The organism is Pseudomonas sp. Soil_N_39, from assembly GCF_057655955.1.
In genome coordinates, this window is record NZ_JBDGLI010000011.1 from 169,701 (window position 1) to 254,779 (window position 85,079).

Annotated in this window: 81 protein-coding genes (1 of these 81 only partly in view); 42 read left to right on the forward strand and 39 right to left on the reverse strand. The window is 62.1% G+C overall.

Features of this window, described 5'->3' with window-relative positions; genetic code table 11:
• From mrdA to lipA, 8 genes are all read left to right on the forward strand, one after another.
• A protein-coding gene (mrdA, locus tag AC3A5O_RS17850; protein WP_122565043.1) for a penicillin-binding protein 2 crosses the window boundary here: on the forward strand, positions 1 to 414 show its 3' portion. Its footprint begins 1,482 nt before the window's first position; the window shows 414 of its 1,896 coding nt (coding positions 1,483–1,896); the start codon falls outside the window, past its left edge; its stop codon occupies positions 412 to 414.
• Positions 415 to 445: 31 nt separating this feature from the next.
• Entirely contained in the window at positions 446 to 1,549 is a 1,104-nt protein-coding gene (gene rodA, locus AC3A5O_RS17855) for a rod shape-determining protein RodA (RefSeq protein WP_163006686.1), read from the forward strand.
• Positions 1,550 to 1,566: 17 nt separating this feature from the next.
• Positions 1,567 to 2,577, forward strand: coding sequence for a lytic murein transglycosylase B (mltB, locus tag AC3A5O_RS17860; protein ID WP_122565044.1), 1,011 nt, complete (start codon positions 1,567 to 1,569; stop codon positions 2,575 to 2,577).
• The gene (locus AC3A5O_RS17865; RefSeq protein ID WP_122565045.1) at positions 2,577 to 3,602 is read left to right on the forward strand and encodes a septal ring lytic transglycosylase RlpA family protein; all 1,026 of its coding nucleotides are present in this window, start codon (positions 2,577 to 2,579) and stop codon (positions 3,600 to 3,602) included. The genes mltB and AC3A5O_RS17865 overlap by 1 nt, the downstream gene beginning before the upstream one ends.
• Before the next feature lie 166 nt (positions 3,603 to 3,768).
• Positions 3,769 to 4,926: a D-alanyl-D-alanine carboxypeptidase family protein gene (locus AC3A5O_RS17870; protein WP_122565046.1), complete on the forward strand. Its 1,158-nt coding sequence runs from the start codon at positions 3,769 to 3,771 to the stop codon at positions 4,924 to 4,926.
• Between the two features lie 81 nt (positions 4,927 to 5,007).
• The gene (locus AC3A5O_RS17875; RefSeq protein WP_122565047.1) at positions 5,008 to 5,280 is read left to right on the forward strand and encodes a DUF493 domain-containing protein; all 273 of its coding nucleotides are present in this window, start codon (positions 5,008 to 5,010) and stop codon (positions 5,278 to 5,280) included.
• Positions 5,280 to 5,927: a lipoyl(octanoyl) transferase LipB gene (lipB, locus tag AC3A5O_RS17880; protein WP_003205887.1), complete on the forward strand. Its 648-nt coding sequence runs from the start codon at positions 5,280 to 5,282 to the stop codon at positions 5,925 to 5,927. The genes AC3A5O_RS17875 and lipB overlap by 1 nt, the downstream gene beginning before the upstream one ends.
• A gap of 1 nt (position 5,928) precedes the next feature.
• Positions 5,929 to 6,951 carry a lipoyl synthase gene (gene lipA / locus AC3A5O_RS17885; protein WP_014340371.1) on the forward strand — a complete coding sequence of 341 codons (1,023 nt, stop codon included), beginning with the start codon at positions 5,929 to 5,931 and terminating at the stop codon, positions 6,949 to 6,951.
• A 619-nt stretch (positions 6,952 to 7,570) separates the two neighbouring features.
• On the opposite strand, the gene AC3A5O_RS17890 is transcribed toward lipA, so the two are convergent.
• Positions 7,571 to 7,696 (reverse strand): hypothetical protein, encoded by a 126-nt coding sequence (locus AC3A5O_RS17890; RefSeq protein WP_256572709.1) that lies wholly within the window; start codon positions 7,694 to 7,696, stop codon positions 7,571 to 7,573.
• 150 nt (positions 7,697 to 7,846) lie between these two features.
• Between AC3A5O_RS17890 and AC3A5O_RS17895 the strand changes: the two genes are divergently transcribed.
• Positions 7,847 to 8,785 (forward strand): S66 peptidase family protein, encoded by a 939-nt coding sequence (locus tag AC3A5O_RS17895; RefSeq protein ID WP_305468612.1) that lies wholly within the window; start codon positions 7,847 to 7,849, stop codon positions 8,783 to 8,785.
• Between the two features lie 114 nt (positions 8,786 to 8,899).
• Here the strand turns inward: AC3A5O_RS17895 and AC3A5O_RS17900 are convergent, their stop codons facing one another.
• The 5 genes from AC3A5O_RS17900 to leuS all read right to left on the reverse strand — a co-directional run bounded on the left by AC3A5O_RS17900 (position 8,900) and on the right by leuS (position 15,084).
• Positions 8,900 to 10,222: a lytic murein transglycosylase gene (locus AC3A5O_RS17900; protein ID WP_122565050.1), complete on the reverse strand. Its 1,323-nt coding sequence runs from the start codon at positions 10,220 to 10,222 to the stop codon at positions 8,900 to 8,902.
• Positions 10,223 to 10,294: 72 nt separating this feature from the next.
• Positions 10,295 to 10,459, reverse strand: coding sequence for an alternative ribosome rescue factor ArfA (arfA, locus tag AC3A5O_RS17905; RefSeq protein WP_122565051.1), 165 nt, complete (start codon positions 10,457 to 10,459; stop codon positions 10,295 to 10,297).
• Positions 10,460 to 10,704: 245 nt separating this feature from the next.
• Positions 10,705 to 11,742 (reverse strand): DNA polymerase III subunit delta, encoded by a 1,038-nt coding sequence (gene holA / locus AC3A5O_RS17910; protein ID WP_122565052.1) that lies wholly within the window; start codon positions 11,740 to 11,742, stop codon positions 10,705 to 10,707.
• 39 nt (positions 11,743 to 11,781) lie between these two features.
• Positions 11,782 to 12,387 (reverse strand): LPS-assembly lipoprotein LptE, encoded by a 606-nt coding sequence (locus AC3A5O_RS17915; RefSeq protein WP_487753515.1) that lies wholly within the window; start codon positions 12,385 to 12,387, stop codon positions 11,782 to 11,784.
• A gap of 90 nt (positions 12,388 to 12,477) precedes the next feature.
• On the reverse strand, positions 12,478 to 15,084 hold the full coding sequence (gene leuS, locus AC3A5O_RS17920) for a leucine--tRNA ligase (RefSeq protein WP_487753516.1): 2,607 nt from the start codon (positions 15,082 to 15,084) through the stop codon (positions 12,478 to 12,480).
• Between the two features lie 292 nt (positions 15,085 to 15,376).
• On the opposite strand from leuS, the gene AC3A5O_RS17925 reads away from it, so the two are divergent.
• Both AC3A5O_RS17925 and AC3A5O_RS17930 read left to right on the forward strand, forming a co-directional pair.
• On the forward strand, positions 15,377 to 15,697 hold the full coding sequence (locus tag AC3A5O_RS17925) for a hypothetical protein (RefSeq protein WP_122565055.1): 321 nt from the start codon (positions 15,377 to 15,379) through the stop codon (positions 15,695 to 15,697).
• Positions 15,698 to 15,800: 103 nt separating this feature from the next.
• Positions 15,801 to 16,562 carry a YdcF family protein gene (locus tag AC3A5O_RS17930; RefSeq protein ID WP_122565056.1) on the forward strand — a complete coding sequence of 254 codons (762 nt, stop codon included), beginning with the start codon at positions 15,801 to 15,803 and terminating at the stop codon, positions 16,560 to 16,562.
• A 90-nt stretch (positions 16,563 to 16,652) separates the two neighbouring features.
• On the opposite strand, the gene lnt is transcribed toward AC3A5O_RS17930, so the two are convergent.
• From lnt to miaB, 5 genes are all read right to left on the reverse strand, one after another.
• The gene (gene lnt / locus AC3A5O_RS17935; protein WP_487753517.1) at positions 16,653 to 18,176 is read right to left on the reverse strand and encodes an apolipoprotein N-acyltransferase; all 1,524 of its coding nucleotides are present in this window, start codon (positions 18,174 to 18,176) and stop codon (positions 16,653 to 16,655) included.
• Between the two features lie 27 nt (positions 18,177 to 18,203).
• A complete protein-coding gene (locus AC3A5O_RS17940; RefSeq protein ID WP_003205870.1) occupies positions 18,204 to 19,043 on the reverse strand; it encodes a CorC family transporter in 840 nt (279 codons plus the stop codon).
• A gap of 39 nt (positions 19,044 to 19,082) precedes the next feature.
• Positions 19,083 to 19,541 carry an rRNA maturation RNase YbeY gene (ybeY, locus tag AC3A5O_RS17945; RefSeq protein ID WP_122565058.1) on the reverse strand — a complete coding sequence of 153 codons (459 nt, stop codon included), beginning with the start codon at positions 19,539 to 19,541 and terminating at the stop codon, positions 19,083 to 19,085.
• The gene (locus AC3A5O_RS17950) at positions 19,534 to 20,544 is read right to left on the reverse strand and encodes a PhoH family protein (protein ID WP_122565059.1); all 1,011 of its coding nucleotides are present in this window, start codon (positions 20,542 to 20,544) and stop codon (positions 19,534 to 19,536) included. The genes ybeY and AC3A5O_RS17950 overlap by 8 nt, the downstream gene beginning before the upstream one ends.
• Positions 20,545 to 20,781: 237 nt before the next feature.
• Positions 20,782 to 22,110, reverse strand: a complete 1,329-nt coding sequence (miaB, locus tag AC3A5O_RS17955; protein ID WP_163006684.1) for a tRNA (N6-isopentenyl adenosine(37)-C2)-methylthiotransferase MiaB — start codon at positions 22,108 to 22,110, stop codon at positions 20,782 to 20,784.
• Positions 22,111 to 22,243: 133 nt separating this feature from the next.
• On the opposite strand from miaB, the gene AC3A5O_RS17960 reads away from it, so the two are divergent.
• Positions 22,244 to 22,573 (forward strand): DUF1820 family protein, encoded by a 330-nt coding sequence (locus tag AC3A5O_RS17960; protein WP_024780849.1) that lies wholly within the window; start codon positions 22,244 to 22,246, stop codon positions 22,571 to 22,573.
• A gap of 142 nt (positions 22,574 to 22,715) precedes the next feature.
• Here AC3A5O_RS17960 and AC3A5O_RS17965 read toward each other — a convergent pair whose 3' ends face one another.
• From AC3A5O_RS17965 to AC3A5O_RS17980, 4 genes are all read right to left on the reverse strand, one after another.
• The gene (locus AC3A5O_RS17965) at positions 22,716 to 23,270 is read right to left on the reverse strand and encodes a tetratricopeptide repeat protein (RefSeq protein WP_053188388.1); all 555 of its coding nucleotides are present in this window, start codon (positions 23,268 to 23,270) and stop codon (positions 22,716 to 22,718) included.
• Positions 23,271 to 23,486: 216 nt separating this feature from the next.
• Positions 23,487 to 24,770, reverse strand: a complete 1,284-nt coding sequence (gene hemL / locus AC3A5O_RS17970) for a glutamate-1-semialdehyde 2,1-aminomutase (RefSeq protein WP_354339270.1) — start codon at positions 24,768 to 24,770, stop codon at positions 23,487 to 23,489.
• Between the two features lie 28 nt (positions 24,771 to 24,798).
• Positions 24,799 to 25,425, reverse strand: a complete 627-nt coding sequence (thiE, locus tag AC3A5O_RS17975; RefSeq protein WP_305468606.1) for a thiamine phosphate synthase — start codon at positions 25,423 to 25,425, stop codon at positions 24,799 to 24,801.
• Between the two features lie 17 nt (positions 25,426 to 25,442).
• Positions 25,443 to 26,240, reverse strand: a complete 798-nt coding sequence (locus tag AC3A5O_RS17980) for a hydroxymethylpyrimidine/phosphomethylpyrimidine kinase (protein WP_024616125.1) — start codon at positions 26,238 to 26,240, stop codon at positions 25,443 to 25,445.
• A gap of 463 nt (positions 26,241 to 26,703) precedes the next feature.
• Here AC3A5O_RS17980 and AC3A5O_RS17985 point away from each other — a divergent pair, with 463 nt between their 5' ends.
• The 4 genes from AC3A5O_RS17985 (at position 26,704) to AC3A5O_RS18000 (ending at position 33,248) form a co-directional block, all read left to right on the forward strand.
• Positions 26,704 to 29,088 carry a hybrid sensor histidine kinase/response regulator gene (locus AC3A5O_RS17985; RefSeq protein ID WP_487753518.1) on the forward strand — a complete coding sequence of 795 codons (2,385 nt, stop codon included), beginning with the start codon at positions 26,704 to 26,706 and terminating at the stop codon, positions 29,086 to 29,088.
• 70 nt (positions 29,089 to 29,158) lie between these two features.
• A complete protein-coding gene (locus AC3A5O_RS17990; RefSeq protein WP_487753519.1) occupies positions 29,159 to 30,808 on the forward strand; it encodes an acyl-CoA dehydrogenase family protein in 1,650 nt (549 codons plus the stop codon).
• Between the two features lie 234 nt (positions 30,809 to 31,042).
• Positions 31,043 to 32,542: an AMP nucleosidase gene (gene amn, locus AC3A5O_RS17995; protein WP_305468605.1), complete on the forward strand. Its 1,500-nt coding sequence runs from the start codon at positions 31,043 to 31,045 to the stop codon at positions 32,540 to 32,542.
• A 139-nt stretch (positions 32,543 to 32,681) separates the two neighbouring features.
• On the forward strand, positions 32,682 to 33,248 hold the full coding sequence (locus tag AC3A5O_RS18000) for a pseudouridine synthase (RefSeq protein ID WP_163006688.1): 567 nt from the start codon (positions 32,682 to 32,684) through the stop codon (positions 33,246 to 33,248).
• On the opposite strand, the gene AC3A5O_RS18005 is transcribed toward AC3A5O_RS18000, so the two are convergent.
• The 3 genes from AC3A5O_RS18005 to AC3A5O_RS18015 all read right to left on the reverse strand — a co-directional run bounded on the left by AC3A5O_RS18005 (position 33,243) and on the right by AC3A5O_RS18015 (position 35,342).
• The gene (locus AC3A5O_RS18005) at positions 33,243 to 33,452 is read right to left on the reverse strand and encodes a DUF2788 domain-containing protein (RefSeq protein ID WP_039594082.1); all 210 of its coding nucleotides are present in this window, start codon (positions 33,450 to 33,452) and stop codon (positions 33,243 to 33,245) included. The two genes, AC3A5O_RS18000 and AC3A5O_RS18005, sit on opposite strands and share 6 nt — an antisense overlap.
• Positions 33,453 to 33,742: 290 nt before the next feature.
• Entirely contained in the window at positions 33,743 to 34,222 is a 480-nt protein-coding gene (locus AC3A5O_RS18010) for an Lrp/AsnC family transcriptional regulator (protein ID WP_003185723.1), read from the reverse strand.
• Between the two features lie 337 nt (positions 34,223 to 34,559).
• The gene (locus AC3A5O_RS18015) at positions 34,560 to 35,342 is read right to left on the reverse strand and encodes a hypothetical protein (RefSeq protein ID WP_305468604.1); all 783 of its coding nucleotides are present in this window, start codon (positions 35,340 to 35,342) and stop codon (positions 34,560 to 34,562) included.
• Positions 35,343 to 35,627: 285 nt separating this feature from the next.
• On the opposite strand from AC3A5O_RS18015, the gene AC3A5O_RS18020 reads away from it, so the two are divergent.
• Positions 35,628 to 36,638, forward strand: coding sequence for a DUF6515 family protein (locus AC3A5O_RS18020; protein ID WP_122565069.1), 1,011 nt, complete (start codon positions 35,628 to 35,630; stop codon positions 36,636 to 36,638).
• Between the two features lie 177 nt (positions 36,639 to 36,815).
• Here AC3A5O_RS18020 and AC3A5O_RS18025 read toward each other — a convergent pair whose 3' ends face one another.
• Both AC3A5O_RS18025 and AC3A5O_RS18030 read right to left on the reverse strand, forming a co-directional pair.
• Positions 36,816 to 37,709 (reverse strand): cation diffusion facilitator family transporter, encoded by an 894-nt coding sequence (locus tag AC3A5O_RS18025; protein ID WP_305468602.1) that lies wholly within the window; start codon positions 37,707 to 37,709, stop codon positions 36,816 to 36,818.
• Between the two features lie 28 nt (positions 37,710 to 37,737).
• Entirely contained in the window at positions 37,738 to 38,157 is a 420-nt protein-coding gene (locus tag AC3A5O_RS18030) for a polyribonucleotide nucleotidyltransferase (protein WP_122565071.1), read from the reverse strand.
• Positions 38,158 to 38,255: 98 nt separating this feature from the next.
• Here AC3A5O_RS18030 and hrpB point away from each other — a divergent pair, with 98 nt between their 5' ends.
• On the forward strand, positions 38,256 to 40,772 hold the full coding sequence (gene hrpB / locus AC3A5O_RS18035; RefSeq protein ID WP_487753520.1) for an ATP-dependent helicase HrpB: 2,517 nt from the start codon (positions 38,256 to 38,258) through the stop codon (positions 40,770 to 40,772).
• Between the two features lie 134 nt (positions 40,773 to 40,906).
• Here hrpB and AC3A5O_RS18040 read toward each other — a convergent pair whose 3' ends face one another.
• Complete coding sequence (locus AC3A5O_RS18040; protein WP_354339258.1) at positions 40,907 to 41,986, reverse strand: endonuclease/exonuclease/phosphatase family protein; 1,080 nt, start codon at positions 41,984 to 41,986, stop codon at positions 40,907 to 40,909.
• Between the two features lie 89 nt (positions 41,987 to 42,075).
• Positions 42,076 to 42,738 carry a YciC family protein gene (locus tag AC3A5O_RS18045; protein ID WP_122565113.1) on the reverse strand — a complete coding sequence of 221 codons (663 nt, stop codon included), beginning with the start codon at positions 42,736 to 42,738 and terminating at the stop codon, positions 42,076 to 42,078.
• Between the two features lie 175 nt (positions 42,739 to 42,913).
• On the opposite strand from AC3A5O_RS18045, the gene AC3A5O_RS18050 reads away from it, so the two are divergent.
• From AC3A5O_RS18050 to AC3A5O_RS18060, 3 genes are all read left to right on the forward strand, one after another.
• Complete coding sequence (locus AC3A5O_RS18050; RefSeq protein ID WP_305481946.1) at positions 42,914 to 43,669, forward strand: DUF2076 domain-containing protein; 756 nt, start codon at positions 42,914 to 42,916, stop codon at positions 43,667 to 43,669.
• 128 nt (positions 43,670 to 43,797) lie between these two features.
• Positions 43,798 to 44,277: a LabA-like NYN domain-containing protein gene (locus AC3A5O_RS18055; protein ID WP_013694260.1), complete on the forward strand. Its 480-nt coding sequence runs from the start codon at positions 43,798 to 43,800 to the stop codon at positions 44,275 to 44,277.
• Between the two features lie 21 nt (positions 44,278 to 44,298).
• Complete coding sequence (locus AC3A5O_RS18060) at positions 44,299 to 44,910, forward strand: 3'-5' exonuclease (protein WP_122565077.1); 612 nt, start codon at positions 44,299 to 44,301, stop codon at positions 44,908 to 44,910.
• Positions 44,911 to 45,042: 132 nt separating this feature from the next.
• Here AC3A5O_RS18060 and AC3A5O_RS18065 read toward each other — a convergent pair whose 3' ends face one another.
• A complete protein-coding gene (locus tag AC3A5O_RS18065) occupies positions 45,043 to 45,495 on the reverse strand; it encodes an Lrp/AsnC family transcriptional regulator (RefSeq protein ID WP_025215612.1) in 453 nt (150 codons plus the stop codon).
• Positions 45,496 to 45,656: 161 nt separating this feature from the next.
• Here AC3A5O_RS18065 and yedA point away from each other — a divergent pair, with 161 nt between their 5' ends.
• Together yedA and rhlE1 are read left to right on the forward strand one after the other, a co-directional pair.
• The gene (gene yedA / locus AC3A5O_RS18070) at positions 45,657 to 46,559 is read left to right on the forward strand and encodes a drug/metabolite exporter YedA (protein ID WP_122565078.1); all 903 of its coding nucleotides are present in this window, start codon (positions 45,657 to 45,659) and stop codon (positions 46,557 to 46,559) included.
• Positions 46,560 to 46,617: 58 nt separating this feature from the next.
• Positions 46,618 to 47,955, forward strand: coding sequence for an RNA helicase RhlE1 (rhlE1, locus tag AC3A5O_RS18075; protein WP_305468595.1), 1,338 nt, complete (start codon positions 46,618 to 46,620; stop codon positions 47,953 to 47,955).
• Positions 47,956 to 48,090: 135 nt separating this feature from the next.
• Here the strand turns inward: rhlE1 and AC3A5O_RS18080 are convergent, their stop codons facing one another.
• Positions 48,091 to 49,332, reverse strand: coding sequence for a TIGR03862 family flavoprotein (locus tag AC3A5O_RS18080; protein WP_487753521.1), 1,242 nt, complete (start codon positions 49,330 to 49,332; stop codon positions 48,091 to 48,093).
• A gap of 279 nt (positions 49,333 to 49,611) precedes the next feature.
• Positions 49,612 to 50,532 (reverse strand): histone deacetylase family protein, encoded by a 921-nt coding sequence (locus AC3A5O_RS18085; protein ID WP_122565081.1) that lies wholly within the window; start codon positions 50,530 to 50,532, stop codon positions 49,612 to 49,614.
• A gap of 73 nt (positions 50,533 to 50,605) precedes the next feature.
• Between AC3A5O_RS18085 and AC3A5O_RS18090 the strand changes: the two genes are divergently transcribed.
• The 3 genes from AC3A5O_RS18090 to AC3A5O_RS18100 all read left to right on the forward strand — a co-directional run bounded on the left by AC3A5O_RS18090 (position 50,606) and on the right by AC3A5O_RS18100 (position 52,739).
• A complete protein-coding gene (locus AC3A5O_RS18090; protein WP_122565082.1) occupies positions 50,606 to 51,175 on the forward strand; it encodes a GNAT family N-acetyltransferase in 570 nt (189 codons plus the stop codon).
• 104 nt (positions 51,176 to 51,279) lie between these two features.
• Complete coding sequence (tesB, locus tag AC3A5O_RS18095) at positions 51,280 to 52,149, forward strand: acyl-CoA thioesterase II (RefSeq protein WP_024780306.1); 870 nt, start codon at positions 51,280 to 51,282, stop codon at positions 52,147 to 52,149.
• Positions 52,146 to 52,739: an HAD family hydrolase gene (locus AC3A5O_RS18100; protein ID WP_305481943.1), complete on the forward strand. Its 594-nt coding sequence runs from the start codon at positions 52,146 to 52,148 to the stop codon at positions 52,737 to 52,739. Before tesB ends, AC3A5O_RS18100 begins: the two co-directional genes overlap by 4 nt.
• 126 nt (positions 52,740 to 52,865) lie before the next feature.
• Here the strand turns inward: AC3A5O_RS18100 and AC3A5O_RS18105 are convergent, their stop codons facing one another.
• On the reverse strand, positions 52,866 to 53,813 hold the full coding sequence (locus AC3A5O_RS18105; RefSeq protein WP_487753522.1) for an alpha/beta fold hydrolase: 948 nt from the start codon (positions 53,811 to 53,813) through the stop codon (positions 52,866 to 52,868).
• Positions 53,814 to 54,698 (reverse strand): KPN_02809 family neutral zinc metallopeptidase, encoded by an 885-nt coding sequence (ypfJ, locus tag AC3A5O_RS18110; RefSeq protein ID WP_122565086.1) that lies wholly within the window; start codon positions 54,696 to 54,698, stop codon positions 53,814 to 53,816.
• A gap of 252 nt (positions 54,699 to 54,950) precedes the next feature.
• On the opposite strand from ypfJ, the gene AC3A5O_RS18115 reads away from it, so the two are divergent.
• Positions 54,951 to 55,829 carry a DMT family transporter gene (locus tag AC3A5O_RS18115; RefSeq protein WP_122565087.1) on the forward strand — a complete coding sequence of 293 codons (879 nt, stop codon included), beginning with the start codon at positions 54,951 to 54,953 and terminating at the stop codon, positions 55,827 to 55,829.
• A gap of 139 nt (positions 55,830 to 55,968) precedes the next feature.
• Here the strand turns inward: AC3A5O_RS18115 and AC3A5O_RS18120 are convergent, their stop codons facing one another.
• Positions 55,969 to 57,306, reverse strand: coding sequence for an MFS transporter (locus AC3A5O_RS18120; protein ID WP_305468588.1), 1,338 nt, complete (start codon positions 57,304 to 57,306; stop codon positions 55,969 to 55,971).
• Between the two features lie 278 nt (positions 57,307 to 57,584).
• Between AC3A5O_RS18120 and quiC the strand changes: the two genes are divergently transcribed.
• Positions 57,585 to 59,486 carry a 3-dehydroshikimate dehydratase QuiC gene (gene quiC / locus AC3A5O_RS18125; protein WP_122565089.1) on the forward strand — a complete coding sequence of 634 codons (1,902 nt, stop codon included), beginning with the start codon at positions 57,585 to 57,587 and terminating at the stop codon, positions 59,484 to 59,486.
• A 103-nt stretch (positions 59,487 to 59,589) separates the two neighbouring features.
• The gene (locus AC3A5O_RS18130) at positions 59,590 to 60,267 is read left to right on the forward strand and encodes a TetR/AcrR family transcriptional regulator (protein ID WP_122565090.1); all 678 of its coding nucleotides are present in this window, start codon (positions 59,590 to 59,592) and stop codon (positions 60,265 to 60,267) included.
• Between the two features lie 148 nt (positions 60,268 to 60,415).
• On the opposite strand, the gene AC3A5O_RS18135 is transcribed toward AC3A5O_RS18130, so the two are convergent.
• From AC3A5O_RS18135 to AC3A5O_RS18150, 4 genes are all read right to left on the reverse strand, one after another.
• A complete protein-coding gene (locus tag AC3A5O_RS18135; RefSeq protein ID WP_436278777.1) occupies positions 60,416 to 61,267 on the reverse strand; it encodes a shikimate dehydrogenase in 852 nt (283 codons plus the stop codon).
• A gap of 5 nt (positions 61,268 to 61,272) precedes the next feature.
• Positions 61,273 to 61,713 (reverse strand): type II 3-dehydroquinate dehydratase, encoded by a 441-nt coding sequence (gene aroQ, locus AC3A5O_RS18140; protein WP_122565092.1) that lies wholly within the window; start codon positions 61,711 to 61,713, stop codon positions 61,273 to 61,275.
• A 296-nt stretch (positions 61,714 to 62,009) separates the two neighbouring features.
• Complete coding sequence (gene trmA / locus AC3A5O_RS18145) at positions 62,010 to 63,089, reverse strand: tRNA (uridine(54)-C5)-methyltransferase TrmA (protein ID WP_305481941.1); 1,080 nt, start codon at positions 63,087 to 63,089, stop codon at positions 62,010 to 62,012.
• Positions 63,086 to 64,381 (reverse strand): NCS2 family permease, encoded by a 1,296-nt coding sequence (locus tag AC3A5O_RS18150; RefSeq protein ID WP_305481940.1) that lies wholly within the window; start codon positions 64,379 to 64,381, stop codon positions 63,086 to 63,088. Before AC3A5O_RS18150 ends, trmA begins: the two co-directional genes overlap by 4 nt.
• Positions 64,382 to 64,585: 204 nt before the next feature.
• Here AC3A5O_RS18150 and AC3A5O_RS18155 point away from each other — a divergent pair, with 204 nt between their 5' ends.
• Together AC3A5O_RS18155 and AC3A5O_RS18160 are read left to right on the forward strand one after the other, a co-directional pair.
• Positions 64,586 to 65,038 carry a DUF4879 domain-containing protein gene (locus AC3A5O_RS18155; RefSeq protein WP_305481939.1) on the forward strand — a complete coding sequence of 151 codons (453 nt, stop codon included), beginning with the start codon at positions 64,586 to 64,588 and terminating at the stop codon, positions 65,036 to 65,038.
• A 160-nt stretch (positions 65,039 to 65,198) separates the two neighbouring features.
• Positions 65,199 to 65,765, forward strand: coding sequence for a DJ-1 family glyoxalase III (locus tag AC3A5O_RS18160; protein ID WP_122565096.1), 567 nt, complete (start codon positions 65,199 to 65,201; stop codon positions 65,763 to 65,765).
• Positions 65,766 to 65,771: 6 nt separating this feature from the next.
• Here AC3A5O_RS18160 and AC3A5O_RS18165 read toward each other — a convergent pair whose 3' ends face one another.
• A complete protein-coding gene (locus tag AC3A5O_RS18165) occupies positions 65,772 to 66,059 on the reverse strand; it encodes a HigA family addiction module antitoxin (protein WP_305481938.1) in 288 nt (95 codons plus the stop codon).
• A 15-nt stretch (positions 66,060 to 66,074) separates the two neighbouring features.
• Entirely contained in the window at positions 66,075 to 66,353 is a 279-nt protein-coding gene (locus AC3A5O_RS18170) for a type II toxin-antitoxin system RelE/ParE family toxin (RefSeq protein WP_305483196.1), read from the reverse strand.
• A gap of 191 nt (positions 66,354 to 66,544) precedes the next feature.
• Between AC3A5O_RS18170 and AC3A5O_RS18175 the strand changes: the two genes are divergently transcribed.
• The 3 genes from AC3A5O_RS18175 to AC3A5O_RS18185 are packed head-to-tail and all read left to right on the forward strand — an operon-like array spanning position 66,545 to position 70,277.
• A complete protein-coding gene (locus AC3A5O_RS18175) occupies positions 66,545 to 67,078 on the forward strand; it encodes a (2Fe-2S)-binding protein (protein WP_122565098.1) in 534 nt (177 codons plus the stop codon).
• Positions 67,075 to 68,076, forward strand: a complete 1,002-nt coding sequence (locus AC3A5O_RS18180; RefSeq protein WP_305468582.1) for an FAD binding domain-containing protein — start codon at positions 67,075 to 67,077, stop codon at positions 68,074 to 68,076. Before AC3A5O_RS18175 ends, AC3A5O_RS18180 begins: the two co-directional genes overlap by 4 nt.
• The gene (locus tag AC3A5O_RS18185) at positions 68,076 to 70,277 is read left to right on the forward strand and encodes a xanthine dehydrogenase family protein molybdopterin-binding subunit (RefSeq protein WP_305468581.1); all 2,202 of its coding nucleotides are present in this window, start codon (positions 68,076 to 68,078) and stop codon (positions 70,275 to 70,277) included. Before AC3A5O_RS18180 ends, AC3A5O_RS18185 begins: the two co-directional genes overlap by 1 nt.
• A 46-nt stretch (positions 70,278 to 70,323) precedes the next feature.
• Here the strand turns inward: AC3A5O_RS18185 and AC3A5O_RS18190 are convergent, their stop codons facing one another.
• A complete protein-coding gene (locus AC3A5O_RS18190) occupies positions 70,324 to 71,562 on the reverse strand; it encodes an MFS transporter (protein ID WP_305468580.1) in 1,239 nt (412 codons plus the stop codon).
• 501 nt (positions 71,563 to 72,063) lie between these two features.
• Here AC3A5O_RS18190 and AC3A5O_RS18195 point away from each other — a divergent pair.
• Genes AC3A5O_RS18195 through AC3A5O_RS18205 form a run of 3 tightly spaced genes read left to right on the forward strand, consistent with a single transcriptional unit; the run spans position 72,064 to position 74,686 of the window.
• The gene (locus AC3A5O_RS18195) at positions 72,064 to 73,500 is read left to right on the forward strand and encodes a cytochrome ubiquinol oxidase subunit I (RefSeq protein WP_122565102.1); all 1,437 of its coding nucleotides are present in this window, start codon (positions 72,064 to 72,066) and stop codon (positions 73,498 to 73,500) included.
• Between the two features lie 3 nt (positions 73,501 to 73,503).
• Positions 73,504 to 74,511 (forward strand): cytochrome d ubiquinol oxidase subunit II, encoded by a 1,008-nt coding sequence (cydB, locus tag AC3A5O_RS18200; RefSeq protein ID WP_053125566.1) that lies wholly within the window; start codon positions 73,504 to 73,506, stop codon positions 74,509 to 74,511.
• Positions 74,512 to 74,521: 10 nt separating this feature from the next.
• Positions 74,522 to 74,686 (forward strand): DUF2474 domain-containing protein, encoded by a 165-nt coding sequence (locus tag AC3A5O_RS18205; RefSeq protein ID WP_064503198.1) that lies wholly within the window; start codon positions 74,522 to 74,524, stop codon positions 74,684 to 74,686.
• Positions 74,687 to 74,786: 100 nt separating this feature from the next.
• Here AC3A5O_RS18205 and AC3A5O_RS18210 read toward each other — a convergent pair whose 3' ends face one another.
• Positions 74,787 to 75,923, reverse strand: a complete 1,137-nt coding sequence (locus AC3A5O_RS18210; protein WP_305481936.1) for a methyltransferase — start codon at positions 75,921 to 75,923, stop codon at positions 74,787 to 74,789.
• Between the two features lie 182 nt (positions 75,924 to 76,105).
• A complete protein-coding gene (locus AC3A5O_RS18215; RefSeq protein ID WP_122565104.1) occupies positions 76,106 to 76,819 on the reverse strand; it encodes an autoinducer binding domain-containing protein in 714 nt (237 codons plus the stop codon).
• 290 nt (positions 76,820 to 77,109) lie between these two features.
• On the opposite strand from AC3A5O_RS18215, the gene AC3A5O_RS18220 reads away from it, so the two are divergent.
• Positions 77,110 to 77,886, forward strand: a complete 777-nt coding sequence (locus AC3A5O_RS18220) for a ferredoxin--NADP reductase (RefSeq protein ID WP_305468577.1) — start codon at positions 77,110 to 77,112, stop codon at positions 77,884 to 77,886.
• A gap of 170 nt (positions 77,887 to 78,056) precedes the next feature.
• On the opposite strand, the gene mscL is transcribed toward AC3A5O_RS18220, so the two are convergent.
• The gene (gene mscL, locus AC3A5O_RS18225; RefSeq protein ID WP_122565106.1) at positions 78,057 to 78,470 is read right to left on the reverse strand and encodes a large-conductance mechanosensitive channel protein MscL; all 414 of its coding nucleotides are present in this window, start codon (positions 78,468 to 78,470) and stop codon (positions 78,057 to 78,059) included.
• Positions 78,471 to 78,752: 282 nt separating this feature from the next.
• On the opposite strand from mscL, the gene katB reads away from it, so the two are divergent.
• The 3 genes from katB to radA all read left to right on the forward strand — a co-directional run bounded on the left by katB (position 78,753) and on the right by radA (position 82,406).
• Positions 78,753 to 80,294, forward strand: coding sequence for a catalase KatB (gene katB, locus AC3A5O_RS18230; RefSeq protein ID WP_354339234.1), 1,542 nt, complete (start codon positions 78,753 to 78,755; stop codon positions 80,292 to 80,294).
• Between the two features lie 152 nt (positions 80,295 to 80,446).
• A complete protein-coding gene (locus AC3A5O_RS18235; protein ID WP_487753523.1) occupies positions 80,447 to 80,995 on the forward strand; it encodes an ankyrin repeat domain-containing protein in 549 nt (182 codons plus the stop codon).
• A gap of 43 nt (positions 80,996 to 81,038) precedes the next feature.
• Positions 81,039 to 82,406, forward strand: a complete 1,368-nt coding sequence (radA, locus tag AC3A5O_RS18240) for a DNA repair protein RadA (RefSeq protein WP_030140305.1) — start codon at positions 81,039 to 81,041, stop codon at positions 82,404 to 82,406.
• Positions 82,407 to 82,546: 140 nt separating this feature from the next.
• Here radA and AC3A5O_RS18245 read toward each other — a convergent pair whose 3' ends face one another.
• Positions 82,547 to 82,909, reverse strand: coding sequence for a PilZ domain-containing protein (locus AC3A5O_RS18245; protein WP_122565109.1), 363 nt, complete (start codon positions 82,907 to 82,909; stop codon positions 82,547 to 82,549).
• Positions 82,910 to 83,067: 158 nt separating this feature from the next.
• Between AC3A5O_RS18245 and AC3A5O_RS18250 the strand changes: the two genes are divergently transcribed.
• The coding region (locus tag AC3A5O_RS18250) for a carbon starvation CstA family protein (protein ID WP_487753524.1) at positions 83,068 to 85,079 on the forward strand (2,012 nt) is incomplete at its 3' end.

The window sequence follows — 85,079 nt, forward strand, 5'->3', positions numbered from 1 at the left end:
ATGCCGGACATCATCCTGCGCAACCCGTCGGACTGGCAGAAGGTCAACATCGGCATGCAGCAGGTGATGCACGGCGCTCGCGGCACCGCCCGCAAGGCGGCCATCGGCGCGCAATACCGCATTGCCGGCAAGAGCGGTACGGCCCAGGTCGTCGCCATCAAGCAGGGCGAGAAGTACGACCGCACCAAGGTCCAGGAGCGCCACCGCGACCACGCCTTGTTCGTCGGCTTCGCGCCGGCCGACGACCCGAAGATCGTCGTGGCGGTGATGGTCGAGAACGGCGAGTCGGGGTCCGGCGTCGCCGCGCCGGTGGTGCGCCAGATCATGGACGCCTGGCTGCTGGATGAGCACGGCCAGCTCAAGCCCGAATACGCAAGCCCCATCACTGCGGAGGCTACGGCCCGTGAAGAATAATTTCGACCGGATCCTCTCCAGCGAAGACGTGATGCGCCGTCGCGCCACCTTGTTGCAGCGCATGCACATCGATGGCCCGTTGCTGATCCTGCTGCTGACCCTGGCCGCGGGCAGTCTGTTCGTGCTGTATTCGGCCAGCGGCAAGAGCTGGGACCTGCTGGCCAAGCAAGCCACCTCGTTCGGCATCGGCCTGGTGTCGATGATCGTCATCGCCCAGCTCGAACCGCGGTTCATGGCGCGCTGGGTGCCACTGGCCTATGTGGTAGGGGTCTGCTTGTTGGTGGTGGTGGACATCATGGGCCACAACGCCATGGGCGCCACCCGCTGGATCAACATCCCCGGGGTGATCCGCTTCCAGCCTTCGGAGTTCCTCAAGATCATCATGCCGGCGACCATCGCCTGGTACCTGGCCAAGCGCTCCTTGCCGCCGCAGCTCAAGCATGTGTGCATCAGCCTGTTGCTGATCGGCATCCCGTTCATCCTGATCGTCCGCCAGCCGGACCTCGGCACCTCGCTGCTGATCCTGGCCGGCGGCGCGTTCGTGCTGTTCATGGGTGGGCTGCGCTGGCGCTGGATCCTCAGCGTGATCGCCGCCGCCGTGCCGGTGTCGGTAGCCATGTGGTACTTCGTGATGCACGACTACCAGAAGCAGCGGGTGCTGACCTTCCTCGACCCGGAGAGCGATCCGCTGGGCACCGGCTGGAACATTATCCAGTCCAAGGCCGCCATCGGCTCCGGCGGCGTGTTCGGCAAGGGTTGGCTGATGGGCACCCAGTCGCACCTGGACTTTTTGCCGGAAAGCCACACCGACTTCATCATCGCCGTATTGGGCGAGGAGTTCGGCCTGGTAGGCATCTGCGTGCTGCTGCTGATCTATTTATTGCTGATCGGCCGGGGGCTGGTGATCACTGCCCAGGCCCAGACGCTGTTCGGTAAATTGCTCGCGGGCAGCCTGACCATGACGTTTTTTGTTTACGTTTTCGTCAACATCGGTATGGTCAGTGGCCTGTTGCCGGTCGTGGGGGTGCCGTTGCCTTTCATTAGCTACGGAGGAACTTCGCTGGTGACACTACTGTCAGCGTTTGGGGTTTTGATGTCGATTCATACGCATCGCAAGTGGATCGCGCAGGTTTGAATAAGGTGAAGAGTTCAATGCAAGCAATGCGTGGCTGGTCGACGCGATATGCGCCGTGGATCGGCCTGGTCGGCTTCCTCGGCAGTGCGTCGCAGGCCTGGGCCGGTGAATACGAAGGCTCGCCACAGGTGGCCGAATTCGTCGGTGAGATGACCCGCGACTACGGTTTTGCCGGTGAGCAACTGATGGGGGTGTTTCGCGAGGCCGAGCGCAAGCAGTCGATCCTCGATGCGATCTCCCGGCCTGCCGAGCGGGTCAAGCAGTGGAGCGAGTACCGGCCGATGTTCATCACTGAGGCGCGTATCGCCCGGGGCGTGGACTTCTGGCGCCAGCACGAGGCGGCACTGACCCGTGCCGAGCAGGAATACGGCGTGCCGGCCCAGTTCATTGTGTCGATCATTGGCGTCGAGACCTTCTTTGGCCGCAATACCGGGAATTTCCGGGTGATCGACGCACTGTCGACCCTGGGCTTCGATTACCCGCCGCGTGCCGAGTTCTTCCGCAAGGAGCTGCGCGAGTTTCTGCTGCTGGCCCGCGAAGAGCAGGTCGATCCGCTGACCCTCAAGGGTTCCTACGCCGGGGCCATGGGCCTGCCGCAATTCATGCCGAGCAGTTTTCGCGCCTATGCGGTGGACTTCGATGGTGATGGCCACATCAATATCTGGACCAACCCGACCGATGCCATCGGCAGTGTCGCCAGCTATTTCAAGCGTCACGGCTGGGAAACCGGCCAGCCGGTGGTCAGCCGTGCCGACGTGCGTGGCGAGCAAGTGGACGAGGGCCTGACCGAGGGCATCGAGCCGACGAAAACCGTCGGGGAGTTGCGGGCGTTGGGCTGGTCGAGTCATGATGCGCTGCGTGACGACATGCCGGTCACCGCGATGCGCCTGGAAGGCGAACAAGGCCCCGAATACTGGATGGGCCTGAAGAATTTCTACGCGATTACGCGTTATAACCGCAGCGTGATGTACGCCATGGCCGTATATCAACTGTCTGAAGAGCTGGTCAAAGCACGGGGCGTCAAATAATGCGGGCATTGCCTACCCATCTACCCCTGAAGGCTAAACCCCTCAAACTCGTGGCGTTGGCTGCGCTGTCGCTGCTGGTCGTCAGTTGTTCGACCAGCCGTGCGCCGGTCCAGAAAAACACCACCGCCGTGCGTGCGACGCCGGGCCTGGACATCAACCGGGCCCACAAGGACGGCGCGCCGTGGTGGGACGTGGATGTCTCGCGTATTCCCGACGCCACGCCGACCCTGCACACCGGCCCCTACAAGGCCAACCCGTACACGGTGCTGGGCAAGACCTATTTCCCGATGGCCGACTCCAAGCGCTACGTGGCCTCGGGCACGGCGTCCTGGTACGGCACCAAGTTCCATGGCCAGAACACCGCCAACGGCGAAGTGTATGACCTGTATGGCATGAGCGCGGCCCACAAGACCTTGCCGCTGCCCAGCTATGTGCGGGTGACCAACCTGGACAACAACAAGAGCGTGATCCTGCGGGTCAATGACCGTGGACCGTTCTATTCCGACCGCATCATCGACCTGTCGTATGCGGCGGCGAAAAAACTCGGTTACGCTGAAACGGGCACCGCCCGGGTCAAGGTCGAGGGCATCGACCCGCAGGAATGGTGGGCCCAACGTGGCCGTCCGGCGCCTTTGATGCTCAACGAGCCGAAAGTGGCGCAAAATGCCGCGCCCACCGTGACGGCGTCCACCGGCACGGTCGAGCAATGGACGCCACCGCCGCAGCAACACGCCGCGGCCGTGCTGCCGGTACAGATCGATGCAAAAAAAAACGCTTCTGCAACAGCGTCTGGCCAGTTTCTGCAAGTGGGCGCGTTCGCCAACCCGGACGCTGCCGAGCTGCTGAGGTCCAAACTCAGCTCGATGGTGAGCGCCCCGGTGTTCATCAGCTCGATCGTGCGCAACCAGCAGACACTGCATCGGGTGCGCCTGGGGCCGATCGGTTCTCCGGGTGAAGTCCAGCAGGTGCAGAACAGTGTGCGCCTGGCCAATCTCGGCTCGCCGAGCCTGGTCACCGCTGAGTGATTGAATGAGGCCCGCTTGCGGTTGGAGCGGGTCAGGTTGTTGGCTCCATGAATAATAAAAGCCCGGCAAGGGTGTGAGTGAGCAACTTAAATACGCGGCAGCTCGTTAGAAAGCTGCCTGTTTAGTTCTGCCTTCGGGCAGTCCCATTAGCGATTTCGAGAGACGGATGAACATCACCACCTTTGCCAAACGCCTTTGCCTGCTAGTCCCGCTGCTTCTCTCACCGGCCGCGTTCGCGGTCGAGATGATGCCGGCGCCCCCTCAATTGGCCGCCAAGTCCTTTGTGCTCATGGATGCCAGCAGCGGCGAGGTGCTGGTAGAGAACAACGGTGACCAGCGTCTGCCACCGGCCAGCCTGACCAAGCTGATGACCGCCTACATCGCCACCCTGGAAATCCGTCGCGGCCAGATCGGTGAAAACGATCCGGTGACCGTCAGCGAAAACGCCTGGCGCACCGGCGGTTCGCGGATGTTCATCAAGGTCGGTTCGCAAGTGACCGTCAGCGACCTGCTGCACGGCATCATCATCCAGTCCGGTAACGACGCCAGCGTCGCCCTGGCCGAGCACATCGCCGGCAGCGAAGATGCGTTCGCCGACATGATGAACAAAACCGTGGCCGACCTGGGCATGACCAACAGCCACTTCATGAACCCCACCGGCCTGCCGAACCCTGAGCACTATTCGTCGGCTCACGACATGGCGATCCTGGCCCGGGCAATCATCCATGAAGACCCGGCGCACTACGCCATCTACTCCCAGAAGGAATTCTTCTGGAACGGCATCAAGCAGCCTAACCGCAACCTGCTGCTGTGGCGCGACAAGACTGTCGATGGCCTGAAGACCGGTCACACCGAAGAGGCTGGTTATTGCATGGTGTCTTCGGCGGTGCGTGATGGCATGCGCCTGATCGCCGTCGTCTTCGGCACCAACAGCGAAGTGGCCCGGGCCGCCGAGACCCAGAAGCTGTTGACCTACGGCTTCCGTTTCTTCGAAACCCAGACCTTCTACCAGAAGGGCACCGAATTGGCCCAGGCCCAGGTCTGGAAAGGCTCGACCAACCAGGTCAAGGCCGGCCTGGCCCAGGACCTGACCATGACCCTGCCCAAAGGCCAGCTCAAGAAGCTCGCTGCGAGCATGACCATGAACCCGCAACTGACCGCTCCCATCGCCAAGGGCGACGTGATCGGTAAAGTCGAAGTCAAACTGGACGACAAAGTGGTGCACAGCGCTGACCTGATCGCTCTGGACGCGGTCGAGGAAGGTGGTATCTTCCGCCGCATCTGGGATAGCATCCGTCTATTCTTCTACGGCTTGTTCAACTGATTGATGTGTTGACCTGCATGGCCTCGTTCCCATCCGGAGCGGGGCCATGTGCGTTACCACGGCTTACGAGGCCGTTACGCCATGACAGACGAAGTAAAGGCGCCAAAAATCGAATTTCCCTGCGCGGATTACCCCATCAAGGTAATCGGCGACACTGGCGTGGGTTTCAAGGACAAGATCATCGCGATCCTTGAAAAACATGCCACCGTTGACCACAAGACCCTGGCCGAGCGCCAGAGTACCAACGGCAAGTACACGACGATCCAGTTGCACATCATTGCCACCGGTCAGGAACAGCTCTACGACATCAACAGCGAGCTGCGAGCGACCGGTTTCGTGCACATGGTGTTGTGATGCCGGGCACGCTGGGCTTTCGCGAGCTGGGCACGATGGCTTACGAGCCGGTCTGGCATGCCATGCAACGCTTCACGAACGAACGCGGCACCACCGCCGACGATGAAGTCTGGCTGGTGGAACATCCGCCGGTGTTCACCCAGGGCCAGGCCGGCAAGGCCGAGCACCTGTTGCTGCCGGGGGATATCCCGGTGGTGAAGGTCGACCGGGGCGGGCAGGTGACCTACCATGGCCCTGGCCAACTGGTCGCCTATCTGTTGTTGGATGTGCGCAAGCTGGGGTTTGGCGTGCGCGAGCTGGTCACCCGCATGGAGACGTGCCTGATCGAGCTGCTGGCCAGCTACGGTGTGACGGCGGCGGCCAAGCCGGATGCGCCGGGTGTCTACGTCGATGGGGCGAAAATTGCCTCCCTGGGTTTGCGGATCCGCCACGGCTGTTCGTTTCATGGCCTGGCGTTGAACGTGGACATGGACCTGGCGCCATTCCGACGGATTAATCCCTGTGGCTACGCGGGACTGGCGATGACCCAGTTGAGCGAACACGCAGGATCGATTGAATTTGCCGAGGTAAGTGCCCGGCTGCGCGCGCAGCTCGTCAAACACCTCGACTATGCTGAGCAGACGACCCTCACGGGCGGAATCGACTGATATGACTACTGATGCAGTGCAAACCATGATCCCGACGCTGGACGTCACCGAGCGTCCGGCCCCGCGTGCCAAGGTAGAGGCCGGCGTCAAGCTGCGCGGCGCCGAGAAGGTTGCACGCATCCCGGTCAAGATCATCCCCACCACCGAGCTGCCGAAGAAACCCGACTGGATCCGCGTGCGCATCCCGGTTTCCCCGGAAGTCGATCGCATCAAGGCGCTGTTGCGCAAGCACAAGCTGCACAGCGTCTGCGAAGAGGCCTCCTGCCCGAACCTGGGCGAGTGCTTCTCCGGCGGCACCGCCACGTTCATGATCATGGGTGACATCTGCACCCGTCGCTGCCCGTTCTGTGACGTCGGCCATGGCCGTCCGAAGCCCTTGGACACCAACGAACCGGAAAGCCTGGCCATCGCCATTGCCGACCTGAAGCTCAAGTACGTAGTCATCACCTCGGTGGACCGCGACGACCTGCGTGACGGCGGTGCCCAGCACTTTGCCGACTGCATCCGCGAGATCCGCAAGCTGTCGCCGAACGTACAGTTGGAAACCCTGGTGCCCGATTACCGTGGCCGCATGGACATCGCCCTGGAAATCACCGCCGCCGAGCCGCCGGATGTGTTCAACCACAACCTGGAAACCGTGCCGCGCCTGTACAAGGCCGCGCGCCCGGGGTCGGATTACCAGTGGTCGTTGACCTTGCTGCAGCGCTTCAAGCAGATGATGCCGCACATTCCGACCAAGTCTGGCTTGATGCTGGGCCTGGGTGAGACTGATGAGGAAGTTATCGAGGTGATGAAGCGGATGCGTGAGCATGACATCGATATGCTGACCTTGGGGCAGTACTTGCAACCGTCTCGTAGTCACCTGCCGGTGCAGCGTTTTGTGCATCCGGATACCTTTGCCTGGTTTGCTGAGGAAGGGTACAAGATGGGGTTCAAGAACGTGGCTTCGGGGCCGTTGGTGCGGTCTTCGTATCATGCGGATGAGCAGGCTAAGTTGGTCAAGGCTGAGTTGCTCGGGTCCTGATTTTTTAGCGTTTGTTTTTGGGGTGGTGTGTATATCCGTTTCTTCGGTAACGGCTACTGATGGTTCCGCTCTTACAGCGGGTCACTTTTGAGAAGCCCGGAAGCCGGCCCAGTCAAAAGTAACCAAAACGCTTCTGCCCCACCACTCGGTGCCTCGCCTAGGCTCGGCATGCCTGAACGAAGGCATTGCTCCGTGGGCCGCCGCGAAGGGCCATCCATGGCCCAGCGCGGCTAACCCGGCATCCATGCCGGGTTGCCCACTGCGCAATACCTTCGTTCAGCCATCGTGGTTAATGGGGCGCCCGAGATCAATGTCCACCGCGAGGCGGCCTGATAGCCGACCTGGTTCTTGGTGGGACCGCATTTCTCCTGTGGGAGCGGGCTTGCTCGCGAAGGCGGTGGGTCAGTCTGCAGTGATGTTGGATGTGTCGACCTCATCGCGAGCAAGCTCGCTCCCACAGGTTTTTGTATTGTGTGCAAAGGTTGTGGGCACCCGCACACCCCCTGTGGGAGCGAGCTTGCTCGCGATGGCGATAGTGCAGCCGCATAAGTGCTGAACATGCCCCGCTCTTGCTTTGCTTTGCTTTGCTTTGGATCTTGATCTTGATCTGGACGCCCCGTTAAACCACGCTGGCCGAACGCAGGCATTGCGCAGTGGGCATCCCGGCATGGATGCCGGGATAGCCGCGCTGGGCCATGGATGGCCCTTCGCGGCGGCCCACGGAGCAATGCCTGCGTTCGGGCATGCCGAGCCTAAGCGAGGCACCGAGTGGTGGGGCAAAGCGTTTTTGGTTACTTTTGGCACTCTTCCAAAAGTGACCCGCTGTAAGAGCGGAACCCTAAGTGGCCGTTACACAAAAAACGGATATACACACGATCAAAAAGCCGGGAACCCCATGGCCCACACCTTAACCCCCCATCACCCCGTCCCAGCACTCCCTCAAGAAGGCATGATCGGAGTGATCGCCCCCGCCGGCCCCGCCCCCCTGGACACGGAAAAAGCCATCCAATGGATGCACGCAAGGGGCCATGAGCTGCGAATATTCCCCGGCGTCTACGAAAAGGACAACTACCTGGCCGGCAGCGACGAAATACGCCTCAACGACCTCCACGCCGCCTTCGCCGACCCAGAAATCAAAGCCATCATCTGCCTACGCGGCGGCTACGGCACACCAAGGCTCCTCGATCGCATCGACTTCGACCTCCTACGCCGCAACCCCAAACCATTCGTAGGCTACAGCGACATCACCGCCCTGCACCTGGCCATCAGCCGCTACGCAGGCTTCGTGACCTTCCACGGGCCGCTGCTCAACGCCGATCTGCTGGGCGACAAGGAACCCCCAACCGTCACCTCGTTTTTCAGCCTGCTGCGTGGGCAGCTGAAAGCCGGCAGCGCGCTGAACCACCCCGCCGCCTACCCATTGACCACCGTCGAGCCAGGCATCGCCCACGGACGTCTGCTGGGCGGCAACCTGTCGATGATTGCCGCGACCATGGGCACGCCTTATCAGATCGACGCTGAAGGGGTGATCCTGTTCATCGAAGACGTCAACGAGCCGCTGTATCGCATCGACCGACTGCTGACTCAGCTTCGGTTGGCCGGCACGTTGCACAAGTTGCGTGGCGTGTTGGTGGGGGATGTAGCGGGAGTTGATGTCGAGGCGTTGAACCGCTTGCTCAAGCAGACCTTCGAACCGTTGCGTATTCCGGTGGTGTCCGGCTGGCGCAGTGGGCATTGCGATCCGAACCTGACCTTGCCCATGGGGGCGTTGGTGACGCTGGATGCGGGGGAGAAGCGGTTGGTGTTGGAGCAGGATGTGGTGGTCAGTCGCTAGTCATGTAGCGCCTGCGAATCAGTCATCGCGAGCAAGCTCGCTCCCACAGGTTGACCGAGAACCCCTGTGGGAGCGAGCTTGCTCGCGATATAGCGGTAGCCGCCATACGGCAATTCAGCGGCTACGCAACGCCTCCAGCAACTGATGCGTCGGATACCCGTCCGCCGGCCAGCCGAACGATTGCTGGGCGCCGCGGATGGCCTTGCGGGTGTTGGCGCCGATGATGCCGTCGGGGTTGCCCGCGTCGTAGTTATGCTTGCCCAGCAGGGTTTGCAGTTCGATGCGTTCGCTACGGCTCAGGGGCAGGTCTTCCTTGGGCCATTGGCCGTAGACCAGCCCGCCATCGGTAAAGCGCTTTGACAACAGCCCGACCGCCAAGGCATAGGACGACGAGTTGTTGTACTTGAGGATCGCGCGGAAGTTATCAAAGATCAGGAACGCCGGGCCGCGATGGCCGGCCGGCAAGAGCAGGGACGCCGAGAGCTGCTTGTCCTCGGGGGCGATTGGCAAGCCGCCATATTCCGCGACGCCTAGCCGCATCCATTCAGAGACGGGCTTGCGGATAGTGCCATCGGCCAGCGTGTAGTCGAAGCCCTCGTTGAGCGAGACCTCGACCCCCCACGGCTGGCCACGTTGCCAGCCGGAGCTTTGCAGGTAATGCGCGGTCGAGGCCAGGGCATCGGTGGAGCTGCCCCAGATGTCGCGGCGGCCGTCGCCGTCGAAATCCACCGCATGGGTGTTGTAGGTGGTGGGGATGAACTGGGTCTGGCCCATGGCGCCGGCCCAGGAGCCGAGCATTTTTTCCGGCGTGATATCGCCTTGTTGCAGGATCTGCAGCGCGGCGATCAATTGCGCATGAGCAAAGCCCGGGCGCCGACCTTCGTAGGCCAGGGTCGCCAGGGAGTTGATCACCGACTTGCTGCCCTGGAACTGACCGAAGTTGCTCTCCATGCCCCACACCGCCACTAGCGCTTCGCGATCGACGCCATAACGCTGCTCGATGTTTTGCAGAACCTGGGCGTTCTGCTGGATCAGGCTCTTGCCCTTGTTGACCCGCAGTGGCGACAGCGCGCCATCGAGGTATTCCCACACGGGGCGGGTGAATTCCGGCTGGCTGCGGTCGGCCTTGATCACGCTCATGTCCGGGCTGACACCGATAAACGCACGGTCGAACAAATCGGCGCGGATCCCGGCGGCCAGGGCCTCCTTGCGAAACCCGGCCTGCCATTGCGCGAAGGTCTGGGTGGGCGCAATGACCAGGTCGTCACCGGTGGGCACCACAGGCGGCACGATGGCCGGAGCGGTCACGGTGGGAACAGTCTGGAGCGGTTGGGCGTCGGCGGCGGTAGGTTTTTCGGCGCAGGCGACAAGCAGGACAACGCTTGCGGCAACAATCATTTGGCGCAGTGGCCAACGATGGGAAAGACAGAAGGGCATGCACGGGTCCAGAAATACAATTCAGGTGCTGACCTTAACATGCGAAAGGGGCGTAGGGCTTGTCCGAGTGTTTCAAGCGGCCAGAAAGCAAGAAGCCTCCCAGTTGTCAGACTGGAAGGCTTCGCGGCGGTAGCTGCCCTTGCCCTTGGTGGGTCGTTCCTGGCGGCTGCGGAACAGGGGTTGGGCGACGATGGACTTGGCCTTGTTCGGGCCATGCTTGGATGGCTTTTTGCTCATGATGGGATCTCTCGTGGGGTGGTTTTTGCGGGGCAAATCATGGGACAGAGTTGGGGGGTTGTCCAGTCCCTGCATTGCGTAGGAAATGTCATTCAGACGAACACACGACTTGTGGTGCCGATAGGTGGGAGCAAAGCTTGCTCGCGATACAGACACCTCGGTTTCAGAGACACCGCGCTGCTTTCATCGCGGGCAAGCCTTGCTCCCACAGATGTCTTCGCCGCAGAACAGCCTTCAGTGCGTGCTTATTCGGCAGGTAACGCCAACCGCTGCCCAGCCATCAACAGCGACAACCGACTGAGGCTCATCCACGGCGAGCCGGCGGCCTGGCCCTTGATCTGCGCATCGATGCGCTGGGCCTCGAGCAGCAGTTGCGCCCAGCGTGGTGCGGAGTAGCGTTGCAGGGCCTTGCTCATCAGCGGTTTGCGCTTGTCCCAGACGGGCGGGCGGGCCTGGCTGAAGGCTTTGTCCAGCGGTACGCCCTGGCTGTATTGCAGGGACAGGTTGGCCAGCAGGCGCAATTCCCGGGCCAGGGCCCAGAGGATCACTGGCGGCTCGACCCCTTCGCCTCGCAGGCCTTCGAGCATGCGCAAGGCATGGGCGGCTTCACCGTTGAGGATCGCATCGGTCAGTCCGAAGACATCGAAGCGCGCACTGTCGGCCACGGCGGCTTGCACCGTTTCCACGGTGATCTGCCCGCCCTCGGCCATCAGCTTGAGCTTTTCGATTTCCTGGGCGGCGGCCAGCAGGTTGCCTTCGACCCGGGCGGCAATCAGCTCCACCGCGTCCTGGCTGGCCGAGAGGCCGGCCTGGGACAGGCGTTGGCGGATCCAACTGGGCAACTGGCTGACATCCACCGGCCAGATCTGCACGAACTGGGTCTGCGGGCCTTCGACCAAGGCCTTGCCCCATTTGGTCTTCTGCGCGCTGCCGTCGAGTTTCGGCAAGCTGATGAGCAGCACCGTGTCCTCGGCCGGGCGTGAGCAATACTCGATCAGCGCGGCGGCGCCCTTGTCCCCGGGCTTGCCAGACGGCAAACGCAGTTCCAGCAGGCGTTTTTCAGCGAACAACGACATGCTCGCCCCGGCCTGCAGCAGCGTGCCCCAGTCGAAACTGGCGTCGGCGGCGAAGACCTGGCGTTCGTCGAAGCCTTGCTGGCGAGCGGCGGCGCGGATGGCGTCGGCGGCTTCCTGGCACAGCAGCGGGTCATCGCCACTGATGATGTAGACCGGCGCGAGGGCGCCTTGCAGGTGTTTGCCGAGTTGAGCGGGAGCGAGCTTCATAAGAGAAAGCGAGCGGGGCGCCGGAGCGCCCCGCAAGGCTTATTCAACCGGGATCTGCATTGGCGACTGTTGCGGGGTTTCCGCCTCAGCCTTGCGTGCTGCTTCCAGCGCTTCGGCTTCGGCCTTGGCCTTGGCGTCGGCGGTCTGTTGCAGCTGCTCCAGTTGGGCCGGGCTCAGCTGTTGCAGGCGCAGCATCATGCGTTGCACGAGGTCGCGACGCATTTCCTCGCGTACTTCGCTCGACTCCTGATCGGAACCGGTGATGTTGTTGCCATCGTGCAGGTAGACCTTCTGCACCTGCAGTTTGTCGTCCAACAGCATCAGGTCGTTCTGGCCGCGGATCTCATAGCTCAGCACGTTGTTCAGTTCGTACTCGGCCGAACGGCCGGCACCGGCATAGCTCAGGCTGCGCTGGCTTTGTTGTTCTCTGGCCAGCACCAGCTTGTACGGCGCACCGCTGTAGATCTTGACACCACTGTTCTCCAGGGTCTCGCGCAGCATCTTGACGGTGTCGCCATAGGCGTCCCGTGCGCTGAGGTCCAGTTCCTTGATCGCCAGCTCGGTGGTGCCGGTGCCGCGCAGTTGGAAGCCGCAGGCGCTCAACAGGACCGCCAGGCCCACTACCAGCAGATTACGTTTGATCATCTTGTTGCTCCCCTTGAACCCTATGGGGGTCGACCATGCGACCCCGCAGGTTGTATTCGGCGCCAGGCTTGAGCCAGGCGCCCGATCCAATTAGCTTGCGACGATGTTGACCAGCTTGCCGGGCACGACGATCACTTTGCGGATCGTCAGGCCATCGACAAAGCGCAGCACGTTTTCATTGGCCCGCGCGGCGGCTTCGACTTCTTCACGCGTGGCGGCGGCTGGCATCTCGATCTGGCCGCGCAGCTTGCCGTTGACCTGGATGACCAGGGTCAGGCTGTCCTGCACCAGAGCTGCTTCGTCCACCACCGGCCAGCGTGCGTCAATCACTGGATCGGTGTGACCCAGTTGATTCCACAGCTCGTGGCTGATGTGCGGGGTGATCGGCGCCAGCAGCAGCGTCACGGCCTCCAGGCCTTCGTGAATCAGTGCGCGATCCTGCTCGGTGCCTTGCGCGGCTTTTTCCAGCACGTTCATCAGCGTCATCACCTGGGCGATGGCGGTGTTGAATTTGTGGTTCTGGCCGACGTCATGGCTGGCCTGCTTGATGGCCAGGTGGATCGAGCGACGAACGGCTTTCTGCTCGTCATTCAGGCCAGCAACGTCCAGTTTGCCCGGCAGGCCCTGGCTGACGTGGGCTTGGGCCAGGCGCCAGACGCGCTTGAGGAAGCGGTGCGAGCCTTCGACACCCGAGTCGGACCATTCCGCGCTCATGTCAGGCGGCGAGGCGAACATCATGAACAGACGGCAGGTGTCCGCACCGAACTGGTCGATCATCGATTGTGGGTCGACGCCGTTGTTCTTCGACTTGGCCATTTTCTCGGTGCCGCCGATTTCCACCGGCAGGCCGTCGGCGATCAGCTTGGCGCTGATGACCTTGGCCTTGCTGTCGCGTTCGAGTTCAACGTCGCTCGGGTTGAACCAGGTGTAGGCACCGTTGGCTTCGCGACGATAGTAAGTCTCGGCGATCACCATGCCTTGGGTCAGCAGGTTCTTGAACGGCTCGTTGGAGCTCACCAGGCCTTCGTCACGCATCAGCTTGTGGAAGAAGCGTGCGTAGAGCAGGTGGAGAATCGCGTGTTCGATGCCGCCGATGTACTGGTCCACCGGCAACCAGTGGTCGGCCGCGGATTTTTCCACCAGGCCGCCTTCATAGTGCGGCGAGGCGTAGCGGGCGTAATACCAGGAGGACTCGACGAAGGTGTCCATGGTGTCGGTTTCACGCTTGGCCGGTGCGCCGCATTTCGGGCAGTTGCACTCGTAGAACTCGGGCATGCGTGCCAGGGGCGAACCGGCGCCGTCCGGTACGACGTCTTCCGGCAGGACCACCGGCAGTTGATCTTCCGGCACCGGTACGTCACCGCAGGTGTCGCAATGCACGATCGGGATCGGGCAGCCCCAGTAGCGCTGGCGGCTGATGCCCCAGTCCCGCAGGCGGAACTGGGTGCGCGAGGCACCGAGGTTCTTCTTGATCAGGGCGACTTCGATGGCATCGAAGGCACCGACGAAATCCAGGCCGTTGAACGCGCCGGAGTTGATCAGTTCGCCGTGTTCGCCATAGGCGTCCTGCCAAGGTGCCGATGTCTGGTCGCCGGCGCTGGTGCGCACGACCGGTTTGACCGGCAGGTTGTACTTGTGAGCGAATTCGAAATCACGTTCGTCGTGGGCCGGCACGGCCATGACCGCGCCGTCGCCGTAGTGCATCAGCACGTAGTTGGCGACCCACACCGGCAGCTTCTCGCCGGTGAGTGGGTGCTCGACGAACAACGACGTCGGCAGGCCTTTCTTCTCTTGAGTGGCGACGTCGGCTTCGGCGACGCTGCCGCCCTTGCATTCGGCGATGAACGCCTGCAGCTCAGGGTTGTTGCGGGCGGCCAGGGTCGCCAGCGGATGTTCTGCGGCCACCGCCACATAGGTGGCGCCCATCAGCGTGTCCGGGCGGGTGGTGAAGACTTTCAGGGTGCCGGCTTCGCCAATGGAGGCGACGTCGTAGGGGAATTGCACTTCCATGCCCCGGGACTTGCCGATCCAGTTGCGTTGCATGGTCTTGACCTGCTCGGGCCAGCCGGTCAGCTCGTCGAGACTCTCCAGGAGTTCATCCGCGTAGGCGGTGATCTTGAAGTAGTACATCGGGATCTCGCGCTTTTCGATCAGCGCGCCGGAGCGCCAGCCGCGACCGTCGATCACTTGCTCGTTGGCCAGTACGGTCTGGTCCACCGGGTCCCAGTTCACGGTGCCGTTCTTGCGGTAGATCACGCCTTTTTCGAACAGGCGGGTGAACAGCCATTGTTCCCAGCGGTAGTAGTCGGGCTTGCAGGTGGTCACTTCGCGGGACCAGTCCACCGCCAGGCCCAGGCTGCGCAGTTGGGTCTTCATGTAGGCGATGTTTTCGTAGGTCCACTTGGCGGGGGCCACGTTGTTCTTCATCGCGGCGTTTTCCGCCGGCATGCCGAAGGCGTCCCAACCCATGGGTTGCAGGACGTTCTTGCCTTGCATGCGCTGGTAGCGGGAGATCACGTCGCCGATCGTATAGTTGCGCACGTGCCCCATGTGTAGCTTGCCGCTGGGGTAAGGGAACATCGACAGGCAGTAGTAAGTCTCCTTGCCTGGCTGTTCACTGACTTCAAAGGACTTTTGCTCGTCCCAGAACGACTGGGCGGCGGCTTCGATTTCACGGGGCTGGTAGTGTTCGTGCATGGCTACTTTTGTACTGAATGGGGTGGCCCAATCCTCTTCGTGGCCATGCTGGACGCAGACGACGCCGAATGCGGCGTTTTCGATGCCCAGACAAGCTGGAAGTGGAGTTACAGGAAGCGCCGTAGCATACATGACCGCGCTCTACCGAGGGAAACCCTGATTGCGTGCTGGACATCGACAGCGGCTGGCGAGGACCCGTATTCAGGGCCGTTGGTCGCGGCGCCCTGCCGGTTTGCCCAGCGAAGCTAAGCTTCTCAATGGGGAGTGAGTCTTATCTTCAATGAGGTGAGGGATGGTTGAATCACAACGAAAAGTCGCTACACCTGAGTTGTATGAAAAACTGATCGATCGTCTCGGGGTGGCCCTGGACGCTGCAAGAACCGCCGGTCGCTTGCGTGATGAACGTCCGGCAGAGCTGGAACTGCGAGGCTTGAGCCCCGCGGAGTTCGAACTGGTCAAGGCTTATCTCGAACAGGTCGGACATCAAACCCCCACCAGTGGGGCCCAGGTACTCAAGCGTCTCGATGCGCCCCGTTCGGCCAAGGTTGTATGGCTCAAGGACCGGACGCCTGACAAGGATGCTGTAAAGGTCCGGTCACTGCAGTTCAAGTAACGCCGGATTCACGCATGTCGCTTTTTTTGATTCAAGGTTTTTTCGAATCTGTTGTCGCTTTGCGTCAACCCACCTAGGCTTCGGGCATCTATGGAGATGCCCGATGCCGTTTCGCTATTTCATCAAACAACTCTTATTGCCGCCCGGCATTCTTTTGTTGTCGTTGGCGCTTGCCTGGTGGTGGCGCCATTCACGGCCACGCCTGGCCCGCCTGTGTTTCGCCGTGGGCCTGGGCGGCTTCTGGTTGATGAGCCTGCCGGTGGTGGTGCAGTGGAGCGCCAAGGCCTTGGAGCGTGAACCGCCTCTGCTGCGCAATGAATGGGCGACCCTGGCCCAGCGTGCCGACGCCATCGTGGTGCTGGGTTCCGGTCGCGAACGCGGCGACCCGGCGTGGGGCGCCGACCAGCCCACCGGTGTGGGGCTGGAGCGTCAGCGTTATGCGGCGCGATTGGCCAAGGCTTCGGGCTTGCCCGTGCTGACCACCGGCGGCTTGCACTACGGCACCCCGCCCAGCGAGGCCCAACTGATGGCCGACTCGATGCGCGAGGATTTCGGCGTCGAGGTGCGCTGGCAAGAGGCGCGTAGCCGTACGACCTGGGAAAACGCCCAGATGAGCGCCGAGATCCTGCTGCCGGAAGGCATCAAGCGAGTCGTGGTGGTCACCCAGGCCTGGCACATGCCACGGGCAGTCTGGAGTTTCGAGCACTCGGGGTTTGAGGTGGTACCGGCGCCTGTTGGTTTCCTGGGGCAGGACAACGCCCGGCCACTGGGCGGCTGGATGCCGGAGTTCAAGGCGATCTGGCAATCCGGGCAGTTGATGAATGAGGCGGTGGGGTTGGTGGGGTATTGGTTGTTCTATCGCTGAGCAGGGCTCTGGTGGGAGTGCTTATCTGTGGCAGGCATTTATCTGTGGCGAGGGGATTTATCCCCTCGCCACAGAGGATTGCCGAAAACCCTAAACGGTCCTGGCTATCCGACTTGTCATCAACGCCCAGCCCAGCAGCAACACGCACAAGATGATCAGCGGCCACGAGCGCCATTGCAGGTACGGCGTCAGGTCGTGCATCGGCACCACTTCGCCGTAGAGGATGCCGCGTTCGAATTGCGGGATCTGTGCGGTGATCTGGCCGAAGGGGTTGATCAGGCCGGTCACGCCGTTGTTGGTGGCGCGGATCATCCAGCGGCCGGCTTCCAGGGCACGCATCTGGGCCATTTGCAGGTGTTGCAGCGGGCCGATCGAGGTGCCGAACCAGGTGTCGTTGCTGATGGTCAGCAGCAGGTCGCTGCGCGCCGACAGGCTGGCGGCAAATTCCGGGTAGACCACTTCATAGCAGATGAACGGGGCGATCTGGTAACCCTTGGCTTGCAGCAACGGCTGGTCGGCCGGGCCCCGGGCGAAGTCCGACATGGGCAGGTCGAAGAAGGCGATCAGGCCGCGCAGGATGTCCTGTAGCGGTACGTACTCGCCGAACGGCACGAGTTTTTGCTTCAAGTAAGTACCGTCACCTTCGCCGGTCACGGTGATGCCGTTGTAATAACGCTTCTCGTGATGCACCAGTTGCCGAATCGGCACGCCGGTAATCAGCGCCGAATGCCGCTCGGCGGCAAAGCTGCCCATCATGTCCAGGTAGCCCTGGGCGGACTCCTTGAGCACCGGCACCGCGGTTTCCGGCCAGATCAGCAGGTCGACGCGCTTGGAGGCGAAGCTCATGTCGCGGTACAGCGCCAACTGCGCGTTGAGCTGCTCGGGGTCCCACTTCATGCTTTGTTCGATGTTGCCCTGGATCGCCGCGACGCTCAGCGGGTCGCCCGAAGGGCTGGTCCAGGCGTGGCCCTTGAGAGCCATGCCGGCCACCCATGGACCGATCAACAGCAGCACGCCGGCGGCAATAAAGCCTCTGCGCCCGGTGCGGATCAACCGCGGCGCGTTGTATAGCAGCGCGGCGGTCAGGGCCAGGGTGAAGGAGATCAGCCACATCCCGCCCAACGGCGCAAGGCCGGCCAGGGGGCCGTCGAGCTGGCTGTAACCGGAATACAGCCACGGGAACCCGGTGAGGAACCAGCCGCGAAACGCTTCCTGGCCCAACCACAGCGCGGCGAACGCCAGGGCATCGGCCAGTGGCGCCTCGTTGCGCCGCAACCAGCGCGCCCACAGCCAGGCGGGCAGGGCGAAGAACCAGGCGATGGCGGCGATGAACAACAGCATCAACAACCCGGCGAGCAGCACCGAGGCGCCGCCGAAGTTATGGATGCTGACGTAGATCCAACTGGTGCCGGCGCCAAACAGGCCAAAACCGAAACACCAGCCACGGCCCAGGGCCTGGCGTGGCGAGAGCTCGCGCAACCCGGCATAGAACAAGCCGACCGCCAGCAATGCCAGCGGCCAGATATCGAACGGCGCCAGGGCCAGGGTGGTGATCGCACCGGCCGCCACGGCCAGCAGGTTACCGGGCCAGCCGGGGCGGGTTATCCAGCGCATGTATGTCCTTAGCGGGTCTCGCAGGGGTTATCGGCCAATGGGTGACAGGCGCAGCAGGTGGATCCGGCGGCTGTCGGCATTGAGGATGCGGAAGCGCCAGGAGCCGATTTCCGTGGTTTCGTTGCGCTTGGGCAGGTGCCCGAAAGCACTCATCACCAGGCCGCCGACGGTGTCGAACTCATCGTCGGAGAATTGGCTGTCGAAGAATTCGTTGAAGTTCTCGATCGGCGTCAGGGCCTTGATCAGGAAGTCACCGCTGGGCAGCGGCTTGATGTAGCTGTCTTCCTCGACGTCGTGCTCGTCCTCGATGTCGCCGACGATCTGCTCGAGCACGTCTTCGATGGTGACCAGGCCGGCCACGCCACCGTATTCGTCGATGACGATGGCCATGTGGTTGTGGTTGGCGCGGAATTCACGCAGCAGCACGTTCAGGCGCTTGGACTCGGGCACGAAGGTGGCCGGGCGCAGCAGGTCCTTGATGTTGAAGCTGTCGCCGTTCTCCTGAAGGATCAACGGCAGCAGGTCCTTGGCCAACAGCACGCCCATGACATCGTCATGGCTCTCGCCAACGACCGGGTAACGCGAGTGAGCGGAGTCGACCACGGCGGGCAGGAATTCACGCGGGGTCTGGGTCGCCTTGATGCTGACCATTTGCGAGCGCGGGACCATGATGTCGCGTACTTGCAGGTCAGCGACCTGGATGGCGCCTTCGACGATGGCCAGCGCTTCGCTGTCCAGCAGTTTGTTCTGGTGTGCATCGCGCAGCAGCTCCAGCAGCTCCTGGCGGTTTTTCGGCTCATGGGCAAAAGCCTGGGTGAGCTTGCCCAGCCATGACTTCTGCCCGTTGCTCGATCGATCTTCGCTCATAGCGATTACTCTGAATCCTTTGTCGTTACAGTTGATGTATCAGTGTTCGTCGCCGGCGTAGGGGTCGGGATGACCCAGCTCTGCAAGCAACGTTCGTTCCAGTGCTTCCATTTCTTCGGCTTCGTCATCTTCTATATGGTCGTAACCCAGTAGATGCAAGCAGCCGTGAATCACCAGATGGGCCCAGTGGGCCTCAGGGGTCTTGTCTTGTTCCGCCGCTTCACGTTCCACCACCGGGACGCAGATCACCAGGTCGCCCAGCAGCGGGATGTCGAGCAGGTCGTCGGGAACGTCGGCGGGGAACGACAGCACGTTGGTGGCGTAGTCCTTCTGCCGCCAGGTGTGGTTCAGCTCACGACCTTCGGGCTCGTCCACCAGGCGGATCGTCAGCTCCGAGTCGGCGCTGCGCTGGCGCAGGGCCAGTTCGCACCATTGGCGGAACTGGGCTTCGCTGGGGGCGGCGTGTTCGCAGGCCACTTGCAGGTCGAGTTCAAGCATTGTGGCGATTGCCTTTGCTTTCGACCGAGTCTTCATCGACGCGATTCTCGAAACGCTCATAGGCCTCGACAATGCGTTGCACCAACGGATGGCGCACGACGTCCTTGGGCATGAAGTGCGTGAAGCTGATGCCCGGCACGTCCTTGAGCACCTGAATCACATGGTTCAGCCCGGACTTGGTGCCCTTGGGCAAGTCGACCTGGGTGATGTCGCCAGTGATGACGGCGGTGGAGCCGAAGCCGATCCGGGTCAGGAACATTTTCATCTGCTCGACCGTGGTGTTCTGGCTTTCGTCGAGGATGATGAAACTGTTGTTCAGGGTCCGACCGCGCATGTAGGCCAGCGGCGCGACTTCGATGACCTGGCGCTCGATCAGCTTGGCGACGTATTCGAAGCCGAGCATTTCATACAACGCGTCATAGAGCGGGCGCAGGTACGGGTCGATCTTCTGGGCCAGGTCGCCGGGCAGGAAGCCGAGTTTTTCACCCGCTTCGACCGCCGGTCGCACCAGCAGGATACGGCGTACCTGTTCGCGTTCCAGCGCATCCACCGCGCAGGCCACGGCCAGGTAGGTCTTGCCTGTACCGGCCGGGCCGATGCCGAAGTTGATGTCGTTGCCCAGGATTTCCTTCACGTAGCGCTGCTGATTCAAGCCGCGCGGGCGAATCATGCCTTTTTTCGTGCGCAGGGCCACGGCTGGTTCCGACGGGGCGTGGTTGTCGAGTTCTTCGACAGCCGATTCCTGCAGGAACAGGTGGACCGTATCCGGCGACAGCTCGCTCCCCTTGGTTTCCCGGTAGAGACGGCGCAGCAGGTTTTCTGCGGAGGTCGTGTGCTTGGGTTCGCCGATCAGTTCGAACTGGTTTCCGCGGTTGCGGATCTCGATGGCCAGGCGCTGTTCGATCAAGCGCAGGTGCTCGTCGAATTGCCCGCACAGATTGGCGAAGCGGCGAGCCTCAAAGGGCTCGAGAATAAAGCGATGTGGTTCGATGGGTGCGTTCAAGGTCGTTTTTAGCCGCCCAGGGGCAATTAAGGTGAAATCAAGGATAACGCCAGTAGGCTGGGTGCGAAAGCTCTTAAACAGGCGAATCTGATCACAGGGTTGGCACGCCCCATGGTGGGAGCAAGGCTTGCCCGCGATCAAGGCGCCGCGGTCTTCAGTGAGATTGCGGTGCTTCTATCGCGGGCAAGCCTTGCTCCCACAGGTCTTGCTTCCACAGAAAATAGTGTTTTTAGCAGGTCACTGGACCAGCGAGCCCCGCAGGGAGTGCGGTTGCGCGGCGTCGATGTGCACGTCGGCGAACTGGCCGATCAGGGCCGGGGTGTCGCAACGGAAATTGACGATGCGGTTGTTTTCGGTGCGCCCTTGCAACTCGCCGGGGTCTTTTTTCGAATAATCGGTCACCAGAATCCGCTGGACGGAGCCGACCATCTGTCGGCTGATCTCGAAACCTTGCTGGTTGAGGCGATGTTGCAACGCGTTGAGCCGTTCTTTTTTCAGTTCTTCCGGGGTGTCGTCCGCCAGGTCGGCCGCCGGTGTTCCAGGACGCTGGCTGTAGACGAAGGAATAGGAAAAGTCGAAGCCCACGTCTTCGATCAGCTTCATGGTCTGCTGGAAGTCTTTCTCGGTTTCGCCGGGGAAACCGACGATAAAGTCCGAGCTGATGCAGATGCCCGGCACTGCCGCCCGCAGTTTGCGCAGCTTGGATTTGTACTCCAGCGCCGTGTGGTTGCGCTTCATGGCCGCGAGGATCCGGTCGGAGCCCGATTGCACCGGCAGGTGCAGGTGCTTGACCAGCTCGGGGACCTCGGCGTGGGCCTGGATCAGGCTGTCGGAGAACTCCAGCGGATGGGACGTGGTGTAGCGGATGCGGTCGATGCCGTCCACCGCCGCCACGACGCGGATCAGCTCGGCGAGGTCCGCCAGGCGACCGTCATGGGTCAGGCCGCGATAGCCGTTGACGTTCTGCCCCAACAGGGTCACTTCGCGCACGCCGTTTTCCGCCAGGTGGATGATCTCGGCGATCACGTCATCGAACGGCCGGCTGACTTCTTCGCCGCGGGTATAGGGCACCACGCAGAACGTGCAGTATTTGCTGCAACCTTCCATCACTGACACATAGGCGCTCGGGCCATCGATGCGCGGCTCGGGCAGGTGGTCGAATTTTTCGATTTCCGGGAACGAGACGTCCACTTGCGGCAGCTTGGTCGCACGCGCGGCGTCGATCATCTCGGGCAGACGGTGCAAGGTCTGCGGGCCGAAGACCACGTCCACGTACGGGGCGCGATCACGAATGGCTGCGCCTTCCTGGCTGGCCACGCAACCGCCCACGGCGATGACCATCTCCGGGTTGGCGAGCTTCAGTTCGCGCCAGCGGCCGAGCTGGGAATACACGCGGTCCTGGGCGCGTTCGCGAATCGAGCAGGTGTTGAGCAGGATCACGTCCGCGTCTTCGGCACGGGCGGTGACTTCCAGGGCCTGGTGTTCACCCAGCAGATCGACCATGCGCGAGCTGTCGTACTCGTTCATCTGGCAACCGTGGGTTTCGATGTAAAGCTTCTTGGCCATGGACGGGTTCATCACGTGATTCAAAGAACCGCGCATTATAGGGAACAAGTCCCCCGGTTCCTACCGCTGCGCGAGCAGTGGCTATGCTATAGTTCGCGCCCTCATTTTTACCCGCCGATGTGTTTCGCCAGCCATGACCAAACGTGAAGCTCCAATCTACAAGGTGATTTTCCTCAACCAGGGCCAGGTGTTCGAAATGTACGCCAAGCAGATCTATCAAAGTGATCTGTGGGGCTTCCTGGAAGTGGAAGAGTTCGTCTTTGGCGAGCGCACGCAAGTGGTCGTCGATCCGAGCGAAGAAAAGCTCAAGGCGCAGTTCGAAGGCGTGGTGCGCAGTTTTGTGCCGATGCATTCGATCGTGCGCATCGACGAAGTCGAACGCCTGGGCACGCCGAAAATCAGTGAAGCCCGCGGCACGGTCGGTAATGTGATGCCGTTTCCGATGCCGATGCCTGAGAAGTAGGGCTCAGGACCGAGTTGCCCCTAATCGCGAGCAAGCTCGCTCCCACAGTGGGTTCTCTGTAAACACAAGATTTGTGTACACCAGCGATCCAGTGTGGGAGCGAGCTTGCTCGCGATGAGGCCTTCAAGGCCTGGGCAATCATTCAGGGCAGCGGCGAGAAGGGCGTACGCCCGTCGGCGTTCTGCAATTCCATCAGGTATTTGCGAAAGATCTGGCCCAGCACCTGGGTCGCCACTTCCAGCTCGTCGCGGGGCATCTGTTCGGCGACTTCGTCGGCGGTGTCCAGGGCTTCTTCGGCGCCGTTGACCGCGGCCATCTTCAAGACGATGTAGGCCTGGACGTTGTTGGCCGGCACACCTTCGCCATGGAAGAACATGCCGCCGAGCTTGAATTGCGCCTGGGCATGGCCTTGCAGCGAAGCTTTTTCGAAGTAGTTGAGGGCCTGCTTGAGGTCGCGCGGTGCAGCCTTGCCTTCGTAGTAGAACTCGCCCAACTCGTATTGCGCTTGTGCATCACCTGCGTCCGCCGCTTTTTGACAGGCGTCGAGTGCCGGTGCGAGATCTTGTGGCTGGGTGTTGAGCGTGCAACGGCCCAGCGCCGGGATCAACAACGAGTTACCGCCTGCCTGTGCATTCGCCAGCAGCGGCTGAAGGAGCAACAGGCAGCCCAAGGCAAGGGTGCGGCCGGTGCGGTTCATGGGAATCGACTTACCTCTGAGGGGCGCGCGGACCCTCGGGGGATCCAATAAGCGCGCATTATGAAATAAGCGGGGCCATCCTTACAAAGTCTTTACTCGTTTTTCTGCTGCGCGGGGATGCTAATAGCAGCTTCAGGCATAAATACGTAGGAAAAGGGCGGGGGGTTGTCAGCAATCACTGACGCCAGCTTCAGCCAGCGTCAGTTATCCACAGGCTTATTTCAGCGCCGCGAAGGCCCGCTCGGCTGCATCGAGGGTGATCTTCAGCTCGGTCTCGCCATGGGCGATGGAGGTGAAGCCGGCTTCGAACGCACTCGGGGCCAGGTACACGCCGCCGTCGAGCATCAGGTGGAAGAAGCGCTTGAACCGATCGGCATCGCTGGCCATGACGTCTTCGAAGGTGACGATGTCATCGGCGCCACTGAAATACAGGCCGAACATGCCGCCAGCCTGGGTGGTCACGAAGGGGATGCCGGCCGCATCGGCACGAATCTGCAGGCCGTCGAGCAGGCGGGTGGTGTAGTCGGTCAGTTCGGCATGGAAGCCCGGGCGGCTGATCAGGCGCAGGGTGGTCAGGCCGGCGGCCATGGCCAGCGGGTTGCCCGACAGCGTGCCGGCCTGGTAGACCGGGCCCAGCGGCGCGATGCATTCCATGATCTTGCGCTTGCCGCCGAAGCAGCCCACCGGCATGCCGCCGCCGATGATCTTGCCGAAGGTGCTCAGGTCCGGCGTGACGCCGTAATGGGCCTGGGCGCCGCCGAGGGCCACGCGGAAGCCGGTCATCACTTCATCGAAAATCAACACCACGCCATGCTGGTCGCACAGGCTGCGCAGGCCTTCGAGGAAACCCGGCGCCGGCGGCACGCAGTTCATGTTGCCGGCCACTGGCTCGACGATGATGCAGGCCACTTCCTGGCCGACTTCGCCGAGCATCTTCTCGACTTCTTCGAGGTCGTTGAACGGCAGGGTCAGGGTGTGTTTGGCGAATGCCGCCGGTACGCCGGCCGAGCTCGGCACGCCCTGGGTCAGGGCGCCGGAGCCGGCCTTGACCAGCAGGCTGTCGGAGTGGCCGTGGTAGCAGCCTTCGAACTTGATGATGCTGTCGCGACCGGTGTAGCCCCGTGCCAGGCGGATCGCGCTCATGGTCGCCTCGGTGCCGGAGCTGACCATGCGCACCATTTCCATCGATGGCACGATCGAGCAGACCAGGTCGGCCATCTCGGTTTCCATCGCGGTCGGCGCGCCGTAGGACAGGCCATGGACCAATTGCTTGCGCACCGCATCCAGCACGTCCGGGTGGCTGTGGCCGAGGATCATCGGGCCCCAGGAGCCGACGTAGTCCACATAACGCTTGTCGTCTTCGTCGGTGACGTACGCGCCTTCGGCGTGCTTGAAGAACAACGGAGTGCCGCCAACGCTCTTGAACGCGCGAACGGGCGAGTTCACGCCGCCGGGGATGTGTTTCTGGGCACTGGCAAACAGGGTTTCGGAACGGGACATGGTTGGGCTCTCGAAAACGGAAAATGGACTATTTGATCTGTAGCAGCGCATTGAAGGCGCGGGCGCGGCGCGTCACTTCAGCACTGCTGTCGGCGCCGAACAGGCCGTGGACCACCGCCAGCAGGTCGGCCCCGTGGGCCACCAACGGGGCGGCGTTCTCCAGGGTGATGCCGCCGATGGCGCAGACAGGGATATGCAGTTTGACGTGCGCCTGTTCGAGCAGTTCAAGGTGTGCGCTGGGGGCGCCAGGCTTGGTGTTGGAGTTGAAGAAGCGCCCGAACGCGACATAACTGGCGCCTTCGCTGGCGGCCTGTTCGGCCAGTGCCAGGCTGGCGTGGCAGGTGGCGCCGACGATCGCCTTGTGCCCGAGCAGTGCCCGTACCGGCGCCAGTGGGCCATCGGTCTGGCCCAGGTGCACACCGACGCCCAGGCGCGCGGCCAGTTCGGCGTCGTCGTTGATGATCAACTGGGTCTTGTAGCGTTCGCACAGATTGCGCAGGGCTTCGGCTTCCCGCAGACGTCGGGCTTCGTCGTTGCTTTTGTCGCGGTATTGCAGCAGGGTCACGCCACCTTCCAGCGCCGCTTCTACATAAGCGAGGAACTTACCGGCCAGCAATTGGCTATCGGTGATGGCGTAAAGGCCACGTAATTTCATTCCACAGGCCTCCGGTGCTACGAGCAGAAATCCAGCGGCAGGCGACGCGGCACGAACTGGCCTTTGCCCAGTTGTTCGGCATCGCGCAAGGTGCGCCAGGTGTAATCCAGCGCAGTCTTGACCGCGCTGGCGAGCTGTTCGCCCTGGGCCAGCCGACCGGCCAGGGCGCTGGCCAAGGTGCAACCGGAACCGTGGTAGCTACCAGGCAGGCGCTGGCAGGTAAAGGTTTCGCGGCGGCCGTCGCGGCTGTACAGGCGATTATGGACTTCATGTTCGTCGCCGTGACCACCGGTGATCAACAGGTGTTTGACGAAGGGCAGCAGTTTTTCCGCGCACTCGTCGGCGCTGCCCTCGGGCAGTTCGGCGAGGATGCGTGCTTCAGGCAGGTTGGGGGTGGCGATGATTGCCAAGGGCAACAGGCGTTCGCGCATGGCGTAGCCGACCTCATCCTTGCCCAGGCGCCCGCCACCGCCGGCACGCAACACCGGGTCGCAGACCATCGGCAGGTGCGGGTGCGCCTGGAGCAGCTCGACCACCGTGTCGACCATTTCCAGGGAGCCGAGCATTCCCAGCTTGACCGCCGCCACCTGGGCATCGTTGAGCACGGCATTGGCTTGCGCCAGCACCCACTCGCGATCGAGCACGCGGAAATCGCTGACGTTGACGGTGTCTTGCACGGTCAATGCGGTAACGGCGGGGGCGGCATGGCAACCCTGGGCGAGCAGGGCTTCGATATCTGCCTGCAAACCGGCGCCACCACTGGGATCGTGGCCGGAGAGGCAAAGGACAACGGGGCGAGAGCTGTAGATATTCATGGTGCGCGAGCTTACCACCAAACCTGTTTGATCGGCGCGCACCTGCGCCAGAGGAAAATTTATGTGATGGGGGAATTTCTTTGTGGCGAGGGGATTTATCCCCGCTGGGGTGCGCAGCAGCCCTAAACCTGACACTGCGGTGTGTCAGACAACTTGAATGGGGGCGCTTCGCACCCCAACGGGGATAAATCCCCTCGCCACAGAAACCATGTTCCAGGTCCAAACAGTCGAGTCCGGCTCCAAGGCGCTATTCAATCTGACCAAAGCAACAGCTCTATCTCAATGCTTTGCTCTGAAACGCCCGTTCTAGAGCCCTCTGTGGTAAAAAATTCGATGGTGCAAATTGGCCATCAACGGCTATGCTAGAGATGGATCCAACACATAACAGGTAATGCCGGTTTTACGTCTACTCAGGGAATGGGGGGCTTCCTGACTCAACCGGACAGGCCACGCTGGGGCTTCAATGCGCTATTTGCTGATGTTACTGCTGTGCTTGCCCCCTCTGGCAAGTGCCCTGGAATTCGATGAATTCACCCAAAACCTGCCCTTGGGCCATGCCCTGCAAGTGTTCGAAGATGCGGGCGGTACGGCGACGCTTGATGAGGTCCTGGCCCAGTCCGCGACGGGCGCTTTCAAACCCCACGACAAAGCCACGCTGAACGCTGGTTACTCACGATCAGCCTTCTGGTTGAAAATCAACCTGCACTATCGTCCCGGCAATCCCGACGCCCAGCGCACCTGGCTGCTGGAATTGGCCTACCCGCCATTGGACCACCTCGATTTGTACCTGCCTGACGCGGCGGGGGCCTATCGCCTGGTTCGCCAGACCGGTGATGCATTGCCGTTCGCCAGCCGCGAGATCCGCCAGAACAACTATCTGTTCAGCCTGGCGTTCAAACCCGAGCAACAACAGACCGTCTATCTGCGCCTGCAAAGCCAGGGTTCGATCCAGGCACCGTTGACGCTGTGGTCGAGCACCGCGTACCTCGAGCAACAGCCGGTGCGCCTGTATGTGCTGGGTATCATCTATGGCGTGCTGCTGGGGATGCTGGTGTACAACCTGTTCATCTACCTGAGCGTGCGCGATACCAGCTACCTCTATTACATCTTCTATATCGCCTCGTTCGGCCTGTACCAGTTGTCGGTCAACGGTGCCGCCGTGGAGTTCTTCTGGCCGGACAACCCCTGGTGGGCCAACGCCGCGACGCCGTTCTTCATTGGCTGCGCGGGCCTGTTTGGCAGCCAGTTCGCCCGCAGCTTCCTGCAAACTGCCCAGCATGGCCGCTGGATGGACCGCATGCTGCTGGCACTGATCGGCTACAGCGCCGTGGTCATCGGCCTGTCGCTGATGACCAGTTATGCCCTGGCGCTGCGCCTGGCAACGGCGTTGGCGCTGGTGTTCACGGTGGCGATCTTTGCCGCCGGGCTGTTCGCCTGGTGGCGTGGCCTGCGGGTGGCGCGTTATTTCATCATCGCCTGGTCGGCGTTTCTGCTGGGGGGCATCATCAATACCTTGATGGTGTTGGGTTACCTGCCGAACGTCTTCCTGACCATGTACGCCAGCCAGATCGGCTCGGCCATCGAAGTGGCGCTGTTGTCCCTGGCCCTGGCCGACCGTATCAATGCCATGCGCGAACAGCAGGCCCAGACCCTGTTGGACGCCGGGCAGAAACTCGAAGTGCTCAACCAGCAACTGGCCCACGGCAACAAGCTCAAGGATGAATTCCTCGCCACCCTGACCCATGAACTGCGCACGCCGATGAATGGCGTGATCGGTTCCCTGGAGCTGATGGAAACCGTCGAGATGGACGAGGAACTGACCCAGTATCAGCAGACCGCCGCCGGGTCGGCGCGGGACATGATGCGCATGGTCAATGGCATCCTCACCCTCACCGAGTTGCAGGCCGGCAAGCTCAAGGTCTATCCCGCGCCGTTCAGTCTGCGTGGGGTGGTCGATGCGCTGCAGGTGCAGTTCGGCGCCAATGCCGCGGCCAAGGGCCTGGATTTCAAGGTCGACGTGGCCCCGGGCCTGACGGACCGGTTGCTCGGCGACAGCGGCAAACTGGCCCAAAGCCTGGAATGCCTGCTGGACAACGCCATCAAGTTCACGCGGGTGGGCGGCTTGGCCTTGCGAGTCAGCGGCCGGTCGACGGAGTTTGGTCGGGTGGTGCTGTCCTTTGCCGTCATCGACACCGGAATCGGTTTTACCGACTTGGGGGAAGCGACCTTGTACCAGCGCTTCTTCCAACTCGACGGCTCGATGACCCGCGAATACGGCGGCCTCGGTGTGGGCCTGGCCATCTGCCGGCAATTGGTGGAACTGCTGGGCGGGCGCCTGACCCACACCTCCGAGCCTGGTCGCGGCAGCCGTTTCCAGTTGGACGTGGAGTTTGACGTGGCCTTGCCGGCGGCGGTCCCGACGCCGTTTGCCTTCGGTGGCCGCCAAGGTTCGCGCCAACCCCAGGATTGCACGGTGCTGCTGGCGGATGACAACAACATCGATCAGTTGGTCATGCGCGGCATGCTGCTCAAGCTGGGTTATCGGGTGCGCACCGCCGACAGTGGCCGCGCCGCGCTGGAGCTGTTGCACGGCGAGCGCTTTGATGCGGTGCTGCTCGATTGCCAAGCGCCGCCGCTGGACGGTGTGTCGGTCTGTTGCCAGATCCGATCGTTGTCCGGCTGCGAGGAGCTGCCGGTGCTGGTGGTCAGCCCGAACGTGGGCCATGAGTGTTGCCCGTCGGGCGCGTTGATCGATTACCTGAGCAAGCCGGTGAAATTCGAGGCCTTGCAGGCGACGCTCCAGCGTCGGGTGCTGTGCCCCAGGCAGGGTGAAAGCGCCGATATTTAGGCGCATATGACACTTTGTTCGGCTTGGAGGCGGTGCTTAACTGAATCCCTGCCGATCGAGGAGCCCTGTCATGAACCTGCACCAGTTCGCTGAAACCCACGACGTCACCAATCAGCCGCCATCCCTGGATGGCGCGAACCTGTACCGCATCGACCTGCCGCTGCAACAGTGGTCGCAGCGCTTTGGGGCTGGCTGGGCGCAGGCGCGGATCGATGCGTATGGGGCGTTGGCTGGCGGGCCATTGATGGAAGCGGGCTTCCTGGCCAACCAGAACAAACCGGTTTTTTCCAGTCATGACCGTTACGGTCATCGCATCGATCTGGTGGAATTCCATCCCGCGTATCACCAGTTGATGCGGGCCGCCGTCGAGCATGGCCTGCCCAGTTTGCCCTGGGCCCATCCACAGCCCGGTGCGCATGTCGCCCGTGCCTCGATGACCTACCTGCACAGCCAGGCTGAAGCCGGTACTGGTTGCCCGTTGACCATGACTTTTGCCAGCGTGCCAGCGCTGCGCTTGCAGCCGGACCTGGCCGAGCGCTGGGTGCCGAAGGTGCTCGCCACCGAGTACGACCCGCGCAATGTCGGCATGGCCCACAAGCCCGGGGTGACCGTGGGCATGGCAATGACCGAAAAACAGGGCGGCACCGATGTGCGGGCCAACACCACCAAGGCCTATCCGGTGGGCGCCAGCGGCCCGGGCCAGGCCTATGAGCTGGTGGGGCACAAATGGTTCTGTTCGGCGCCGATGTGCGACGCCTTCCTCACCTTGGCCCAGACCGACAAGGGGCTGACCTGTTTCCTGCTGCCGCGCCATCGCCCCGACGATACGCGCAATCAGTTCTACATCCAGCGCTTGAAAAACAAACTGGGCAACTGTTCCAACGCCTCCAGCGAAGTCGAGTTCCGTGGCGCACTGGCCTGGATGGTCGGTGAAGAAGGCCGAGGCGTGCCGACGATCATCGAGATGGTGGCCATGACCCGCTTCGATTGCATGGTCGGCTCCAGCGCCTTGATGCGCCAGGCGTTGACCCAGGCCAGCCATCACTGCGCGCACCGCAAGGTCGGCGGCAAGCTGTTGAGCGAACAGCCGCTGATGCAAAACGTCCTGGCTGACCTGGCGCTGGAAAGCGAGTCCGCCCTGGCCTTGAGCCTGCGCATGGGCCGGGCGCTGGACCACTTGAACGACGAGCACGAGGCCAAGTTCGCCCGGCTGGTGACGGCGGTGGGCAAGTACTGGATCTGCAAGCGCGCCCCTGCGATGATCAACGAAGCTGCCGAATGCATGGGCGGTGCCGGCTACGTCGAAGACAGCATCCTGCCGCGCCTGTACCGCGAAGCGCCGGTCAACTCGACGTGGGAAGGCTCCGGCAACGTGCAATGCCTCGATGTGTTGCGCGCCTTGTCCAAGGAGCCGGGTGTGCTGGAGGTCTTGTTCAGCGAATTGGGCGACGGCCACGGCGACAAGCGCCTGGCCGGCCACATCCACCAATTGCACGCGGCGTTCAAGGACACCGACGACATCCAGTACCGCGCCCGGCAATTGACCGAAGACATCGCCGTTGGCTTGCAAGCCAAACTGTTGCTCGAAGCGGGCAACAGTGAGGTCAGCGATGCCTTCATCGCCAGTCGCCTGGGTTCGACCGGCCGGGTGTACGGTGCCCTGCCTCGGGGCTTGGATGTAGAGGCCATCGCCGCCCGCTCGACCCCACACGGCTTTTAAACAACACACACCTGTGATGAATGGCAGTCCAGGGGCCGCTGAAGGTCCATTGTGGGAGCGAGCTTGCTCGCGATGGCGTCGGCCCATCCAACATCTGTGGTGACTGACACACCGCTATCGCGAGCAAGCTCGCTCCCACAGGGGATATGCGGTGGCAATTCTGGGGCTACTGAGATCAAGTGTGGGAGCGAGTCCACTACGCCACTGTTCCCGTCAGACGACGATGCAGGCAAGATGAAGGCCTGCAAGTCAGAACACAGGAAGCTGATCGTGACCGAAGCGTTTATTGTCGTTCAAACCGCCGAACAAGCCGTGGATCGTCTGGCGGCCCTGCACGAGCGTGCGACCACCGCGCTGAACCAGGCGCTGATGCGTTATCTCAAGGATCGCATCGAGCCGGATGCCGAGCAGCGTGCATTGTTTCGTTATCCGGCCCTGCGCCTGACCTATCACTGCCACGGCGAAGTCCCGCAAACCACCCGGGCCTACGCCAAGGTCCAGTTGCCCGGCACCTACAGCGTCACCGTCACCCATCCCGCCGCGTTCCGTAAATACCTGCTGGAACAGCTGGTCCCGTTGATGCACGACTTTACCGTCACCGTGGAAGTGGGCGTCAGCGAGCAGAACATCCCGTACCCGTACGTGGTGGAGCAGGGCGACGAACTGGCCGGCTCCGGTGTGACCGCCGCCGTGCTGGCGCGGGTATTCCCCAGCACTGACCTGTCGGCCGCCACCGATGGCATCGCCGACGGCCTCTATGACTGGGAAAACACCGACCCGCTGCCCTTGGCGCTGTTCGACGCCGCGCGGGTGGATTTTTCCCTGCGCCGGCTGGTGCATTACACCGGCAGCGACTGGCGCCATGTGCAGCCGTGGATCCTGCTGACCAACTACCACCGCTATGTCGACCAGTTCATCGTCCATGGCCTGGAGCAACTGCGCAGCGACCCGCGCTTTGTACGCATGGTCCTGCCGGGCAACGTGATCATCGACAAGAACATGGAGCACAGCGAAGCGTCGGCCATCGCCGCCGGGGTGGTCTGGCACCGCTACCAGATGCCGGCCTATCACCTGCAGAGCAACGACGGCCATGGCGTGACCCTGGTGAACATCGGTGTCGGCCCGTCCAACGCCAAGAACATCACCGACCACCTCGCCGTGCTGCGCCCGCATTGCTGGCTGATGATCGGCCACTGCGGCGGGTTGCGGCAGTCGCAGACCATTGGCGACTATGTGCTGGCCCACGCCTATATGCGCCGCGACGGGATCCTGGACCGGGTGGTACCGCCGAACATTCCGATTCCGGCCTTGGCCGAAGTGCAGATGGCCCTGCAGCAGGCGGCGGCGAACATCACTGGCGAGAAGGGCGACGAGCTGAAAAAACGCCTGCGCACCGGCACCGTGCTGACCTACGACGACCGTAACTGGGAACTGCGCTGGGCCCAGGAGCGGCCGCTGATCAACCTGTCTCGCGCCGTGGCGGTGGACATGGAAAGCGGCACCATCGCCGCCCAGGGTTATCGTCTGCGGGTGCCTTATGGCACGCTGCTGTGCGTCTCGGACAAACCGCTGCACAGCGAGATCAAGCTGCCGGGTTCGGCTAACGCGTTCTATGAGCGAGCGGTCAACCAGCATTTGAAGATCGGCATCGCGGCGCTGGACCTGTTGCGCACCGAACTCAACTCGTTGCATTCGCGCAAGCTGCGCAGCTTCGACGAGCCGCCGTTCCGCTGATCGGATGGTGGTCATTTAACGGTCGGGCCACTAGCATGGTCGGCCCTGACCGTTAGATGTTGTATTCGCCATGCCCCGTCCCCCACGCCCCGCTTCCCGTCGCCCTGGCGCGAAGCTCCCCGCCGCAGCCCCGCGCCGTGTGGCCAAGGCTCCGCCGGCCGAGCCAAAGCTGATCCTGTTCAATAAACCCTTCGATGTGCTGACGCAATTCAGCGACGGTGAGGGGCGGGCGACGCTCAAGGATTTTATCGACGTACCGGGCATCTACCCGGCCGGGCGGCTGGATCGCGACAGCGAAGGGTTACTGTTGCTGACCAACGATGGGCAGTTGCAGGCGCGTATTGCCGACCCCAAACACAAGCTGGCCAAGACCTATTGGGTGCAAGTCGAGGGTGAGCCGAGCGCTGAACAATTGCAGCGTTTGCGCGAGGGCGTGGAATTGAACGACGGCATGACGTTGCCGGCCGAGGCGCGGCAATTGGACGAGCCACAATTGTGGCCGCGCAACCCGCCGGTGCGTTTTCGTAAAAGCGTGCCCACGAGCTGGCTGGAGCTGGTGATCCGCGAAGGGCGCAACCGTCAGGTGCGACGCATGACCGCTGCGGTGGGTTTGCCGACACTGCGCCTGGTGCGGGTCAGGATCGGTGACTGGACGCTCGAAGGGCTCGACCAGGGCCAGTGGAAGGAAGTGCCGGCGCGCTTATAGCGTCCCGGATTCGATCAGGCCGATCACCACGCTCTTGATGATGAACGCGGCCACGCCGAGGCCCAGCACGAAAAACAGGATGAACGAGCCAAAACGCCCGGCCTTGGACTTCTTCGCCAGGTCCCAGACGATGAAACCCATGAAAATGATCAGGATGCTGACCAGGCCGGTCATCATCCACTCTTCGAAAACAGCAGGATCCATCAGGACACTCCGGCGTGGGCGGGATTGAAAAGGCGCGGCGAGTATAAGGCATGGGGGGCGGGTGGGGGATTGGCCTGCGGCGGTGTGTCGCAGCTATTCATCGCCTGGGCTGACGCTATAGACCCATGTGGGAGCGAGCTTGCTCGCGATGGCGGTAGCACATCCAACGTCAATGCAAGCTGAACCACCGCTATCGCGAGCAAGCTCGCTCCCACACGGATTTGCGGTGGGCGCGATTTCTGTGAGCATCCGGAACCCATGTGGGAGCGAGCCTGCTCGCGATGGCGCCTTCAACTGCGCAGATGAGTCAACGGCAGCTCGGTACTGTTAAGCACCTGGTTCAGCACAAAGCTCGAACGCACGCTGGTGACGCCATCGATCCGGGTCAGGTGCCCCAACAGCAGTTTCTGGTAATGGTCCATGTCCGGCACCACCACCTTGAGCTGATAGTCCGCGTCCATGCCGGTGACCAAGCTGCACTCCAGCACTTGCGGCAGGTTGCGGATGGCGGCTTCGAAGTTCTCGAAGCGCTCGGGTGTGTGGCGGTCCATGCCGATCAGCACATAAGCCGTCAGGCTCAGGCCCAGCAGCTTGCGGTCGAGCAGGGCGACCTGGCGGGTGATGTAGCCGTCATCTTCCAACTGCTTGACCCGTCGCGAGCAAGGGGAGGGCGACAGGCCGATGCGTTCGGCCAGTTCCTGGTTGGAGATGCGCGCGTCGCGCTGCAATTCCGCCAGAATGCTCAGGTCGTAACGGTCGAGTTTGCTCATCGGTCGGGCCTTTATCTTGATAATTGCGGCAGATTATCTATCCGGGGTTAAAAATTGCGCAAGTGATGTTTATTTAAGCAATCTTCGCAATCATCCGTCGGCACCCCAGGCTTATGCTTACCACCAAGATCACTGCTCGGACAAACAGTCCAGTGCAGCCCGCCCAATCAGGCCGGCTGCGGTCGCAGTACCCACCGGTACTGGCAGACCCCCGAGCTGCACACCGTCCAGAAGACGGCGTGAGGTGAGCCGACGTCATAAGCGTCGCGCACGGACGAAATTCTCAAGGGGAGGCCGACGGGTCTCCCTTTTTTATTGGGCGCAGATTCTGCTTTGGCTAGGGCGCGTCATATCCGCAAGAGCGCAGGCGTTGGCGGGTCAGGCGTTTGTCTGGATAGTCGTCGCCCCAGTTCAGATGCTGGTCATAGCGGGATTTGACGTGGGCGCAGGCGGCTTTGATTTTTGCGTCAGCCTCGGCCAGGGCGGTATCGGACAGGCGATTGATTTTCAGGCTCTGGAAGAAGGGCAGGATAAAGGCCTGATCCAGGTCGTAGCCCTTGGTGCCTTCGGGTAAGCGTTGGCCGGCGCTGACCGAGAACGGTTGTTTCAGACCGCTCTGGTTTTCCCAACACCAGTATTTTACGTCCTCTTCCCAGGATCCCGACGGGCCATGCCAGACGTTGTGGAAGCGAAGGCACTGCATGCTCCGGTGAGTGACCCAGTTGATGTCCTGCGGCCGTGCTTTGCTTGAAGTCACATCCATTAAGGCAAGTTGGTATTGGAGAAATTGTTCCGGGGTATACAAGGTGCCTTCTTCCCGCCCATCGAGCCAACCCTCTACGACGAGGGACAATGATGAGGCCAGTATTTCAAGCGCTCCGGCCCGAAAGCTGCCGGTGGTACCTGCCGTTTGCACATCACGTCGCTTGTCATAGTCGAAACCGCTTTCCAAGGTGCCACATGGCGTATGGCGCAGCGGTCCAGGCAGATCGTAAGAAAAACGCGGACTCAACGTTACCCGCTGCTCCCCTACTTCACACAACATACGGCTTAGACGTCTGTCGTTTTCCTGCACCAGCGGTGCATGCCCGCAGGCCGACAGGGCTACGGGCAGCAGCATCAGAGCACCAAGACGGATCCTCGTGACGAGGATCCGCATGAGGTGCCCTTGACCCCACCTGAATGGAATTGACATGCCTTCACTCCCTTGATTGGCTCATTGCGACAGATGCCGGTAGTCGTTACGGGTGAACGGAAGTCCTGTCAACCGGCGAAATCGATAGGCATCTTAGAGGAAAACTTTCAGCAGCCTGCGAAATAAACCCCGTGGCTGATAACCTGTCGCAGAACCGGCCTGGGCTTTTCCAGTCTTATCATCAGGCCCTGAACCGTTGTGAGGAATTTCATGAAGTCGCGCATCTGGCGTTTGGCAGGTGTTGGTCTGTTGTGGGCAAGTGTCAGTGCGCAGGGAATGGCCGACGATCAGCAAAACCGTGGCGGCCCGGATGGCAGTCACGGGCCGGACGGGCGCGGCGGCAACGGCCAGGGTTACTCGGGCCAGCCAAGGCCGCAGAGCAACGAAATCATTCGGGGCGACAACAGTCGCCAGTTCGAGGTCAAGCCGCAGCCGCAATACCAGGGCGGCCAGCACTATGACCGTGGGCCTCAAGACCCCAACGGCCATGGCCGCCCGCAGCCGCAGCCTGGCAACAACTTGCCCATTCAGGGCCGGCCCGACAGCGTGACCCAGACCCGTGAGCCGCAACCGGGGTATTACCGCGATATTCCTCGGCGCAACGATGGTTATCCGAACGCAGGTCCGCGTCCTGACCATGACGGCCGTCCCGATCGGCCTTGGCCCGGCCGGCCGGGTGGGCACGGCAACGGTTGGGGGCCGGGGCCGCAATACCGTCCTGGTTATGTGATCGACCGTTTCCCGGATCGCAACTACCGTGTGCCTTATCGCGGCCAGGACTATTTCTATTCGGGCGGCTACTGGTATCGCCCTCAAGGGCCGCGTTATGTGGTGGTCGCGCCACCGCGGGGCATCCGCACCCGTTACCTGCCCGATTACGCCCGGGAAGTGTGGATCGGCAGTTCGCTATTCTTCCTCGCGGCCGGCGCCTATTACATCTACGAAGCCAACACTCAGGATTACGTCGTGGTCGATGCGCCGGTCGCCAACCCGCAGCCGCAGCCCCAAGGCAACAGTTTCGATGTGGTGGCCTATCCGGCCAACGGCCAGTCGCCCGAGCAGGTCAATCAGGATGGCTACGACTGCTATCGCTGGGCGGTGCAGCAGAGCGGGTTCGATCCGCGCAACTACACCTACCCACCGGCACCTGAAGTGGTGCAGACCTATCGCCAGGCCCAGGGCAGTTGCTTGAGCAGTCGTGGGTATCAGGTGACGTACTGAGTTTTGAGAAGAGGGGAATGCCCGTTCTTGTGGCGAGGGGATTTATCCCCGCTGGGCTGCGGAGCAGCCCTCAGGTTCCACAACTCGGTGTGCCAGAACGGTTGAGTCGCTGCTTTGGGACTGCTTCGCAGTCCAGCGGGGATAAATCCCCTCGCCACAGGTTCGATGTTCGACAGCTTATGCGCTGGCGCGCTTCACCACTTCCGACGGATCGGCATGCACCAGAACCTCGGCCTTCGGGTAAGCACGGTGGATGGCATCGGCGGCCTGGTCGCTGATGCCATGGGCCACTGACAGGGTCAGTTCCCCCGGCAACTCCAGGTGCAGTTGCACGAACCAGTGGTTACCGGAGACCCGCGTACGCAGGTCATGGGCGCCGAGCACGCCGGGTACGGCACAGGCCAGTTCCAGCATGCGCTGGCTGACGTCGGGCGGCAGTTCTTCATCCATCAGCACCGCGAAGCTTTCCCGAGCAATCTGGATGGCGCTCCACAGGATGTACGCCGCAATGCCCAGGCCGAACCAGGCGTCGAGTTGATACCAGCCGAACCCGGCCAGTACCAGCGCGACCAGGATGCTGCCGTTGAGCAACAGGTCGGAGCGATAGTGCAGCGAATCGGCGCGCACGGCGTTGGAACCGGTAGCGCGGATGACCCGATGCTGCAACGCCAGCAGCGCCAGGGTCAGCCCCAGGGAAAACACGATCACGCCGACGCTGAGCCAGGGCGCGTCCACCGGCACCGGCTCTTTCAGGCGCTCAAAGGCCTGCAAGGCAATCAATACCGCACTGCCGCCGATAAACAGCGCCTGGGCCATGCCGGCCAGGGACTCGGCCTTGCCATGACCATAGCGATGGTCATCGTCGGCGGGGCGCAGGGCGTAATGCACCGCCAGCAGATTGAGCAGCGAGGTGACGCCGTCCAGCGCCGAGTCGGTCAGGCCGGCGAGCATGCTCACCGAACCGCTGAGCCACCAGGCCAGGGCCTTGGCGACGATCAGGACAAGGGCTACGGCCACCGACGCCCGGGTGGCCAGGCGCAACAGGCGAGCGTGTTCGGTACTGGTGGTCATGGCGCGGTCGTTCCTTCTGCAGCGCCGGTCATGCGGCCGGTTTGAGACCGAGCGTGGCCAGTTGCTGCGCGCTGCCTTTGTGTTGGATCAGGCGAGGATCGTCCAGCGGGAAGCTGCGGCCCAGTTCGCGTTCCAGGATCGCCTGCAGTTTTTGGTTATTGACTGTGCCGTCGGGGTTGATGGCCGGCTTGAGTTTCTCTGGCTCGATCTGCACGCTGCGGCCCGGCTCGAAATAGATGGCGCCGGTGGCAAAGTCCACGGCGAACGCGATCAGGCCGGGGATGATGTAGAACAGCAGGCCGACGGCATCGAGGGCGGCGATGGCCGGGTCGATCTTGCCGTCGATCTGGCCGCGACGGTCCGGGTAGAAGATCGAGCCACAGGCGCTGATCTGGGTCAGCAGGGTGGCGACCAGCACGCCACCGATCACGCGAGAGGGAATACGCATAGCAATCTCCTGAACAGGTAGTAGAGGCGTTGCTGGTTGGAGTCCAGACCACGCTAAACAGTTCGCCGTTATACTCGGCCCTCTGTTTTGGAGCCAGCATGATTTCTTTGCCGATTGATGAAGTTTTACCCGCCCTGCGCCAAGCCCTGGCCTTGCGCCACGAAGCCGTGCTTGAAGCGCCGCCCGGTGCCGGTAAAACCACCCGCGTTCCCCTGGCCTTGCTGAACGAGCCCTGGCTGGCCGGGCAGACCATCCTGATGCTCGAACCCCGGCGCCTGGCGGCACGGGCGGCGGCCGAGCGGCTGGCCAGCGAACTGGGGGAGAAGGTCGGTGAGACGGTTGGCTATAGGATTCGCCTCGACAGCAAGGTCGGGCCCAAGACCCGCATCGAGGTGGTCACCGAAGGCATTCTCACACGCCGTTTGCAGGACGATCCGGCGCTGGAAGGTGTGGGGCTGCTGATTTTCGACGAGTTCCATGAACGCAGCCTCGACGCCGACCTGGCCCTGGCCTTGAGCCTCAACGGTCGGGAGTTGTTTCGCGACGACCAGCCGCTGAAGATCCTGCTGATGTCCGCCACCCTGGAAGGCGAACGCCTGGCCGGGTTGTTGGACAACGCGCCGATCCTGCGCAGCGAAGGCCGCATGTTCCCGGTGACGGTGCGCTGGGGCCGGCCATTCCAGCCCGGCGAGTTCATCGAGCCACGGCTGGTGCAGACCGTGCTTGAAGCACTGCACGATGAAACCGGCAGCGTCTTGGTGTTCCTGCCTGGGCAGGCGGAGATCCGTCGAGTCCATCAGCAACTGGCCGAGACCCTGGGCGAAGGCGGCAACGTCTTGCTCTGCCCGTTGCACGGCGAGCTGGACCTCGCCGCCCAGCGCGCCGCCATCGACCCGGCGCCCCACGGCCAGCGCAAGGTGGTGTTGGCCACCAACATTGCCGAAACCAGCCTGACCATCAATGGCGTGCGGGTGGTGATCGACGCCGGACTGGCCCGGGTACCGCGTTTCGACCCGGGCAGCGGCATGACCCGGCTCGACACCCAGCGCATTTCCCGGGCCAGCGCCACCCAGCGGGCCGGTCGCGCCGGGCGCCTGGAACCGGGGGTGTGCTACCGGTTGTGGTCCGAAGACCAGCATGAACAATTGGCCGCTTACGGCAGCGCGGAGATCCTGTCGGCGGACCTGGCCGGGTTGGCCCTGCAGTTGGGACGCTGGGGCGTGACGCCGCAGCAACTGGTCTGGCTCGACGTCCCACCCGCCGCCGCGTATGCCCAGGCCCAGGACCTGCTGCAACGCCTGGGCGCGCTGGAGGGCGAGCAACTGACCCGCCACGGCCAGGCCATGGCCGAACTGCCGGCCCACCCGCGTATCGCCCACCTGCTGTTGCGCGGCCAGGCCCTGGGACTGGCGGACATGGCCTGCAACGTCGCCGCACTGTTGGGCGAGCGCGACATTCTCCGTGGCGCCGGCGCGGACCTGCACAGTCGCCTGGCCTTGCTGTCCGGCGAAGAACGGGCGGCGCGGGGCGCTCAGGGCGGGGTACAGCGGGCGCGGCAACTGGCCCGGCAATATCGCGGCTATTTGCGGGGCAAGGCTGAAGAAGCCGTGGCCGATCCCGACCATCCGCGCTGGCTCGGCGCGTTGCTGGCCTTGGCGTACCCGGACCGCGTTGCCCAACAGCGCCGGCCGGGCGGCGCGGAGTATCGCCTGGCCAACGGCCGTGCGGCGCTGTTTGCCGAGGCTGACAGCCTGATGAAACAAGCGTGGCTGGTGATCGCCGACCTGGGCAGCCGCCAGGGCCAGCGGGAAGAGCGGATCTACCTGGCGACGGATTTCGACCCGGCACTGTTCGAGTCGGTATTGGCCGAGCAAGTGCGCACGGTGGATCAACTGGATTGGGACGAGCGCGAAGGCGTGCTGCGAGCCGAGCGCCAGCGCAAGGTCGGCGAACTGGTGCTCAGCCGCGAACCGTTGACCGGCCTGGATGAGTCAGCCCGTAGCCAGGCCCTGGTGAACCTGGTGCGGCGCAAGGGCCTGGAATTGTTGCCCTGGACCCCGGAACTGCGGCAATGGCAGGCGCGGGTGGCGCTGCTGCGTCGTCTGGACCTGGACACCAAGGGTGAAAGCGAGTGGCCGGACGTCAGCGACGGCGCCTTGCTGGACAGCCTCGAGCATTGGTTGATGCCGTACCTGGGCCGCGTCTCGCGCCTCAGCCATTTCGCCAACCTGGACCTGTCGAGCATCGTTCACAACCTGTTGCCCTGGCCCCTGCCGCAACGCTTGGATGAACTGGCGCCGCATCATTTGAGCGTGCCCTCGGGTTCGTCGATCCGGCTGGACTATAGCGAACATCCGCCGATCCTGGCGGTGCGCTTGCAGGAACTCTTCGGCCTGGCCGACACCCCGCGCATTGCCGGCGGGCGGCAGGTGGTCAAGTTGCACCTGCTGTCCCCGGCGCGCCGACCGGTACAGGTCACCCAGGACCTGGCGAACTTCTGGCGCAGCACCTACGCCGAGGTGAAGAAGGATCTCAAGGGGCGGTATCCCAAGCATTACTGGCCGGATGATCCGCTGGTGGCGGAGGCGACGGCGCGGGTCAAGCCGCGTAAGTAATTGGGGCCGACACAAAACCTTTGTGGGAGCGGGCTTGCTCGCGAATGCGGAGTGTCAGTCAATAATTTATGTAACTGACCCACCGTATTCGCGAGCAAGCCCGCTCCCACAGTTGTTCGGTGATGGGGCTCAAATCACGGCATTGCCGGCAACAAAAACCGTGCTATCACCGGCAAATGATCGGAGATGCGCAAGGTGTCATCCTGCCTTACCTGGGCTTCAACCCGTTTGATCCGGGGGCTGTAGAACAGGTAGTCGACGGTGCGGTCGGGGCCGTTGAGGCCGGGGTCGTTCGGGTAGTGGGTCAGCCAGTGTTCGCGGTCGATGCCGCTGGCTTCGTTGTTGGTGGGGATCATTGGGTATTTGTCCCACAGCAGGTGCAGGGGGCTGTCGGCGGAGTAGGGCGTGCGTTGCTCGGACGGCAGGCGCCGGTACTGACCCAGGGGCAGCAGGTTGAAGTCGCCGCCGATCAGCCAGGGCGTGCCCGCGGATTCGAACTTGTCCAGGGCCTTGCTCACGGCGGTGATTTGTCTGGGCAGGGTTTCGTCCGGTTCGGTGGCCCGTTCCAGATGGGTGTTAAGTACTGCCAACTGGCCGCCGTCGCTCAGTGATAGATAACTCACCAACAAGGCATTTTTCGGCTGGAACTGACGGCTGATGAAATTGGCGTCGGCCACCGGCAGTTGCACCCGTTCGGCATGGTCGATGCGGTAGCGGCTCAGGGTCGCCAGTTGCCGGCCGACGCTGCCGAAGATGTGCGGGTCGGGGATGAAGTCGGCTTTCCAGTCGAAGGCGCTGGTGCCGCACGGATAGAGGTCGGCCAGGCGCTCCTGCAACAGTTTGAGCTGGTCCTGGTAATCGCTGGCCTTGGCGCCCTTGTCCAGTTCCTGGAGCAGCACGATGTCCGGTTGCTCGTCGCGGATGACCCGGGCCACTTCGTCGAGGCTGAAGGCCATGTCTTCCAGGGTCGGGCTTTCATCGTCGCCCTGGGCCAGGTCGTGCCAGAACACGTAGCGCTTGCCGGCGAGGAACTGGACGTTCCAGGTCATCACCTTCAAGGCTTGGCCGGGCGCCAGCTTTGCTGCGTTGGCGGTGCAACTGACCGGCACGGTTTCCCGGGGCTGTGGCCGCCAGGTCAGGCCATAGATCGACAGGGCGGCCAGGCTGAGGATCAACAGCAGGCCCAGCAAGGTGTAGCGCAATAGACGGGTCATGGCTCGGCTTATGGGCGAAACGCAAAAGTGCTCCCGAGCATAACCGAGAGCGGTTCTCAAGCCCAAGCCCAGGCGCTCGCCGTGTGCGATCAGCGGCTCCCGGGCTTGGCTTCGATCAGCATGAACAGGCGGAACAGCACCACGGTGGTGAACAGTTGCAGGAAGCTGTGGATGCTGTCGATCAGCAAGCTGACCACGGGGTTCTGCGGCGACGGATACATCGAGACGCTGGCGCCCTTGAGCAGCCACAGCGGGGTCATCACACACAGAATGCACAACAGGACTCGCCAGAAATTGCCGCGAGACATGTTCAGGCTTTCCTTCATCGCCGCCAGGGGGGGCAGGCCCCTGAGGACCAACAGGTATTCGCCGAAGGCCAGGGTCACCATCAGCCACAGGCCCGGCAGGAAGTACAACGACAGCCCCACCAGGATCAGCAGCGTATTGAGGGCCGTCAGCAAGGCAAAGCGTGGCCACAGGGTCAGGGCCATGGCGAGCAGATCGCGCGTGCGTGGCGCTTCACCGCGGCTGCGGGTGTCGAGAAACAGGATCAATGCGGCGGTGTACAGCGGGTACACCAGCAGCCCGACAATCACGCTGTAGCCGGGGAAACCCTCGGGGCCGAGGGCGCTGTCCACGCCTTGCTGCAGCAACGCCTCGAGTATCACCAGTGGCAGGCACAGTTGGGCGATCCGGCCCAGATGGCGCTTGAAAAAATACAAGGAGTCACGCAGTACTTCTAACGGATTCATGGGGCGGTATCGCAATTCAAAAAAGCGGTCCGACACTTTACCCATCAGGTGACCGCATAAACAAACGTAAACATCAGGTAAAGACCATTGAAAGCTTTCCGGCGAGCCCCATTACTGATGGGCACCGGTCTTTGGGATCGGAATGGTTTCTACCCGGCAATCGAATGAGGTCGCCATGAACAGCGAAGAACAAACCCTGATCGATGGACTGTTTTCACGGCTGCAACAGGCCGAAAAGGATTCAGCCCCGCGCGATGCCCAGGCCGAGGCGCGGATCAAGGAACACCTGGCGAGCCAGCCAGCGGCGGGCTATTTCATGGCCCAGGCGATCCTGGTGCAGGAGGCCGCGATCAAGCGCCTCGATGAGCAGAACAAGCAACTCGCCCAGCAGGTCGAGCAATTGCAGGCCGAGCTGCAACAGGCTCGCAAGCAAGCGCCGGCCCCCAGCGGTGGCGGTGGTTTCCTCTCGAGTATTTTCGGCGGCAGCCCGCGGGACTCGCGCCCGACGAGCGCGCCGGCTTCCAGCGGTGGTGGTTGGCGCGAACCGGCGCAACCGTCCTTCAATGCCCCGCCCCAACAGGGCTTCGGCGCGCCGTCCGGCAATTATGGCGCACCGCAGCAGGCCCCGGCAGCGGGCAGCTTCCTCGGCGGTGCGCTGAAAACCGCGGCGGGCGTGGCTGGCGGCGTGATGCTGGCCCAAGGCATCAGCAGTCTGTTCCACAGTAACCAGCAACCCCAGGAAATCGTCGAGGTCATCAAGGAAGAACCGGCGCAACCGGTCAACGACACTGCCAACAACGGCGACAACGGCTGGGGCGATGATTCGCGGGTGGCCGATAACGACGCCTACGGCAACGACCAGGGCGGGTTCAGCGACGCGGACTACAGCGACGATTCATCCTCCTTCGGCGACGACGACTCCTTCGTCTGACCTGCCATTCGTCCGGGGCGCCCTGGCGCCTCGGGCCGATTATTCGCGGAACAATCCTTCTGGCTGGCATACTGGGCGACTTTTCGGCCCTGGTGGTCTGCGTACGTGTGCATCCAAGAGGAAACGCGGTGAAAAAAATTGCAGTGTTCGCCGATGTCCAGAACCTCTACTACACCGTGCGCCAGGCTTACGGCTGCCATTTCAACTACGCCGCGCTGTGGGCCGATGTCAGCAAGCAGGGGCAGATTGTCGAGGCCTATGCCTATGCGATCGACCGCGGTGACAGCAAGCAACAGCAATTCCAGCAGATCCTGCGCAACCTGGGTTTCATCGTGAAGCTCAAGCCCTATATCCAGCGCAGCGACGGCTCGGCCAAGGGCGACTGGGACGTGGGCATCACGCTGGACATCATGGACGCCGCCGACCACGTCGATGAAGTGGTGCTGGCCTCCGGCGATGGCGATTTCGACATGTTGCTCGAACGCATCATCCAGAAGCACGGTGTGCAGGCCGTGGCCTATGGCGTGCCGGGGTTGACCGCCAACTCGCTGATCCGCGCCGCCAGTCGCTATGTGCCCATCGAAGGCGCGTTGTTGCTCAAGAATTGATTTTCACGGAGTTCAAAAGGTTTGGAACGCATCGCAGTCATCGACTTTGAAACCACCGGGATCACCCCGAGCAGCGGTTGCCGGGCGACTGAAATCGCGGTGGTGATGCTCGAGCAAGGCCGGATCGTCGACCGCTACCAGAGCCTGATGAATGCCGGCGTCCGGGTGCCGGCCTTCATCGAGCAACTGACCGGCATCAGCAACGCGATGCTGCGCAGCGCACCGTCGGCGGAAAAGGTCATGAACGAGGTCAACGAGTTCGTCGGCATCACGCCGCTGCTGGCCCACAACGCCGCGTTCGACCAGAAGTTCTGGGATTTCGAGCTGGGACGCATCAAGCGCACCCGCCTGCAGAATTTTGCCTGCTCCCTGTTGCTGGCCCGGCGCTTGATGCCGGCGGCACCGAACCACAAGCTCGGCACGCTCAACACGTTCGCCGGCTTGCCCCACACCGGCCAGGCTCACCGGGCCATGGCCGACGCCGAAATGGCCGCCAACCTCACCGCGCACCTGGCTTCGGAACTGCGGCAAAAGCATGGGCTGCGGGAGTTGTCCCATGATTTGCTGTGCAGTTTGCAAAAAGTGCCGGCGGCGAAGATCAACGAGCATCTCAAGCGGCATCGCGGGTTCTAAACACACCACAAAACAAAAACTGTGGGAGCGAGCTTGCTCGCGATTGCGGTGTGTCAGTCGACATGAATGTTGGCTGATCCAAAGCTATCGCGAGCAAGCTCGCTCCCACAGGGTTGGTCTGTGTTGAGCGGATTACTTACCGTTGCCTTCCAACTGCCCCAACGGCACGCGTTTTTCAATAGCGCTGGACAGCACGATCGAGGTCTTGCTGAAACCGAACTTGGCGATGCGGTTGATCAGCTCTTCCAGCTCGGGCATCGAGCCAACCGCCGCCTGCATGATCACGCAGGGGTCGCCGGTGACCCGGTGGCATTCGGTCAGTTGTGGGATCTTGCACAGTTCGTCGTAGGTCTTCTGGTTGCCGTGCTGGTTCATTCGCAGTTCGATGACGCACTGCACCGGCAGGCCGATCTTCGCCATGTCGACTTTGGCCTGATAACCGGTGATGACGCCGCTGGCTTCCAGTTTGCTCACTCGTTCGGCCACGGCCGGGGCTGACAGGTTCACTTTGCGGGCCAATTCGGCGTAGGACGCACGACCGTTTTCCAGCAGGGCGGCGAGCAGCATGCGGTCGTATTTATCCACGGGTTGGCTTCCAGATGACGTGACTTTCGAAAGCGCGGTTTATAGCGCCAATCTCCACGTTTTGAAAAGTGTATGGCCCGGATAAACAGGTTTTGTAGCTTAATTTCCGTCTGTCGCCTTTCTAGAATAGCGTCTCTCATTGTCCTGACTTCGAGCTGAACATGCCTGGCCCACGCCGTTTCCCCCTGCCATTGATCGCTGCCTTCTTTGCCTTGTATGTCATCTGGGGCTCGACTTACCTGGTGATTCGCATCGGCGTGGAACATTGGCCGCCTTTGCTGCTGGCCGGGATTCGTTTTGTGCTGGCCGGTTCGCTGATGTACGGCTTCCTGCGCTGGCGCGGGGCACCGGCACCGACCTGGGCACAATGGAAGGCCGGGGCCATCATTGGCGTGCTGTTGCTCAGTTTCGGCAACGGCGCGGTCAGTGTTGCCGAGCACACGGGCGTGGCGTCCGGGGTCGCGGCGTTGGCCGTGGCGACGGTGCCTTTGTTTACCTTGCTGTGCGGCTATTTCTGGGGCGCGCGTAATACCCGTCTGGAATGGGCGGGGATTGCGCTGGGCTTGATCGGCATCGCCATGCTCAACCTCGGTTCCAACCTGCAGTCCAGCCCGTTGGGGGCGACGTTGCTGGTGTTTGCGGCGGCCTCTTGGGCGTTCGGTTCGGTGCTGAGCAAACACCTGCCGTTGCCAGCGGGGGCGATGGCTAGCGCCGTGGAAATGCTGGTGGGCGGTGTGGTGCTGTTGATCGGCAGCGTGGCCAGCGGCGAACACCTGGAGAGCATGCCGCCGCTGGAAGGCTGGCTCGCCTTGGCTTACCTGACTTGCTTCGGTTCGATCATCGCCTTCAATGCCTACATGTACCTGCTCAAGCACGTGCGTCCGGCGGCGGCCACCAGCTATGCCTACGTCAACCCGGCCGTGGCGGTGTTGCTGGGCATTGTATTCGCCGGTGAAACCATCGGATTCGAGGAGGCCTTGGCGATGTTGGTGATCATCGGTGCGGTGGTATTGATCGGCTTGCCGCAGTGGCGCAAACCCAAGCCTGCGCCGGCCGCCACCTGATTTAGGGTAAACTGCCGCGCATTGCACACCTTGCGCTGATTTTTCCTACGGTATCTCCATGACTTTCGCCACCCTTGGCCTGATCGAACCCTTGCTGCGCGCCCTCGAGACGCTCGGCTACCAGACCCCGACGCCGGTTCAGGCCCAAGCCATGCCGGCGGTGCTCGCCGGTCGCGACCTGATGGCCGCGGCCCAGACCGGCACCGGCAAGACCGCCGGTTTTGCGGTGCCGCTGTTGCAGTTGCTGACCACCGAAGGGCCGAAGGTCGCCGCCAACTCGGTGCGGGCGTTGATCCTGGTGCCGACCCGTGAACTGGCTGAGCAGGTCCATGAAAGCGTTCGTCAATACGCGCAAAACCTGCCGCTGAGCACCTACGCCGTGTACGGCGGCGTGAGCATCAACCCGCAGATGATGAAGCTGCGCAAAGGCGTCGACCTGCTCGTCGCCACGCCGGGTCGCTTGCTCGACTTGTTCCGCCAGAACGCGCTGAAGTTCAATCAACTGCAGACCCTGGTGCTGGACGAAGCCGACCGCATGCTCGACCTGGGCTTCTCCGAGGAGCTGGCGCATATCTACAAGGCCCTGCCGAAGAAGCGCCAGACGCTGCTTTTCTCTGCGACCTTTTCCGATGCGATCCGCCTGCTGGCCGGGCAGATGCTCAACGATCCGCTGAGCATTGAAGTGAGCCCGCGCAACGTGGCCGCCAACACCGTCAAGCAGTGGGTGGTGACGGTGGACAAGAAGCGCAAGCCGGAATTGTTCGTGCACCTGATGCGCAAGAACAAGTGGAAGCAGGTGCTGGTCTTTGCCAAGACCCGCAACGGCGTCGATGCGCTGGTGGAAAAACTCCAGGGCCTGGGTGTCAACGCCGACGGTATCCACGGTGACAAACCCCAGGCCACCCGCCAACGTGCGCTGGACCGCTTCAAGGCCAGTGAAGTGCAGATCCTGGTAGCCACCGACGTCGCCGCCCGTGGTTTGGATATCGAGGATTTGCCGCTGGTGGTGAACTTCGACCTGCCGATCGTCGCCGAGGACTACATCCACCGCATCGGCCGTACCGGTCGGGCGGGCTCGACGGGGGAAGCGATCTCCCTGGTCTGCGCCGATGAAGTGAATTTGCTGTCGGCCATCGAGATGTTGACGCGTCAGACGCTGACTCGCCAGATGGAACAGGACTTCGAACCCGAGCATCGGGTACCGGACACCGATGCCAGCGGCCAGGTGATCAAGAAACCGAAAAAGCCGAAGAAACCGAAAACCTCCGGTGGTGGCGGCAAGCGCAACCTGGGCAAGTGGGTGGACAGTGGCGACGCTGCGCCTGTGGAACCTTCGGTCAAGCCTGTGCGAAAAGTGCCGGTGTTCAACACTGGGCCGCGTAAGCGTAAGCCTTGATGATTCGCGGCGTCTGATACATCGCTATCGCGAGCAAGCTCGCTCCCACAGTGGTTCTCAGGTGTGCACAGATCCGGTGTCCGCTACAGATCTTCTGTGGGAGCGAGCTTGCTCGCGATGGGCGCGCCTCGATCTTCAATCCAGACGCTGTAACCACTCCACCATTCCCAACCCCGCCGCCCGGCCGCTGGCAAAGCACGCCGTGAGCAGGTAACCGCCGGTCGGCGCTTCCCAATCGAGCATTTCCCCGGCGCAGAAAACGCCGGGCACTTTCTTGAGCATCAGGCGTTCATCCAGGGCTTCGAACGTCACGCCACCGGCGCTGCTGATGGCTTCGTCCAGGGGCCGGGGCTTCACCAGGGTGATCGGCAGGGCTTTGATCGCCTGGGCCAGTTGTGCCGGGTCAGTGAAGCACTCGACCGGGGTGAGCTCGCGCAACAGTGCCGCCTTGACCCCGTCGATCCCCAATTGGCTGTGCAAGTGCTTGGCCATCGAGCGTGACCCACGCGGTTTGTTCAGGGCCTGGAGGATCTTATCCACAGGCCGGCCCGGCAACAGGTCCATATGAAGGGTCGCGCTGCCATGTCGGTTGATGGTTTCGCGAATCGCTGCCGACAGGGCATAGACCAGGCTGCCTTCGAGGCCGGTGGCGGTGATCACGCATTCGCCGAGGCGTGGCACATCGTCGTTCAGGCCCATGGCGATGTTCTTGAGCGGGGCACCGGCAAATTTGCTGATCATCAGGTCGCTCCAGGCCTCGACCTCGAACCCGCAGTTGCTCGGTTGCAGTGGCGCCAGGGCTACGCCGCGTTGTTCCAGCGGTAGCATCCAGGCGCCGTCGGAGCCCAGGCGCGACCAACTGCTGCCGCCCAACGCCAGCAAGGTGGCCTTGGGGCGCAAGGTTTGTTCACCGTCCGGCGAGGCGATGCGCAAGCTGCCATCGGGATTCCAGCCGAGCCAGCGATGACGGGTGTGGATCACCACGCCAGCATCGCGCAGGCGTTTGAGCCAGGCGCGCAACAGTGGAGCGGCCTTCATGTCGGTAGGAAAGACCCGCCCGGAGCTGCCGACAAAGGTGTCGATGCCCAGCCCGTGGATCCATGTGCATAACTCATCCGCCCCGAAGGCCCGCAACAGCGGTGCGAGGTTTGGCGCGCGTTCGGCGTAGCGGGACAGGAAGGCCGGGAAGGCTTCGGAGTGGGTGATGTTCATGCCGCCCACGCCGGCCAGCAGGAATTTCCTGCCCACCGATGGCATGCCGTCGTACAGGTCGACCTGCAGGCCGGCCTGGCTCAACACCTCGGCCGCCATCAGGCCGGCGGGGCCGCCGCCGATGATGGCGATGTTTGAGGAGGAGGGCTGGGCGGTCGAGGTCATGATGTGAACTGTGGGGGTTGGGATAGGCGGGGCATTCTATCAGCACAAATCCCTGTGGGAGCGAGCTTGCTCGCGATAGCGGTGTGTCAGCGAGATTGATGTGGCTGATACTCCGCTATCGCGAGCAAGCTCGCTCCCACATGGGAAGGTAGGTGTTCTTGAGAAGTCTGATCAAAAAATAGCCAAGCCTCTGCACGCTACAGGCGACATAGCCTGTAGGCCGTTTCGCTCAGGTTATCCACAGGCCGCTCCACAGGCATTGTGGGTAAAGCCCAGGTTTCAATGACAACCTGATGACGTCCAGACCCTTTGTGCGCTGTGGTGCAGGATCCCGTGGCGGCGGGCCAGGGCCTGGCGGTCCTTGCTGTAGCCTCCGCCGATCACGCCGACCACCGGGATGTCGCGTCCCAGGCAATGGCGCATGACGCTCTCGTCCCGGGCGGCGAGGCCTTCGTCCGTCAGCTTCAGATAACCGAGGGCGTCGTCCTTGTGCACGTCGACGCCGGCGTCATACAGCACCAGGTCCGGCTGGTAGAGCGGCAGCAGGTAGTTGAGCGCATCGTCCACCACGTTCAAGTAAGCGGCGTCGCCCATGCCCATCGGCAGCGGGATGTCCCAGTCGCTTTGCGCTTTGCGTGCGGGAAAATTCTTTTCGCAGTGCAAGGAAACTGTCACGGCGTCCGGGGTGTCATGGAGTATTCGGGCGGTACCGTCGCCCTGATGCACATCGCAATCGAAAATCAGCACTCGCGAGACCCGACCGCTGGCCAGGAAATAGCGGCTGATCACCGCCAGGTCGTTGAAAATGCAGAACCCGGCCGGGTGGTCGTAGTGGGCGTGATGGGTGCCGCCGGCCAAGTGGCAGGCCAGTCCGTGTTCGAGGGCTTGTTCGGCGGCCAGGAGCGAACCGCCCACGGCGCGTACCGTTCGGCGGGCCAGGGCCTCGCTCCAGGGCAGACCCAGTCGCCGTTGGTCTTCGCGGGACAACTCGCCGCCCATGTAGCGTTCGATATACCCACGGTCGTGGGCCAGGGCGAGAATGTCCGGCGGGCACAGCGATGGGCGCAACAGGTCCGCGTCGCGGGTCAGGCCGCTGTCCACCAGGTGATCGCGCAGCAGGCGAAACTTGTCCATGGGGAAACGATGTTCCGCCGGGAATTCGGGGCTGTAGTCTTCGTGATAGATCAGCGGTAGCGGCATGGTGTTTTCAGTAGTGATTGAGTGACGGATCCTACCAGCGATGTAGACTCTGGGGCATGGAAAGGGAGTGAAGATGGAGCCGATACTGGAACTGGAAAGCGCACGGTTGCTCTTGCGGCAGTGGCGCGATGATGACTTGCCGGAATTTGCCGCCATGTGCGCCGATCCGCAGGTGATGCGGTATTTCCCGGCGCGCCTGAGCCGCCTGGAAAGCGCCGCCCTGATCGGTCGCGTGCGTGGGCATTTCGCCGAGCATGGTTTTGGTTTGTGGGCGCTGGAACGCAAGGACACCGGGGCCTTCATTGGCTTTACCGGGCTCGGTGTGGTCGGGTTCGACGCGCCGTTCACGCCGGCCATCGAGATCGGCTGGCGCCTGGCCCGGGAGCACTGGGGCCTGGGGTATGCCAGCGAAGCGGCGTGGACCGCGCTGCGTTGTGCCTTCGACCAGTTGACGCTGGAAGAAGTGGTGGCGTTCACCGCCGTCGATAACCTGCCCTCGCAAAAGGTCATGCAGGCCATTGGCATGCAGCATGACCCGGCGGACGACTTCGAGCACCCGACACTCGCCGTCGGTCATCCTTTGCGTCACCATGTGCTCTATCGCATCAATCGTGAGCAGTGGTTGCAGACCCTGCACGGTTAGCCGACACGGACGTTTATACTGCCCGCCAAAATGGCCTGGGCCAACAATCGATCCACCGCCGTGGCTTAGCCTGCGCGGTATTGCGCTGTGTGAGGAAAGTCTGAATGAGCCACGTGTTGGAAGATCTGGTCGACCTGCTGACCCTGGAACCGATCGAAGAGAACCTGTTTCGCGGTCGCAGCCAGGATTTGGGGTTTCGCCAGTTGTTCGGCGGCCAGGTATTGGGCCAGTCGTTGTCGGCGGCCAGCCAGACCGTGGAAGAGGCGCGCCATGTGCATTCGATGCACGGTTATTTCCTGCGTCCGGGCGATGCCGCGCTGCCTGTGGTCTACCAGGTGGACCGGGTGCGTGACGGCGGCAGTTTCAGCACCCGCCGGGTGACGGCGATCCAGAAGGGCAACCCGATTTTCACCTGCAGTGCGTCGTTCCAGTACGACGAACAGGGTTTTGAGCACCAGAGCACCATGCCGCAGGTTGTCGGCCCGGAAAACCTGCCGTCCGAACTGGAGCTGACCCAGCAGCGCGCGCACCTGCTGCCCGAGCACATGCGTGAAAAACTGCTGTGCCCCAAGCCGATCGAGGTGCGCCCGGTCACCGAAAAAGACCCTTACAACCCGCAGCCGGCCGACCCGGTGAAATACGTGTGGTTCCGTGCCGATGGCGCCTTGGCGGATTCGCCGGCCTTGCACAAATACCTGCTGGCCTATGCGTCGGACTTCGGTCTATTGACCACCTCGATGTTGCCCCACGGTAAATCGGTCTGGCAGAAAGACATGCAGGTCGCCAGCCTCGACCACGCCTTGTGGTTCCATGCCGACCTGCGCGCCGATGACTGGTTGCTCTACGCCATGGACAGCCCGTGGGCCGGCAATTCCCGTGGTTTTTCCCGTGGCAGCGTGTTCAACCGCGCCGGGCAACTGGTGGCCTCGGTCACCCAGGAAGGCCTGATTCGTCACCGCAAGGACTGGGCATGAGCCTGTCCGAGGTTCGGCACTGGGTGTTCGACATGGACGGCACGTTGACGATCGCCGTGCATGACTTCGCGGCGATCCGCGTGGCCCTGGCGATTCCGGCCGAAGATGACATCCTCACTCATCTGGCAGGGTTGCCCGCTGAGGAAGCGGCGGCCAAGCATGCCTGGTTGCTGGAACACGAACGGGACCTGGCGCTGGGCTCCAAGCCTGCGCCTGGCGCGGTCGAATTGGTGCGAGAGCTGGCCGGTCGCGGCTATCGCCTGGGGATCCTGACCCGCAACGCCCGCGAACTGGCCCACGTGACCCTGGAGGCCATTGGCCTGGCGGACTGCTTCGCCGTGGAGGATGTGCTGGGCCGCGACGAGGCCCCGCCCAAGCCACATCCCGGTGGCCTGTTGAGACTGGCCGAGGCCTGGAACGTGGCGCCTGACACGATGGTGATGGTGGGTGACTATCGCTTCGACCTGGACTGCGGTCGTGCTGCAGGGTCGCGGACGGTGTTGGTGAACCTGCCGGACAATCCATGGCCGGAGCTGACGGATTGGCATGCGCGCGATTGTGTCGAGTTGCGGCGGATGCTTTTTGCTTGAGATTGATATTGGCTGGCTAGCCGCCATCGCGAGCAAGCTCGCTCCCACAATGGATCTGTGGCGAACGCAGAAAACCCTGTGGGAGCGAGCTTGCTCGCGATGAGGCCCTATAAGCCACCACAAGGCTTACCGCCCAAACAATACCTTTAACCCCTCCGGCGAATTGAACATCCCACTCCCATTGTGCCCGACCCCCGGCACTTCGATCAGCCGCTGGTTCAATCCCTCGGGATGACGCCGGGTCAGGTAGTCGAAAAAGAAATGCCCGCGCAGTAACCGATACGGACCTTGGGTTTGCGCTTCACAACCCTTGTCCAGCGCCGGATGCTCCGGGTCGGTATCCTGCTGCCCGAGCAGATAAACGATGTCGCGCTTGACGTAGTTCTCCTCCAGGCGGGCAGGCGTTTGCCCGCTGGCATAGGCGGGCAGGTCCTGCAGGCCGTATTTCCAGCGGTTGAAGCCAGGACAACTGGCCGGGTCGAACGCCATGGGCCGTTGCGCATCGAAGTAGGCATAGGACGATGGGTTGGCGATGACAAACCGCGGGTTGATCCGGTATTGGCCGTGGGCGAGCAGGGCATAGCGCTGCACGACTTGGGCGCCGCCGGAATGGCCAGCGATGACGATCTCCTTCACCTCGGGAAACTGCTGCCGATCACTGACCCGCGCGACGATGTCGTCGAGAACCTGGAAAGAACTGACCGGATTGGGCCCCGTGGACAAGCCACCGGCCATCCAGTCATTGCCCCGCCAGCGCAGCAGCTCATTGGGCAATGTGTGGCGAGCCACGTCCTGCTCGTTGAGAAATTGTGGGGCGATGATCAGCGTCGTGCCCTGTTGCCCGGCTTGCTCGGCCGCTTTTTCGGCGCTGTGCAGGTAGGTTTCGGCATTGCGCAGCCGACCATGAAGGATGATCAGCACGCGCTGGATAGACGCCGGGGGCGGGCTGACGGCGACCGCCAGGGCACCGCCCTTGAATTGCAGGCGCCCTTGGGCGACCACGTTGACGCCGTGTTCCTCGCCCTGGGCAACGGTGCAGCACAGCACCAGCCCGATCAACGCCCCCCACTTCATCTACAGGTTTTTCGCCGCGAACGTGTCGCACTGGCTGACCTGGCCCTGGGCGAAGCCGGTCTTGAACCAGCGCACCCGCTGCGCCGAAGTGCCATGGGTGAAGGAGTCCGGCACGACGCGGCCCTGGCCTTGTTGCTGCAAGCGGTCATCACCGATGGCGTTGGCGGCGGTCAAGGCTTCCTCGATGTCCCCCGGCTCCAGCCAGTTCAGGCGTTTTTGCGCATGGTTGGCCCAGACCCCGGCCAGGCAGTCGGCCTGCAATTCCTGGCGTACCAACAAGCCGCCGTCGCCCTCCATCTGCCGGCCTTGCTGGCGGGCTTCCTGGATTTTCGCCGACACGCCGAGCAGCGTTTGCACATGGTGACCGACTTCGTGGGCGATGACGTAGGCTTGGGCGAAGTCTCCGGCGGCGGCGAAGCGTTGGGACATTTCCTTGAAGAAGCTCATGTCCAGGTAGACCTGCCGGTCCGCCGGGCAATAGAACGGACCGGTCGCCGAGGAGGCCAGGCCGCAGGCCGAGTTGACTCGACCGCTGAACAACACCAGTTTGGGTTGCTGGTACTGGCGTCCGGCCTGCTGGAAGACCTGGCCCCAGGTGTCTTCGGTATCGCCGAGGATCGAGCGCACGAACTCGGCCTGTTCATCGTTGGCCGGTGGCGCTTGGCGGGTTTGTGAAGTGGCGGGCGCGGACTGGTCCATCTGCCCGGCCAGTTGCCCGAGAATCTGCATCGGGTCCTGGCCGGTGATCCAGCCGATGCCGACGATCAGGATAATGGCCGTCAGGCTCAATCCCTTGCCGCCGCCGAAACGCATTCCGCCACCGCCCCCACCGTCACCACGGGCGTCCACCACGTTGTCACTGCGGCGACCTTTTTTCCATAACATGTGGAAAATCCTCTGAATGACCCTGCTAAAAATGACTGCTGTGGCGATGAGTCTAGCTTTTAGGCGCCCAAGGTGCGCGCTGCGCTTGAGCTGTCAGGCAACGGAGGCGGGTTTTGGTTCAGCGGTGAGCCAATCCTGCCTGGCTGCGCAATTTTCATTACACTTCGAATTCAAAACTTATCGGTATGCTCGCTGGCCCAACAACTGCATCGTGCGTCACGGCCCTTACATCAAGCAACGCAGGTTTCCCTCATGACCGTCAGCACACCGCTCTCCGGCGTCAATCAGGCTTTCAAGGGCATCGTGCTTATTCTGGCCGCAACGTTCCTGTTCTCCAGTCATGACGCGTTGTCCAAATATCTGTCGGGTTTTTATCCGATCATCATGGTGGTCTGGGCGCGTTACGTGGTGCACACCTTGTTGATGGCGGGGATCTTCCTGCCGCGTTCGGGGTTGCGGGTTTTGCGTACCAAGCGCCCGTTGTGGCAGTTGGCCCGGGCGTTGTGCCTGCTGGGCACCAGTTTGTTTTTCACCACTGCGTTGATGTTCATCCCACTGGCGGAGGCGACGGCGGTCAACTTCCTTGCGCCCGTGCTGGTGACCGCGTTGTCGGTACCGTTGCTGGGGGAACACGTGACACGCGGTCAATGGATCGCGGTGATCTTCGGTTTTATCGGGGTGTTGATCATCGTCCATCCCGGCGGCGATCTGTTTACCCCGGCGGTGTTGTTGCCATTCTGTTCGGCGCTGTTTTTCTGTTTCTACCAACTGCTCACGCGCAAGCTCAGCGAGATCGACAGCCCGACCACCAGCAATTTCTTCGCCGGCCTGTGCAACACATTGGTGATGAGCGCACTGGTGCCGTTCTTCTGGCAAGTGCCGAGCCTGATGCACGGGGTGATGATGTTGGCGCTGGGGGCCTGCGGGATGACCGCGCACCTGATGCTGACCCAAGCCTTCCGCTTTGCCGCCCCGGCGCTGCTCGCGCCGTTCGGGTATTGCCAGATCGTGTTTGCCGGGCTGCTGGGCTGGTTATTGTTCAACCATACGCCGACGCTGACCACTGTGGTGGGCATCGCGCTGATCTGCTTGAGTGGGTTGGCGGCGGCGTGGCAACAGCGGCGGGCTTAACACCGATTGTGAAGGGATCAATTGTGGGAGCAAGGCTTGCCCGCGATGAGGGCACCTCGGTTCACTTAGGACCGCATCGTCTTCATCGCGGGCAAGCCTTGCTCCCACATTGGGATAAATAATCCCGGGCTGACTGCAATCAGTTTTCCAGGGTCGGCACCTTGCGCGGCGCCATGAAGTACAGCCATGTCAGGGCAATGAAGTACATCGCCGGGATCAGGGTGAACAACACGGTGTAGTTGTTGTTGGTGATCGTGAGGATGTGGCCCACCAACTGGGTCATGAACATCCCGCCGATGGCCGCGCACATGCCGCCGAAGCCGAACACCGTGCTCATCATGTGCTTGGGCGTGTAGTCCATCACCAGGCTCCAGATGTTGGCAGTCCAGGCCTGGTGCGCGCCGATGGCCAGGGAAATGGCGAACACCGCCATCCACAGGTTGCTGGCGCCGGCGGCCATGATCACGCCGATGATGCAGCAGGCGAACAGCAGCATGGACACCAGTCGCGCCTTGATCGGATTGAGGCCGCGGCCGATCAGGAACGACGACAGGATCCCACCGCCCACGCTGCCGAAGTCGGCGGTGAGGTAGATGATGATCAGCGGGATGCCCATTTGGGTCACGTTGATGCCCAGGTTGTATTGCTGGTTCAGGAACGGCGGCAACCAATAGAGGTAGAACCAGAACACCGGCGCGGTGATCGAGTAGGCCAGGGCGAACGCCCAGGTGCCGCGCATGCGCAGGATACGTGAGAACGGTACGCGAACCTGGTCCGGTTCGTCCTGGGCCTGGATGTAGTCCAGTTCCGACTGTTTGACGGTGGGGTGGTCTTCGGGGTTGAAGTATTTCAAGCCCCAGAACAGCAGCCAGATCCCGCCCAGGGCGGCCATGCACAGGAACGCGGCCTGCCACCCCCACACGTGCAGCACCAGCGGCAGCAGCATCGGGGTGAACATCGCGCCGACGTTGGTCCCGGCGTTGAAAATACCCGTGGCCACGGCCCGTTCGCCCGCTGGGAACCACAGCCGGGTGGTCTTCACGCAGGCCGGGTAGTTGGCAGCTTCGGTGAGGCCGAGGATGAAGCGGCAGACCATGAAGCCCACCGCCGACGTGGCCAGGCCATGGGCGCCGGTCGCCAGGCTCCAGAGCAGCACGGCGCAGAAGAACACGCGCTTGACGCCGATCCGGTCGATCAGCCGCCCCTGCAACACGAAGCCGATGGCATAACCGACCTGGAACCAGAAGTTGATGTTGGCGTAATCCATCGCCGTCCAGCTCATTTCCTTGGCCAGGATCGGCTGCATGACGCCCAGGGCGGCGCGGTCGATGTAGTTCAGGGTGGTGGCGAAAAACACCAGGGCGAGCATGCCCCAACGGGTCTTGCCCACGGCCATGGCGCCGCGGATCTTGTCAGCGACGCTGCCGGTGGAGGCACCCAGGCCTGGGGCCAGGCGGGAACTTTGGGAAGGAATCATAGCGTGTACCCGTTTTTGAAATTCTTATGGTCGGTCTGGGTCTGTCCAGCGAAGTCGGCAGGGCCGGCGTCAATGTGGGAGCGATGGTGCGCAGTGAGCAAAAAATCGTCAATTCGGCAATCGGCATTTTGTTCGATAATCGCCCAAAAAACTAACTGAATGGTACATATTAAATTGCTGAAAGAAACCGGCAGCTCAATAATCGGCTGACTCTTTTAAGAGCATTTTCAAAAGCGGCGCACCTTTTGTCGCCGATGCCTGTCCCGGGAGCCGACGTCATGCAGCGTTCCATTGCCACCGTATCCTTGAGCGGTACCTTGCCGGAAAAACTCGAAGCCATTGCCGCCGCCGGTTTTGACGGGGTGGAAATCTTCGAGAACGACCTTCTCTATTACGATGGCAGCCCGCGGGAAATCAGGCAGATGTGCGTCGACCTGGGCATCGCCATCACCTTATTCCAACCGTTTCGTGACTTCGAAGGCTGCCGTCGTGATCGTCTGGCGCGCAACCTGGAGCGGGCCGAGCGCAAGTTCGACTTGATGCAGGAACTGGGCACCGACCTGGTGCTGGTGTGCAGCAATGCCTCGGCCGACAGCGTCGGCGACGAGCAGATCCTGATCGATGACCTGCGCCTGTTGGCCGAACGGGCCGGTGCGCGGGGCTTGCGTATCGGTTACGAAGCGCTGGCCTGGGGCCGCCACGTCAATACGTATCAACAGGTCTGGAACATCGTGCGCCAGGCCGATCACCCCAGCCTTGGGGTGTTGCTCGACAGCTTCCATACCTTGTCCCTCAAGGGCGACCCGAGTGCGATTGCCGAGATCCCCGGCGAGAAGATCTTCTTCGTGCAAATGGCCGACGCGCCGATCCTGGCCATGGACGTTTTGGAGTGGAGCCGGCATTTCCGTTGTTTCCCGGGACAGGGCGAGTTCGACTTGCCGGGGTTCCTGGCGCCGATCATCAAGAGTGGTTATACCGGGCCGCTGTCGCTGGAGATCTTCAACGACGGCTTCCGTGCCGCGCCGCCACGGGCCAATGCCGCCGACGGCCTGCGCTCGCTGCTGTACCTGGAAGAAAAGACCCGCCAGCGCCTGGCCGAAGACGCGAGCGCCGTTGGCAAGGCCGATATCCTGTTCGCCACGCCGCCGGCCAGCGAATACGACGGCATCGAGTTCCTCGAGTTTGCCGTGGACGATAGCCTCGGCGCCAAGCTCTCCCATTGGCTGGAGCGGCTGGGGTTCGTCAAGGCCGGCCAGCACCGTTCGAAGAATGTCAGCCTGCTGCGCCAGGGTGATATCAACCTGATCCTCAACAGCGAACCGTACTCCTTCGCCCACAGCTTTTTCGAAGCCCATGGGCCTTCGTTGTGCGCCACCGCCGTGCGCGTGAAAAACAGTGCCAGCGCCTTGGAGCGGGCGGTTGCCTACAAGGGCCAGCCTTATCGCGGGCTGGTGGGGCCCAATGAGCTGGAGCTGGCGGCGGTGCGCGCACCGGATGGTAGCCTGATCTACCTGGTGGACCAGGAAGCCGACGTCTATGGCACCGATTTCAACCTGCAGCCGGGTGCGGTGATCGGGGCCGGGCTCAAGCGCATCGACCACATGGCGATGGCGCTGCCGGCCGACAGCCTCGACAGTTGGGTGCTGTTCTACAAGAGCCTGCTGGATTTCGAGGCCGACGACGAAGTGGTCTTGCCCGACCCCTATGGCCTGGTAAAAAGCCGTGCCCTGCGCAGCCGCTGCAGTTCGATCCGCTTGCCGCTGAACATTTCCGAGAACCGCAACACCGCGATCTCACACGCGCTGTCGAGTTATCGCGGCTCCGGCGTGCATCACATCGCCTTCGATTGCGACGACATCTTCGCCCAGGTCAGTCGTGCCAAAGAGGCGGGCGTACCGTTGCTGGACATTCCGCTCAACTATTACGACGACCTGGCGGCGCGTTTCGATTTCGACGACGAGTTCCTCAGCGAACTGGCCTATTTCAACGTGCTGTACGACCGCGATGCCCAGGGTGGCGAGCTGTTCCACGTCTACACCGAGCCGTTCGAGGGGCGGTTTTTCTTTGAAATTATCCAGCGCAAGAACGGTTACGCCGGTTATGGCGCCGCCAACGTCGCGGTGCGCCTGGCGGCCATGGCCAAGTCCCGCAGCGGTGGTTTGCGGCACGCCAAGTTGTAGGGAAATCGTAAACGCTGCGGTAAAGGGCAACGCCGTGGCTTCCTTCACTGCACGGTGCGGCCCATAATCGCCAGCCTGTGCAGTGATGGCCGTGAGCCCCGCAATGACTATGAATCCAGAGCTTTCCGCAGCGCTCGACGAACCCGTCGCCACGCCGCGCAAGAGTCGCAAGAACAACCCGGAAAAGACCCGGGAAAACATTCTTCAGGAAGCCATCGTCGAGTTCGTCCAGCAAGGCCTGGCCGGCGCCCGGGTTGATGCCATTGCCGAGCGCATCCACACCTCCAAGCGCATGATCTACTACTACTTCGGCAGCAAGGAGCAGTTGTACGTCGAGGTGCTGGAAAAACTCTACGGCGATATCCGCACCACCGAGAGCCGCTTGCATCTGGCGGAACTGGCCCCGGTCGACGCGATCCGGCGCCTGGTGGAATTCACCTTCGACCACCACGATCGCAACGTGGATTTCGTGCGCATCGTCTGCATCGAGAATATCCACAACGCCGAATACGTGAAGCAGTCAGGCACGATCAAGGCGATGACCAACACCATCCTCGATTCCCTGGGCGTGATCTTGCGGCGGGGCGCCGAAGAGGGCGTGTTCCGTGCCGGCCTCGAGCCGCTGGATGTGCATCTGCTGATCAGCTCGTTCTGTTTCTACCGGGTATCCAATCGCCAGACGTTCGGTGAGATCTTTCAGATCGATTTGTCGGACGAAGCGGTCAAGCAGCGGCATCGGCAGATGGTGTGTGAGTCGGTGTTGAGATACTTGCAGGCCTGACACCGAACCTGATGTGTGTGCGGGCTTATGTGGGAGCGAGCTTGCTCGCGATAGCGGTGGATCAGTCGGTATTGAAGTGACTGACACGCCGCCATCGCGAGCAAGCTCGCTCCCACAAGTCATTCCCACAAGGGATTGTCACCCGGTCTTAGTGATTCATGCTTTGAAAATGCGCCAGCATCCGCTGCGCATCCGGCGCCACGCCGCTGAACAGCTCGAAGGCCTTCACCGCCTGGAACACCGCCATGTTGCCGCCATCCAGCGTGCGGCAGCCGAGGGCACGGGCGTTGCGCAGCAGTTCGGTTTCCAGCGGGAAGTAAACGATTTCCGCAACCCACAACTCGCCCCGCAACAATTCGACCGGCACCGGCATGCCTGGCAGTTTCGCCATGCCCATGGGCGTCGTGTTCACCAGGCCATCGGCTTCGGCCATGGCGCTGGTCAAGTCATGCCCGGCCCGGGCGCGGCCGGCGCCGAAGTGTTGGTTCAGGTTATTTGCCAGGGCCTCGGCACGGCTGACCTCGACATCAAAGATACTCAGCGTCTGTACGCCTTCTGCCAGCAGCGCGTGGGCCACGGCCGCGCCAGCGCCACCGGCGCCCATCTGAACCACGCGTCGACGGGAAACATCACCCAGGCCGCGACGGAAACCTTCGGCGAAGCCCAGGCAGTCGGTGTTGTGGCCGATGCGTTTGCCATTCTTCCACACCACGGTATTCACTGCGCCAATGCCTCGGGCCTCGGGTGAAAGCTCATCGAGCAACGGGATGATCGCCTGCTTGCAGGGGAAGGTAATGTTCAGGCCGGTGAAGTTCATGCGTTCGGCGGCGCTCAGTAAATCGGGCAGGGCGCCGCTGTCGAGTTGCAAGGCATCGAGGTCGATCAGCCGATAGAGGTAACGCATGCCCTGGGCATCGCCTTCGCGTTCATGGAGGGCTGGTGTGCGAGAGGCCTGGATGCCCGCGCCGATCAGGCCGGCGAGCACAGTGATATTCGACATGCTCATCAACCCTTCAACCGCTGACTGAAATGTTCCAGGGCCAGGCGATAACCATGGCTGCCAAACCCGCACATCACGCCGATAGCGACGGATGAGACGAAGGAGTGATGGCGGAAGGTCTCGCGGGAGTGGACGTTGGACAGGTGAACTTCGATGACCGGCACTTCGCTGGCCACCAGCGCATCGCGGATCGCCACGGATGTATGAGTCCAGGCCGCCGGGTTGATGACGATACCGGCACACCGGCCACGGGCACCGTGAATCCAGTCGAGCAATTCGCCTTCCTGGTTGGTCTGGCGAAATTCCACGCCCAGGCCGAATTCTTCAGCGGCGCGGCCGCACAGCGACGAGATGTCAGCCAGGGTTTCGTGGCCGTAGGTTGCCGGCTCGCGGGTGCCGAGCAGGTTCAGGTTCGGGCCGTTGAGCACCAGAACGATCGGAGGCATCGCAATTTCTCCACATTTTTATTGTTGGTGTCGGCGGGGTTTCAGCCGGTGGAGATAAATTGTACTAGATGGTTAATTTGGTCAAATAAAGCAGCGGTCATCGGGCAATAAGTGTTCGATGATCGAACGTGACCATTGTTGGGAAGTGAGGGAGGGCAATTGTGGCGAGGGATTTTATCTGTGGGAGCAAGGCTTGCCCGCGATACAGGCGACTCAATTTTTACCTGTATCGCGGGCAAGCCTTGCTCCCACAGAGCTTTGCCCAGTCCAGCCCAGAGGGGAGATCGCCCCAGCGTTTAACGCCGCGTCAACAACACCCCGGACTCCATGTGATGGGTCCAAGGAAATTGATCGAACAACGCGCAGCGCGTGATGCGGTGGGTGTCGTTCAGTTGCGCAATGTTCGCGGCGAGGGTGTCAGGGTTGCAGGAGATGTACAGGATGTTGTCGAAACGTCGGGTCAGCTCGCAGGTGTCCGGGTCCATGCCGGCGCGAGGCGGGTCGACAAAGACGCTACCGAATTCATAGCTTTTCAGGTCGATGCCCTGCAGGCGGCGGAACGGCCGGACTTCGTTCAAGGCTTCGGTCAGTTCTTCGGCGGACAGGCGCACCAGCGTGACGTTATCCACAGCATTCTCGCTGAGGTTGCTCAACGCAGCGTTCACCGAGGTCTTGCTGATCTCGGTGGCCAGTACTTTGCGCACGCGGGTGGCCAGGGGCAGGGTGAAGTTGCCGTTGCCGCAGTACAACTCCAGCAGATCGTCGTTGCGTTCGCCCAAGGCTTCAAAAGCCCAGTTGAGCATCTTCTGGTTCACCGTGCCGTTGGGCTGGGTGAAGGCGCCTTCGGGCTGGCGATAGCTGAAGGTACGACCGCCGACGTCGAGTTTCTCCACCACGTAGTCATGGCCGATCACTTCCCGCTTGCCCTTGGAGCGACCGATGATGCTCACGCCCAGGTCGGCCGCCAGTTTCGAGGCAGCGACGTGCCAGTGCTCGTCCAACGGGCGGTGATAGCACAGGGTGATCATCGCATCGCCGGCTAGGGTGGTCAGGAACTCCACCTGGAACAGCTTATGGCTCAGGGGCGCACTGGCTTGCCAGGCGGCCTTGAGTTGCGGCATCAACTGGTTGATGCGCAGGCTGGCAATGGGAAATTCCTCGATGAGGATCGGTGTGCGCTTGTCGTCCTGGGAGAACATTGCGTAGTGCCGTTCGCCAGCCTCGCGCCAGAGACGGAATTCGGCTCGCAGGCGAAAGTTTTTCAGGGGCGAATCGAACACCGCAGGTTCCGGTGCATCGAAGGGCGCCAGCAGGTCACGCAAGCGAGTAACCTTGTCCTGCAACTGGGCGGCGTAGGCCTGGGAATCAAAAGTCATGCGTTGAACCAACCCAACTTGATCACGAACAGGATCGACAGAATGACCAGCGCCGAGTTCAGCTCACGGCCACGGCCAGACACCAGTTTGATGGCGGTCCAGGCGATGAAACCGAAAGCGATGCCGTTGGCGATGGAATAAGTGAATGGCATCGCCAGGGCAGTGATCACCACCGGGGCGGCGACGGTGATGTCATCCCAGTCGATTTCCGCCAGGCCCGAAGTCATCAGCACGGCGACGAACAACAAGGCCGGCGCAGTGGCGAAGGCCGGAACGCTGGCAGCCAGTGGCGAGAAGAACAGCGCCAGCAGGAACAGGATCGCCACCACGATGGCGGTCAGGCCTGTACGGCCGCCAGCACTGACGCCCGCCGCCGACTCGATGTAGCTGGTGGTGGTGGAGGTGCCCAGCAGCGAACCGGCCATGGCCGCGGTGCTGTCGGCGATCAGCGCACGGCCCATTTTCGGCATGTGGCCGTCCTTGCCCATCAGCCCGGCGCGCTTGGCGACGCCGATCAGGGTGCCGGAGTTGTCGAACAGGTCGACGAACAGGAACGCGAAGATCACGCTCACCAGGCCAATGTCCAGGGCGCCCTTGATGTCCAGTTGCAGGAAGGTTGGGGCCAGGGACGGCGGCGCGGAGATGATGCCGCCGAACGGGGTGAAGCCCATCAGGATCGAGACGAGGGTGACCGCCAGGATGCCGATCAGCACGGCGCCACGCACTTTCAGTGCTTCGAGGGCGACGATCAGGACAAAGCCGAGGGTCGCGAGGATCGGCGCCGGTTGTTTCAAGTCGCCGAGGCCGACCATGGTCGCCGGGTTTTTCACCACGATGCCGGCATTGTTCAGGGCGATCAGCGCCAGGAACAGGCCGATACCGGCGGCAATGGCCGAGCGCAGCGGCAGCGGGATGCTGTTGATGATCCACTCGCGAATGCGAAAAATCGATAGCAGGAAGAACAGTACGGCGGAGATGAACACCGCGCCCAGCGCCACTTGCCAGGTGTGACCCATGTGCAGGACCACGGTGTAGGTGAAGAAGGCATTCAGGCCCATGCCCGGCGCTAGGGCGATCGGGTAGTTGGCGATCAGGCCCATGACCGTGGAACCAATGGCCGCCGCCAGGCAGGTGGCGACGAACACCGCGCCTTTGTCCATGCCGGTTTCGCCGAGGATGCTCGGGTTGACGAACAGAATGTAGGCCATGGCCAGGAAGGTCGTGACGCCCGCCAGGATCTCGGTCCGCACGTTGGTGTTGTGTGCCTTGAGTTGAAACAGCCTTTCCAGCATGTCTGCTCCCCGTGGCGCGCCCGGCGCCGTGAATGTATCGACCTCAACAGCAAAGCACAGGTCGCCAGCGGCGCCCGGGAATTTTCTGCGGGTCGGAAAAAGCCGCGCATCATACCAGCAGCGTAGCGTTGTGGCTGCGATCGTCGTCGATGTTTTGCCAACGCGCCAAGTGGGCCATACTGCGCGCGGTTCCGGGAGGTCTCTATGGTTCACATGAATAAAAAACTGCTGGCGGCCATGAGCTGCGCGCTGGGCCTGTGGCTGCCCGGGCAGGCCGCCACTGCCGCGTCGGCGCCGCCCTTGAGTGAAGTCAAGGTGCTCAAGGTCGAGTCGCCGGCCTGTGGCTTCGAGGACATCGCCCAAGGGCAGGCGCAGACGCGTTGCGACCACGGCCCGACGATCAAGGTCTATGTGCTGGAGGTCGGCTATGGCCACCAGCCCCATGTCACCCTGGACGGCTTTGAAGTCGACGGCACCCGCTCGCCAGTGTGTGCGTACAGCAATGGCAATCTCAATGACTGCTCGGTGCGGACCAAAGTCGTCGGCTATTTGTACATCTTCGATCTGAAGGGCAAGCAAGAGGGCACCTTCAGCTTCAGCAACCAGTCGATCAACGCACCGGGCAACCGGATGTCGGCCGAGCTGTACATCAAATAGTCCGCCTCCCCGCGTAGGAACTGCATAAACGCTGTGTAGGAGCTGCCGAGCGCAGCGAGGCGGCGATCTTTCCTCTGACGCTTGAATCTCAATCGCATATCAAAAGATCGCAGCCTTCGGCAGCTCCTACACTACAAGCATCATCCAGCGGAGAGCGCCCATGATTCCTGGAACCAAGATCCCCCGAGCCCTGATAGCCGTCGCCGAGGGTGTCGACGACTTGCAGACGGTCACCTTGATCGACGTGTTGCGTCGAGCGCAGATCGAAACCGTGGTGGCGAGCATCGAAGGGCGACGCATGCTCACCTGCGCCCGCGGCACGCGCCTGACGGCCGATGGCATGCTGGTGGACGTGCTTGCGCAGGATTTCGACCTGATCGTCCTGCCGGGCGGCATCATCGGCGCCCAGCATCTGGCGGCCCACCAGCCGCTGCAACAACTGCTCAAGGACCAGGCCGCCGCTGGACGTTTCTTCGCCGCCATCGCCGAAGCCCCGGCCCTGGCGCTGCAGGCGTGCGGCCTTCTGCGCCAGCGGCGCATGACCTGCTTGCCGGCAGTGAGCCAGCAACTGTCCGGTTGCAGCTTCGTGGATCAACCCGTGGTGGTGGATGGCAACTGCATCACCGCCCAAGGCTCGGCCGCCGCCCTGGCGTTCGCCTTGATGCTGGTGGAACAACTCAGCGGCAAGGGCGTGAGGAGCGTGGTGGCGGCGGAGTTGCTGGCCTGACAGACGTCAAGCGTGCTGTGGGAAGGGTTCGATCACAGGCTGTTCACGCCGCTCGGCCTGCCACAAATCGTAGTCAGTCTGGACACCCAGCCAGACCCTGGCCTTGCCGATCCCGGCCCGTTCCAGGCGCACGGCCAGATCGGGGCTGAAGGGCGCATGACCATGCAAGACCCGGGAGAGATGAGGCCGGGCGAAGCCCAGGTGTCGCGCCAGTTCGGTGACCGTGATGCCCAGCGCGGGCAACACGTCCAGCCGCAAGGTTTCGCCAGGGTGTGGCGGATTGTGCATGGGCATGTTCCAGCCTCCTGATCAGTGGTAGTCCAGATAATCGACCAGTTCGATATCGGACCCGATGAAACGAAAAATAACCCGCCAGTTTCCCGAAACCCCCAGCGACCAGTATCCATCCAGCTCACCCTTGAGCGGATGCAATCGCCATCCGGGAATATCCAAGTCGTTGGCGGCCTGCGCCCTGTCCATGAACTGGAGCATACGGGCCAGGCGTTTTCCGTGGTCCGCCCGGCTACCACGGGTCGACCCCGTCTCATAAAAGAGTCTGAGGCCTTTGTGCTGGAAGGATTTAATCATGGAATAGAGTGTAAGGCGATACATTACACTCGATGCGGTACATATATACCGCACAGGCCAGTTGAATCCATGCTTCTTGCGTTTTAGCCGCATCGCAATTGCCTTGAACGCTTCACCCCACCCTGAAGTCGTACCCCTTATGACGGCGGTTTCCCAAAACGCCGCGAGTACGACCAACCGTGAGGTGTTCCATGAGCGCGACCCTGTCCGAAGCGACGCCGGCGGCCTTCGTCCGTCATCCGATCCGTCTGACCCTCAATGGCCAAGTGCGCGAGTTGCAAGTGCTGGCCTGGACCACCTTGCTGGACCTGCTGCGTGAGCAACTGGACCTGGTGGGCAGCAAGAAAGGCTGCGACCACGGCCAGTGCGGCGCCTGCACGGTGCTGCGCGATGGCAAGCGGATCAATGCCTGCCTGACCCTGGCGGTGATGTGCGACGGCGCCGAGTTGACCACCATCGAAGGCCTGGCCGGCGATGAGGCCTTGCACCCCATGCAGCAGGCGTTCATCACCCATGACGCGTTCCAGTGCGGTTACTGCACGCCGGGGCAGATCTGTTCGGCGGTGGGGTTGGCCAACGAGGGCAGGGCGCAGAGCCGCGCACAGATCAGTGAACTGATGAGCGGCAACCTTTGTCGGTGCGGCGCCTACAACAACATTCGCGATGCCATCGAGCAGGCGCTGCCCCTGTGCCGCCAACCCCAGGCGCAGGGAGGTGACCAGTGAACCCATTCCAATACAGCAAGCCGGACACGGTGCAGGCGGCCGTCGATCTGTCGAGCCCGGTTTCGCGCTTCATCGCCGGCGGCACCAACCTGCTGGACCTGATGAAGGAAAATCTTACCCGTCCCGAGCACCTGATCGACATTACCGGGTTGCCCCTGGCGGATCTCAGCGAAACCCCGTCCGGCGGGGTGATGATCGGCGCATTGGTGAGCAATGCCGACCTGGCCTGGCACCCGTGGATCGAGCGTCGTTATCCGCTGCTGGCCCAGGCCATCCTGGCGGGCGCTTCGCCACAATTGCGCAACATGGCCAGCACCGGCGGCAATCTGTTGCAACGTACCCGCTGCTATTACTTCTATGACGCGAGCGTGCCGTGCAACAAACGCCGGCCCGGTAGCGGTTGCCCGGCCCGGAACGGTTTGAACCGGATCCACGCGATTTTCGGCGCCAGCGATCAATGTGTCGCCACCCATCCTTCCGACATGTGCGTGGCCTTGGCGGCCCTGGAAGCGGTGGTCCATGTCCTGGGTCGGGGCGGGGCGCGGACCATCGAGTTCGCCGACTTCCATCGCCTGCCCGGCGATGCTCCGCAGCGCGATAACCAACTGGCCGACGATGAGCTGATCACCGCCATCGAATTGCCTGCCGCCGGTTTTGCCGAGCATAGCCACTACCTGAAGATCCGTGACCGCGCCTCCTACGCCTTTGCGCTGGTCTCGGTGGCGGCGGCGCTGGAACTGGACGGGCCGGTGATTCGCCAGGCGCGCTTGGCCCTGGGGGGCGTAGCGCATAAACCCTGGCGCGACCGGGCGGTGGAGAGCTGGCTGATCGGGCAGACCGTCAGCCGCGAAACTTTCACCGCTGCTGCCGATGCGCTGCTGCAAAACGCCGAGCCGCTGGAACACAACGGCTTCAAGGTCAGACTGGCGCGCCGGGCGATTGTCCGCGCCTTGAGTGATGCCGCGCTGGGTTGCGCACCGCAGGGAGGACACACCTGATGAACGCTTCGAGCAAATCCATAGGGCAGCCACTGGACCGGGTCGATGGCCTGCTCAAGGTGACGGGTCAGGCCCGTTACGCCGCTGAATACCCCGAAGACGGCTTGCTGCACGGCAGCGTCGTCTCCGGCACTGTTGCCCGTGGCCGCGTGCTGCGCATCGATGCGTCCCGAGCCCTGGCGCTGCCCGGTGTGGTCGCGGTCATCGACCACACCAACCGGCCGAGGATCGCCAGCTACGACGAGCCGTATCAGGATGCCGATGCGGCGGACGGCTCGCCGTTCCGGCCGTTGTTCAACGATCAGGTGCTCTACAGCGGCCAGCCATTGGCCCTGGTGGTGGCGGAAAACCTTGAGCTGGCCCGGTACGCCGGTTCGCTGGTTGAAATCGAATACGAGGCCCAGGAGCATCAGACCGATCTGATCATCCTGCAAAACGACGCCCACCCGGCACCTGCTGAACTGCCCAAGCCCCGTGGGAATTTTCAGGGCGAGTACGCCAGCGCCGCGCTCAGCGTGGACGTGTCCTACAGCACGCCGATCGAACACCACAACCCGATGGAGCCACACGCCTCCACCGTGCTGTATCAGCCTGACGGCAGCCTACACATCCACGACAAGACCCAAGGCACGCAGAACTGCCAATCCTATGTGCAGAAGGTCTTCGGCCTCGAGAAAGAACAGGTGCGGGTGTTTGCCGCGTTTGTCGGCGGCGCCTTCGGTTCCGGGCTGCGCCCGCAGTATCAATTGCCGTTGGCCGTGATGGCGGCCATGGCCCTCAAGCGCTCGGTGCGGGTCAGCCTGACGCGCCAGCAGATGTTCACCTTTGGTTATCGGCCGCGCACCCTGCAGCGCGTGCAACTGGGGGCGGCGGCCAACGGTCGCTTGCTGGCCGTGGCGCACACCGCTATCGGCCAGACCTCGCGCTTCGAGGACTTCACCGAACACGTGGTGGAGTGGAGCGGCATGCTCTATCACTGCGACAACGTTGAGTTGACCTACAAGCTCGTGCCGCTGGACGTCTACACGCCCCTGGACATGCGCGCCCCTGGTGCCGCCCTCGGGTTGATTGGCTTGGAGTGCGCCATGGATGAATTGGCCTGCGCCCTGGCGATCGATCCGATCCAACTGCGCTTGATCAACTACGCCGAACGCAACGAGAACGAAGGCAAGCCGTATTCCAGCAAGGAACTGCGTGAGTGCTACGCCCAAGGCGCCCGTCGTTTCGGCTGGGACAAGCGCAACCCGGAACCGCGCAGCATGCGTGAAGGCCGGCAACTGGTCGGCTGGGGCATGGCCGGTGGCGTGTGGGAGGCCATGCAGCAGAAGGCCAGTGCCAAAGCCTCCCTGGATACCCATGGCAAGCTGACCGTCAGCAGCGCCACCACGGACATCGGCACCGGCACCTACACGGTCATGACCCAGATCGCCGCCGAGGCTTCAGGCGTTTCCCTTGAGAACGTCGCGTTTATCCTGGGGGATTCGTCGTTGCCAACCGCGCCGTTGCAGGGTGGTTCGTTCACCGTCTCGTCGGTGGGCACGGCCGTGCAGCAGGCCTGTGAAGCATTGAAGGAAAAGCTCCTGGCCGTGGCTCGCCAGGCCTGCCCGGCCTTCAGTGGCGCGACCCTTGAGCAAGTGACGTTTGTCGATGGCCAACTGCGGCTGGGCGAAGCGAGCGTCGCGTTAGCGGAGCTGGCGCAAAAAAGTGGCGAGACACCGTTGCAGGCCCAGGTCACCGCCGAGCCGGATGCAAAACGCCAGGCTTACGCCACGGCCACTCACTCGGCGGTGTTTGTCGAGGTATGGGTGGACGAGGACTTGGGGACGGTGAAGGTCAACCGAGTGGTCAGCGCCATCGCCGCCGGCCGGGTCGTCAACCCGAAAACCGCCCGCAGCCAGATTCTCGGCGGCGTGGTGTGGGGCGTCGGCATGGCCCTGCACGAAGAAACCCTGACCGATCACGCCCTGGGGCGCCACATGAATCACAACCTGGCGGAGTATCACCTGCCGGTCAATGCCGACATCGGAGACATCGAGGTGATTTTCGTCGAAGAACAGGACGCGATCGTCAATGCACTCGGGTCCAAGGGCGTGGGTGAGATCGGCGTCGTCGGGGTGGCAGCAGCGGTGGCCAATGCGATTTATCACGCCACCGGCAAGCGGGTGCGGGACTTCCCCATCACCCTCGACAAGTTAATCTAGTGGCCTGTGTGGCTAATTCGAGTACTCGAATTAACCGTACAGGCCACTAGGCTTTCGCTTCGTCCACCGGTTCGTGCATCCGGTCGCGGTTGGCCAGGGTTGGGAACAGCTTGATCCAGGTCCCGGTCACCAGCAGCGTGCCCACACCGCCCATGACCACCGCCGGCACGGTGCCGAACCAGTGGGCGGTGAGGCCGGATTCGAATTCGCCCAACTGGTTCGAAGCGCCGATGAACAGCCCGTTCACCGCGCTGACCCGGCCGCGCATCTCATCCGGGGTTTCCAGTTGCACGAACGAGGCTCGGATCACCATGCTGATCATGTCTGCCGCCCCCAACACCACCAGCACCGCCAGGGAAAACCAGAACGAGGTGGAGAGGCCGAAGGCGATGGTGGCGACGCCGAACACGCCCACTGCGGTGAACATCACCCGGCCGACCTTGCGCTCCACGGCAAACCGCGCCAGCCACAGCGACATCAGCAGGGCCCCGACCGCCGGTGCCGAACGCAACAGGCCCAGGCCCCAGGGGCCGGTGAGCAGGATGTCCTTGGCGAACACCGGCAGCAGCGCCGTCGCGCCGCCGAGCAACACCGCGAACAGGTCCAGGGAGATCGCCCCGAGAATGTCCGGGCGACTGCGGATGAAGCGAATCCCGGCCAGCAACGAATCCAGCGTCGCCTTGCCTTTGTTCAGCGGCGTCTGCCGGGCGGGCAGGTTGAGCATCAGGCAGCAGGCGATGATGTAGAGCAGCACGGTCGGCCCGTAGACCCAGGTGCTGCCGAAGGCGTAGAGCAGGCCGCCGAGCGCGGGGGCGACGATGGTGGCCGATTGCTGGGCCGATTGCGCGGCGGCCACGGCCCGGGGAAACAGCGCAGATGGCACGATGCTCGGCAGCAACGCTTGGGTGGTCGGCATTTCGAAGGAGCGGGCGGCGCCCAGCAGGAAGGCGAGGATGAAGATCATTTCCCGTGTGACATTGTCGGTGGCGCTGCCAATCGCCAGCGCCAGGGCAATCATGGCCTGCAATGACTGGCAAATCGCCGCGACCTTGCGCCGGTCATAGCGGTCCGCCACATGCCCGGTGTGGAGCATGAACAGCACGCGCGGGGCAAATTCCACCAAGCCCACCAGGCCCAGGTCCAGGACATTGCCGGTCAGTTGATAGAGGTTCCAGCCGATGGCCACGGTGAGCATCTGGAAGCCGCTGGCGGTGAATATCCGGGCCAGCCAGAAGGCGATGAAGGGACGATGGTGACGGAGCAGCAGCGGTGCTTGGCTGGGCATCTATGACGGGTCCGGTGATGAAGGCCACGAGATTAGCACCGTGCTGTAACAGGAAGTTGCGGTGAGTGGAAAAATAGTTAGCCAAACATCGATCTTTCACACATTGCACTTTTTTGTGGCAAGGGGATTTTATCCCTCTGTGGGAGCAAGGCTTGCCCGCGATGGACGCGACTCGATTTCTGAAAGACCGCGTTGCCTGTATCGCGGGCAAGCCTTGCTCCCACAAAGCCTTGCTCCCACACATCCTCGCTTCAGCCAGCACTGAGACAACCTGCCACGCGACAAAAGACCACGCCGTCCATCGGCCATATTGCGACTACTCTTTGAGCATTGCTTGATCCAGGTCAATACCCTCAGGGGCGTTGGGCTGGCGGCCATCCGGCCAGAGTCCTGCGTTGTGACGGTTATAAAAAGAACGATTTGAAAAGCATCGCACTCCATATCCCTGGGGGTTGATGCAAGCCCCGCCCGCAGCCGGTTTTACCTGACAGAGGAAGACTTATGTTCGGTTTGGAGGCGCTCGATCTCGCCCGAATCCAGTTCGCGTTCACGATCTCGTTCCACATCCTGTTCCCGGCCATCACCATCGGCCTGGCGAGTTACCTGGCGGTACTCGAGGGCCTGTGGCTCAAGACCCGCGATGACACCTACCGTGACCTGTACCACTTCTGGTCGAAGATCTTTGCCGTCAACTTCGGCATGGGGGTGGTATCGGGGTTGGTCATGGCCTATCAGTTCGGGACCAACTGGAGCCGCTTTTCGGATTTCGCCGGTGCGGTGACCGGGCCCCTGCTGACCTACGAGGTGCTCACGGCGTTCTTCCTTGAAGCGGGTTTCCTGGGCGTGATGCTGTTTGGCTGGAATCGCGTCGGCCGCGGCCTGCATTTCTTTTCCACGGTCATGGTGGCGATCGGCACCCTGATCTCGACCTTCTGGATCCTGTCCTCCAACAGCTGGATGCAGACCCCCCAGGGCTACGAAATCATCGACGGCCGGGTGATCCCGGTGGACTGGCTGGCGGTGGTGTTCAACCCTTCGTTTCCTTATCGATTGCTGCACATGTCCACCGCGGCGTTTGTCGCCACGGCGTTCTTCGTCGGCTCGTCGGCGGCCTGGCATTTGCTGCGCGGCCGCGATACCCCGGCCATCCGCCGGATGCTGTCGATGGCGATGTGGATGGCCTTGCTGGTGGCGCCGATACAAGCGGTCATCGGCGACTTTCATGGCCTGAACACCCTCAAGCACCAACCGGCGAAAATCGCCGCCATCGAGGGCCATTGGGAAAACGTCGGCAATGAGCCGACGCCGTTGATCCTGTTCGGCTGGCCCGACATGCAAGCGGAAAAAACCAAATACGCCGTGGAAATTCCCTACCTGGGCAGCCTGATCCTGACCCACAGTCTGGACAAGCAGGTGCCGGCCCTCAAGGAGTTCCCGCCTGAGGATCGACCGAACTCGACCATTGTGTTCTGGTCGTTCCGGGTCATGGTCGGCCTCGGCTTGCTGATGATTTTCACTGGGCTGTGCAGCCTGTGGCTGCGCCGCAACGATCGGATCTATCAATCCAGGCCATTCCTCTACATGGTGCTATGGATGGGGCCGTCCGGCCTGGTTGCGATCCTGGCCGGCTGGTTTACCACGGAGATCGGCCGCCAGCCCTGGGTGGTCTATGGCTTGATGCGCACGGCCGATGCTTCGTCCGGCCACAGCTTCGCCCAGATGAGCATTACCCTGGTGCTGTTCGTCGTGGTGTATTTCGCGCTGTTCGGCGCAGGCTTGAGCTACATGATGCGCCTGGTGCGCAAGGGGCCGGAGGCCCACGAAGCCGAGCCGAGCGACGGTGGCCCGGGCCAGAAACGGACGCCGGCCCGGCCATTGTCGGCCGCCGATGACGGCGAAGGCGTGGATAAAACCGACCGCTCGAACAAGGGGAATTGAATCATGGGTATTGATCTTCCGCTGATCTGGGCCGTGGTCATCATCTTCGGCATCATGATGTACGTGATCATGGACGGCTTCGACCTGGGGATTGGCATCCTCTTCCCCTTCGTCAAGGGCGAGCGTGACCGTGACGTAATGATGAACACCGTGGCGCCGGTCTGGGACGGTAACGAAACCTGGCTGGTGCTGGGCGGTGCCGGGCTGTTCGGGGCGTTTCCGCTGGCCTACTCGGTGGTGCTTTCGGCGCTGTACCTGCCGTTGATCCTGATGCTCATCGGCCTGATCTTCCGCGGCGTGGCCTTCGAGTTCCGCTTCAAGGCCAAGGCTGAGAAGCGCCACCTCTGGGACAAGGCATTCATTGGCGGCTCGCTGACGGCCACCTTCTTCCAGGGCGTGGCGCTGGGGGCGTTCATCGACGGCTTCGAGGTGGTCAATCGGCAGTTCGCCGGCGGCTCCCTGGACTGGTTCACGCCGTTCACGGTGTTCTGTGGCCTGGCGTTGATCGCCGCCTACGCGTTGCTCGGCTGCACCTGGCTGATCATGAAGACCGAGGGCAAGTTGCAAGAGCAGATGCATGACCTGGCCCGGCCACTGGCGTTCGTGGTGCTGGCCGTGATCGGTATCGTCAGCATCTGGACGCCGCTGGCCCACGCGGACATCGCGGCCCGCTGGTTTACGTTGCCGAACCTGTTCTGGTTCCTGCCGGTGCCGATCCTGGTGCTGGTGACCATGTACGGTTTGTTCCGCGCGGTGGCGCGCAACGCCAACTACACGCCTTTCATCCTGACCCTGGTGCTGATCTTCCTCGGCTACAGCGGCTTGGGTATCAGCCTGTGGCCGAACATCGTGCCGCCGTCCATTTCGATCTGGGACGCCTCGTCACCGCCCCAGAGCCAAGGCTTCATGCTGGTGGGCACGCTGTTCATCATTCCGTTGATCCTGGTGTACACCTTCTGGAGCTACTACGTGTTCCGCGGCAAGGTGACCCATGACGACGGCTACCATTGAGGGCGCGAGCATGGCCAAACCTGACTTGAAAGACATCGAGGCCGCCGAACGCAAGCCGCTCTGGCAGCGGCTCGGCTGGCTGGCGCTGATTTGGACTGGCAGTGTGCTGGCGTTGTTCATCGTTGCCAGCCTGATGCGGATGTTCATGAATGCCGCGGGGCTGACCACCCACTGATTTCCTGTGGGAGCGAGGCTTGCCCGCGATGGGGCGACGCGGTCTCGCAGAAACCGAGGTGCTTGCATCGCGAGCAAGCTTTGCTCCCACAGGGAGCGATTTATTTGCGGGCTTTGAGAATCACGAATTTCGGCGTGGCGGCTACTTGCTCGACGCCCCGGAACAACCGCGCCAGTTTGCTGTGGTAGCCCAGGTGCCGGTTGCCGACGATGTACAGCGCGCCGCCTACCACCAACGCTTCGCGAGCCTGCTGGAACATCCGCCAGGCGAGGAAGTCGCCCACCACTTGCTGCTGGTGAAAGGGCGGGTTGCACAACACCACATCCAGTGACTGCGCTTCTTGCCCGGCCAGGCCATCACCCGCCCGGATCGTCACTTCACGCTCGCCGAAGGCCGCACGCCAGTTCTCGGCGGCCGATTGCACGGCCATATACGACTCGTCCACCAGGGTGTAGCGAGCCTCGGGGTTTTGCAGGGCACTGGCGATGGCCAGCACGCCGTTGCCGCAGCCCAGGTCCGCTACCCGCGCTGTGCCGAGGTTTTTCGGCAGGTGTGGCAGGAATGCGCGGGTGCCGATGTCCAGGCCTTCGCGGCAGAACACGTTGGCATGGTTGAGCAGCTCGATCTTTGGCTCGTCCAGCCAGTAGCGCGTGGGGTAGGGCGACACGGTTGGCGCGATGCCGGGGGAAGAGGTGGGTGGCGTGGCGATCAACAGCCGCGCTTTTTTCACCGCCAGGGAGGCCTGCACCGGGCCGATGTAACGCTCCAGCAAGTCGCCGGCGGCACGGGGCAGGTGCTTGATCATGGCCCCGGCGATCACCTCGGCGCCCGGCGCCAGTTGGCCTTGCAGGCGAATCAGCTGTTCCTCCAGCAGGGCCAGGGTTTTCGGTACTTTGATCAACACGCGATCGAACGGGCCGGTCAACGGTTCGCTGGCGGGCAACGTCGGCACGGCATCGAAGGGCCGGCCATTGCGCACCAGGTTTTTCTCCAGTGCCTGCAAGGCCAGGAAGGAATCACCGCTGCTGGTCACCAGGACGTTGCCGGCCAGGCTGGCGGCCAGGGCGCCGAAGCCGTCATTGAGTACCAGGACCCGAGTCTGCGCGGCCGGTTGTTGTTCGGCCAGGTACGCGAGCAGGTATTCATCGGCCGCATCGAAGGCTTGCAGCGGCTCGTTCTGCTGTTCGGGTTGGCGGATCAGGTCGAGTTCGGCGAAAGGGCTGTCAAGCAGGGGCATGGCTGGGGACTCTGGAGATCAACGAATGTCCCGCTGCCTGGAGGTAGGTGTCTGTGCGGGACCGCCTGAATGAACGGCGTCGCGTGTAAAAAGCGGCATCATTCAAGAGGAACCGTAAATGGTACGTTTTTTTGTTGCACATTACTCGCGGGTTTTTCAGCTCGGCAATGCCTCTCTACTGTTCAAATCACATGGATTTGGGCTGCCTTGGCCACCGCCGAAATTTTATTGCTGACGTTCAGTTTTCGCATGCAACTGCACACATGGAAATTCACGGTTCGTTCGGAAAGGCAGAGAATCCTGCCCACTTCCGACGCCGTCTTGCCTTCGGCTGACCACCTCAATACTTCGATTTCTCTCGGGGACAAGTGGTAGTTCTGCTTCACTGCGACGGCGTCAGACAGTTTTTTGCTGGCGAGCGCGTGCAGCTTTTGACTGGCGAAGATGGCATAGCCAAGATTGCCATAGTGTTCCTCGATATCAATGGGACAATGGGTTCGTGCGAGGCTGAACAGACTGCACTGTGCCCCTTGGTCGTCATGAACGGCCTGGGTCCAGCCGTACTTGAGTCCCTGTCGATTAAGTTCTCGCCATAACTTGGGGGCCTGAGCGAAAACAGTCTCATCCCACATGATAGGGAGCGATGATTGATTGCAATGTGCTACTAATGGATCGTTCGACGCATAACCGTTTTGTTCATAAAGACGGTCCCATCCATAAGGGTAGTTATTCAGGTTCACCTTGCTGGTGTGCTTGTCGGGGCTTCCGAGATAGGCTCCGAATGCACAATATTCAAATCCCTGATTGTTAAAGAAATTAAGTACCAGACGATAGGCCGTCTGCAGGTCTTTTTCACAGGATAACTTCCTCAGCAACAAGTCTCTCCACCTGTCCATCGCTTTCTCCTGGGTTTGATTCGTCCATGCGGATCCAATCCATGATGCGAAATTTTAGTGTAGGACTATTCTTAACTTGTAGTGAATTTTTTTAGTTGCTTACATTTGGAAATATTTAAAGGAGTGGATATTTTATTTGGTATGTTTTACATGAATATAACTTTGTACAAGTTTGGTAAAGGATTTGGAGGTGGCGGTGGCAATTGTAGCTAAAATGCCATTACTTGCTGTCGGTGGTGAAGACGCCCACTTTGCGGGACACTGCATGTCTTGTCCCCTAGGAGTGGCTCATGACCGACAGCGCAGAGAAGTTCACCCGCCAAACCTTGCTCGATGTCCAGCCCGTGACGTCTCATTTGTTTACATTGCGCACGACCCGGGATCGCGGCTTTCGTTTCCGGGCGGGTCAGTTTGCCCGACTGGGCGTCGCCAAGGCGGACGGCACCACCGTCTGGCGGGCGTACTCCATGGTGTCGTCGCCGTTCGACGAGTTCCTCGAATTCTTTTCCATCGTAGTGCCCGATGGCGAGTTCACCAGCGAACTCAGCCGCTTGCAGCCGGGTGACGAACTGTTGGTGGAACGCCAGGCTTTTGGCTACCTGACGTTGGACCGCTTCGTCGATGGTCGGGATTTGTGGTTGCTGTCCACGGGGACCGGCGTGGCACCGTTTCTTTCGATCCTCCAGGATTTCGAGGTTTGGGAAAAATTCGAGCGGATCATCCTGGTGTACAGCGTGCGTGAGGCGCGAGAACTGGCGTATCAGGACCTGATCAAGGAACTGCCCCAGCGCGACTACCTGGCCGAGTACGCGCACAAGTTTCGTTTCATTGCGACCGTCACCCGTGAGCAGCACCCAGGGGCGCTCAGTGGGCGGATTACCACGTTGATCGACAACGGCGAGTTGGAGCGCGCGGCAGGCGTAGCGCTGACGCCTGAGCATTCGCGGGTGATGCTGTGCGGCAACCCGCAAATGATCGACGACACGCGCACGCTGCTCAAGGCCAGGGGGTTGCAACTGAGCCTGACCCGTCGTCCGGGCCAGGTGGCGGTGGAAAACTACTGGTAGGGCTGATGTCGATCAGTGTGGCGAGGGGATTTATCCCCGTTGGGCTGCGAAGCGGCCCCCAGTACTGTCGACCTCATCTACCAGAGAGCCGTGATGTTAGGTTTTAGGGCCGCTTCGCAGCCAGCGGGGATAAATCCCCTCGCCACAGGGGGTGGCAGTGACTGATCGGTTCAGGGCCGCTCGTTCTGAGCCTTGAGCAGGTCGCGAATCTCACCCAGCAACAGCTCTTCCTTGGTCGGAACCGGGGGCGCGCTGGGGGCTACGGCTTCTTCACGCTTGAGGCGGTTGATGGCCTTGACGCCCATGAAAATGGCGAACGCCACGATGATGAAGTCGATGGTGCTCTGGATGAATTTACCGTAGGCCAGTACCACGGCAGGCGCATCACCCTGGGCGGCCTTGAGGGTGATGGCCAGGTCACTGAAATCCACGCCACCGATCAGCAGGCCGATCGGCGGCATGACCACGTCTCCCACGAAGGACGAAACGATTTTGCCGAAAGCGGCACCGATGATGATCCCGACGGCCATGTCGACGACATTGCCTTTGACCGCGAAGGCCTTGAACTCGCTTAGCACGCCCATGAGTTATTCCTTGTAACAGATGAAAGATGAGTGGCAGTGTAAATCAGACCAACGAGTCCTGCTCGAAACGCCTGCTTACAAAGCTTCAGTTATCGACCGGGGCTCGGATGAAAAGTTTACAAAGTGCCATCAATCGCGCGTGATACGCGGTTTCGCTCGCACGCCCTATAACGTTTTTTCTATCGGCACGGTACGGCATTTCTATTTAGGTTTTCCTTTTTCCGGCACTAGCCTCTGGATGGCGCACATGGATGCGCTCTATAACATCAGAGGAACATGCCTATGAACACTTCCCTCGGCCTCGGGGCTTATTCCCACCGCCGCGCTCTTTTTGTGTTGACCGCGAGCCTCCTATCCTTGTCTGTCAACGCGGCCACCCTGACCCGGGACAACGGTGCGGCGGTCGGCGATAACCAGAATTCGCAGACGGCAGGTCCCAACGGTCCGACCCTGTTGCAAGACGTGCAGTTGATTCAGAAGCTCCAGCGCTTCGATCGTGAACGCATCCCCGAGCGCGTGGTGCATGCCCGTGGTACCGGTGCCCACGGCACATTCACGGTGTCCGACGATCTCAGCGACCTGACCAAGGCCAAGGTCTTTGCCGCAGGCCAGGCCACCCCGGTGTTCGTGCGTTTTTCGGCCGTGGTGCACGGTAATCATTCGCCGGAAACCCTGCGCGACCCCCGTGGCTTCGCCACGAAGTTCTACACCGCCGACGGTAACTGGGACTTGGTGGGCAACAACTTCCCGACTTTCTTCATTCGTGATGCCATCAAGTTTCCGGACATGGTCCACGCTTTCAAACCCGATCCGCGGACCAACCTGGACGATGATTCACGCCGTTTCGATTTCTTCTCCCATGTTCCAGAGTCGACCCGCACTCTGACCGAGTTGTATTCCAACTCCGGCACACCGGCCAGTTACCGTGAAATGGACGGTAACGGTGTGCATGCCTACAAGCTGATTAACGCCAAGGGTGAAGTTCATTACGTGAAGTTTCATTGGAAAAGTTTGCAGGGTTTGAAAAATCTCGATCCGAAAGAAGTTGTGAAAGTTCAGGGTCAAGATTACAGCCATATGACAAACGATCTGGTGAGTCATATTAATAAGGGCGACTTTCCAAAGTGGGACTTGTACGTCCAGGTGCTCAAACCAGAGGACCTTGCCAAGTTCGACTTCGACCCATTGGACGCGACCAAGATCTGGCCGGGTGTGCCTGAGCGAAAAGTTGGGCAAATGGTCTTGAACCGTAATCCGGCGAACGTCTTCCAGGAAACCGAGCAGGTGGCGATGGCGCCGGCCAATCTGGTGCCAGGCATCGAGCCCTCCGAGGATCGTCTGCTTCAGGGACGGGTGTTTTCCTACGCCGATACGCAGATGTACCGCCTGGGCGCCAATGCCCTGCAACTGCCGATCAACGCCCCCAAGGTGGCGGTGAACAACGGTAACCAGGACGGTGCGATGAACCCAGGCAGCACCAGCACCGGGGTGAACTATCAGCCGAGCCGCCTGACGCCGCGTGAAGAACTGCAAGCGGCCCGCTACAGCCAGACCGCGCTGAGCGGCAGCACCCAGCAGGCGAAAATCCAGCGCGAGCAGAACTTCAAGCAGGCCGGTGATTTGTATCGTTCGTTCAGTAAGAAAGAACGTGATGACTTGATCGAAAGTTTCGGTGGCTCGTTGGCGACCACTGATGACGAGAGCAAGCACATCATCCTGTCGTTCCTCTACAAGGCCGATCCTGAATACGGCACTGGCGTGGCCCGAGTCGCCAAGGGCGACCTGGCCCGGGTCAAGGCGCTGGCGGAAAAACTGAGCGACTGATCCACAGCTTGGCAGGTGCATGAGCTGTGGGAGCAAAGCTTGCTCGCGAGGCAGGCACTGGGGTCTGAAACCAGACGGAGTCGACTGCATCGCGGGCAAGCCTTGCTCCCACAAACCTGCCCCCACAGTCATGTGCCAGAGGATACGTCACGATGGGTAAACTCCTTTTATCGATGCTTGTCGCCTGGTCAGCCGGCGTATTGGCCGATCAGCCAATACCCACTGAACCGGCGGCGGTACAGGAACAGCTGCAAACCTATTATTTCGACGCCGCTCGCCGGGGCGATGTGCCGATGCTCGATACTTTTATCGAGGCCGGTTATTCGCTGGATACCCGGGATGAGAAGGGCTACACCGCCCTGATTCTGGCGGCTTATCACGGCCACGGACCGGCGGTGGAGCGGTTGCTGGTTGCCGGGGCCGATGCCTGTGCCCAGGATAAACGCGGCAACACGGCGTTGATGGGAGCGATTTTCAAGGGCGAAGTGCAGATTGCCCGTCGTTTGCTGTCCACCGATTGCAGTCCGGACCAACGCAACGGTGCCGGGCAAACCGCCGCGATGTATGCCGGGCTGTTCAAGCGTGGCGAGTTGCTCGATGCCCTGAAAGCCAAGGGCGCCGACTTGGAGGCCAGGGACCCGTTGGGCAATACCGCGGCGGATCTGGCGAAGGGCGAAATCAGAATGCCGGCCCCTCAGTGAACCTTGGCTGGGCTATCATCGCGGTTTTGACCCCGGAGTTCAGATGGCCAAGGCAAAGCGCATGTACGGCTGCACCGAGTGCGGCTCGACCTTTCCCAAATGGGCCGGCCAATGCAGCGAATGCGGGGCCTGGAACACCCTGACCGAAACCATGGTGGAAAGCGGCGGCGCGGCGGCCCCCACCGGGCGCACGGGCTGGGCCGGTCAGCAGGCGCAGATCAAGACCCTGGCCGAAGTCAGCGTTGAAGAAATCCCGCGATTTTCCACTGCGTCCGGGGAACTGGACCGCGTGCTGGGTGGCGGCCTGGTGGACGGCTCGGTGGTGCTGATCGGCGGGGACCCGGGCATCGGCAAATCCACCATCTTGCTGCAAACCTTGTGCAACCTTGCCACCCGCATGCCGGCGTTGTACGTCACTGGCGAAGAGTCCCAGCAACAGGTCGCGATGCGTGCCCGGCGCCTGGGCTTGCCCCAGGACCAATTGCGGGTCATGACCGAGACCTGCATCGAAACCATCATCGCCACGGCGCGCCTGGAAAAACCCAAGGTGATGGTGATCGACTCGATCCAGACGATTTTCACCGAACAACTGCAATCGGCCCCGGGCGGTGTGTCCCAGGTGCGTGAAAGCGCGGCGTTGCTGGTGCGCTACGCCAAACAGAGCGGCACGGCGATTTTCCTGGTGGGCCACGTCACCAAGGAAGGTGCGTTGGCGGGGCCGCGGGTATTGGAGCACATGGTCGATACCGTGTTGTATTTCGAAGGCGAATCCGATGGCCGCCTGCGTTTGCTGCGGGCAGTGAAGAACCGCTTTGGTGCCGTCAACGAATTGGGTGTGTTCGGCATGACCGACAGGGGCCTGAAAGAAGTCTCCAACCCTTCGGCGATCTTTCTCACGCGTGCTCAGGAAGAAGTCCCGGGCAGTGTGGTCATGGCAACGTGGGAAGGGACCCGCCCGATGTTGGTCGAGGTGCAAGCATTGGTGGACGACAGCCACTTGGCGAACCCACGGCGGGTCACCCTGGGCCTGGATCAGAATCGGCTGGCGATGCTGCTGGCGGTGTTGCATCGACACGGCGGGATTCCGACTCACGACCAAGACGTGTTCCTCAATGTCGTGGGCGGGGTCAAGGTACTGGAGACCGCGTCCGACCTGGCCTTGATGGCGGCGGTCATGTCCAGCCTGCGCAACCGGCCGCTGCCCCATGATTTGCTGGTGTTCGGTGAAGTGGGGCTGTCGGGGGAAGTGCGACCGGTGCCCAGCGGGCAGGAGCGGCTCAAGGAGGCGGCCAAGCACGGCTTCAAACGCGCCATCGTGCCCAAGGGCAACGCGCCGAAGGAAGCGCCGGCGGGGTTGCAGATTATCGCGGTGACCCGTCTGGAACAGGCGTTGGATGCGTTGTTCGAATAACACTGGCCATTGCGGAAGAAATGTATGTGGGAGCAAAGCTTGCTCGCGATGCAGGCGACTCGATTTTGAAGGACCGCATCGCAGCCATCGCGGGCAAGCCTTGCTCCCACATGGATCCCCGTGCCAAGGGGCGGGGTAGCTCAGAGATGAATCAACGCCGCCAACTCCCGCTCCAGCACCCCTTCATCATGATCGTCCCGATTGAGATCCACCAATCGGCGCAAGTGTGCGATGGACTCCTGATCGATGCGTTCACAAACGAAACCCAGGTGACCATGGTCATCATGAGTCAACCGAACTTCCATTTTGATTTCAGCCTCAGGGCTCAAATGAATATCGGCTATGAAGGGCTGTTTGATATCGCCAAGCCAGGGCTCGGGCTTCTGGATCAGCAGTCCCTTGAGGGACAGATCCAGCAGCTCCACCGGCCAGATGAACGGGCCCTGGCTCAGGTCGATCCTGGCATGGAATTCAATTCGCACGAAGCGGCGACGTTCACTCATGACGCATCCCCTCTAAAGATTCATTGACTATAGACCCTACTGAGGGGGCCTCGTCACCGTTCGGCAACAGACAGACGAATGTCGAGTATGGCCTTTGTCCAGGTTAGCGCTAAACTCCTGTGGCTATCTTTCTTGTCCACCCTGGCTGGAATATAAAAATGAAAAACAATAATAGCCTGCTGCGCCATCTACCCTGGCTACTGCTGGCCGTCTTAGGAGCGTGCGCCCTGGGCGTCGTGGCCTTGCGCCGAGGTGAGGCGATCAACGCCCTCTGGATCGTCGTCGCCGCCGTGGCCATCTACCTGGTCGCCTACCGCTACTACAGCCTCTTCATCGCCAACAACGTGATGCAACTCGATGCGCGTCGGGCCACCCCCGCCGTGCTCAACAACGATGGCCTGGACTATGTCCCGACCAACAAACACATTCTCTTCGGCCACCACTTCGCGGCCATTGCCGGCGCGGGGCCGCTGGTCGGGCCGGTGCTGGCGGCGCAGATGGGCTATTTGCCCGGCACGCTCTGGCTGATCGCCGGCGTGGTGCTGGCCGGTGCGGTGCAGGACTTCATGGTCCTGTTCCTGTCCACTCGCCGCAACGGTCGCTCCCTGGGCGACATGGTGCGCGAGGAAATGGGCCGCATCCCCGGCACCATCGCTCTGTTCGGCTGCTTCCTGATCATGATCATCATCCTCGCGGTGCTGGCGCTGATCGTGGTCAAGGCCCTGGCCGAGAGCCCGTGGGGGATCTTCACGGTGATGGCGACCATCCCGATCGCGATGTTCATGGGCATCTACATGCGCTACATCCGCCCGGGCCGCATCGGTGAAATCTCGATCATCGGCGTGCTGTTGCTGCTGGGCTCGATCTGGCTGGGCGGGCAGATCGCCGCTGACCCGGTCTGGGCCAAGGCCTTCACCTTCACCGGGATCCAGATCACCTGGATGCTGATCGGCTACGGTTTCGTCGCGGCGGTACTGCCGGTGTGGCTGATCCTGGCGCCGCGGGACTACCTGTCGACATTCTTGAAAATCGGCACCATCGTCGCCCTGGCGATCGGCATCCTGGTCACCATGCCCGAGCTGAAAATGCCGGCGCTGACCCAGTTCACCGACGGCACGGGACCTGTGTGGAAGGGCGGGCTGTTCCCGTTCCTGTTCATCACCATTGCCTGCGGCGCGGTCTCGGGTTTCCATGCGCTGATTTCCTCGGGCACCACGCCCAAGCTGCTGGATAACGAAACCAACGCCCGCTACATCGGTTACGGCGGCATGCTGATGGAGTCCTTCGTGGCGATCATGGCGATGGTTGCCGCATCGGTGATCGAGCCGGGCGTGTACTTCGCCATGAACAGCCCGGCGGCGATCGTCGGCGGTGACGTGGTGGCCGTGGCGCAGACCGTCAGCAGCTGGGGTTTTGCAATCACCCCCGAAGCGCTGCAAGCGGTGGCCAAGGACATCGGCGAGACCACCGTGCTGGCCCGTGCCGGCGGTGCGCCGACCCTGGCGGTGGGTATCGCGCAGATCCTGCACTCGGTGCTGCCGGGTGAGAACACCATGGCGTTCTGGTACCACTTCGCGATCCTGTTCGAAGCGCTGTTCATCCTCACCGCCGTGGACGCCGGTACCCGTGCCGGGCGGTTCATGCTCCAGGATCTGCTCGGCTCGTTCGTGCCGGCGCTCAAGCGCACCGAATCCTGGACCGCCAACCTGATCGCCACCGCCGGCTGCGTGGCGCTGTGGGGTTACTTGTTGTACCAGGGCGTGATCGATCCGCTGGGCGGCATCAACACCTTGTGGCCGCTGTTCGGCATCTCCAACCAGATGCTGGCCGGTATCGCCCTGATGCTCGCCACCGTGGTACTGATCAAGATGAAGCGCCAGCGCTACGTCTGGGTCACGCTGCTGCCGGCGGCCTGGCTGCTGATCTGCACCACCACGGCGGGCCTGATCAAGCTGTTCGACGCCAACCCGGCGATCGGCTTTTTGGCCCTGGCGCGCAAATACAACGATGCCCTGGCCGCCGGCCAGATCCTGGCCCCGGCCAAGAGCATCGAGCAGATGCAGCACGTGGTGTTCAACGCCTACACCAACGCGACGCTGACGGTGTTGTTCCTGTTCGTGGTCTTCAGCATCCTGTTCTACGCGCTCAAGGTCGGCATCGCCGCCTGGGG

Coding starts and splice junctions, on each gene's coding strand:
- AC3A5O_RS18025 (WP_305468602.1), bottom strand. CDS start 37,709: ATGACCACCAGTACCGAACACGCTCGCCTGTTGCGCCTGGCCACCCGG.
- AC3A5O_RS18015 (WP_305468604.1), bottom strand. CDS start 35,342: ATGCTGCTGCCCGTAGCCCTGTCGGCCTGCGGGCATGCACCGCTGGTG.
- AC3A5O_RS17900 (WP_122565050.1), bottom strand. CDS start 10,222: ATGCCCTTCTGTCTTTCCCATCGTTGGCCACTGCGCCAAATGATTGTT.
- AC3A5O_RS18010 (WP_003185723.1), bottom strand. CDS start 34,222: ATGAGCAAACTCGACCGTTACGACCTGAGCATTCTGGCGGAATTGCAG.
- AC3A5O_RS18210 (WP_305481936.1), bottom strand. CDS start 75,923: ATGCCCCTGCTTGACAGCCCTTTCGCCGAACTCGACCTGATCCGCCAA.
- AC3A5O_RS18195 (WP_122565102.1), top strand. CDS start 72,064: ATGTTCGGTTTGGAGGCGCTCGATCTCGCCCGAATCCAGTTCGCGTTC.
- AC3A5O_RS17930 (WP_122565056.1), top strand. CDS start 15,801: ATGCCGTTTCGCTATTTCATCAAACAACTCTTATTGCCGCCCGGCATT.
- ypfJ (WP_122565086.1), bottom strand. CDS start 54,698: ATGTTATGGAAAAAAGGTCGCCGCAGTGACAACGTGGTGGACGCCCGT.
- AC3A5O_RS18030 (WP_122565071.1), bottom strand. CDS start 38,157: ATGCGTATTCCCTCTCGCGTGATCGGTGGCGTGCTGGTCGCCACCCTG.
- miaB (WP_163006684.1), bottom strand. CDS start 22,110: ATGGCCAAGAAGCTTTACATCGAAACCCACGGTTGCCAGATGAACGAG.
- AC3A5O_RS18245 (WP_122565109.1), bottom strand. CDS start 82,909: ATGAGTGAACGTCGCCGCTTCGTGCGAATTGAATTCCATGCCAGGATC.
- amn (WP_305468605.1), top strand. CDS start 31,043: ATGAAGGCCTGCAAGTCAGAACACAGGAAGCTGATCGTGACCGAAGCG.
- AC3A5O_RS18165 (WP_305481938.1), bottom strand. CDS start 66,059: ATGCCCATGCACAATCCGCCACACCCTGGCGAAACCTTGCGGCTGGAC.
- AC3A5O_RS17985 (WP_487753518.1), top strand. CDS start 26,704: ATGCGCTATTTGCTGATGTTACTGCTGTGCTTGCCCCCTCTGGCAAGT.
- leuS (WP_487753516.1), bottom strand. CDS start 15,084: ATGCACGAACACTACCAGCCCCGTGAAATCGAAGCCGCCGCCCAGTCG.
- aroQ (WP_122565092.1), bottom strand. CDS start 61,713: ATGCCTCCGATCGTTCTGGTGCTCAACGGCCCGAACCTGAACCTGCTC.
- AC3A5O_RS17925 (WP_122565055.1), top strand. CDS start 15,377: ATGGTTGAATCACAACGAAAAGTCGCTACACCTGAGTTGTATGAAAAA.
- AC3A5O_RS17915 (WP_487753515.1), bottom strand. CDS start 12,387: ATGATCAAACGTAATCTGCTGGTAGTGGGCCTGGCGGTCCTGTTGAGC.
- AC3A5O_RS18175 (WP_122565098.1), top strand. CDS start 66,545: ATGAGCGCGACCCTGTCCGAAGCGACGCCGGCGGCCTTCGTCCGTCAT.
- lipA (WP_014340371.1), top strand. CDS start 5,929: ATGACTACTGATGCAGTGCAAACCATGATCCCGACGCTGGACGTCACC.
- AC3A5O_RS17990 (WP_487753519.1), top strand. CDS start 29,159: ATGAACCTGCACCAGTTCGCTGAAACCCACGACGTCACCAATCAGCCG.
- AC3A5O_RS18050 (WP_305481946.1), top strand. CDS start 42,914: ATGAACAGCGAAGAACAAACCCTGATCGATGGACTGTTTTCACGGCTG.
- cydB (WP_053125566.1), top strand. CDS start 73,504: ATGGGTATTGATCTTCCGCTGATCTGGGCCGTGGTCATCATCTTCGGC.
- ybeY (WP_122565058.1), bottom strand. CDS start 19,541: ATGCTTGAACTCGACCTGCAAGTGGCCTGCGAACACGCCGCCCCCAGC.
- holA (WP_122565052.1), bottom strand. CDS start 11,742: ATGAAGCTCGCTCCCGCTCAACTCGGCAAACACCTGCAAGGCGCCCTC.
- AC3A5O_RS18005 (WP_039594082.1), bottom strand. CDS start 33,452: ATGGATCCTGCTGTTTTCGAAGAGTGGATGATGACCGGCCTGGTCAGC.
- AC3A5O_RS18160 (WP_122565096.1), top strand. CDS start 65,199: ATGATTCCTGGAACCAAGATCCCCCGAGCCCTGATAGCCGTCGCCGAG.
- AC3A5O_RS18215 (WP_122565104.1), bottom strand. CDS start 76,819: ATGGACAGGTGGAGAGACTTGTTGCTGAGGAAGTTATCCTGTGAAAAA.
- rhlE1 (WP_305468595.1), top strand. CDS start 46,618: ATGACTTTCGCCACCCTTGGCCTGATCGAACCCTTGCTGCGCGCCCTC.
- hemL (WP_354339270.1), bottom strand. CDS start 24,770: ATGTCCCGTTCCGAAACCCTGTTTGCCAGTGCCCAGAAACACATCCCC.
- AC3A5O_RS17865 (WP_122565045.1), top strand. CDS start 2,577: ATGCGGGCATTGCCTACCCATCTACCCCTGAAGGCTAAACCCCTCAAA.
- AC3A5O_RS17890 (WP_256572709.1), bottom strand. CDS start 7,696: ATGCCCGAACGCAGGCATTGCTCCGTGGGCCGCCGCGAAGGGCCATCC.
- AC3A5O_RS18220 (WP_305468577.1), top strand. CDS start 77,110: ATGACCGACAGCGCAGAGAAGTTCACCCGCCAAACCTTGCTCGATGTC.
- AC3A5O_RS18190 (WP_305468580.1), bottom strand. CDS start 71,562: ATGCCCAGCCAAGCACCGCTGCTGCTCCGTCACCATCGTCCCTTCATC.
- AC3A5O_RS18235 (WP_487753523.1), top strand. CDS start 80,447: ATGGGTAAACTCCTTTTATCGATGCTTGTCGCCTGGTCAGCCGGCGTA.
- AC3A5O_RS18100 (WP_305481943.1), top strand. CDS start 52,146: ATGAGCCTGTCCGAGGTTCGGCACTGGGTGTTCGACATGGACGGCACG.
- radA (WP_030140305.1), top strand. CDS start 81,039: ATGGCCAAGGCAAAGCGCATGTACGGCTGCACCGAGTGCGGCTCGACC.
- thiE (WP_305468606.1), bottom strand. CDS start 25,425: ATGAAATTACGTGGCCTTTACGCCATCACCGATAGCCAATTGCTGGCC.
- hrpB (WP_487753520.1), top strand. CDS start 38,256: ATGATTTCTTTGCCGATTGATGAAGTTTTACCCGCCCTGCGCCAAGCC.
- AC3A5O_RS17875 (WP_122565047.1), top strand. CDS start 5,008: ATGACAGACGAAGTAAAGGCGCCAAAAATCGAATTTCCCTGCGCGGAT.
- trmA (WP_305481941.1), bottom strand. CDS start 63,089: ATGACTTTTGATTCCCAGGCCTACGCCGCCCAGTTGCAGGACAAGGTT.
- AC3A5O_RS18120 (WP_305468588.1), bottom strand. CDS start 57,306: ATGATTCCTTCCCAAAGTTCCCGCCTGGCCCCAGGCCTGGGTGCCTCC.
- AC3A5O_RS17940 (WP_003205870.1), bottom strand. CDS start 19,043: ATGAGCGAAGATCGATCGAGCAACGGGCAGAAGTCATGGCTGGGCAAG.
- AC3A5O_RS18150 (WP_305481940.1), bottom strand. CDS start 64,381: ATGCTGGAAAGGCTGTTTCAACTCAAGGCACACAACACCAACGTGCGG.
- AC3A5O_RS17960 (WP_024780849.1), top strand. CDS start 22,244: ATGACCAAACGTGAAGCTCCAATCTACAAGGTGATTTTCCTCAACCAG.
- arfA (WP_122565051.1), bottom strand. CDS start 10,459: ATGAGCAAAAAGCCATCCAAGCATGGCCCGAACAAGGCCAAGTCCATC.
- tesB (WP_024780306.1), top strand. CDS start 51,280: ATGAGCCACGTGTTGGAAGATCTGGTCGACCTGCTGACCCTGGAACCG.
- mltB (WP_122565044.1), top strand. CDS start 1,567: ATGCAAGCAATGCGTGGCTGGTCGACGCGATATGCGCCGTGGATCGGC.
- AC3A5O_RS18115 (WP_122565087.1), top strand. CDS start 54,951: ATGACCGTCAGCACACCGCTCTCCGGCGTCAATCAGGCTTTCAAGGGC.
- AC3A5O_RS18085 (WP_122565081.1), bottom strand. CDS start 50,532: ATGCCGCTACCGCTGATCTATCACGAAGACTACAGCCCCGAATTCCCG.
- AC3A5O_RS17980 (WP_024616125.1), bottom strand. CDS start 26,240: ATGAATATCTACAGCTCTCGCCCCGTTGTCCTTTGCCTCTCCGGCCAC.
- katB (WP_354339234.1), top strand. CDS start 78,753: ATGAACACTTCCCTCGGCCTCGGGGCTTATTCCCACCGCCGCGCTCTT.
- AC3A5O_RS18185 (WP_305468581.1), top strand. CDS start 68,076: ATGAACGCTTCGAGCAAATCCATAGGGCAGCCACTGGACCGGGTCGAT.
- AC3A5O_RS18045 (WP_122565113.1), bottom strand. CDS start 42,738: ATGAATCCGTTAGAAGTACTGCGTGACTCCTTGTATTTTTTCAAGCGC.
- lnt (WP_487753517.1), bottom strand. CDS start 18,176: ATGCGCTGGATAACCCGCCCCGGCTGGCCCGGTAACCTGCTGGCCGTG.
- AC3A5O_RS18080 (WP_487753521.1), bottom strand. CDS start 49,332: ATGACCTCGACCGCCCAGCCCTCCTCCTCAAACATCGCCATCATCGGC.
- AC3A5O_RS18105 (WP_487753522.1), bottom strand. CDS start 53,813: ATGAAGTGGGGGGCGTTGATCGGGCTGGTGCTGTGCTGCACCGTTGCC.
- AC3A5O_RS17965 (WP_053188388.1), bottom strand. CDS start 23,270: ATGAACCGCACCGGCCGCACCCTTGCCTTGGGCTGCCTGTTGCTCCTT.
- yedA (WP_122565078.1), top strand. CDS start 45,657: ATGCCTGGCCCACGCCGTTTCCCCCTGCCATTGATCGCTGCCTTCTTT.
- quiC (WP_122565089.1), top strand. CDS start 57,585: ATGCAGCGTTCCATTGCCACCGTATCCTTGAGCGGTACCTTGCCGGAA.
- AC3A5O_RS18020 (WP_122565069.1), top strand. CDS start 35,628: ATGAAGTCGCGCATCTGGCGTTTGGCAGGTGTTGGTCTGTTGTGGGCA.
- AC3A5O_RS18040 (WP_354339258.1), bottom strand. CDS start 41,986: ATGACCCGTCTATTGCGCTACACCTTGCTGGGCCTGCTGTTGATCCTC.
- AC3A5O_RS18130 (WP_122565090.1), top strand. CDS start 59,590: ATGACTATGAATCCAGAGCTTTCCGCAGCGCTCGACGAACCCGTCGCC.
- AC3A5O_RS18090 (WP_122565082.1), top strand. CDS start 50,606: ATGGAGCCGATACTGGAACTGGAAAGCGCACGGTTGCTCTTGCGGCAG.
- lipB (WP_003205887.1), top strand. CDS start 5,280: ATGCCGGGCACGCTGGGCTTTCGCGAGCTGGGCACGATGGCTTACGAG.
- AC3A5O_RS18205 (WP_064503198.1), top strand. CDS start 74,522: ATGGCCAAACCTGACTTGAAAGACATCGAGGCCGCCGAACGCAAGCCG.
- mscL (WP_122565106.1), bottom strand. CDS start 78,470: ATGGGCGTGCTAAGCGAGTTCAAGGCCTTCGCGGTCAAAGGCAATGTC.
- rodA (WP_163006686.1), top strand. CDS start 446: ATGCGCCGTCGCGCCACCTTGTTGCAGCGCATGCACATCGATGGCCCG.
- AC3A5O_RS17870 (WP_122565046.1), top strand. CDS start 3,769: ATGAACATCACCACCTTTGCCAAACGCCTTTGCCTGCTAGTCCCGCTG.
- AC3A5O_RS18155 (WP_305481939.1), top strand. CDS start 64,586: ATGGTTCACATGAATAAAAAACTGCTGGCGGCCATGAGCTGCGCGCTG.
- AC3A5O_RS17895 (WP_305468612.1), top strand. CDS start 7,847: ATGGCCCACACCTTAACCCCCCATCACCCCGTCCCAGCACTCCCTCAA.
- AC3A5O_RS18170 (WP_305483196.1), bottom strand. CDS start 66,353: ATGATTAAATCCTTCCAGCACAAAGGCCTCAGACTCTTTTATGAGACG.
- AC3A5O_RS18135 (WP_436278777.1), bottom strand. CDS start 61,267: ATGTCGAATATCACTGTGCTCGCCGGCCTGATCGGCGCGGGCATCCAG.